The 115,343-nt window shown below is 35.4% G+C and carries 104 protein-coding genes, 4 tRNA genes, 4 pseudogenes and 1 riboswitch (2 of these 113 running past the window's edge); of the genes and pseudogenes, 69 read left to right on the top strand and 43 right to left on the bottom strand.

All coding sequences use genetic code 11. From position 1 onward, the window contains the following. A protein-coding gene (pnp, locus tag AAGD79_RS05395) for a polyribonucleotide nucleotidyltransferase (protein ID WP_341811254.1) crosses the window boundary here: on the top strand, positions 1–787 show its 3' end. Its footprint begins 1,487 nt before the window's first position; 787 of the gene's 2,274 nt are visible here — the last part of the coding sequence; its start codon lies beyond the left edge, outside the window; its stop codon occupies positions 785–787. Between the two features lie 205 nt (positions 788–992). Next, positions 993–1,376, top strand: a pseudogene (locus AAGD79_RS05390) (DUF6444 domain-containing protein); the annotation flags it as partial. Positions 1,377–1,404: 28 nt separating this feature from the next. Here the strand turns inward: AAGD79_RS05390 and AAGD79_RS05385 are convergent. The 4 genes from AAGD79_RS05385 to AAGD79_RS05370 form a co-directional block, all read right to left on the bottom strand. Next, on the bottom strand, positions 1,405–1,842 hold the full coding sequence (locus tag AAGD79_RS05385; protein WP_341811146.1) for an IS630 family transposase: 438 nt from the start codon (positions 1,840–1,842) through the stop codon (positions 1,405–1,407). 42 nt (positions 1,843–1,884) lie between these two features. After that, positions 1,885–2,265 carry a helix-turn-helix domain-containing protein gene (locus AAGD79_RS05380; RefSeq protein WP_007549224.1) on the bottom strand — a complete coding sequence of 127 codons (381 nt, stop codon included), beginning with the start codon at positions 2,263–2,265 and terminating at the stop codon, positions 1,885–1,887. Positions 2,266–2,464: 199 nt separating this feature from the next. Next, positions 2,465–3,061, bottom strand: coding sequence for a TIGR02217 family protein (locus tag AAGD79_RS05375; RefSeq protein WP_138265061.1), 597 nt, complete (start codon positions 3,059–3,061; stop codon positions 2,465–2,467). 191 nt (positions 3,062–3,252) lie between these two features. Further along, a complete protein-coding gene (locus tag AAGD79_RS05370) occupies positions 3,253–4,011 on the bottom strand; it encodes a DsbA family protein (protein ID WP_341811253.1) in 759 nt (252 codons plus the stop codon). A 256-nt stretch (positions 4,012–4,267) separates the two neighbouring features. On the opposite strand from AAGD79_RS05370, the gene AAGD79_RS05365 reads away from it, so the two are divergent. The 3 genes from AAGD79_RS05365 to AAGD79_RS05355 all read left to right on the top strand — a co-directional run bounded on the left by AAGD79_RS05365 (position 4,268) and on the right by AAGD79_RS05355 (position 7,076). Beyond that, positions 4,268–4,420 (top strand): hypothetical protein, encoded by a 153-nt coding sequence (locus AAGD79_RS05365; protein WP_007548541.1) that lies wholly within the window; start codon positions 4,268–4,270, stop codon positions 4,418–4,420. Positions 4,421–4,430: 10 nt separating this feature from the next. After that, positions 4,431–5,510 (top strand): Fic family protein, encoded by a 1,080-nt coding sequence (locus AAGD79_RS05360; protein WP_341811252.1) that lies wholly within the window; start codon positions 4,431–4,433, stop codon positions 5,508–5,510. A gap of 87 nt (positions 5,511–5,597) precedes the next feature. Beyond that, a complete protein-coding gene (locus tag AAGD79_RS05355; RefSeq protein WP_341811251.1) occupies positions 5,598–7,076 on the top strand; it encodes a UbiD family decarboxylase in 1,479 nt (492 codons plus the stop codon). 785 nt (positions 7,077–7,861) lie between these two features. Here AAGD79_RS05355 and ubiA read toward each other — a convergent pair. The 5 genes and pseudogenes from ubiA to AAGD79_RS05330 all read right to left on the bottom strand — a co-directional run bounded on the left by ubiA (position 7,862) and on the right by AAGD79_RS05330 (position 16,189). Further along, positions 7,862–8,719: a 4-hydroxybenzoate octaprenyltransferase gene (ubiA, locus tag AAGD79_RS05350; protein WP_182366339.1), complete on the bottom strand. Its 858-nt coding sequence runs from the start codon at positions 8,717–8,719 to the stop codon at positions 7,862–7,864. A gap of 3 nt (positions 8,720–8,722) precedes the next feature. Then, positions 8,723–9,121 (bottom strand): ribosome-binding factor A, encoded by a 399-nt coding sequence (locus tag AAGD79_RS05345; protein ID WP_038249615.1) that lies wholly within the window; start codon positions 9,119–9,121, stop codon positions 8,723–8,725. Positions 9,122–9,130: 9 nt separating this feature from the next. Continuing rightward, positions 9,131–11,455 carry a translation initiation factor IF-2 gene (infB, locus tag AAGD79_RS05340; RefSeq protein WP_341811250.1) on the bottom strand — a complete coding sequence of 775 codons (2,325 nt, stop codon included), beginning with the start codon at positions 11,453–11,455 and terminating at the stop codon, positions 9,131–9,133. A 9-nt stretch (positions 11,456–11,464) separates the two neighbouring features. Then, positions 11,465–13,027: a transcription termination factor NusA gene (nusA, locus tag AAGD79_RS05335; RefSeq protein WP_341811644.1), complete on the bottom strand. Its 1,563-nt coding sequence runs from the start codon at positions 13,025–13,027 to the stop codon at positions 11,465–11,467. Positions 13,028–13,115: 88 nt separating this feature from the next. Next, a pseudogene (locus tag AAGD79_RS05330) lies at positions 13,116–16,189 on the bottom strand (efflux RND transporter permease subunit). 175 nt (positions 16,190–16,364) lie between these two features. On the opposite strand from AAGD79_RS05330, the gene AAGD79_RS05325 reads away from it, so the two are divergent. Continuing rightward, positions 16,365–16,946 carry a hypothetical protein gene (locus tag AAGD79_RS05325; protein WP_341811249.1) on the top strand — a complete coding sequence of 194 codons (582 nt, stop codon included), beginning with the start codon at positions 16,365–16,367 and terminating at the stop codon, positions 16,944–16,946. Positions 16,947–16,949: 3 nt separating this feature from the next. Here the strand turns inward: AAGD79_RS05325 and AAGD79_RS05320 are convergent, their stop codons facing one another. Beyond that, positions 16,950–17,687 carry a glutamine synthetase gene (locus AAGD79_RS05320; RefSeq protein WP_341811248.1) on the bottom strand — a complete coding sequence of 246 codons (738 nt, stop codon included), beginning with the start codon at positions 17,685–17,687 and terminating at the stop codon, positions 16,950–16,952. Positions 17,688–18,012: 325 nt separating this feature from the next. Between AAGD79_RS05320 and dnaA the strand changes: the two genes are divergently transcribed. Next, a complete protein-coding gene (dnaA, locus tag AAGD79_RS05315; protein ID WP_010962298.1) occupies positions 18,013–19,395 on the top strand; it encodes a chromosomal replication initiator protein DnaA in 1,383 nt (460 codons plus the stop codon). Between the two features lie 27 nt (positions 19,396–19,422). On the opposite strand, the gene AAGD79_RS05310 is transcribed toward dnaA, so the two are convergent. Then, a complete protein-coding gene (locus tag AAGD79_RS05310; RefSeq protein ID WP_006279778.1) occupies positions 19,423–20,697 on the bottom strand; it encodes a metallophosphoesterase in 1,275 nt (424 codons plus the stop codon). Between the two features lie 190 nt (positions 20,698–20,887). On the opposite strand from AAGD79_RS05310, the gene AAGD79_RS05305 reads away from it, so the two are divergent. The 8 genes from AAGD79_RS05305 (at position 20,888) to AAGD79_RS05270 (ending at position 29,102) form a co-directional block, all read left to right on the top strand. Next, positions 20,888–20,975, top strand: a tRNA-Leu gene (locus AAGD79_RS05305). 29 nt (positions 20,976–21,004) lie between these two features. Further along, on the top strand, positions 21,005–22,087 hold the full coding sequence (locus tag AAGD79_RS05300; protein ID WP_010082649.1) for a GTP cyclohydrolase II: 1,083 nt from the start codon (positions 21,005–21,007) through the stop codon (positions 22,085–22,087). Positions 22,088–22,159: 72 nt separating this feature from the next. After that, positions 22,160–22,840, top strand: a complete 681-nt coding sequence (locus tag AAGD79_RS05295; protein ID WP_151807683.1) for a virB8 family protein — start codon at positions 22,160–22,162, stop codon at positions 22,838–22,840. Next, the gene (gene virB9, locus AAGD79_RS05290) at positions 22,827–23,627 is read left to right on the top strand and encodes a P-type conjugative transfer protein VirB9 (RefSeq protein ID WP_174515708.1); all 801 of its coding nucleotides are present in this window, start codon (positions 22,827–22,829) and stop codon (positions 23,625–23,627) included. Before AAGD79_RS05295 ends, virB9 begins: the two co-directional genes overlap by 14 nt. 16 nt (positions 23,628–23,643) lie before the next feature. Next, on the top strand, positions 23,644–25,104 hold the full coding sequence (locus AAGD79_RS05285; protein WP_174515709.1) for a TrbI/VirB10 family protein: 1,461 nt from the start codon (positions 23,644–23,646) through the stop codon (positions 25,102–25,104). Position 25,105: 1 nt separating this feature from the next. After that, positions 25,106–26,098, top strand: coding sequence for a P-type DNA transfer ATPase VirB11 (virB11, locus tag AAGD79_RS05280; protein WP_065094644.1), 993 nt, complete (start codon positions 25,106–25,108; stop codon positions 26,096–26,098). Positions 26,099–26,128: 30 nt separating this feature from the next. Beyond that, positions 26,129–28,132: a type IV secretory system conjugative DNA transfer family protein gene (locus AAGD79_RS05275; protein WP_341811247.1), complete on the top strand. Its 2,004-nt coding sequence runs from the start codon at positions 26,129–26,131 to the stop codon at positions 28,130–28,132. A 121-nt stretch (positions 28,133–28,253) separates the two neighbouring features. Next, entirely contained in the window at positions 28,254–29,102 is an 849-nt protein-coding gene (locus tag AAGD79_RS05270; RefSeq protein WP_341811246.1) for a P44/Msp2 family outer membrane protein, read from the top strand. A 164-nt stretch (positions 29,103–29,266) separates the two neighbouring features. Here the strand turns inward: AAGD79_RS05270 and prmC are convergent, their stop codons facing one another. Further along, positions 29,267–30,106 carry a peptide chain release factor N(5)-glutamine methyltransferase gene (gene prmC / locus AAGD79_RS05265; protein WP_341811245.1) on the bottom strand — a complete coding sequence of 280 codons (840 nt, stop codon included), beginning with the start codon at positions 30,104–30,106 and terminating at the stop codon, positions 29,267–29,269. A 1,112-nt stretch (positions 30,107–31,218) separates the two neighbouring features. Between prmC and rpsL the strand changes: the two genes are divergently transcribed. The 12 genes from rpsL to AAGD79_RS05205 all read left to right on the top strand — a co-directional run bounded on the left by rpsL (position 31,219) and on the right by AAGD79_RS05205 (position 47,123). After that, a complete protein-coding gene (rpsL, locus tag AAGD79_RS05260; RefSeq protein ID WP_006279787.1) occupies positions 31,219–31,593 on the top strand; it encodes a 30S ribosomal protein S12 in 375 nt (124 codons plus the stop codon). A 5-nt stretch (positions 31,594–31,598) separates the two neighbouring features. After that, positions 31,599–32,078: a 30S ribosomal protein S7 gene (rpsG, locus tag AAGD79_RS05255; RefSeq protein ID WP_007549313.1), complete on the top strand. Its 480-nt coding sequence runs from the start codon at positions 31,599–31,601 to the stop codon at positions 32,076–32,078. A gap of 21 nt (positions 32,079–32,099) precedes the next feature. Further along, positions 32,100–34,175 (top strand): elongation factor G, encoded by a 2,076-nt coding sequence (gene fusA, locus AAGD79_RS05250; protein WP_341811244.1) that lies wholly within the window; start codon positions 32,100–32,102, stop codon positions 34,173–34,175. 11 nt (positions 34,176–34,186) lie between these two features. Continuing rightward, positions 34,187–35,359 (top strand): elongation factor Tu, encoded by a 1,173-nt coding sequence (tuf, locus tag AAGD79_RS05245; RefSeq protein ID WP_341811243.1) that lies wholly within the window; start codon positions 34,187–34,189, stop codon positions 35,357–35,359. 13 nt (positions 35,360–35,372) lie between these two features. Further along, a tRNA-Trp gene (locus AAGD79_RS05240) sits at positions 35,373–35,445 on the top strand. A gap of 19 nt (positions 35,446–35,464) precedes the next feature. After that, positions 35,465–35,665 (top strand): preprotein translocase subunit SecE, encoded by a 201-nt coding sequence (gene secE, locus AAGD79_RS05235; protein ID WP_341811242.1) that lies wholly within the window; start codon positions 35,465–35,467, stop codon positions 35,663–35,665. Beyond that, positions 35,655–36,491, top strand: a complete 837-nt coding sequence (gene nusG, locus AAGD79_RS05230; RefSeq protein WP_070356705.1) for a transcription termination/antitermination protein NusG — start codon at positions 35,655–35,657, stop codon at positions 36,489–36,491. Before secE ends, nusG begins: the two co-directional genes overlap by 11 nt. A 2-nt stretch (positions 36,492–36,493) precedes the next feature. After that, the gene (locus AAGD79_RS05225; RefSeq protein ID WP_006279541.1) at positions 36,494–36,934 is read left to right on the top strand and encodes a 50S ribosomal protein L11; all 441 of its coding nucleotides are present in this window, start codon (positions 36,494–36,496) and stop codon (positions 36,932–36,934) included. Between the two features lie 4 nt (positions 36,935–36,938). Then, entirely contained in the window at positions 36,939–37,592 is a 654-nt protein-coding gene (rplA, locus tag AAGD79_RS05220; RefSeq protein ID WP_341811241.1) for a 50S ribosomal protein L1, read from the top strand. Positions 37,593–37,604: 12 nt separating this feature from the next. Further along, entirely contained in the window at positions 37,605–38,123 is a 519-nt protein-coding gene (rplJ, locus tag AAGD79_RS05215; RefSeq protein WP_006279539.1) for a 50S ribosomal protein L10, read from the top strand. Positions 38,124–38,149: 26 nt separating this feature from the next. Beyond that, complete coding sequence (rplL, locus tag AAGD79_RS05210; RefSeq protein ID WP_007551887.1) at positions 38,150–38,551, top strand: 50S ribosomal protein L7/L12; 402 nt, start codon at positions 38,150–38,152, stop codon at positions 38,549–38,551. A gap of 58 nt (positions 38,552–38,609) precedes the next feature. Next, positions 38,610–47,123: a DNA-directed RNA polymerase subunit beta/beta' gene (locus tag AAGD79_RS05205; protein ID WP_341811240.1), complete on the top strand. Its 8,514-nt coding sequence runs from the start codon at positions 38,610–38,612 to the stop codon at positions 47,121–47,123. Between the two features lie 6 nt (positions 47,124–47,129). On the opposite strand, the gene dusB is transcribed toward AAGD79_RS05205, so the two are convergent. Next, entirely contained in the window at positions 47,130–48,092 is a 963-nt protein-coding gene (dusB, locus tag AAGD79_RS05200) for a tRNA dihydrouridine synthase DusB (RefSeq protein WP_213862743.1), read from the bottom strand. 25 nt (positions 48,093–48,117) lie between these two features. Next, positions 48,118–49,194, bottom strand: coding sequence for a Ulp1 family isopeptidase (locus AAGD79_RS05195; RefSeq protein ID WP_341811238.1), 1,077 nt, complete (start codon positions 49,192–49,194; stop codon positions 48,118–48,120). Positions 49,195–49,337: 143 nt separating this feature from the next. Here AAGD79_RS05195 and serS point away from each other — a divergent pair, with 143 nt between their 5' ends. From serS to AAGD79_RS05175, 4 genes are all read left to right on the top strand, one after another. Beyond that, complete coding sequence (serS, locus tag AAGD79_RS05190; protein ID WP_341811237.1) at positions 49,338–50,615, top strand: serine--tRNA ligase; 1,278 nt, start codon at positions 49,338–49,340, stop codon at positions 50,613–50,615. 34 nt (positions 50,616–50,649) lie between these two features. Beyond that, complete coding sequence (gene purD, locus AAGD79_RS05185; RefSeq protein WP_341811236.1) at positions 50,650–51,921, top strand: phosphoribosylamine--glycine ligase; 1,272 nt, start codon at positions 50,650–50,652, stop codon at positions 51,919–51,921. A 710-nt stretch (positions 51,922–52,631) separates the two neighbouring features. After that, positions 52,632–52,808, top strand: coding sequence for a hypothetical protein (locus AAGD79_RS05180; protein WP_182319925.1), 177 nt, complete (start codon positions 52,632–52,634; stop codon positions 52,806–52,808). Next, positions 52,802–54,520, top strand: coding sequence for a recombinase family protein (locus tag AAGD79_RS05175; RefSeq protein ID WP_341811235.1), 1,719 nt, complete (start codon positions 52,802–52,804; stop codon positions 54,518–54,520). Before AAGD79_RS05180 ends, AAGD79_RS05175 begins: the two co-directional genes overlap by 7 nt. A 201-nt stretch (positions 54,521–54,721) precedes the next feature. Here the strand turns inward: AAGD79_RS05175 and AAGD79_RS05170 are convergent, their stop codons facing one another. The 4 genes from AAGD79_RS05170 to AAGD79_RS05165 all read right to left on the bottom strand — a co-directional run bounded on the left by AAGD79_RS05170 (position 54,722) and on the right by AAGD79_RS05165 (position 55,772). Beyond that, positions 54,722–54,886 (bottom strand): IS3 family transposase, encoded by a 165-nt coding sequence (locus AAGD79_RS05170; RefSeq protein ID WP_080717614.1) that lies wholly within the window; start codon positions 54,884–54,886, stop codon positions 54,722–54,724. Beyond that, positions 54,876–54,995: a hypothetical protein gene (locus tag AAGD79_RS07030; RefSeq protein WP_394356550.1), complete on the bottom strand. Its 120-nt coding sequence runs from the start codon at positions 54,993–54,995 to the stop codon at positions 54,876–54,878. Before AAGD79_RS07030 ends, AAGD79_RS05170 begins: the two co-directional genes overlap by 11 nt. Positions 54,996–55,163: 168 nt before the next feature. After that, positions 55,164–55,340 carry an IS3 family transposase gene (locus AAGD79_RS07025; RefSeq protein WP_410541945.1) on the bottom strand — a complete coding sequence of 59 codons (177 nt, stop codon included), beginning with the start codon at positions 55,338–55,340 and terminating at the stop codon, positions 55,164–55,166. Between the two features lie 147 nt (positions 55,341–55,487). Beyond that, positions 55,488–55,772, bottom strand: a complete 285-nt coding sequence (locus AAGD79_RS05165) for a transposase (RefSeq protein ID WP_041573518.1) — start codon at positions 55,770–55,772, stop codon at positions 55,488–55,490. A 104-nt stretch (positions 55,773–55,876) separates the two neighbouring features. Between AAGD79_RS05165 and AAGD79_RS05160 the strand changes: the two genes are divergently transcribed. From AAGD79_RS05160 to AAGD79_RS05145, 4 genes are all read left to right on the top strand, one after another. Continuing rightward, positions 55,877–56,062 (top strand): hypothetical protein, encoded by a 186-nt coding sequence (locus tag AAGD79_RS05160; RefSeq protein WP_006280029.1) that lies wholly within the window; start codon positions 55,877–55,879, stop codon positions 56,060–56,062. Beyond that, positions 56,043–56,384: a hypothetical protein gene (locus AAGD79_RS05155; protein ID WP_341811234.1), complete on the top strand. Its 342-nt coding sequence runs from the start codon at positions 56,043–56,045 to the stop codon at positions 56,382–56,384. The genes AAGD79_RS05160 and AAGD79_RS05155 overlap by 20 nt, the downstream gene beginning before the upstream one ends. Positions 56,385–56,423: 39 nt before the next feature. Continuing rightward, positions 56,424–57,065 carry a fructose-6-phosphate aldolase gene (gene fsa, locus AAGD79_RS05150; protein WP_155968460.1) on the top strand — a complete coding sequence of 214 codons (642 nt, stop codon included), beginning with the start codon at positions 56,424–56,426 and terminating at the stop codon, positions 57,063–57,065. A gap of 336 nt (positions 57,066–57,401) precedes the next feature. Further along, entirely contained in the window at positions 57,402–58,511 is a 1,110-nt protein-coding gene (locus AAGD79_RS05145) for an ankyrin repeat domain-containing protein (protein WP_341811233.1), read from the top strand. Positions 58,512–58,520: 9 nt separating this feature from the next. On the opposite strand, the gene secA is transcribed toward AAGD79_RS05145, so the two are convergent. After that, the gene (secA, locus tag AAGD79_RS05140) at positions 58,521–61,181 is read right to left on the bottom strand and encodes a preprotein translocase subunit SecA (RefSeq protein WP_341811232.1); all 2,661 of its coding nucleotides are present in this window, start codon (positions 61,179–61,181) and stop codon (positions 58,521–58,523) included. Between the two features lie 249 nt (positions 61,182–61,430). Here secA and AAGD79_RS05135 point away from each other — a divergent pair, with 249 nt between their 5' ends. Both AAGD79_RS05135 and AAGD79_RS05130 read left to right on the top strand, forming a co-directional pair. Further along, the gene (locus AAGD79_RS05135) at positions 61,431–62,279 is read left to right on the top strand and encodes a hypothetical protein (protein WP_341811231.1); all 849 of its coding nucleotides are present in this window, start codon (positions 61,431–61,433) and stop codon (positions 62,277–62,279) included. 54 nt (positions 62,280–62,333) lie between these two features. After that, on the top strand, positions 62,334–65,033 hold the full coding sequence (locus AAGD79_RS05130; RefSeq protein WP_341811230.1) for a tetratricopeptide repeat protein: 2,700 nt from the start codon (positions 62,334–62,336) through the stop codon (positions 65,031–65,033). A gap of 38 nt (positions 65,034–65,071) precedes the next feature. On the opposite strand, the gene odhB is transcribed toward AAGD79_RS05130, so the two are convergent. Continuing rightward, positions 65,072–66,244: a 2-oxoglutarate dehydrogenase complex dihydrolipoyllysine-residue succinyltransferase gene (gene odhB / locus AAGD79_RS05125; protein WP_341811229.1), complete on the bottom strand. Its 1,173-nt coding sequence runs from the start codon at positions 66,242–66,244 to the stop codon at positions 65,072–65,074. A gap of 1,021 nt (positions 66,245–67,265) precedes the next feature. Between odhB and hemC the strand changes: the two genes are divergently transcribed. The 3 genes from hemC (at position 67,266) to AAGD79_RS05110 (ending at position 69,310) form a co-directional block, all read left to right on the top strand. Then, positions 67,266–68,144 (top strand): hydroxymethylbilane synthase, encoded by an 879-nt coding sequence (gene hemC, locus AAGD79_RS05120; protein ID WP_341811228.1) that lies wholly within the window; start codon positions 67,266–67,268, stop codon positions 68,142–68,144. Continuing rightward, on the top strand, positions 68,135–69,022 hold the full coding sequence (gene murB / locus AAGD79_RS05115) for a UDP-N-acetylmuramate dehydrogenase (RefSeq protein WP_265042909.1): 888 nt from the start codon (positions 68,135–68,137) through the stop codon (positions 69,020–69,022). The genes hemC and murB overlap by 10 nt, the downstream gene beginning before the upstream one ends. A gap of 96 nt (positions 69,023–69,118) precedes the next feature. Then, complete coding sequence (locus tag AAGD79_RS05110; RefSeq protein WP_070356842.1) at positions 69,119–69,310, top strand: hypothetical protein; 192 nt, start codon at positions 69,119–69,121, stop codon at positions 69,308–69,310. 114 nt (positions 69,311–69,424) lie between these two features. Here the strand turns inward: AAGD79_RS05110 and AAGD79_RS05105 are convergent, their stop codons facing one another. From AAGD79_RS05105 to AAGD79_RS05080, 6 genes are all read right to left on the bottom strand, one after another. Further along, complete coding sequence (locus tag AAGD79_RS05105; RefSeq protein WP_213862864.1) at positions 69,425–70,345, bottom strand: Rpn family recombination-promoting nuclease/putative transposase; 921 nt, start codon at positions 70,343–70,345, stop codon at positions 69,425–69,427. 147 nt (positions 70,346–70,492) lie between these two features. Further along, on the bottom strand, positions 70,493–72,163 hold the full coding sequence (locus AAGD79_RS05100) for a recombinase family protein (RefSeq protein WP_341811227.1): 1,671 nt from the start codon (positions 72,161–72,163) through the stop codon (positions 70,493–70,495). Further along, positions 72,157–72,333 carry a hypothetical protein gene (locus tag AAGD79_RS05095; protein ID WP_182319925.1) on the bottom strand — a complete coding sequence of 59 codons (177 nt, stop codon included), beginning with the start codon at positions 72,331–72,333 and terminating at the stop codon, positions 72,157–72,159. The genes AAGD79_RS05100 and AAGD79_RS05095 overlap by 7 nt, the downstream gene beginning before the upstream one ends. A 276-nt stretch (positions 72,334–72,609) precedes the next feature. Then, positions 72,610–74,421 (bottom strand): glutamine--fructose-6-phosphate transaminase (isomerizing), encoded by a 1,812-nt coding sequence (gene glmS, locus AAGD79_RS05090; RefSeq protein ID WP_341811643.1) that lies wholly within the window; start codon positions 74,419–74,421, stop codon positions 72,610–72,612. 80 nt (positions 74,422–74,501) lie between these two features. Then, on the bottom strand, positions 74,502–74,873 hold the full coding sequence (gene yajC / locus AAGD79_RS05085) for a preprotein translocase subunit YajC (protein WP_341811226.1): 372 nt from the start codon (positions 74,871–74,873) through the stop codon (positions 74,502–74,504). A 137-nt stretch (positions 74,874–75,010) separates the two neighbouring features. Further along, positions 75,011–75,087: transfer RNA gene (locus AAGD79_RS05080), tRNA-Asp, on the bottom strand. 191 nt (positions 75,088–75,278) lie between these two features. Between AAGD79_RS05080 and rpsB the strand changes: the two genes are divergently transcribed. From rpsB to AAGD79_RS05045, 7 genes are read left to right on the top strand one after another with little or no spacing between them, the layout of a single operon-like run. After that, on the top strand, positions 75,279–76,127 hold the full coding sequence (gene rpsB, locus AAGD79_RS05075) for a 30S ribosomal protein S2 (protein ID WP_010962661.1): 849 nt from the start codon (positions 75,279–75,281) through the stop codon (positions 76,125–76,127). Then, a complete protein-coding gene (gene tsf / locus AAGD79_RS05070) occupies positions 76,108–76,968 on the top strand; it encodes a translation elongation factor Ts (protein WP_070356839.1) in 861 nt (286 codons plus the stop codon). Before rpsB ends, tsf begins: the two co-directional genes overlap by 20 nt. Before the next feature lie 16 nt (positions 76,969–76,984). Beyond that, the gene (gene pyrH, locus AAGD79_RS05065) at positions 76,985–77,722 is read left to right on the top strand and encodes a UMP kinase (protein WP_410541946.1); all 738 of its coding nucleotides are present in this window, start codon (positions 76,985–76,987) and stop codon (positions 77,720–77,722) included. A 7-nt stretch (positions 77,723–77,729) separates the two neighbouring features. Continuing rightward, positions 77,730–78,287 carry a ribosome recycling factor gene (gene frr, locus AAGD79_RS05060; protein WP_341811224.1) on the top strand — a complete coding sequence of 186 codons (558 nt, stop codon included), beginning with the start codon at positions 77,730–77,732 and terminating at the stop codon, positions 78,285–78,287. 5 nt (positions 78,288–78,292) lie between these two features. Beyond that, a complete protein-coding gene (locus AAGD79_RS07020) occupies positions 78,293–78,556 on the top strand; it encodes a hypothetical protein (RefSeq protein WP_039964055.1) in 264 nt (87 codons plus the stop codon). A gap of 6 nt (positions 78,557–78,562) precedes the next feature. Further along, complete coding sequence (gene uppS, locus AAGD79_RS05050) at positions 78,563–79,258, top strand: polyprenyl diphosphate synthase (RefSeq protein ID WP_174515980.1); 696 nt, start codon at positions 78,563–78,565, stop codon at positions 79,256–79,258. After that, complete coding sequence (locus AAGD79_RS05045; RefSeq protein WP_209472786.1) at positions 79,248–79,874, top strand: phosphatidate cytidylyltransferase; 627 nt, start codon at positions 79,248–79,250, stop codon at positions 79,872–79,874. The genes uppS and AAGD79_RS05045 overlap by 11 nt, the downstream gene beginning before the upstream one ends. Positions 79,875–79,890: 16 nt before the next feature. On the opposite strand, the gene AAGD79_RS05040 is transcribed toward AAGD79_RS05045, so the two are convergent. Then, a complete protein-coding gene (locus tag AAGD79_RS05040) occupies positions 79,891–80,082 on the bottom strand; it encodes a zinc-finger domain-containing protein (RefSeq protein WP_006279326.1) in 192 nt (63 codons plus the stop codon). Between the two features lie 68 nt (positions 80,083–80,150). Next, positions 80,151–80,657, bottom strand: coding sequence for a pantetheine-phosphate adenylyltransferase (gene coaD, locus AAGD79_RS05035; RefSeq protein ID WP_006279325.1), 507 nt, complete (start codon positions 80,655–80,657; stop codon positions 80,151–80,153). A 79-nt stretch (positions 80,658–80,736) separates the two neighbouring features. Between coaD and AAGD79_RS05030 the strand changes: the two genes are divergently transcribed. From AAGD79_RS05030 to AAGD79_RS05020, 3 genes and pseudogenes are all read left to right on the top strand, one after another. Beyond that, positions 80,737–80,809 (top strand) — tRNA-Phe (locus AAGD79_RS05030). 218 nt (positions 80,810–81,027) lie between these two features. After that, on the top strand, positions 81,028–81,891 hold the full coding sequence (locus AAGD79_RS05025; protein WP_082246099.1) for a gamma-glutamyl-gamma-aminobutyrate hydrolase family protein: 864 nt from the start codon (positions 81,028–81,030) through the stop codon (positions 81,889–81,891). Between the two features lie 221 nt (positions 81,892–82,112). Then, a pseudogene (locus AAGD79_RS05020) lies at positions 82,113–82,483 on the top strand (IS4 family transposase); the annotation flags it as partial. Positions 82,484–82,572: 89 nt separating this feature from the next. Here the strand turns inward: AAGD79_RS05020 and AAGD79_RS05015 are convergent. From AAGD79_RS05015 to AAGD79_RS05010, 4 genes are all read right to left on the bottom strand, one after another. Continuing rightward, positions 82,573–82,737 carry an IS3 family transposase gene (locus AAGD79_RS05015; RefSeq protein WP_080717614.1) on the bottom strand — a complete coding sequence of 55 codons (165 nt, stop codon included), beginning with the start codon at positions 82,735–82,737 and terminating at the stop codon, positions 82,573–82,575. Next, on the bottom strand, positions 82,727–82,846 hold the full coding sequence (locus AAGD79_RS07015) for a hypothetical protein (protein ID WP_394356550.1): 120 nt from the start codon (positions 82,844–82,846) through the stop codon (positions 82,727–82,729). Before AAGD79_RS07015 ends, AAGD79_RS05015 begins: the two co-directional genes overlap by 11 nt. A gap of 168 nt (positions 82,847–83,014) precedes the next feature. Continuing rightward, positions 83,015–83,191 (bottom strand): IS3 family transposase, encoded by a 177-nt coding sequence (locus AAGD79_RS07010; RefSeq protein WP_410541945.1) that lies wholly within the window; start codon positions 83,189–83,191, stop codon positions 83,015–83,017. A 147-nt stretch (positions 83,192–83,338) separates the two neighbouring features. Beyond that, positions 83,339–83,623, bottom strand: coding sequence for a transposase (locus AAGD79_RS05010; protein WP_041573518.1), 285 nt, complete (start codon positions 83,621–83,623; stop codon positions 83,339–83,341). An 85-nt stretch (positions 83,624–83,708) separates the two neighbouring features. Between AAGD79_RS05010 and AAGD79_RS05005 the strand changes: the two genes are divergently transcribed. After that, a complete protein-coding gene (locus AAGD79_RS05005) occupies positions 83,709–84,302 on the top strand; it encodes a hypothetical protein (protein WP_244226866.1) in 594 nt (197 codons plus the stop codon). Positions 84,303–84,482: 180 nt separating this feature from the next. Here the strand turns inward: AAGD79_RS05005 and gatA are convergent, their stop codons facing one another. Continuing rightward, positions 84,483–85,952 (bottom strand): Asp-tRNA(Asn)/Glu-tRNA(Gln) amidotransferase subunit GatA, encoded by a 1,470-nt coding sequence (gene gatA, locus AAGD79_RS05000; protein WP_010962643.1) that lies wholly within the window; start codon positions 85,950–85,952, stop codon positions 84,483–84,485. 389 nt (positions 85,953–86,341) lie between these two features. Between gatA and mtaB the strand changes: the two genes are divergently transcribed. After that, positions 86,342–87,568: a tRNA (N(6)-L-threonylcarbamoyladenosine(37)-C(2))-methylthiotransferase MtaB gene (gene mtaB, locus AAGD79_RS04995; RefSeq protein WP_010082135.1), complete on the top strand. Its 1,227-nt coding sequence runs from the start codon at positions 86,342–86,344 to the stop codon at positions 87,566–87,568. A 66-nt stretch (positions 87,569–87,634) separates the two neighbouring features. Then, on the top strand, positions 87,635–88,546 hold the full coding sequence (locus AAGD79_RS04990) for an outer membrane protein (protein ID WP_341811223.1): 912 nt from the start codon (positions 87,635–87,637) through the stop codon (positions 88,544–88,546). Positions 88,547–88,553: 7 nt separating this feature from the next. On the opposite strand, the gene AAGD79_RS04985 is transcribed toward AAGD79_RS04990, so the two are convergent. From AAGD79_RS04985 to AAGD79_RS04975, 3 genes are all read right to left on the bottom strand, one after another. Beyond that, a complete protein-coding gene (locus AAGD79_RS04985; RefSeq protein ID WP_341811222.1) occupies positions 88,554–90,041 on the bottom strand; it encodes a secretion system protein in 1,488 nt (495 codons plus the stop codon). A 238-nt stretch (positions 90,042–90,279) separates the two neighbouring features. Beyond that, complete coding sequence (locus AAGD79_RS04980; RefSeq protein WP_341811221.1) at positions 90,280–91,644, bottom strand: ankyrin repeat domain-containing protein; 1,365 nt, start codon at positions 91,642–91,644, stop codon at positions 90,280–90,282. A gap of 868 nt (positions 91,645–92,512) precedes the next feature. Continuing rightward, entirely contained in the window at positions 92,513–93,187 is a 675-nt protein-coding gene (locus AAGD79_RS04975) for a septal ring lytic transglycosylase RlpA family protein (RefSeq protein ID WP_010082236.1), read from the bottom strand. Positions 93,188–93,213: 26 nt separating this feature from the next. Here AAGD79_RS04975 and murC point away from each other — a divergent pair, with 26 nt between their 5' ends. From murC to cgtA, 3 genes are read left to right on the top strand one after another with little or no spacing between them, the layout of a single operon-like run. Beyond that, positions 93,214–94,629, top strand: coding sequence for a UDP-N-acetylmuramate--L-alanine ligase (gene murC, locus AAGD79_RS04970; protein WP_265042889.1), 1,416 nt, complete (start codon positions 93,214–93,216; stop codon positions 94,627–94,629). A 4-nt stretch (positions 94,630–94,633) separates the two neighbouring features. Continuing rightward, on the top strand, positions 94,634–95,908 hold the full coding sequence (eno, locus tag AAGD79_RS04965) for a phosphopyruvate hydratase (RefSeq protein WP_341811220.1): 1,275 nt from the start codon (positions 94,634–94,636) through the stop codon (positions 95,906–95,908). Further along, on the top strand, positions 95,896–96,918 hold the full coding sequence (gene cgtA, locus AAGD79_RS04960; RefSeq protein WP_341811219.1) for an Obg family GTPase CgtA: 1,023 nt from the start codon (positions 95,896–95,898) through the stop codon (positions 96,916–96,918). Before eno ends, cgtA begins: the two co-directional genes overlap by 13 nt. Before the next feature lie 104 nt (positions 96,919–97,022). Here cgtA and AAGD79_RS04955 read toward each other — a convergent pair. Continuing rightward, a pseudogene (locus AAGD79_RS04955) lies at positions 97,023–97,887 on the bottom strand (IS982 family transposase). Positions 97,888–98,291: 404 nt separating this feature from the next. Here AAGD79_RS04955 and fumC point away from each other — a divergent pair. Continuing rightward, entirely contained in the window at positions 98,292–99,686 is a 1,395-nt protein-coding gene (fumC, locus tag AAGD79_RS04950; RefSeq protein WP_265021313.1) for a class II fumarate hydratase, read from the top strand. A 194-nt stretch (positions 99,687–99,880) separates the two neighbouring features. Here fumC and grxD read toward each other — a convergent pair whose 3' ends face one another. Then, positions 99,881–100,204 (bottom strand): Grx4 family monothiol glutaredoxin, encoded by a 324-nt coding sequence (grxD, locus tag AAGD79_RS04945; RefSeq protein ID WP_006280013.1) that lies wholly within the window; start codon positions 100,202–100,204, stop codon positions 99,881–99,883. 15 nt (positions 100,205–100,219) lie between these two features. Beyond that, positions 100,220–100,438, bottom strand: a complete 219-nt coding sequence (locus tag AAGD79_RS04940) for a BolA/IbaG family iron-sulfur metabolism protein (RefSeq protein ID WP_006280012.1) — start codon at positions 100,436–100,438, stop codon at positions 100,220–100,222. A gap of 164 nt (positions 100,439–100,602) precedes the next feature. Between AAGD79_RS04940 and AAGD79_RS04935 the strand changes: the two genes are divergently transcribed. After that, the gene (locus tag AAGD79_RS04935; protein WP_080717615.1) at positions 100,603–101,475 is read left to right on the top strand and encodes a P44/Msp2 family outer membrane protein; all 873 of its coding nucleotides are present in this window, start codon (positions 100,603–100,605) and stop codon (positions 101,473–101,475) included. Positions 101,476–101,489: 14 nt separating this feature from the next. Here the strand turns inward: AAGD79_RS04935 and AAGD79_RS04930 are convergent, their stop codons facing one another. Continuing rightward, on the bottom strand, positions 101,490–102,812 hold the full coding sequence (locus AAGD79_RS04930) for a malic enzyme-like NAD(P)-binding protein (protein ID WP_155969552.1): 1,323 nt from the start codon (positions 102,810–102,812) through the stop codon (positions 101,490–101,492). 134 nt (positions 102,813–102,946) lie between these two features. Here AAGD79_RS04930 and pgsA point away from each other — a divergent pair, with 134 nt between their 5' ends. The 8 genes from pgsA (at position 102,947) to AAGD79_RS04890 (ending at position 109,009) form a co-directional block, all read left to right on the top strand. After that, entirely contained in the window at positions 102,947–103,489 is a 543-nt protein-coding gene (gene pgsA / locus AAGD79_RS04925) for a CDP-diacylglycerol--glycerol-3-phosphate 3-phosphatidyltransferase (RefSeq protein ID WP_155968529.1), read from the top strand. 111 nt (positions 103,490–103,600) lie between these two features. Then, positions 103,601–104,542, top strand: coding sequence for a hypothetical protein (locus AAGD79_RS04920; RefSeq protein WP_341811218.1), 942 nt, complete (start codon positions 103,601–103,603; stop codon positions 104,540–104,542). A 60-nt stretch (positions 104,543–104,602) separates the two neighbouring features. Further along, positions 104,603–105,310, top strand: coding sequence for an outer membrane protein assembly factor BamD (locus AAGD79_RS04915; RefSeq protein WP_341811217.1), 708 nt, complete (start codon positions 104,603–104,605; stop codon positions 105,308–105,310). 60 nt (positions 105,311–105,370) lie between these two features. Continuing rightward, complete coding sequence (locus AAGD79_RS04910) at positions 105,371–106,105, top strand: YebC/PmpR family DNA-binding transcriptional regulator (RefSeq protein ID WP_265042870.1); 735 nt, start codon at positions 105,371–105,373, stop codon at positions 106,103–106,105. Further along, a complete protein-coding gene (locus AAGD79_RS04905) occupies positions 106,102–107,040 on the top strand; it encodes a M23 family metallopeptidase (RefSeq protein WP_341811216.1) in 939 nt (312 codons plus the stop codon). Before AAGD79_RS04910 ends, AAGD79_RS04905 begins: the two co-directional genes overlap by 4 nt. A gap of 7 nt (positions 107,041–107,047) precedes the next feature. Further along, positions 107,048–107,893, top strand: coding sequence for an SPFH domain-containing protein (locus AAGD79_RS04900; RefSeq protein ID WP_264707663.1), 846 nt, complete (start codon positions 107,048–107,050; stop codon positions 107,891–107,893). A 76-nt stretch (positions 107,894–107,969) separates the two neighbouring features. After that, positions 107,970–108,072: riboswitch (TPP riboswitch) on the top strand. Continuing rightward, positions 108,061–108,336 carry a SemiSWEET family sugar transporter gene (locus tag AAGD79_RS04895; protein WP_006280002.1) on the top strand — a complete coding sequence of 92 codons (276 nt, stop codon included), beginning with the start codon at positions 108,061–108,063 and terminating at the stop codon, positions 108,334–108,336. (Overlaps the previous riboswitch by 12 nt.) Then, a complete protein-coding gene (locus AAGD79_RS04890) occupies positions 108,317–109,009 on the top strand; it encodes a thiamine diphosphokinase (protein ID WP_341811215.1) in 693 nt (230 codons plus the stop codon). The genes AAGD79_RS04895 and AAGD79_RS04890 overlap by 20 nt, the downstream gene beginning before the upstream one ends. Positions 109,010–109,278: 269 nt before the next feature. Here the strand turns inward: AAGD79_RS04890 and AAGD79_RS04885 are convergent, their stop codons facing one another. After that, complete coding sequence (locus tag AAGD79_RS04885; protein ID WP_341811214.1) at positions 109,279–109,809, bottom strand: IS3 family transposase; 531 nt, start codon at positions 109,807–109,809, stop codon at positions 109,279–109,281. A gap of 259 nt (positions 109,810–110,068) precedes the next feature. On the opposite strand from AAGD79_RS04885, the gene AAGD79_RS04880 reads away from it, so the two are divergent. Then, positions 110,069–111,415, top strand: a complete 1,347-nt coding sequence (locus tag AAGD79_RS04880; RefSeq protein ID WP_341811129.1) for an IS110 family transposase — start codon at positions 110,069–110,071, stop codon at positions 111,413–111,415. Here the strand turns inward: AAGD79_RS04880 and AAGD79_RS04875 are convergent. Further along, on the bottom strand, positions 111,381–111,692 hold the full coding sequence (locus AAGD79_RS04875; RefSeq protein ID WP_341811213.1) for an IS3 family transposase: 312 nt from the start codon (positions 111,690–111,692) through the stop codon (positions 111,381–111,383). The genes AAGD79_RS04880 and AAGD79_RS04875 overlap by 35 nt on opposite strands. 59 nt (positions 111,693–111,751) lie before the next feature. After that, complete coding sequence (locus AAGD79_RS04870) at positions 111,752–112,051, bottom strand: transposase (RefSeq protein ID WP_341811212.1); 300 nt, start codon at positions 112,049–112,051, stop codon at positions 111,752–111,754. Positions 112,052–113,075: 1,024 nt separating this feature from the next. On the opposite strand from AAGD79_RS04870, the gene AAGD79_RS04865 reads away from it, so the two are divergent. Together AAGD79_RS04865 and lepA are read left to right on the top strand one after the other, a co-directional pair. Continuing rightward, positions 113,076–114,479, top strand: a complete 1,404-nt coding sequence (locus AAGD79_RS04865) for a malonyl-CoA decarboxylase (RefSeq protein WP_007549284.1) — start codon at positions 113,076–113,078, stop codon at positions 114,477–114,479. Between the two features lie 75 nt (positions 114,480–114,554). Then, on the top strand, positions 114,555–115,343 hold the start of the coding sequence (gene lepA / locus AAGD79_RS04860; RefSeq protein ID WP_265030206.1) for a translation elongation factor 4. 1,008 nt of this gene lie beyond the right edge of the window; only the first 789 of its 1,797 coding nucleotides appear in the window; the start codon lies at positions 114,555–114,557; its stop codon lies off the right edge, out of view.

Below are 115,343 nucleotides of genomic sequence, written 5' to 3'. Positions count from 1 at the left end.
AGGGGTTACGGCGCTACAAATGGACATGAAAATTTCTGGTATAAGCTTTGAAATTGTTGAAAAATCTTTAGAACAGGCAAAAGCTGGAAGATTACATATTTTAGAAAAAATGAATGCAGTGATTTCAGAACACAGTGATGATGTCAAAGACCATGCACCAAGGATGTTATCATTTTACATAGATAAAGACAAAATTTCTGCTGCTATAGGTTCTAAGGGGAAAAATATACGCAGTGTGTGTGAAAGAAGTAATGCAAAAATTGAAATAGGAGATGATGGTAAAGTTTCTGTTTTTGCTACGAGTGGCACTGAAGCTGAAATTGCAAAGAGTATGATGATTGATTCAATAACAGAACTAGAACAAGGTTCTATAGTTGATGTCAAGGTTGTAAGAATAGAGAAGTCTATTGTAGAGCTTGAATTTCTTAATGGCAGAAAAGGAAAAATGCACATAAGTGAAGTAGCTAATGAACATATAGATTCTATAGAGAGCGTACTTAAACAAGATGATACTTTCAAAGCACTAGTAATTGACTTCGAAAAAGGTGGGTGTCCAAAGTTGTCAAGACGTCGGGTTGACCAAGAGACGGGAGAGTTTTTTGAAGGTGAGCTTTACAACGAGGAAAGGAAAGATGGTCCAAATGACAGGGATAATTATTACAATAATTCATTTAGTAGAAAACCTGGAGGAAGTCACCATAAGAGGCCTCCTCGTCCTCGTTCTGGTTTCAGCAACAGAAATAGGCCGAAATTTGGTAATAATGATTCATCATCAGGTTTTTATTAAGAGTAAACTTCTTGCGTTACCTCTCGTCATTCCAGTGCTTAACACTGGAATGACACCCTTTCTGGTGAAGGTTGTTCTCAAATCACAATGTTAGTACAATTGTGGTGTTAGCTATAGCTAACCCAAGGTATCCGTTCAGCGGAGTGGTAGAATAAGGTAGACAAAGTGATCTAAAAAGATAATCATAGAGCAAAAGTGAGGTAATGTGGTAAACCTTTTAGAACTTTGCAAAAATTTACAGCAAAAAATAGAAAAACTGAAAGCAGAGATAGAAAACTTAAAAGCAGAAAATAAAGCTTTAAAGATAGAGAACGCTGAATTAAAGGAAAGGCTCGGTTTAAATTCAAAAAGCTCATCCCTGCCCAGCTCAAAAGAGCTATACAAAATAAAAAAGGACAAGCCAAAAAGCGAAAGGAATGTTGGCGATCAGGTTGGGCATAAAGGAAATTTTCATGCCACAATGGAAGCGGATAAAGTAGTAAAAATAGAGTTGCCTAATATTTGCGAATGCGGAGGAGAGCTTGTAATATGCGAAAAACCTTATGTTCACCAAAAAGTTGATCTTCCGGAAATTAGGCCTTATGTAGTATAGCATTTCTCATAATAGTCCGAACAGGTCATAGGAAGGCAGAATCAACAGCACGACGAAAGGATTCGAATAGAGGAATGTTTTTCCTGGCTCTGTTTTTTATAGCAAACCAATGATGCTCAATTTTGTTGAAATCTGGAGAATAAGGCGGCAGATACAAAATTTCTGCACCAACCCCTTTAGCAAGCTCGATAATCTTATCAGACTTATGAAAAGTAGCATTGTCAAGAATGACAGTCTGTCCAGGTTCCAAGATCGGTGTCAAAAATTGCTCAAACCATCCATTAAAAACATCCATATTACAGTGGCCTTCAAAGGTTAACGGAACAACTATCTTTCTTCCACTTAAGGCTGCAACCATACTGATTCGTTGAGTTTTCTTTCCAGATTTTAAGGCATAAAACCGCTGTCCTTTCTGGCAATATCCGTAGGGGGTAGTCTTCGGTGTTATCAATGCCAGACTCATCTATATACACTAAGTTTTTAGGTTCTTTTGTCGCTATAATTTTCAAAAATTCAGCACGTTTTTCTTCGTTTCTTTCCTTGTATCCATATGTCTTTTTTTGCGCGTAAATCCAATTTTTTTAAGGGCTCGATAGATCGTTTGGATACTAACGTTGTTCCAAAGTTTAGCCATTTCCGATAGAGTCTTTCCTCCGTGTTCTCTGGCAAATTTGGCAAAGGTATCCCAGTCGGTGATTTTGTGATTGTAACCCCCATTTCCAAGTTTTTTTGATTGAAAGTCTCCTGTTTCTTTTCTTCTTTGCTGCCACTCCCATAAAGTAGTTCGTCCAATCTTAAATCTTGCTGCCACTGTTTCTCTGCTTTCTCCTTCGTCTAGCGCTTCCATTGCTTTTTTTCTTAAATCATAACTATATGCTGCTGGCATTCAACCTCCTTATCATCATCTACCCTTATCCTATCACATCCGGACTTTTATGGAAAGAGCTATATATAGCTGGTGATAAAGTTTAAAATAATTGCATATACTGAGGCTCATTTAGGTATAGAGCCTCAGTGGTGCTTAATTTTTCAATTTATGGTAGACTAGTAGCCCTACTATGATGTGGATCTATGCTCGCTTATAACTAAAATTTCACTTCCACCAAGGGGATATTATTCCAGCTATTGCTTCCATAGTCATCAATAGAAGCGTTTAAGTAATCTGTATCAAAGCGCACGGGCACATCAAATTCGAAGCTCGCAGTGATTATTGCATCTTTTACTGGCGGTTTCATGAATGTTATTTCTCCCGTTGAATAATTTACTGAATATTCACTCTCTTCTTTACCATTTAAATAAATCTTTACTGTCCCATGTACTGGCTTTTTGATCATACGTATATGCTTATCTTCCCCACTTACATAAGTTTTGATTAGCTGAAAAGTCGTTTTTTTGTTATCTCCTATACCAATCTCTTGGTTGATGGCTATAAAATCCGACCAATCCTTAAAACGAAACCCTATTGCTTTACCTTTTCGTGCATGAAAAAATGTTATTAGTTCTAGTAGCTGCTCGTTTGATCTGACCCCGTAAGCTATGTTGTATCTAGTGCGTGCATGAGACCAATTGATGTTGCGCTGTTCACAACCATTGTGAGTTGTTACAACGTCAGTAGAAAATTCCGGTCCTCCAGTGGAACCATAAGATATATTTTCTGGAAATCTAATTTCTGTGAATGACATATGTCCTCCTGTGAAAGTAAAATAGTTTAGTTGAAGAAAATGTTGTAATTTGAAAGCGTTTTACATAGCAAATGACGCTATGGAAAGTGGGTGAGACCACTGAGTTAAACTGCTGTCACACCCACAGTTACTATACTCAGGTTCATTTGAGTTGTCAAGCAAAAAAAATAAAATTTTATGGCAAACTGTAACTAGCCTTGCTTGTGACTTAATTCATCTACTTTTTTGCGTAATACATTCAAATCAGTTGCTCCTACAAACAGGCTATCTCCAATTATTAAAAAAGGTGTACCACCTACTCCCAAATCTCTTACTAGAAGCCTACTGTTGTTTATCATTTGCTCAATTTTTTCCGCGTTATCTTTTATGGAATCATTAAAATCGTCCTCATCAATCCCTATGTTTTTCACTATATCCAATATGCTTTCGTCTGAAAATTCTCCTTTGTGACTTAAAGCAGCATGGTGAAAATCGAAATATTTTTCTTTATCGAGAAAATAGACAGCTAAAGCACTTTTTGCTGCCTTTAAAGAAGCGTTACCAAGTATTGGAGCATCCCTAAAGATATACTTAATTTTGCCGTCGTTAATTAACTGCTTTATATCATTCTTTATAGCTTTGCAATGTCCACAAGAATAGTCAAGGAAGCCTACAGCTATAACACTACTATTTTCATTTCCGGAGTAAGGATAAGTAAGGTCAAATATTTGATCCTTGTATTGTGAAATTTTACTTTTGGTTACATTATCTCGAGCAGCGTAACTACTTTTAATCGACTCCTCTTTGAGAGTTTTTACGATCTTATCAAAATTTCTGCTTATATAATTATCTAATTTCTCACCTATATAATCATCGTTTAGCATTTGGCTGCGATTTGAAAGCCAATTGTTTATTATCGGCAAGCTTGCTATTGCTATTATTAAAATTAATAAAAACGATATTCTAGACATACAATTTATTTAAAAACCTACAACATAAAACTTTTAGTACACATTTATCTGTATATTAAAAGAAGCATCTAATGTTAATATATAAAAACATTTGTATCAAGTGTATTTTATAACCAGTTTTGCCTCAAATGCAAACTTTACACAATAAAACTCAAGCACATTACCACAAAGTTCATCAGAAGACTTGGTAGCAGAGGCGCGCGGAGCGTAGATTTAAGTTGTTTCCGCTGTGTATAATTTTCCGCGGAATAAACATATGAGTGAACCAATAATTGGCAGAGAAAAAGAAATAGCTATTCTACAAGACAAACTTCTTTCTCAATCAGCCGAATTTATTGCTGTTTATGGTCGGCGTCGTGTAAATGTTGTATTATCTGCATTTTATCAGCATAATATAGAAGTAATGTAATGCAGATATTATGCCGATGCCGAATTATACGATTACTTCTAAAATTGCTAGTTGTCTTATAAGGATTGAAGCAGCAAAAGAAAAAGTGTTACATTTGCCGCTCACTGTATCAATGCTTTTGTCTCTTCGTGAAACTGCACGGCTTTATACCACACACTATTCTACTATGATTGAAGGAAATCGACTTGAACCTAAACAGATTGAAGAGGTTTTAAGTGGTAAAAGCCACTTTCCAAAATATAGGAGAGATGAAAATGAGGTTAAAGGATATTATGCAGCTTTAACTCAAGTTGAACAATGGGCAGCAAGGAGAATACCCATTACTGAGAAAGCCATTCAAACGCTTCATGCCCTAGTAATGGCAAGTGGAAAATCTAAAGTGAAGCCAACACCTTATCGAGATGGTCAAAACGTTATTCGTGATAGCCGTACACGTGCAATAATTTATATGCCACCAGAAGCAAAAGATGTACCAAAGCTCATGAGCAGTATGATTGGTTGGATTCGTGACAGTGAACAAGTGCCTTACCCAATTATTGCAGGTATTGCTCATTATCAATTTGTAACAATTCACCCTTACTATGACGGTAATGGTCGTACTGCAAGATTGTTGACTACATTAATTTTACACCTTGGTGGGTATGACCTAAAAGGACTTTATTCATTGGAAGAATATTATGCTAAGAATCTAGGAGCGTATTATGAAGCAATCAGTATAGGTCCATCGCACAACTATTACATGGGACGAGCTGAAGCAGATATTACTAAGTGGGTGGAGTATTTCGTAGAAGGTATGGCAAATTCATTTGAGAACGTTTTACAACGTATAAATGAAGAAGAATACCACACTGATCAGACTGATCTTATACGTAAACTTGATCCTAAACAACGCAAAGCTCTTGAGCTCTTCCAGGAGTTTTCCGCTATTACAGCTAGTCAGGTTGGCGAACTATTTAATTTTAAGCCTCGTACTAGTGCGCAACTTTGTAAAAAGTGGGTGGAAATGGGGTTTATCGAGATTGTAGATTTTTCCAATAGAGGAAGGAAATACAAACTTAGTAAGCAATATGAAGATTTGATCTCAAATTAACTGAAAGCTCGCTAGACAGTGCATAGGTCAAATTTCAATAAAGTGCTTGAAAACTAGATATAAACTTAAAATTTTAAAAACTGGAATATGTACAACAACTTACGCGACTTCATCAAAGCCTTAGAAGAAAAAAAAGATCTGATTAGGATTAAGGAGGAAGTTTCAACAGTTCTTGAAATGACAGAAATTCATCGCAGAGTTTTGTCAAGCAAAGGGCCAGCGATCATTTTTGAAAATGTTATCACAGAAAATGGCAAAAATTCGATTCCAGTTTTGGTGAATTTATTTGGTACTGTTAAGAGGATTGCATTGGGGTTGAACATAAATCCTGATGAACTAAGAGATCTTGGTAAACTTTTAGCATTTTTGCAATCACCTGAGCCGCCAAAAAACTTTAAGGATGCTATAAAAATGTTTCCTTTGTTGAAAGTCGTGTTATCGATGCGAAGTAAAGTCGTGAGCAAGGCTCCATGTCAAGAGGTAGTGCTAACCGGAGATGAAGTGGACCTAAGTCTACTGCCCATTCAAACATGCTGGCCAAATGAACCTGCACCACTTATCACCTGGCCGATTGTGGTGACAAAAGGACCTACGAAAGACAAACAAGATAATTTCAATCTTGGAATATATCGTATGCAGGTCATAGATAAAAAAACAACTCTAATGCGTTGGCTTGCGCATCGTGGAGGAGCAGGTCACCATAAACGATGGAAAGAGAAGGAACAAAATATGAAATTTCCTGCTGCTGCTGTGATCGGTAGTGATCCTGCAACGATTATTGCTGCGGTAACTCCAGTGCCAGAAACATTGTCAGAATACCAATTTGCTGGGTTGCTGCGCAAAAAACCGCTTGAACTTGTAAATTGTAAGACTGTTCCACTTCAAGTACCAGCTCACGCGGAAATCGTTCTGGAAGGCTATGTGAGTTTGGATAGCTATCAAGACGAAGGGCCATACGGAGACCACACCGGTTACTATAATTCTGTTGAGCAATTTCCTGAATTTAATATTACTGCAATTACTATGCGCAAAAATCCAATTTATCTCAGCACTTTCACTGGCAAGCCACCTGATGAACCATCGATTCTTGGTGAAGCACTCAACGAAATTTTTGTGCCCATTCTTATCAATCAATTTCCAGAGATAGTGGACTTTTATCTGCCACCGGAAGGTTGCTCATATAGAATAGCGGTAGTGTCGATAAAAAAATCCTATCCAGGGCAGGCAAAAAGAATTGTTATGGGCATACTTTCTTTTCTAAAGCAGTTTTTATACACGAAGTTTATTATCGTTGTTGATAATGATATAAATGTACGTGATTGGAAGGAAGTAATGTGGGCAATGTCAACGAGGATGGACCCTGTGCGTGATACAATCATGATAGAAAATACACCTATTGATTATTTAGACTTTGCTTCCCCTGAAAGTGGACTTGGAGGTAAAATGGGATTTGATGCGACAAATAAAATCCCGCCTGAAACCAAACGAGAATGGGGAAAGAAAATTAAAATGAGTGAGGAAATAGTAAGAAAAGTCACGGAAAAGTGGAAGGAATATATGGACTAGACTTCTTGCATAAAAGCAGAAAAAAGTTTGGCGTTTTTTATAATGCCGTAATTAGCATTAACTGATAATTGTGATTTAAGTTCGTCACAGTGCCCTTTTTTTGTCATCCTATAGCTATACCGCCGCGGTATCTCTTAGCCGCTAACAAGTAGTGGGATGACGAGCTTATCGTCATCCTGCCGCGAACCGTCATACCGCGATTCATTCGCGGTATCTCAGCCGCTAACAAGCAGCGGGATACTTAGGGATGACGGTTGTTGTTTAGCTGTAAATATTAAGAAATTTACCAAATGAAAAAAAAGGCAAAAGAAGCCCTGGGGTTATTATCCGCTTTAAAATATTGGCGTTTTTTATGTTTTAAACGCTTGACAAGCGAGATTCAGCCGCTTTTAATTGCAACTAACTTACGCTGCAAATGTTTAAGAAATTTACTAAGCAGAAAAAAAGACAAAGAATCCCCGAGTTAGCTAGTCTTTTACTATCTCTGTCGAGTATTGGCATTTTTTGATGTCTTGTAACGCTTTATAAGCGCGTTCAGCTTATTTAGATAAAAATCTAGATATAGATGAAGTTTTGTAAAGACATACAGTATCTATATACTGCAAAAAATTGAACATAAGACGCCGATACATTAAGTAATCCTTACCTTTTAATCTGCAGATTGGCGAAAGCAAATACAATAGCTTCAGTTTCATGATAAGAGGGCTGGCGAAGGGTGTCAAGCAATTTTCGTTTCTGCGAGTACCTGAGTCTATTGATTTCATTAGAGCCGAAACTCTTGAGACCTAGGTGATAATTCTATCTAAAAGAATGCCGAAAAAGAGCAGCAACCCTACGTAGGAGTTATTTTTAAATATGGACATGCATTGACTGGGATCGTCAGGATTGAAATTTTTGTATTGGCGGTGAAATATGAACCCTACAGCAAGTAGAGCAATATAAAAAATGTTATTTAATGATGATAAGATACCAGCATATAGCCACGTCATAAGAGATATTAAATAAAATCTTTTCAACCAAGATTTTGTTGTATCACCAAAATATAATGCGGTAGATTTCATCCCGAGTTTTTCATCATCTTTTTTATCTTGATGGGCATATATGGTGTCATAGCTAAGTGTCCAAAAGACGCATCCTATATAAAACAGCAAGGATTCTATACTGATCTGGTTTGTTATTGCTGCTGAGCCCATGAGCGATCCCATATTGAAGGTAAACCCTAAGAACAATTGTGGCCACCAAACATACCGCTTTAATAAAGGGTAAGTAGCTATCATACACATTGAGATTATTCCAAGTATAAGTGTAGTTTTATTAGTTAATAATAAGATTACCAGGGCAATAGACAGTAACAGTGAAAGTAAAGCTAAAGCCTGCTTTATGTTTAATGCACCACTTGCAAGTGGCCTATATTTTGTTCGTTCAACGTGCGCATCTATTTTTCTATCGAAGATATCATTGATTATGCACCCTGCGGGTCTCATTAAAAATGCACCTATAGTAAACAAAACAAGGAGAAAAAGAGCCTGATATGATAGAGAAGTTGAGGCTAAAAGAATACCGCTCAAACTGGGAAATAGCACAAGCCACAAACCTGTTAAACTGTGCAACCTCATTAATGAAAAGTAATGGTTGAAATACATTAATTAAGTGTGATTATGTAATATTTTGCTTACATTAACAAAATTATCGAACGCTAAGTCAGGCTTGAAAACTAGTTCAGGTATAAATCGCAAATCAACATAACACAATATAGATTTACGTATTGACCATGCAGATTGGTTCATTTCATTAACAACAGTATTAATATCACAATTATTCTCAGAAGGATCTCCAGTGCGTCTTTTTTCTGGATCTAAGTAGTCAGCTACTTGAATATTCAATGAAGATAACACAATATATACATCTGCTTTTTTCAAATCTTTACTTAATTTTACGTCAGATACCGCTACATTTTTATTGAACACCTTACCTTCCATTAGAATTCTTGATATTGCTCTATGCAATACCGATGCTATCTTTAGGTTTCTAATTTCCTTTTTCATATCCAGCTACTATAACACCCTTTCTTCTTGCACTAATTGATAAGCTTCCAAAATATCTCCAACTTTAATATCGACATTACCCTCTAGTGATACTCCGCATTCAAAGTTTACACCTACTTCTTTAACATCATCTTTAAATCTACGTAGTGCTTTTAACTTTCCTTTATGCACCAATTTGCCACCACGCACTACCTTAATTAAAGAATCTTTTTTTATGACTCCATCACTTACATAACATCCAATGATATTACCAGCTTTAGATACATTAAATATTTGCCTTACAGATGCAGAACCAACACGAACCTCTCGTGTAACAGGCTTTAACATTTTAGTTAAATACATTCTCATGTCGTCAATGAGCTCGTATATTATGTTATAAGTATGTATTTCTATACCTTTTTGTTTTGCCAAGTCCCTTATTTTTGAGTCCACTTTTACATTAAAAGCTAAAATTACTGCACTTGATGCTTCTGCAAGCAGCACATCTGAATCTGTTATCCCTCCTACTGCTTTGTGTAGGATATTTAATTTCACTTGATCTTTACCGAGTTTATCAATTGAACTTGATATTGCTTCAATAGAACCAGTTACATCGCACTTTAAAACTACAGATAGTTCTTCTATTTCACTGTTATTACGGCTGAATATATCTAAATCATCCTCATCTAAATTTTCTTCTTTTTTCTTGATTAACTCTAACCTATGTTCAATAATTTCACGTGCCTGCTTTTCAGAATTTACAACAACAAATTTATCTCCAGCATTTGGTACACCATTTAGACCAGTAATTTCAATTGGAGCAGAGGGTAGTGCTGCTTTTTCTCTTTGACCAAGGTGATTAACCATACTACGTACTTTACTGTATGTTGTACCAACTACCAATATATCACCAACCTTTAACGTTCCTTCCTCAACTATCAATGTAGCTGATATTCCTTTCGCTTTATCTATTTTGGATTCTATTACCCATCCAAGTGCTCGACAATCTTCTATTGCTTCTAGCTTCATTAATTCAGCGATTAACAAAATCGTCTCTTCTAGTTTATCTAAATTAGTTTTCTTTTTTGCTGATACTGGCACAATCATAACATCACCACCAAGCTCTTCAGGAATGAGATCATATTGAGGTAAGCTACTCATTACTTTCTCCACATCACCAGGCTCAGATTTATCAATTTTATTAATAGCAACTATAATAGAAACATTTGCTGCTTTTGCATGATTTATTGCTTCAACTGTTTGTTTCATGATTCCATCGTCAGCTGCAACTACTATTACAACTATATTAGTAATATTGGCACCACGTGCACGCATCGCAGTGAACGCTTCATGTCCTGGTGTATCAATAAAGGTAATTTTTTGCTTATCTTTTGTCGTTATTTGATAAGCACCTATGTGTTGAGTTATGCCACCTGACTCTCTTTCTGCAACATTAGATTCACGAAATGCATCGAGCAATGAGGTTTTACCATGATCGACGTGTCCCATAAAAGTGACGATTGGTGGTTTAGGTTTTTTAGGCAGGCTTTCTCTGCCTTCTATAAAAAATAAATCTTTTTCTCTGTTGGTATCGCTCACTCGTTTAGCCGTATGATTAAATTTTTCCACTATTTCACATGCTATATCTGGATCCACCAGATCATCTACTCTATAACTCTCACCGACTTCTTCTTTGAACATTTTTAGCACACTCTTGCTATCTTCTGCCATGCGAATAGATAACTCCCTGATAGTTATTTTGTCTGGTATAATAACTTCTCTTGATATATTTTTACCCTTAGTAAACTTTGACTTTCTACCTCTTATACCAAACCTTTGCTTAAATACAGGGGGTTGTTCAGTTTTTTCATCTATTGCCTGTGCAATTACCAGTTTAGAATGCTTAGAATATATATCTTTGTTGACTTTAAAAGACTTTTTATCGTTGTCCTCATGGTCAATACTATCTTCTTTTGGTTCAACTAAGTGGGTATTACTTAAAACTTGCTTATTTATTTCCTTAGATAAAGCGTCCGCTTCATTTTTCTCGTCAATCTCTTTATTGCTGTCTTCTTTTGCTGTTTTCTCTTTTTCTTCTCTCTGATTTCTTTCTTTCAGCAAAGCAGCATTCTGCACAGCATTAATGCGAAAAATTTGTTCTTTCTCTGTTAAAGAACCTAATTTACTCTCGTCAAATAAATTATGTTCTTCTGCATCATGAGATTTTTTTCTTCTTTTTTTTACTACTGTAGCTCCAGTACTTGGGCTAGCTGAAGAGTTTAAATTGAGGTCTAATTTAAGCTTGCTTAAACCTTGGAGCGTTAATTTTTTATCACTGATATCTTCATTATTCATATTATTTTATTATATTAATCCAAGCTTTTTACGTGCTTCTATGATTATTGAATCTACTGTATCTTTTAGATCTTCTTTGCTATCGGATGAGGAAGAGAGTATGCTGCAAAACTCATAACTTGATAAATCTGCTATGTCCTCTAAAGTCTTAATATCATGCTTACTAAGAGCAATTTTATTGTCTATTGATAAAGTTAAATTGATTACATCATCCTCCATACCTAAACTTTTTAGCTCTTCTATTTTTCTATCATTTTCTGCTTTCAGGTACTTATTTGCTCTATTGTGAAGTTCGTTTGCAATATCTTCATTAAAGCCCTCTATTGAAGCAAGCTCTTTAATTGAAGCGCTAGATATGTCTTCTACACTTGAAAAACCTTCTGTTACCAATAGCTGACCCATAATCTCTTCTAAGTTTAAAGCTTCAGCAAATAAAGCTGAACATTGACTAAGTTCTTTACTTCGCCTTTCTGATTCTTGCTGAGTGCTTAATATCTCAATTTTCCATCCAACAAGCTCTGAAGCTAATCTTACATTCTGGCCCTTTTTTCCTATCGCTAAACTCAATTGATCTTCAGCAACTATTAACTCTATGCAATTTTCATTTTCATCAATAATAACCTTCGATACTTCTGCAGGAGTAATGGCTTTAATAACAAATTGACCCAAATCTGAGGAGTAATTTATAACGTCAATTTTTTCACCATTTAATTCGTGTATAATAGTTTTTATTCTATCTCCCTTAACTCCAACACAAGCACCTACTGGATCAATGTTCTTGTCGGGAGAGAAAACGGCAACCTTAGACCTTGAACCAGCATCTCTAGCTATACCTTTAATTGTCACTAATCCGTCAGCAATTTCTGGTATTTCTTGATTTAATAATGCCTCCAAAAAGCCTTCATGAGTCCTAGAAAGAATAATTTGACGTCCATCATCAGAGCGCTTAACAGTCTGTATGTAAGCTTTAACCTTATCACCTTCACGAAATGATTCACCACCAGTTAAATTTCGCAATGGAAGATATGCCCTAGTGCCATTTATGTCTATAATAAGATCTGAATATTCTACTTGTTTAACAATACCATACCTTATTTCTCCCACCTTATCTTTAAATTCCTCATATTGCTTTTTTGACTCTTCATCTTTAATTATTTGAGCAATCTTTTGCTGGGCAATTCTTGCTGAAGCAAGATCAGTGTTAAGAGAGAGTAATTCACTAACAGTATCTCCAACTTTTGCATCTCCTTTTATTAATTTAGCTTGTGTAAGCGTAATTGATTCATACTCGGTATTCTCTTTTTCATTTGATTCATCATCAATAACTTTTAGTTTTCTATATGAAGTAACTTTGCCTGTGTTTCTATCTATATCAACTACAATTTTACTTTTGCTACCATATTTTTGATGAGCCACTGCTTCTATAGCACTTTCTAGTGCCTTTATTACAACATCAAAATCTAAACCTTTTTGAAGTGAAAGCTCTCCTGCTGTTTTTATTACATCAAGGCTTCCAACTATGTTATTCTTGTTACTTTTCTGCTTAACACTGCTTTTACGATTAGCAATCATAATAAATAAATCCAATGTAATTAGTTATAATTATAGCTCCAACGGGCAAAGAACACTATCTTAAATGTTAAATGATTGCTAATTTAAGTCAAGTTTTTTCATGTTTTTGTATAACAAGCAACGCAGGAGTAAAGAATAAAGTTAAAACCGTTGCAGCCAATATTCCACTTGCTATGGTTGTTGAAATGTCAACCCACCACTGGCTTGATGGAGCATCATATGTGATTTGTAGCGTAAAAAAATTGATATTTAACCTGGTAATCATCGGTATTAAACCAAGAACTGTGGTTGCAACGGTAAGCAATATTGGCCTAACGCGAGAAATTGCAGCGTTTATTACACATCGCTTGATGTCATTTTTGTGTACCTTAATTTGGTGATGAAAGGCATCAAGCAATAGTATGTTATTATTTACTATAATTCCCGCCAAAGCAATTATCCCCACTCCACACATAACAACTACGAAAACTTGTTGGATAAGAAAGAAAACAAAAAACACACATGTTGTGGATAAAAACACTGCTGTCATTACGATAAATGTATGGTATACATTATTAAACTGTGTCACTAATACCAATATCATTAGTGTAATCGCTAATATAAAAGCCTTTAACAAAAATGCTCCTGATTTTTGTTGATCTTCTTTGTCGCCTTTAAAATCAATTTTTACTCCCTTGTCCCAATCCTGGGCAATAGAATTCTGAATGAACTTTACTCTTTCATCAACAAGATAGCCAGTATCAACGTCAGCAGAGATTGTCACTATGCGTAATCCATCAATCCTGTTTAGTTTGTTTACCTTTTTTTCGGGAGCATATTTTACTATATTGCTCATAGGATACGGGCCATTAACTGTATTGATAAAAAGATTGTCTATAGTCTTCATGTTGCGATCCTTTCCAGGGAAACGGAGTACAATATCGATTTCTTCATCCGTGTTATTTGGTCTATATTTTCCAATCAACACTCCATTTGTAACCATCTTTATAAAATCGCCAATGGTTGCAACACTTACTTCAGAGCTTGTAGCCTTATTCTTATCAACACTCATATTCCACTCTATTTCAGGTGCTGATCTGCTATCTTGAATATTTATAAACCCGGATGAAGGTTGGTTCATAATTTCTAGAATTTTCTCTGCTGCTAAATTCAAACTGGATGCACTCCCGCTGAGGTTGATTTGTATTGGCTTGTCAGCCGACGGTCCTGGCTTTTCCTCTTGAACATTAATTATTATTCCTTTCATGTCTTGCACACTGCTCCTTATATCATTTAGTATGTGCTTAGCTTTGCGCCTGAAGCGCCAATCCATAAGTTCTAGTTGTATTCTGGCGATAACGTTGTCTGAAAATGCTCCTGATCTAGCATAAGAAACATGAATTTCTTTTTCAATGCTCAAAATGCGTTCTTCCACTTCTTTGAGTATCAGATCTCGTTCTTTGGCTGATAAGCTTTCTTTTGCTTTAACACTGATTAAAATATTATCTGAATCCACTTTCGGAAAAAACTTTACTCCAGGACCAAAAGTAAAGTACAGCACACTAAATGAAAACAAAACGAATACAGTAGCACATACGAATTTTTTAGGATGATCCAAAACCTTCTCTAGCATGCGTACGTAAGCTCTTATTATAGGCCCAGCATTTTTTATTTCACCACTTTCTATAGCACTCATTTTTTTATTTCTTTTTTTGAAGTTATCGAAGGCTTACCAAATATTGCACCAAGTGTTGGTATAAAAACCAAAGCCATAATGAGCGATCCAGTCAAAGTTAGAATTATTGTAATTGGTATGTACTGCATGAATTTACCAACAGTATCAGGCCAGAATAATAGAGGAAAAAACACTGCTAATTTAGTTAACGTTGATGATAGAACCGGATAAAACATATCACGAACTGAAGTGTAAAAAGCTTCTACTTTGTCCATTCCGCAGATCATCTTTCTATCGGCATATTCGCTGATCACAATTGCATCATCAACCAGCATGCCAACAGCCATAATTAAACTGAAGAGCACAACGATATTTAAGGTTATACCCATAAAGTAAAGAGCTATTATCCCAATGAGAAAGGAACCGGGTATCGAGAGTGCCACAAGAATAGCAATCCTTGTTCCCATAGAAAGCATCATTATGATCAATATTAACAACACAGCAAATATTATGCCGTTTTCCAAGTCATCAAGCACATCGCGGACGTTTTTTGACTGGTCGTTTAAGTACACCACTTTTAAATTTTCAGGTAATTGATCTTTTGCCTTATCCATTAAGTATTTTACTTGATTTACTGTGTCTATTATGTTTTTTCCGTTACGTTTTGAAATTTCTAGCACGACACTAGGTAATCCATTAATGCGAGCAAATCCTTGGTGATCCTCAAACCTAGGGTATACTTTTGCTATATCTTTGATTCTCAAAACTGCATCGCCTTGAGATCTAATAGGAATATTCATAATATCTTCTATATCTTTTAATAACCCTGATATTTTAATCGAATATTTACCGGTATCATTTTCCAGTGACCCAGCTTCCACTAGTCTGTTATTGCTTGATATAGCTTGGAATATTTCGTTTGATTGAATGTTATATTTTGTTAGAACTGTGGGCTCAACTATCACTTCCACTGTTTCTTTACGCATACCTGCCACTTCAACTTTGAGAACATTTGGCAGAGATTCTATTTCTTTCTTTAGCTTGCGTGCTATTTCAGTTAAGGCTCTTTCTGGCAAATTACCAATTAAGCCGACATTGAGTATCGGAAATAAGCTCAAGTTTATTTCATTGATTATCGGAGATTCCGCTTCAACAGGTAACTTCGATTTTATGTTTGAAAGCTTTGAACGAACATTATCGAGCACTTCTTTATTATCATACTCTGTTCCAAATTCGAGTATCATGTGAGCACCATCATTAGTTGCAAAAGCTCTCAATTCTCTTACACCTTCGATGGATCTTAGTTCATTTTCTATAGGAAGCACTAATAGCTTTTCACTATCTTGAGCAGAAATCCCAGGAAGTCCAACAAACACGCTGATTATAGGAATCTGTATATCAGGATTGCTTTCCCTTGGCATTTTTACATAAACGTATGAACCGAAGATAAAAATTACTATAAGTAATAATACCACCGCCCTGTTTCGCTCTATGAGTAAGCTCTGCATGTTGAATGTTAGCTGAATATGTGTGTTTGTACAATATTATAGTCGAGATACATTGCATATTAATTAATCCTTGTGTAGCTTTAAAACTTTACGCAAATAATTAAAATTTTCGCAAAATTGCAAGTATAAGAAAATTCCTGTATAATAATTCTAGAACAGTATTTGAGAGGTTATTATGGTGGCAATTCTAAATGTAACAAAGGGCAAAAATAAAGTTATTGTGTCTGGATTAGCTGGAGCTTTATCAGCTTTAATATTTTTAACAGCAATCCACATTGCCGCAAAGATAGCCATTATCGTTTCTGCCGCTGCAGTTACTTACTTATTACTTTCGCTGATTCATAAAATAAGAACTAAAGCTGAAATTACTGGTGTTTCAGGAGATAAAGTTTCAGAAGATGAAGGGTATAGCAGTGTTGGTGAAGGTGAAGAAAAAGATACCGTAGAAGAACCAGAAAAAACTGAAGCTGAGTTAGAAGAAGAAATAATAAGGAAAAGAGCAGAAGAAAAAATGAAAAATGGACTACCTGAACATATGGACCTTGACGGTAACTCACTTGCTGGGGCTGATGATACAAGTCAGACTAGATACGCAACGAACTATATGGATTTAATGCGATCCCCTCCTATGCATATGAATGGATATTACCAGGAAATCACAAAAGTTGCCAGTGCTCCAAAAACTTTTGTCACTAGTGATTCAATGAGAATGCCAGAGCGGCTAACTATGGAAGATATTGTTAACCAACGTGGTTAGAGTTTATATCAAACTCTCCATCTCATATTGAAAATCAGATGCAATGCCATACACTCTATTTGGCGGAGCAATTTTGTTCTCTATACCAAAAACTATACCTTCAATTATTGCTGTGAGTACTTTTTCAAGGTCACAATCTGCTCCGGGAACGCGGTGCTCTAGGCGGCATCTTTTGAAATCGTTGCCAAAATAGGGAATTCTTATCGCAGCAGTTCTGTTATTTACTCCCCAACTAATCGTAGTTGGAGTGTGAATATCCGGATACTGAAATCTTAAATATGAATCATCATTTGGAGCAAAAAACAACATATGTTTTTTCATCATTGCACATAATCCACCAATACTATGAATCAGATAGTCACTGTACTTTTGCTCATTGATATAAAATAAGTTACCGTTATTTGAATTCACGAGATTAACATGCACATTTAATGCACTGCCTGCTCTATCCAAATAAGGCTTTGCTTTAAAAGAAACATTCCCACCTAGTTTTTGTGCTGTTTCAGTAAGTGATTGTTTTGCTAACTCAAAATGCTTAATTAAATTGTAGGAGTTCGTATAACAACCACTGTTTATCTCATACTGATGTGTAGAATTCTCCTTCTCGCAAGAAAATTCAAGAGATGCTATTTTATTTTTGATGCTATTCAGAAATAAGTATTCTTTTTCTATTCCTTCAATGTAAAACTCTAGTTCAATACCGAATACAGCATAACAACTCAAATTACTTAATATAATCATAAATTTGCTTCAGTAAATCTATATTAGGTTAGCTATATTTATATGAATACTTTACTTATTTGCCAGTAAATTTAACATCTTATTTATACATAATGTATTACTGTTTTTAATAGCATGCTTCTAATCCTCGATACAAGCGACATTTACAAATTTTTCATTTTTTTGAAATAAAAATGATCAATTTTAATGTTTTTATACCCTTTACAACCCATCAAAAAATCACCATAATTTTTAGTATGTATTAAGTAGTATTAGCTTTTCATTTTGCAGTAAGCTATTGATTATCTTATATTTTCTAATTATTGCTTTTTTCTTGGTGTGGTATATGAACTTAACTAGCCCTAAGGTTTCTACTATGTTTTTTGATCAGATTATTACAGTAACGGATCACAATGTTACTTGGGAAAAAATCCAAAATTGTCTTTATAATCTTTATGGAGAAGCAACATATAATAGCTGGCTGAGTTCACTAAAATTTGTCAGTAGCAGAAATGGGGAAGTTCTTTTATCCGTGTCAACAAGGTTTATAAAAGAGTGGATTACAGTTCATTACATGAAAAAAATATTATCATTATGGCAAAGCGAAGATAAAAGTATACGTTCTATTGATATTCAAGTAATTGAGGAGAGGAATTCAAATTTTAATGTTATACTAAAAAACAGAGAGGAAAGTAATCATAATCTTGGTTCGCCGCTGGATCCAAGGTTCACCTTTGATAATTTTGTAGTGGGAAAGCCAAATGAATTAGCATTTACGGCGGCAAAGCGTGTGGCAGAATCTATAGATCCAATATTAGGCAGCAATCCTTTGTTTCTATATGGTGGAGTGGGACTTGGTAAAACACATCTAATGCATGCTATAGCTTGGCACATAGTCAATTCCCCATCAGCAAAAAGAAAAGTGGTGTATTTATCAGCAGAGAAATTCATGTACCAATATATTACAGCGCTGCGAAGCAAAGATATTATGTTATTTAAAGAGCAATTTAGATCAGTAGATGTATTGATGGTAGATGATGTGCAATTTATCAGTGGTAAAGATAGTACACAAGAAGAATTTTTTCACACTTTCAATGCATTGATAGACCAAAATAAACAATTGGTTATATCAGCTGATAGGTCTCCTAGTGATCTTGATGGAGTGGAAGAAAGAATAAAATCACGACTCGGTTGGGGGTTGGTGGCAGATATTAATGAAACAACTTTTGAATTAAGGCTTGGTATATTGCAGGCAAAAGTGGAGCAGATGAATATGTATGTTCCGAAAGATGTCCTAGAGTTTTTAGCAAGGAACATAAAATCTAATATAAGAGAATTAGAAGGAGCATTAAATAAGGTTACCCATACCTCATTAATTGGAAGAAGTATGACGGTAGAATCAGCTAGTGAAACCCTAATCGATCTTCTTAGGTCAAATCATAGGTCAGTCACAATAGAAGAAATACAAAAGAAAGTAGCTGAATTTTTCAATATAAAGGTTGCAGATATGCAATCCAATAGAAGGCTTCGCAGTCTTGCAAGGCCAAGACAAATAGCTATGTATTTTGCCAAAAAATTTACGCAAAAAAGCCTACCAGATATTGGGAGAAACTTTGGTGGCAGAGACCATGCTACTGTTATACATGCAGTAAAACAAGTAGAAAATTTTATAAAGACCGACTCAAAATTTGCTGATGAAATCAATCGATTAAAAAAAATGTTTAAGTAGCGTTTTTAAAATAGCTAATAACAAATCCTAAAATGAATCGACTATAGTTTTAATCCGTTTAAGTTTAAAATCTTCTGTTAGCTTCGCAGAATACATTTCCTTATTGTGTTGATTATAGAAGGTAAATTCGTGATCATCTAAATTTAGTATTGCAAAGCCAAAGCCAAAAAAGTTTCTAACCTCGTGTGCTAAGTAGTTTTTACCATTTAAATAGTCAAATTCTACATTTTGATAAACAGATTCTTGATCTTGAGCGTGTAATGATGCACCACCGTTTCCAACTATAATTTGGTCTGGAACATTATCCATTAATAAAATCTGGGCTATATGAATGTGGCCAGAAACTATGGTAGTAACATTGCTTGGAAATTTATCTCCAAAAGCTTCGATTTGTGTAAGATTACCATGGCTTTTTAATGTCAAAAATTCTTTTTTTGGAGATCTCCAAAGCGGTTTATGAGTTAAAAACCACATGGGCTTGTCAGAACTATTTTGTATCAATTTATCAAATTGCCTCTCAAAAGCATCAATTGTGCTTTGGGTTGTAAAAATATCCTCACCGGATGAAGAGTCGAAGATAAAAAATTTCATCGGTCCAGCATCTAAGGACCAACTAGAAACGAAGTTTCCACATTTTTCAGACGAAAAGGGGTATGAATCTAGATACCTGAACCATCCTTCATAAGCTCTATCACAACTCTCATGGTTTCCACGAACAAAAAGGAAAGGGGATTGTGATAAAATATCCTTTGCAGGCTCAAACCAATCAGCGTACCAAACTTCTTTATTATATCCATAAATATCGCCACACTTTTTTGTATTTCTACATTTTGTTTGTCTATAATGATAATCACCAACATGGATAATTAAATCTGGTTTATGAAGGGCGATTGAATCTAAATTTTTTTTTAAAGGCCAGCTATCTACCGAATTACATTCCTGCTGAAATAACATATTTATTCTACAGCCCGTGTCACCAATGAAAGCAATTTTATTAACCTTTTTTGGTAATATAGGAACCCGTAGATCCTCAATACTAATGTTTTTGGCACTTGTTTGTACTGTCAGTTCACAAACTGTTTCGTTATGATCACCATTGTTAATTGAGCTGCGATTCAGCATTTCTGTTTCCTCGCCATCAACATAAACAATGGGACACATGTCATTGTCCGTAATTGCGCGTATGCTTAGTTTATTTTCTGGGATAACTTGAGACCATGTGTATAATATTTGTGCATGGACGAAATGAAAGCTAGTTATAAGAGAGAGAGCTAAAAAAATAAAGATATTAGCTATATTCATTTGTATAAAAACCTAAGTTAAAAATTAGTAGTAAGGTTATCTTAAATGATTAAAATTTATAATCACAAAATTCATAATCAAATTATACAAACAATTTCTAAATTATTCTAGTATCAGATTGACACTCTAGATGAAAAATTCTAAAATGATTAAGTAATTTAAAATAATTATATAAAAACTAGAATATAGTGCGGCCGTGGTGGAATTGGTAGACACGCAGCGTTGAGGTCGCTGTGGCTCATAAGGCCTTGGAAGTTCAAGTCTTCTCGGCCGCACCAGTTTTTATCGCTGTTTAATATGGGTAAAAATGTTTATAGGAAATCAGAGTAGCAATAAGGTAGAAAGAGCTATCAGCGAAATCAGGCGCGGTCGGCCAATTGTAATATATGATGAAAGTAATTACCTATTGTTTGCTGCTGCTGAGGCTTTAGAAAGAGATTTATTTAATCAATACAAGCTTACATCAAGTAATGTATATGTTACTTTAACTTCAAGTAAGGTAAAATACATATCTCAGAATAAAGAACATAACAGCAAACGTCTGTTGGTGAATAATTTTGATGAACTGCTCTATTTAATAAACTGTTCAAAGGAAGATTGCATAAAAGAGTTGCAATGCTCAAAGACAATAGATGAATGTGCTATTGCCTTGCTTAAGTTCTCAGAATTATTGCCATACGCGTTAGTGGCTGATATGACTTTTGAGAATAACCATGAAATGCGAAATTGGTGCGAGAAAAATGACGTTATTGCACTGGACACGTCATTCATAAATAATTTTCAAGAAAATCAGGATGTATATGAAGTGTGCAAAACATCATTATTTTTAAAACAGACTCAAGAAGTAAATATCATATCTTATAGAACCGAAAGTGGTGGAAGAGAACATCATGCAATTATCATTGGCAATCCAGATAAAGATGACGAACCATTAGTGAGAATTCATTCTTCGTGCTATACGGGTGACTTGTTAGATAGCTTGTCATGCGATTGCAGAAGTCAGTTACATCAAGCAATTCAAATGATAGCTGACTCTGGAAGTGGTATTATATTGTATTTGATGCAAGATGGAAGAGGCATTGGTTTAACTAATAAGTTAAGAGCGTACAGTATGCAAAGAGGACATAATCTTGATACTGTTGATGCAAATAGAATATTGGGTTTTGAAGATGATGAAAGGAGTTTTGCTGTTGCAGCTAAAATGCTTAAGAAATTGAACATTAACAAAATCCAATTACTTACAAACAATGATAGGAAATTGTCAGAATTGGAAAGTAGTGGTATAGGAGTTACAAAGTGTCTACCACTTATTGTGGAACGTAATAAATATAACGATTCATATATGGAGACAAAGTTTGGTAAATTAGGCCATAGATTAAGAGTTTTTTAGCTTTTTTGCTGTAACTACTTTGTTAATTTGCTATGTTTATTAACATAAGTTAAGATTTTTAGGAATACTAAAATGCTAAGATTTTTTAAGCGAGAAAAAAATACTGAATCCTTAGATAAGGATATAAATTGGAATTCAAACCGCTACAGCACAGTTATTGCTCAAAGGAATATTCTACTTTTATTTGCATTAATATTATTAGCAACGATCTCTATCAGCATATTAGTCATATTTAAAATTAGCACAAGTAGCACTATTGAGCCATTTGTTATAGAAATTGACAAGAAATCAGGAATAGTGCAATTGGTTGATCCTGTCACAGTAAAACAGTATTCTGCAGATGAAGCGCTAAACGATTATTTTATTTCAGAGTATATAAAAGCAAGGGAGGTTTTTGATCCATATCATTATAATTATAACTATTATACAAAGGTGAGGTTGTTTTCCTCACCTAATGTGTATAATGAATTTAGAAATTATGTAGGATCGCAGAATATGGATGATCTTTTTAATTTATATTCAGATACCAAAAGTGAATTTAAAATTCGCTCAATTCAAAAGTTGGGTAACGATGCTCTTCAGGTAAGATTTTTTGTGGAATTTACACGGAAAGATGGAAGTTCTACGAGAAAAAATAAGATAGTTATTATGTCATATAGATATGCATCGCTTGAAATGGATGATCAGCAAAGATATATTAACCCATTAGGATTTCAAGTTATTTCATATAGAGTAGATGATGAATATGTATAGGATATTATTAGTTTTAGCTTTACTTGTAAGTGGCAATTTAAACGCATCCATTAATTATAATGAGCCTATTTCTATAGATAGTAGAATAAAGACTTTTGTGTATAGCCCTAATGAAGTATTTACGGTGGTTTTTAGTCAGGGTTACTATTCTTATATTGAATTTGCGGAAGGAGAAAAAGTTAAAAATATCGCTGTTGGTGATGCATCAAGTTGGAAAATTAATCCTTATGACAATAAATTGCTTATCATGCCATTTGAAGTTAGTAGTCGCACTAACATGATTATTACGACAACTAAAAAAAGAAATTACATTTTTGATTTAATCTCAAGGCCAAACTACGATAAATACCCGGATACTGATGCTAAGAAAGTGGATCACGATTATTCTGCTGAAAAGGATATATCTTACGTAGTACGTTTTTATTATCCTCAAGAAGAAGGTGAATTTGATGTTGATTTAGATGAGGTTTCTTTACCTACTCAAATGCAATATACTACAGACAAGCTAGAAAAAATAATACAAGAAAATGATACGAAGTACAATTATACATATATTGATGAAGGTGGTAATGCGGATATAGTTCCGATCGAGTTATTTGATGATGGTTATTTAACCTATTTAAAATTTAGAAATAATAATAAAATACCTCAGGTTTTTGTAGAAGGGGAGGATAAACCTTGTAAAAGGCTGTTATTTGATGATTATGTTATAATAAAAGGAGTACATAAAAAGCTATTTATGCGTTATGAAGATGGTGAAGTTGAAATTATAAATAGGTCACTTTAGCTGTGGTACATGCAATATGAATAAAGAAAGGCGTAACAATTCAGAAGATGAATCAGAAATAGAGAATAAGGTAGTAACAGTTGGCTCTAATCAAGGTCATAGGGCATTGATGGTCATTATTTTAGTGCTTCTGGCTGGTGGAGTGTATTATCTCTATTTTAGTCCTTCTCCTAAAGAGGGTTCAGAAGTTATTAAAAAAGAGGAAACAAAGCAAAACGTTCAAGAATTGAAAGGAAAGTTGGAACAAGTTCCAGATAATGTAATGGTTCCTGAAAGAATAATAACTGATCCCTTACCACCCTTACCTCCTCTTCCTACACCACTAATCATACCAGAAATAAAACAAATTAGAAAAGAAGAAGTGATGAAAAAAGAAGAAGAGAAACCAAAAGAAACTCCTGTGTCAAATATACCTATTTTGCCAAAGCAAAATTTTCCTTCTAGTAATGTTATGGGCAATTTACCTACCTCGTTTCCTACAATAGGGGGTGGCGGTTATCCTAGAGACAGACGTAGTGCACAGATGTTGACAATTTCAGGTGGTAGTGGAGAGAACAAGGCTGCTGATGCTATTTTATCCGACACTTCAGCACAATCGAGCAAAGCTACCAGAGTAGGAAAGCTTGGTTTAATGATTACTCAAGGTAAAATTATTGATGCTGTTCTTGAAACTGCAATAAACTCTGATCTGCAAGGAATGCTGCGTGCTATGGTGAGTAGAGATGTTTATGCAGAAACTGGTGATACAGTTTTAATACCTAAAGGCTCAAGATTGATAGGCAGTTATTCATTTGACTCGAATGTTGCTAAATCTCGTGTAAATATAAACTGGAATAGAGTGATTCTGCCACATGGAATAGATATTGCAATCTCATCACTTAGTACTGACGAGCTTGGTAGAGCAGGAATAGCAGGAATAGTTGATAACAAAATAGTAAGTGCGTTATTCTCTTCAGTGACACTTGCTGGTGTTTCGATTGGTTCTGCTGTTATAGGGCAAAAGGCTTCTAATCTTGTTGATACGCTAACTATCAGAGATGCAGTAAAGTCTATCACTGCAACCGAAATAGATTTTTCTTCTCTCCAACTCATTATTGACCCAGAAAAGAAGATATCTAGTGACAAATGGAAATTAGGCCTTGGGGCTATCGGAAGAATTCGGAGTGCCAAAAGCAGACAAGATTTACTAAAAATAATGAAAGAGGAAATAGCAAAAGCACTAGGAATTGAAGAAGACGAGGTAAATATAAGCCTGGAAATTGTAAATCAACTGTTAGAACAAATTCAAAGAAAAAGCAAGTCTGTTTATGATGAAGCAATCGGGAAATCAATCGAGGATTTTTCTAAAGATATGCGGGATGTAGTGGGCAGATATACAGATAAAAAACCAACTATTTATGTTGATCAAGGCACTGCATTGAAAGTATTTGTTAACCAAGATATAGTATTTCCTCCACAGGCAATATTAAATCAATGAAATGAACTATGCTGCACTTGATACATATTTGGAGCCATTACAAGGCATATTTCAAGAAGAAGGCGTAAATGAAATATCAATAAATAAGCCAAAGGAAGTATGGATTGAAAATCGCGGTGAAATAAGGTGTGAAAAATTAGAAGTATTCGATCTTAACCATTTGAAATCTCTTGGCAGACTGATTGCTCAAGCTACAGAACAAAAACTTAGCGAAGAAGCGCCGTTACTTTCGGCAACATTACCAAATGGTTATCGTATACAGATAGTATTTCCGCCAGCATGTGAACCTGATAAAGTAGTCATGTCGATTCGTAAGCCTTCTAGCATGCAGTTAGCACTCGATGATTACGAAAAAATGGGGGCTTTTTCTGAAACTGTTACAGAAGCAACTGATAATCCAGTTGACCGTCATTTGGATTTATTGTTAAGGCAAAAAAAAATAAAAGAGTTTTTAGAATACGCTGTAATAAGTAAGAAAAATATTATAATTAGTGGTGGAACTTCCACTGGTAAGACTACTTTTACTAATGCTACTTTGCGTGCTATTCCAGCTGAGGAAAGAATTATTACTGTTGAGGATGCAAGGGAAATCGTTTTGAACGATCATCCCAATAAAGTCCATCTAATTGCCTCTAAAGGAGGGCAGGGCAGAGCAAAAGTAACCACTCAAGATTTGATAGAAGCGTGCTTACGTTTAAGGCCAGACAGAATAATAGTTGGTGAGCTCCGTGGAGCGGAAGCTTTTAGTTTTCTCAGGGCGATAAATACTGGTCACCCTGGATCAATATCAACCCTTCATGCAGATAGTCCAACAATGGCCCTTGAGCAAATAAAATTGATGGTTATGCAGGCAAATCTTGGCATTCCTCCAGACCAAATTATACCATACATTAGAAATGTGATTGATATTGTTATTCAGCTAAAAAGAACCGGTGGGGGCAAAAGAAGCATTTCTGAGATATTATTTACTAGATCTGCGAGCGAAAATGCTTAAATTTATACATAAGTTAAGGAAGAGTAGTTTATGAGTAATGGAAATCACCTACGTAATATTCTCATAGGAGGTGTAGTAGCTTTTAGCGTACTTGAGTTTTGCTTCTATCTATCTGGTATATTGTTTGTTCTGTTTGCTGATGGTCCGGATGCTGTGGATTTTAAGGCAATTAATCCTAGTTTGACGCCTTTCCCTCAAGCTCTTTGGCCAACGATTTTTGATCATATACAATATTGTTGGAATCATCCAGAGTTATATAGCCTTGAGCTCAAAATCACATTAATTATATCTTCTGCACTGCCTATCATTGTTTTAATGATTATCTTATGGAATTTAAGAAAAAGGATAATTGAGTGGCGACCATTTAAAAAGAAGGAATCACTTCATGGAGATTCGCAGTGGGCATCAGAGAAAGACATACGAAAAGCAGGATTAAGAAGCAAAAAGGGATTATTGCTTGGTAAAGATAAAAGAGGATACTTCATTTCTGATGGGTTTCAGCATGCATTGTTATTTGCACCTACAGGTTCTGGTAAGGGTGTTGGCTTTGTAATTCCTAATTTATTATTTTGGACTGACTCGGTAATTGTACACGACATAAAATTAGAAAACTATGAAATAACAAGTGGTTGGCGAGAACGACAAGGACAAAAAGTATACGTATGGAATCCAGCGCAGCCAGATGGAATAAGTCACTGTTACAATCCATTACAATGGATTAGTGAAAAACCTGGGCAGATGGTTGACGATGTGCAGAAAATAGCTAACCTAATCATGCCTGAACAAGACTTTTGGCAGAATGAAGCAAGAAGCTTATTTGTTGGAGTGGTATTATACTTACTTGCTGCACCAGAGAAAGTTAAATCTTTTGGTGAAGTTGTGCGTACGATGCGTAGTGATGACGTGGTTTATAATCTTGCTGTTGCTCTTGATACAATGGGTAAAATACTACACCCTGTAGCATATATGAATATTGCAGCTTTTTTACAAAAAGCTGATAAAGAAAGGTCAGGTGTTGTATCAACCATGAACTCATCACTTGAATTGTGGGCAAACCCATTGATTGATACTGCAACTGCGTCAAGTGATTTTAATATTCTAGATTTTAAAAAGAAGAAAATTACAGTTTATGTTGGTTTAACTCCTGACAACTTGACTAGGCTCAGGCCTTTAATGCAGGTTTTTTACCAACAGGCAACTGAGTTTTTATGTAGAAAATTGCCATCGGATGACGAGCCTTATGGCGTATTGTTTTTAATGGATGAGTTTCCTACACTTGGAAAAATGGAGCAATTTCAAACAGGTATTGCATATTTTCGTGGTTATCGAGTTAGGTTATTCTTAATTGTTCAAGATACTGAGCAGCTCAAAGGAATATACGAAGAAGCAGGGATGAACTCCTTTTTGTCAAACTCGACTTACAGAATAACTTTTGCAGCCAATAATATTGAAACAGCTAATTTAATATCGCAACTTATAGGAAACAAAACTGTACAACAAGAATCGTTGAATAAGCCTAAATTTTTAGATTTAAATCCTGCTTCAAGGTCATTACATATCTCTGAAATACAGAGAGCATTGCTATTGCCTCAAGAAGTTATTATGTTGCCACGTGACGATCAGATAATTTTAATAGAGTCGACTTACCCAATTAAATCAAAGAAAATTTTGTACTACAGTGATACCACCTTCACAAGAAGGCTGCTCAAACAAACTCGTGTGCCTACACAAGAACCATATGACCCAAACAAAGTTCTTTCTGCCGCTGCGAGCAAAGATAAGGTTAATAACGAGGGGAATAATGTTCTTGAGGGACCTAATTCAGTTGATTATCCTGCTGAAACTAAAACCGAAGATGCAGTATATGATGAATCAGATGAATTTGCAGACGAAGATATTGATGATGAAGATATCGACGATAAGTTTGAAGATGATGACGAGGAAGATGAGGATAGGAGCGATGATGGGTTTGATGACGAAGAAGAGGAGGATGAATTTGAAGATGAGGATAAATTAAAAAATGACGAGAAGTAAGGTTAACTTTGCCTATTTTTAGCTCAGAAAAGTGCAAGTTATGCAAATAATTAGGTTTTTCATATTAAGCCATTTTTAATTAATTAGTATTAGATTAGCTATTTTAACTAGGGGAGTAGTAATGATTAGTAAAAAAACATTAGCGGTTACAGCATTTGCTTTATTGTTGTCACAACAATCTTTTGCAAGTGAAACAGAAGGGTTTTACTTTGGTAGTGGGTATTACGGTCAATATTTAAATAACACAAGCGTACTAAAAACAAGCACTACAGGTATCAAAAATTTGTCTATAAATGACAGGGGTGCTCAGAACACAGAAGGTCAGTCACTAAGTGAGTATAAAGGAGATTATAATCCACCTTTTGCTGCAAATGTGGCATTTGGTTACACAGGGGAATTGGGTAACAACAGCTATAGGGCTGAATTGGAAGGGATGTATTCTTCTGTAAAAGTGGATAATATTGGTTTAACAAGTAGCCAAATAACTGTTTCATACCTAAAGGAGACTGGTGAGGATCCTGATAAAGAAACTTATCTCTATAGTGCTGCAGTTAGTCATAACCAAATTGAGAACATATCTGTAATGGCAAATGTTTATCATCATTGGAAAAGTGACCGTTTCTCTTTTTCTCCTTATGTTGGGATTGGAATCGGTGCAACAAGAATGACAATGTTTGAAAAATCGTCAATCAGACCCGCAGGTCAATTAAAAGCTGGCTTTGATTATCGCATGAGTGAAGATGTAAATATGCATATCGGATATAGAGGTTTTGGTGCTATTGGTAGCGATATTAAGCTTACAGCAAAAAAGTTAGGACAAATAGTAGCCGACTCCAATAATGCTAGAGAAAGGAAGCTTAATCGTAGCTCAGGTAGCGAAGTAACTGAGGAAATAAATATAGGTAATCAACTATTTCACACACACGGCATAGAGGCTGGTCTTACTTTCCATTTTGCCAGCAAAGCTTAAACATGTTGCCCTTTAAAAAATGCATAAAACCGTTCCTGTCATCCTATGGCTTGACCATAGGATCTAGTTAAATATAGATCCAAGTAGTCACGCTACTTGGATGACTAGGTAGAGGGTACTGGGATGATATAGGATAATATGGGATGAAGGCAAAAAAACATTAGCTATGTTTTTTGCATAACAATGCATCTCTTCATTCCCGCTAAGTCATATACATATTCCTGAAAAGCTAATTCGTATGAGGGGATTATTTTGTCAATATTGCTTTGATCTTCACCTATCTCGAATATCGCAAACCCATTTTTTTTAAGGCACCTCCTTAATATTGGAAAAATGCTCAAGTAACAGCTCAAACCATCAATACCACCATCAAGAGCAATTCTTGGTTCCTTTTGCACTTCAGCTTGCAAGTCTTTCAATTTGCTTCTTTTAATATATGGAGGATTACTGATTATAAGATCGAATGAACCTCTGCACTCTGTCCACGAACTTGGAAATATTTTGGCTCTGCTGAGAAGATCATGTTTTTTTGTGTTCTGATAGGCAACTTTATATGCTTCCAAGCTTTTTTCAAAACCGACGCCAACAGCATATTCATACTCACTAAGTACGGATATCAATAAACAACCTGTGCCTGTACCAAAATCTGCAATTTTTAGTTTCTGTTTTTTGTTTGGGTAATATTTTAACACTGCTAGGATTATTGTTTCACTATCTGGCCTTGGATCTAAAACATGCTGGTTAACTATAAAATTTTTACTCCAGAATTCACGATTACCTATTATTTGTGATATTGGATATCTTTCCGCTCTTTTTTTTGTTAATTTCCAAAATAAAAGTTCTTTCTCCATCGGCACTTGATCAGCATGGTTCACAATTATAAATGATCTTTCCACTCCAAGTACGTGCTGCATGATGATTTCACAATCTAAATGTGGTGATTCAACTTTATGTGACGATAATAACTCCGATCCTTCTTGAATTAAAGTGCTGATTGTTTTCATTATTCTAAAAATATGTTTCTTTCAGCCAAAAATAGCAAGATGAGCTTCCAGTTTAGGGTAGCTGCACTAAATCCCAGTGTCAAGCACGCAGCTGTACGAACATTGCAATTTGCAGATCCAAGTAGCTTGACTACTTGGATCCAGCTAAGTTGGTGAGCATAAAAGTATAGCTAATGCGAGCTTTACGTCATACCGTCACGGTATCTCTAGATTCCGCTAACACGTAGCGGGACGACGAGGTCAGGGTGTCATCCTAGTACCTTCTCCTGTCATCCCAGTGCCCTGACTACTTGGATCCAGGAAAAAGAATGGTGTCATCCAAGTAGCCTCCCTCCCCTGTCATCCCAGTGCCCAGACACTGGGATCCAGAAAAGTTTGCTTGTAAGCAAGCAAACTAGCACAGAAAGTGGTTACAACATTTTCGATGAGATTATATGGAAAACTGGATTCCAGTGTCAAGCACTGGAATGACACCTTCCTGCCCAGTTCATGTTGCCATAAATATTAAGAAATTTACCAAGCAAAAAAAGGCAAAAGAAGCCCTAGTCATTGTCTATTTTCAGTATTGGCGTTTTTTAAGTCTTAAACACTGCAATTTAGCTGCTTTTAAATGCAACTCACCTTAGTTTAAATGTTTAAGAAATTTACTAAGCAAAAAAAAAGGCAAAAGATATCCCGTATTAGCTAGTTGTCACTCTCTAATCCTGCAAATTGGCGTACTATACTGTCTTAAACGCTTTATAAGCGCGTTTCAGCTTATATAGGTAAAAACCCAGAAATGTTGTGAAGAAGTAAAGTGTGCATAGTGCAAAAAATTAAAAATAAGACGCCAATTACGTAATACTGTTGTCATTTAATCTGCACAGATTGAAGATAAATGAATACCTTCAGTACCATGATAATGGGGCTGGCGAAGGGTGTCAAGTAAGTTTTTTCGTTTCTACTGAATGACAGTTGTGGCTTGGGAGGTAGTGCAAGAAGTCTACTGATGGCTTTCAAGGCAGTTGAGCTTAATTATTAGAGTAGTAATGTTTATTTTTATATTGACTATTGAGGTTTATTATTTTATAACTAAAAACTTAGTTATTTTAATGAGCTTGAGTTTATAACATATGCCTACGATAAATCAATTAATACGTAAGGGTAGATTAGGATTGACCCATAAGAAAAAGGTACCAGCTTTGGGAGAAAGCAACCCTCAAAGGAGAGGTGTTTGCACTAAGGTGTATACTACAACTCCTAGAAAGCCTAACTCAGCACTCCGTAAAGTAGCCAGAGTAAAAATTAGTGGGTATGGTGAAGTGACGGCTTATATACCTGGTGAAGGTCATAATTTACAAGAACACTCTGTTGTTTTGATACGTGGTGGGCGGGTTAAAGATTTGCCAGGTGTGCGTTATCACATAATAAGAGGTGCCCTTGATCTGCGTGGTGTGCAAAATCGAAAGAAAGCTCGTTCAAAATATGGTGTAAAGAAATCTGGTTAAAGTTTATGGCTCGTCGGAATAAAGCAAAAAAAAGAGAAATAAGTCCTGATTCGCGTTACGGCAGTGTTTTGCTGATGCGTTTCATTAATACAATCATGAAATGTGGTAAAAAATCTACTGCAGAAAAGATTATCTATGACGCTTTGTCTTTAGCTGAAAAGAAAATAGGCGAAGGTGGGTTATCAATTTTTGAGACAGCAGTAGGAAATGTTACTCCTTCTATAGAAGTGCGTTCTCGACGCATTGGTGGTGCAACTTATCAAGTACCTGTTGAAGTTCGACAAGATAGAGCGGTTTCTTTAGCGTTAAGGTGGATTGCTAAAGCAACTTCTGCTGCTCGAAAAAAGAGTGGAAAAACCACTGTTGATTGTTTGCAATCTGAAATACTGGATGCTTATAATAAACGCGGTGGTGCGTTTAAGATGTGCGAAGAAAAATATAAAATGGCTGAAGCTAATAAGGCATTTTCTCATCTTCGTTTTTAATGTTAGCTAATTAATTGTGATATGGAAATTGGAATATCTAAATACAGAAATATAGGGATAATGGCTCACATAGATGCTGGTAAGACTACCACAACAGAGCGTATTTTATTTTATACTGGTAAGCAAAATAGAATTGGTGAAGTGCACGATGGTGCAGCTTCTATGGATTGGATGGAGCAGGAAAAAGAGCGTGGTATTACAATCACATCTGCTGCAACAACATGTTTTTGGAATGATCATAGGGTCAATATAATAGACACTCCTGGTCACGTTGATTTCACTATTGAAGTTGAGAGATCTTTAAGGGTTTTGGATGGTGCAGTTGCTGTATTTGATGGAGTTGCTGGAGTTGAACCTCAATCTGAGACAGTGTGGCGTCAAGCTGATAAATATAGCGTTCCTCGTATCTGCTTTGTTAATAAGATGGATAGAATAGGGGCAAATTTTTATCGATGTGTTGATATGATAAAGACGAAGCTTGGTGCAGCACCTTTAGTTATTCATTTACCAATAGGGAGTGAGAAAGATTTCAAAGGTATAATTGACCTTATTTCTATGAAAGCCATTATATGGCAAGAAGAAACGTTGGGCGCTAAATTTTCTTATGAAGATATTCCTTCTGATTTGCTTGATAAGGCTCAAGAATATCGAAATCTTTTATTAGATGCTGCAGCTGAGATGGATGATGAAGCGATGAATACTTACTTTGAGTCTAATGATCTGCCAGTGGATTTACTGAAAAAATGCGTGAGAAATGGGACCATTAAAGGAAAATTTGTTCCTGTGTTATGTGGATCAGCTTTTAAAAATAAAGGCGTACAACCACTTTTAGATGGTGTGGTTGACTTTTTACCTTCTCCTATTGATGTTGATGTAATTGTTGGAATTGATCCTAAAGATTCAGAAAAGAAAATTGAGGTCAAACCTTCAGAAAAAGAGAAATTTGTTGCTCTTGCATTTAAAGTGATGACGGATAAATTTGTAGGCAGCTTGACGTTTATCCGTATTTATTCTGGTAAATTAAAGTCTAAATCTACCGTTTCAAATGCGTTAAAAAACGAAACTGAAGGGATTGGCAGAATGTTACTTATGCATGCAAATAACCGAGAAGATATAACTGAGGCTAGGGCTGGAGATATAGTTGCTTTAGTTGGGCTAAAGAAAACAACCACCGGAGATACTTTATGTTCTGTTGATTTTCCTATATTATTGGAGCGTATGGAATTTCCTGAGCCTGTTATTGAAATTGCTGTGGAACCTAAAACCACTTCAGATCAGGAAAAATTAGGTATTGCTCTAAATAGGTTGGTTGCAGAAGATCCTTCTTTAAGAATGTCAGTAAATGCGGAAAGCGGCCAGACTATATTGAAAGGCATGGGTGAGCTCCATCTTGAGATTATTGTTGATAGAATGAAGCGCGAGTTTAACGTTGAGGCTAATGTCGGTGCTCCTCAGGTTGCATATCGTGAAACTATCACTAAATCTGTTGAAATTGATTATACTCATAAAAAACAGTCCGGTGGTGCTGGTCAATTTGCTAAGGTTAAAATAAAATTTGAACCTCTTGAGCCTGGTTCTGGGTTTCAATTTGAAAGTAAAATTGTAGGTGGTGCTATTCCAAAGGAGTATATTCCTGGAGTAGAAAATGGCTTGGAGTTGATAAAAGAAGGTGGTATAATTTCGGGATTTCCGTTGATTGATTTTAAGGCTACTCTTCTTGATGGTGCTTTTCATGAGGTTGATTCTAGTCCTTTAGCTTTTGAACTTGCTGCTAAGGGTGCTTTTAAGGAAATGGCGAATAAAGCTGGTCCAAAAATGTTAGAACCTATAATGAAAGTTGAAATCATTACTCCTGAAGAATATATGGGTGATGTTATGGGTGATATAAATAGTAGAAGAGGAAATGTTGCTGATATGCTGGATTTAGGTAATAATAGCAAAATAATTACTGCTTCGGTGCCTCTTGCAAATATGTTTGGTTATATCAACGTTTTGCGTTCTATGTCTCAGGGAAGAGCCCAGTATAGTATGCATTTTTCTTATTATGAACAAGTACCACAATATGTGGTTGATGAATTAAAGTTAAAGTATAATTAAGGGTAATAATTATGACAGCAGTAGTGGAAGCATTTGGAAAACCACATGTAAATGTGGGAACAATAGGACATGTGGATCATGGGAAGACAACGTTAACAGCAGCGATAACAAAGCATTATGGAAATTTTGTAGCGTATGATCAGATAGATAAGGCGCCAGAAGAAAGGAAGAGGGGGATAACGATAGCAACAGCGCATGTTGAGTATCAGACGGAAAAAAGGCATTATGCACACGTTGATTGTCCTGGACACGCTGACTATGTAAAGAACATGATAGTAGGTGCAGCACAGATGGATGCGGCGATATTGGTAGTGTCAGGGGTTGATGGGCCAATGCCACAAACGAGAGAGCATATATTACTGGCGAAGCAGGTAGGTGTTGGATATATCGTGGTGTATATAAATAAAGCTGATGTTGCTGATGCTGATATGATAGATTTAGTAGAAATGGAAGTGAGGGAATTGCTGAGTAAATACGGATTTCCAGGGGATGAAGTGCCTGTGGTGGTTGGTTCAGCACTCAAGGCGCTGGAGGATGACAGCAGCGAATATGGAAAGAAATCAATAGACAAATTGATGGAAAAGTTAGATGAATATGTGGCGGTTCCACCAAGGCCTGTGGATTTACCATTTTTACTGCCAATCGAAGATGTATTTTCGATATCGGGGCGAGGAACAGTGGTAACAGGAAGAATAGAGAAGGGAGAGATAAAGACGGGAGAAGAGATAGAGATAATAGGTTTAAAAGCAACACAAAAGACAATATGTACAGGTGTTGAGATGTTTAAGAAGTTGCTAGAGAAGGGGAGTGCAGGGCTCAATGTAGGAATATTGCTGAGAGGAACAAAAAGAGAAGAAGTGGAGAGGGGGCAAGTATTAGCAAAACCGGGGACGATAACACCGCATAGAAAGTTTAAGGCGGAGGTTTATATATTAAAGAAAGAGGAAGGAGGAAGGCATACACCATTTTTTGCGAATTACCAGCCACAGTTTTATTTAAGGACAACGGATGTAACTGGGAGCATAAAATTGCTAGATGGGAAGGAGATGGTAATGCCAGGAGATAATGTGAGTGTAGAAGTAGAATTGCAAGTACCGATAGCAATGGATAAGGGATTGCGTTTTGCGATAAGAGAAGGCGGTAGAACTGTTGGTTCTGGTGTTGTTTCTGAAATTTTGGAGTGAGAGTTTGAGTTATAGGAGTGTAGCTCAATTGGTAGAGCGCTGGTCTCCAAAACCAGAGGTTGTAGGTTCAATTCCTATCGCTCCTGCATTAATGTTGTGGTGGAAATGTTAAAAAGTTTGTGTGGTTTTTTCTGTGATATAAAGCAAGAAATACGAAGAATTGCTTGGGTAAAGAAACAGGAGGTGTTGTCATCTCTATTTGTTGTAATGATTGTTGTATTATGCTTTTCGATTTTCTTCTGTTTTGTGGATTTTATGTCTCTTTACGTAATTAAGGCTTTATTTGGAATTATTTATGGAATGTGAATATAAATGGTATATCATTAAAGTTGATTATGGATATGAGCAAAACATACGCGAATTGGTAAGTAATGCTGTTTATTTTAAGGAAGTGTTTATTCCTTATCAAACGGTATGTAATTCAAAGTCTGATATAAAAGAATTATGTGAAGTGTATGTATATATGCATCTGTGTGATGAAAGCAAAAATATTTTGAATCAAACGCCTGGATTCTGCAGTGGCGAATCTGGTGATTTTGAGATGATTTCAGATGATGAGATAAGTTTAAAGTGTAAAGAATTTAATAGATATAAATGGTATATCTTGAGAGTTGCTTCCAATTGTGAAGAGAAAGTGCGCCAACATATATTGGAAAATTCTATGAGATTGGGTGTTAATGATTACTTTAAGGAAGTTTTTATTCCATATGAAGAGCTAAGTGAAGTAGAGTTGAAATCTAAGAAAATTGCTACACGAAGGAAATGCTTTCCTGGTTATGTCTTTTTATACGTGAATTTATGCGATGAAGTATTGAATTTTATCAATAATATACCAAAATCTCTTAAGGTTTATGGATTTTTGAAAAACGGTAATATTCCAAAGGTGATTTTGGATGATGAGATTCACTCAATGTGTAATGCACTTTATAATGCTCAAGAGACAAAGAAGTTAGGTTATGGTTATGAAAAAGGTGAAAAAGTGAAAATTAATGATGGTCTTTTTCAAAATTTTACTGGTAAGGTAAATATGGTAAATGATGAGAAAAAAATTATTAATGTGGAAGTATCGATTTTAGGTAAGCCGACAATAATAGAGCTTGATCTGGCTCAAGTAGAGAAAATAGAGGATTAATTATGAGTGTTATAGTTGCTAAGATTAACTTACTTATGGAAGCTGGGAAAGCAGTTCCAGGACCGAAAATTGCTTCAGTACTTGGTCCACGTGGTATACCTGTTCCTAAGTTTTGTGAAGCTTTTAATAAAGTTACTAGTGCTGCTAACGCTAATTATAAAGTAGGCGATTTAGTAACAGTGCGAATTTCCATAAAGGATGATCGCTCTCATGATTTTACTGTCAGCGGTCCGCCTGTGGCTTATTTACTTAAGCAGGAGGCTAAATTAAGTAAAAGTTCTGGTAATCCTGGTAAAGAATTAGTGGCTAAATTACCTATGTCTGCTATAATTAAAGTAGCAAAGTGCAAGATGGTTGATATGAAAGTGGATAATGAAGATTCAGCAGTGAAAATGGTTGTAGGCACTGCAAAATCTATGGGTATAGAAGTTGTGGAAGGTTAGGTAAATGAATACATATAATGATAATCCTAAGCAGTGTTTGAAGAAGGTTGTTGAGTCTGCTTCAGCAAAATTTAATGAATCAGTTGATATTGCGGTCAATTTAGGCGTAGATTCACGTAAATCTGAAGAGCAGGTGCGTGGTACAGTAGTTTTGCCTAAAGGTATCGGGAAGAATATTAAAGTAGCTGTTTTCGCTCAAGATAAACATTTATTAGAAGCTGAAAAAGCTGGTGCTGATATTGCAGGAGGAGAGGATTTAGTTGAAGAAATAAAAAAAGGTAGAAAGTTAGATGTTGATTGGTGCATTACTACTCCTGATTTTATGGCAAAAATCACTCCTATTGCAAAAGTATTGGGTGCTAAAGGGCTGATGCCTAACCCTAAATTTGGTACTGTGACTTCTAACATTGCAGAAGCTATTAAAACCATTAAGTCTGGTCAGGTAAAATTTAGAACAGATAAAAATGGTGTTATTCATGGTAAATTAGGAAATATTAAATTTGATATTGATGACTTGCTAGAAAATTTAAAAGCCTTTCTTAAAGTAATTAAAGATAATAAACCTATTTCTGCGAAAGGAATTTACTTTAAGGGTGTTTTTTTAAATTCAACTATGGGTAAAGCTTATAAGATAGGCAAAGTGGAAGATATAATTTAAGGGAGTGATACCGTGAAGCGTAAAGATAAGGATGAATTTATACAGAGCACAATAAACGTATTTGTAAATAATGATTTCTTGATATTAGTAAATTTTAAATCTATAAATGCTAATGATTCATTAACTCTGAGGAATAGTCTGAAGTCTATAGCAGGTGGGGTATTAGTAGTTAAAAACACTCTAGCGCGCTTGGCTTTGGAAAGGACTGGTAAATTCTCTTATTTATCAGGCAAATTTTCCGGTCCTGTTGCTATTATATACTCTAGTGGCATAGTAGAAGCTGCAAAATTAATAGTTGATTTTACTAATGCTAACAAAGAAAAAATGTCTGTGATTTGCGCAGCTCATTTAAATGAATTGTTAACAGTGGAAGATGTTAATAAACTGGCTAAGTTGCCTTCTCTGGATGAATTGCGTGTTAAAATTATGCGTTTAATATCTTATGATATTCCTGCTCGGTTAGCGTTGTCTATTAATTCATCTTCTATGAGGCTTATGAGAGTTTTGGATTATTATAGTTCTAAAAAATAAATTTGTTGTTAAGTAAGGTGGTAATTATGAGTAATGTAACAAGTGATTTGGTTGATAAAATATTATCTTTAAACCTATTAGAGGCTTCTGAACTTGTAAAAGTTTTAGAAGAGAAAATAGGGTTGCCTGCTGGTTCTTTTCTTGGTGGAGCTGTTGGTGCTGGGGCGCCTATTGGTGATAATGCTGCTGCTCCTGCTGCTCAAGAAAAAGCTGAGTATAAAGTTGTGATTAAAGAAATTGATGCGAGTAAAAAAATAGGAGTTATTAAAGCTGTGAGAGAGGTTAATTCTACATTGGGTTTAAAAGAAGCAAAAGAGTTGGTTGAATCTTTACCTAAAGATTTGACTGCTAATGTTCCTAAAGACGAAGCAGAAAAAATCAAGCAAAAACTTATTGAAGCAGGAGCAACTAAAGTGGAGCTTGAATAATATTTAATGTATTAATTTTATATTGATATAGCTCTTTTAATTAGTTTGGGGTATTTTAATGGTTGATTCTTCTTATATGTACGCTTCTGGTGCTTTTGTTCCTAGAGTTTCTTATTCTAGGTCGATTGATTTAAAAGATTCTTTATTGGATTTGGTTAAGGTTCAAAAAGAATCATATGATTCTTTTACTCCTAAGAATAAGGGTAATGAAAGACTTGAAGTTATCTTTCATACAATCTTTCCAATAAATGATCCTTTGCGTAGGGCTACTATTGAGTTTATAAGTTGTAGGGTAGATGATCCTAAGTATGATGAATCTGAGTGTATAAAGCGTGGTGTAACTTTTTCTGCTCAGGTTATTGCTTCTATACGTCTTGTTGTTATGCAGGATGGTATTTCTCTTGATGAATATAAATCGATTAAAGAGAGTGGAGATCATTCTAAACTTGCAACCGTTGTAAAATCTATAGAAGAGCAGAAAGTCCACTTTTGTGGGTTGCCTATGATGACTGATAAGGGCACTTTCATCATTAATGGTGTGGAAAAAGTTATCGTCTCACAAATGCATAGGTCTCCTGGTGTATTTTTTGATAGCGATAAGGGAAAAACTTACAATTCTGGTAAATTGATCTATTCTGCTAGAATTATTCCTTATAGGGGTTCTTGGCTTGATATTGAATTTGATGTTAAAGACCATTTGTATTTTCGTGTTGATAGAAAAAGAAAATTGCCAATTTCAGTTTTATTAAAGGCGTTGGGTCTATCAAATAATGATATACTCGATAGATTTTATGAGAAAATAAAGTATGTAAAACATAAAGATGGTTGGAAAGTGCCTTTTGTTCCTGATAAATTTAAAGGAGTGAGGCTGCCTTTCGACTTAATGGATATTGAAGGTAATGTGCTGCTTAAAGCTAACGTTCGTATTACCTCAAGACTAGCTAAAAAGCTATATGATAATGAATTGAAAGAGTATCTGGTTCCTTTTAATTCTATATGTGGTTTATTCCTCGCAGAAGATTTAATGGATAGTGCTAGCTCTACGAAAATTTTATCTGCTGGTGAATCTATAAAGCTGGAAGACATAAAGAAGCTTGAGTTATTATCTGTAGATGAAATATCAGTGTTGAACATAGATAATTTGTTTGTTGGACCTTATATATTAAATACGCTTTTCTTAGATGAAAACATGTCTTATCAGGATGCACTATATGAAATATATAGAGTTTTGCGTCCTGGTGAAGTTCCTGTTTTAGAGATAGTAGAAGAGTTTTTCCGTAATCTTTTCTTCAGTCCGGAATATTATGATTTGTCTAACATTGGTAGGTTGAAGCTTAACTCTTACCTTGGATTAAATTATGATGAGGATTTAACTGTTTTAACGCATGAAGATATTATTGAAATTGTGAAAAAAATAGTATTGTTACGTGACGGTCAAGGATCTGTAGATGATATTGATCATTTAGGAAACAGAAGAGTAAGATCAGTTGGAGAGTTTATAGAAAATCAATTTAGAACTGGGTTGTTGAAATTGGAACGCGCAATAGTTGATTCTATGTCCACTTCTAGTTTAGATAAAGTTTCTCCATCTGATTTTATTAATCCAAAAGTGTTAACTAATGTCTTAAGAGATTTCTTCAATTCTTCTCAATTATCTCAATTTATGGATCAGACTAATCCGTTATCTGAAATAACACATAAAAGAAGGTTATCCGCGTTAGGTCCTGGCGGTTTAACAAGAGAACGGGCAGGATTTGAGGTGCGTGATGTTCATCCAACTCATTATGGAAGAATTTGCCCTATTGAGACTCCTGAAGGGCAAAATATAGGGTTAATCAACAGCTTAGCTATATACGCGCGTATTAATAAATATGGTTTCATTGAAAGCCCTTATAGAAAAGTAGTCAATAGGGTTGTTACTGATCAAATTGAGTATCTTTCTGCTATAGACGAAGGCTCACATCATATAGCTGACACTAGCGTAAAGCTTGATGAAAATAATTGCTTTGTTGATGACATGCTATACTGTAGATATGCTGGTAGCTTCGTCATGGTAAGTAGCGACCAAGTTAGTTACATTGACGTATCTCCTAAGCAGGTAATATCAGTTGCAGCTTCCTTGATTCCATTTTTAGAAAATGATGATGCTAATAGAGCATTAATGGGCTCAAATATGCAACGTCAGGCCGTACCTTTATTGAAGCCTACCGCTCCTCTGGTTGCTACTGGTATGGAGTCTTTTGTAGCTTCTGGCTCTGGTGCTGTAGTTTTAGCAAAACGCGATGGCATAGTTGATAGTTCTGATAGTAACTCTATAGTTATACGTGCTTTTGATAAAGAAAGGGTTAACTACTTGGACGTAGATATTTATCATCTAAGGAAGTTTCAGCGTTCTAACCATAATACTTGTATTAATCAAAGACCGCTAGTGTGCGTAGGTGATTATGTTAAAAAGGGTGATGTAATAGCTGATGGTCCTGCAATTAACAGTGGTGAGTTGGCGCTTGGTAAAAATTTGCTAGTCGCTTTTATGTCTTGGCAAGGTTATAATTTTGAAGACTCTATTATTATTTCTAGTGAAGTTGTTAAAAAAGATCTCTTTACTTCTATTCATATAGAAGAATTTGACTGTGTTGTACATGATACCCCTTTAGGATCAGAAAAAATAACTCGTGCTATACCTGGTGTTAATGAAGAAAATCTATATCACTTGGATGATAGTGGTATAGTGAAAATTGGTACAAGAGTTGGTCCAGGCTATATTCTGGTAGGTAAAGTTACACCTAAACCTTCTCTTTCATTGCCTCCTGAAACGAAGTTATTAATGACAATTTTTGGTGAAAAGTCATTCGATTGTGCGGATTCCTCTTTATATACATCTCCAGATGTTGAAGGGACAGTAATTGATGTACAAGTCTTTACACGCAGGGGGGGTGAAGAAAATGAAAGGGCATTACTCATCAAACAAAAAGAGATAAATGACTTTGAGGAAGAGCGAGATTATATAATCAATGTTACTAGTGAATATTTCTATGATGAACTGAAGAAACTTCTTATTAATTCTGGTTCTCAAGATCGAGAAAAATTTGACTCTATTGAACGTGAGCAATGGTGGGGTATAGGATTAAAAAACCAATCCATTTCTGAGCAAGTTAAGAGCTTAAAAAAAGATTTTGATGAAAAAGTATCACATGCAATAGCACAGTTTAAGCGAAAAGTAGAAAAATTACATGAAGGTTATGACCTGCCTCAAGGTGTGTCGATGTCAGTAAAAGTTTTCATTGCTGTGAAACATAGTCTGCAACCAGGGGATAAAATGGCTGGTAGACATGGAAATAAAGGTGTGATTTCTCGAGTTGTGCCAGTGGAAGATATGCCTTATTTGGAAGATGGTACTCCTGTTGATATTATTCTTAACCCTCTTGGTGTTCCTTCACGAATGAATGTAGGGCAAATACTGGAAACGCATGTAGGTTGGGCTTGTAGAAAATTAGGGGAAAAGGTAAGTAATATTCTCGATGAGATCAATAAGATCAAAAGTGCTTTTTGCAAGGGAATTAGGTCCCTTAACGATGATAATTTTACACAATTTGCAGTAGCATACCTTGATAATAAAAAAATTGAAAATATTGATGATGATGAAATAACGGCTTCTGTTTTAAATACACCTAATAAGAATGCACTAAATGACGAGTTGAATGAGTTAGTAGAGAACTATTTGAACTCTTGTAAAAGTTCATACAGCAATTTACGTAACTTCCTGATTGAGGTTTATAGCTATGGCAGTAACGTATCTATCTGTAATGATATTCGTAATATTAGTGATAATAATCTCATTGAATTTGCACGCAAATTACGTGATGGCGTTCCTGTTGCTGCACCTGTATTTGAGGGTCCAAAAGATGAACAAATAGCAAAATTATTTGAACTTGCTGGTTTAGATAACTCTGGACAAGCTGTATTATATGACGGTTGCAGTGGTGAAAAATTCGACCGCAAGGTTACAGTTGGTTACATGTACATGCTTAAGTTGCACCACTTGGTTGATGGTAAAATTCATGCGCGTTCAGTAGGGCCTTATAGTTTGGTTACTCAACAACCTCTTGGAGGAAAATCTCATTTTGGTGGTCAGCGTTTTGGTGAAATGGAATGTTGGGCATTACAAGCCTATGGTGCTGCTTATACTTTGCAGGAAATGTTAACTGTGAAGTCTGATGATATTAATGGTAGAGTTAAGATTTATGAATCGATAATAAAAGGTGACAGTAATTTTGAATGTGGAATTCCTGAATCCTTTAATGTGATGATAAAAGAACTACGTTCTTTATGTTTAAATGTAGATTTAAAGCAAAATGATGTAGTGATTGAAGATATATCTCACACTAACATTGCACAACCTTTTAATGAGGTTAGCATATCGATTGCTAGCCCTGAAAGTATTAAGCGTATATCTTGTGGTGAGATAGAAGATGTTTCAACTGCAAATTATCGTACGTTCAAAGTTGAGAAAGGTGGATTATTTTGCCCTAAGGTTTTTGGCCCTGTCAATGACGATGAATGTTTATGTGGAAAATACAAAAAAAGAAGACACAGAGGTCGCATATGCGAAAAATGCGGAGTAGAAGTTACATCTTCTAAAGTAAGAAGAGAAAGGATGGGTCATATAGAGCTTGCATCTCCTGTTGCTCATATATGGTTTTTGAAATCGCTTCCTTCAAGAATTGGAGCATTATTGGATATGTCTCTCAGAGATATTGAGAATATTTTATATAGCGATAATTATATCGTAATAGATCCTCTTGTTTCGCCTTTTGAAAAAGGTGAGATTATTAGTGAAAAAGCTTATAATGAAGCTAAAGATAGCTATGGGATCGATAGTTTTGTAGCTATGCAAGGTGTTGAAGCTATAAGAGAGTTGCTAACGCGCCTTGATTTACATGAAATTAGGAAGGATTTAAGACTAGAATTAGAATCTGTTGCTTCTGAGATAAGAAGAAAGAAAATTATAAAGAGATTGCGTATTGTTGAAAACTTCATTAAATCTGGAAATAGGCCTGAGTGGATGATACTTACAACTATACCTATTTTACCACCTGATTTGCGTCCTTTGGTATCGCTTGAGAGTGGTCGTCCTGCAGTTTCTGATCTGAATCATCATTATAGGACTATTATTAATAGAAATAACAGGTTGAGGAAATTGTTGAGCTTAAATCCTCCTGAGATTATGATTCGTAATGAAAAAAGGATGTTACAAGAAGCAGTTGATTCTCTTTTTGATAATAGTCGTCGTAATACTTTGGTAAATAAAGCTGGTGCTGTTGGATATAAAAAGTCCATTAGTGATATGTTAAAAGGAAAACAGGGTCGTTTTCGCCAGAACCTCTTAGGAAAAAGGGTAGACTACTCTGGACGTTCTGTAATAGTTGTTGGTCCAACTTTGAAACTAAATCAGTGTGGATTACCAAAAAGAATGGCTCTTGAACTATTCAAACCTTTTGTTTACTCAAAGCTTAAGATGTATGGTATGGCTCCAACTATTAAGTTTGCTAGTAAGTTGATAAGAGCAGAAAAACCAGAAGTTTGGGATATGCTTGAAGAGGTAATAAAAGAGCATCCTGTTTTGTTGAATAGAGCGCCTACGCTACATAGACTTGGTATTCAGGCTTTTGAGCCAATCCTTATTGAAGGCAAAGCAATACAGCTTCATCCGCTTGTCTGTACGGCGTTTAATGCTGATTTTGATGGTGATCAAATGGCAGTGCATGTGCCAATTTCATTGGAAGCTCAGCTTGAAGCTAGGGTGTTGATGATGTCCACTAATAACGTTTTAAGTCCTTCTAATGGCAGACCGATTATAGTTCCTAGTAAAGATATAGTACTTGGTATATATTATCTGACTTTACAAGAACCTAAGGAAGATAATTTACCATCTTTTGGTGCTTTTTGTGAAGTTGAGCATTCCTTGAGTGATGGTACTTTACATATTCATTCTAGTATAAAGTATAGGATGGAGTATATTAATAGCAGCGGTGAAACTCACTATAAAACTGTTTGTACAACTCCTGGCCGTTTAATATTATGGCAAATTTTTCCTAAGCATGAGAATCTAGGCTTCGATCTAATAAATCAGATATTAACAGTCAAGGAAATAACTGGTATAGTTGATTTGGTATATCGTAACTGTGGTCAAAGTGCTACAGTGGCATTTTCTGATAAATTAATGGTACTTGGCTTTGAGTATGCCACATTTTCTGGTGTCTCTTTTGGTCGTTGTGATATGGTTATACCTGAAACTAAAGCTACACATGTTGATCACGCGAGGGGTGAAATTAAGAAATTCTCTATGCAATATCAAGATGGGCTAATAACTAGAAGTGAGAGGTATAACAAGGTTATAGATGAATGGTCTAAGTGTACGGATATGATAGCTAATGATATGTTAAAAGCAATATCTATATATGATGGAAATAGTAAGTACAACTCAGTGTATATGATGGTTAACTCTGGTGCAAGGGGTTCTACTTCACAGATGAAACAGCTAGCAGGAATGCGAGGGCTCATGACCAAACCTTCTGGTGAGATTATAGAAACACCTATAATTTCTAATTTCCGTGAAGGATTGAACGTATTTGAATACTTTAATTCTACTCACGGTGCGCGTAAAGGTTTAGCTGACACTGCACTTAAAACTGCAAACTCTGGATACTTAACTCGTCGTTTAGTTGATGTATCTCAAAATTGCATAGTTACAAAGCATGACTGTAAAACAAAAAATGGTCTTGTTGTGAGAGCTACAGTTGAAGGAAGTACTATAGTTGCATCTCTAGAGAGTGTTGTGCTGGGTAGAACAGCTGCAAATGATATATATAACCCAGTGACAAAAGAATTATTAGTAAAAGCAGGGGAATTAATTGATGAGGATAAAGTAAAGCAAATCAGCATTGCAGGTCTTGATGTTGTAAAAATTAGATCGCCTTTAACTTGTGAAATAAGTCCTGGTGTATGTTCTTTATGTTATGGAAGAGACCTTGCAACTGGTAAAATTGTTTCAATAGGTGAAGCAGTTGGTGTTATAGCTGCTCAATCTGTTGGAGAGCCAGGTACTCAGTTAACGATGCGTACTTTTCATATAGGTGGAGTAATGACTAGAGGCGTTGAATCCTCGAATATTATAGCTTCTATTAATGCTAAAATAAAGTTAAACAATAGTAATATAATTATAGATAGAAACGGAAATAAAATTGTGATAAGCCGTTCCTGTGAAGTCGTGTTGATTGATAGCCTTGGTAGTGAGAAGTTGAAGCACAGTGTACCTTACGGCGCTAAGCTTTATGTAGATGAGAGTGGGTCAGTAAAAATTGGCGATAAAGTTGCGGAATGGGATCCTTATACATTGCCTATTATCACGGAGAAGACAGGTACAGTGTCTTATCAGGACTTAAAAGATGGAATTTCGATCACTGAAGTGATGGATGAATCTACAGGAATATCAAGCAAAGTAGTAAAAGACTGGAAATTGCATTCTGGTGGAGCTAATTTACGTCCTCGTATTGTGCTGCTTGACGATAATGGTAAAGTAATGACACTCGCAAGTGGCGTTGAAGCATGTTATTTTATACCAATCGGTGCAGTGCTCAATGTACAAGATGGCCAGAAGGTTCATGCAGGTGATGTTATTACAAGAACACCAAGAGAGTCAGTTAAAACTCGTGATATTACTGGTGGTTTACCGAGGGTTATAGAGTTATTTGAAGCACGTCGTCCTAAAGAGCATGCTATTGTTAGTGAGATAGATGGCTATGTAGCGTTTTCTGAAAAAGACCGTAGAGGAAAACGCAGTATATTAATTAAACCTGTAGATGAACAAATTTCTCCAGTTGAATATTTGGTATCAAGAAGTAAGCATGTAATAGTCAATGAAGGTGATTTTGTACGTAAAGGTGATCTATTGATGGATGGTGACCCTGATCTCCATGATATTTTACGTGTGCTTGGGTTAGAAGCTTTAGCGCACTATATGATTTCTGAAATACAGCAAGTTTATAGATTGCAGGGTGTTCGTATAGACAATAAGCATTTAGAGGTTATCTTAAAACAAATGCTACAAAAAGTGGAAATTACTGATCCTGGTGATACTATGTACTTGGTTGGCGAAAGCATTGACAAGCTGGAAGTTGATAGGGAAAATGATGCTATGAGTAACTCTGGCAAACGGCCTACTCATTATCTTCCTATTCTGCAGGGGATTACTAGGGCAAGTCTTGAAACTAGCTCCTTTATTTCTGCTGCCTCTTTCCAAGAGACAACAAAAGTACTTACAGAAGCAGCATTCTGCGGGAAGAGTGATCCTTTAAGTGGATTAAAAGAAAATGTTATAGTAGGAAGATTAATTCCTGCTGGTACAGGTTTGATTATGAATAAGATCAGAGCACTTTCACTTTGTGATAATGTGGATAAATATGAAAAATATTTTGATATTGAAACTTATGACGAGGAATGGTTGATGGATAATGGTTGTCATTTACACTCTGGTGAGGAAGAGAGCGTAGTGGCATACGATCAGTCGAATTGAGTACAGCTAGTGTGTCTCTTGACCAAAAAAGCCAATAATATTTTCTTTCACTTCTGTGCTATCTGTCATGTTATTTACTCTCACACGAAATTCAGATGAGCCTTGAAGCCCGCTACTGTACCAACCTATGTGTTTGCGGGCCATCTTTATTCCTGTGTCATTTCCATAGTACTCAAGAATATTGTCGTAATGCTCGAGTATGATGCTTAATCTCTCTGAAGCTGTTGGCTCAGAAGTTTCACTTCCACTGAGAAAGTTCATTGCTTGATTAATCAGCCAAGGTTTACCGTAGGCACCACGACCTATCATCACTCCGTCTGCTCCAGATTCTTTGAGAGCATTCTGAATATCATTTAAATTTTTAATATCGCCATTTACTATAACTGGAATTTTCACTTGCTCTTTAACATTTCTAACGAATTTCCAATCTGCTTGACCATTATAAAGCTGCGCTCTTGTTCTTCCATGCACAGTGATCATTTTTGCTCCTAAGTCTTCGGCAATTTTCGCAAGTCTCGGGGCATTGCGATTTTCATCGTTCCATCCAGTGCGCATTTTTACTGTAACTGGCACATTCACTGCCTTGACTACAGCTTCAATTATTTCAGCAGCCTTTTTTTCATCACGCATTAGTGCTGATCCTGCATAACCGTTTACAACTTTCTTAACAGGGCAACCAAAATTTATATCTATAATTTTAGCTCCCATATCCTCATTCAATTTTGCAGCTTCTGCCATAACATTCGGTTCGCATCCAGCAAGCTGAACAGCAGTTAATGCATCGACTTTTGCTTTTTGCAAACTCTGGCGAGTTTGCATAATCATAGCTCTGCTTGCAATCATCTCTGAAACTAACAAACTTGCACCAAGTTTCTTCACAATACTTCTAAACGGATAATCAGTCACTCCAGACATTGGAGCTAAAATAACTGGAGAATCAATTGTCAAATTTCCTATTTGGAGGGGCATAAGGTCAATGGTAATTTTTCATTGATTACATAATGCAACACAAACTTGCATTCTCCCTTGAAATAGAAGACTGAGATGTTTTCGTCCTTGGCGGACGCTTACGATTTCTTAGATCTTCCTTACATTTCTCATCTTCCATAAGCGCTCTTGTAAATTCTTCTCTTTTCTCATTCAAATCAAATTTATATTCTGATAACTTTTTGTCAATTTCGTCAAATGATTTGTCTTCGTTAAGCATTTGTGTAATTTTATGAGCATTTTCTAACGCAAATATTCCACAGTTATACCCGTCACTTTGCTGCTTAGTTGGGGAAATTCTTATGTCTAATACCCATTCCTCTTTTTGCAGTTCTCTTTTAACAATATTTAGCACATTATCTGGCAATTGATTACCAAATGAGTCACAGTAATAAGCTCTAAATTTTTTATCACCTGCATCAGGTTTAATAACCAAAGTTACCCAATGATTATTGTTAATATGAAGAACCGAAGTAAATATCAATTTAGAATTTTGTTTGAATTCACCTCTATAATTCTGAAGAAATTCTTTTGTGAGTTCGTCCCAACCATTAGAATAGCTAGGGGCAAGAAAATAGACATTATTATTACTATATTCACTTTGTGAGTACCCATATACAACTCTTGCAATATGTGTAATGTCATTATCATCTAACCAGTAACTATAGTTTTTTCTGTTTGTCTGATGCACAAGAGTGTCCAAATCTTCGTGAAACTCTTTACCACCCAAACCACTATCCAAAGAGCTTCTACGACTACTGTTCCTTGAATTGGGTTCACTTCCTGGTACAATACCACTATCTCCATCTTGAGTTTTTTGCTCACCTTGACTTGCTCTTTTTCCATTAATATAGTTCTTCGCTAATTTGTATGCTGTTGTAAGAACTACTCCCATTATAATCCAAATCACAGGATGAGAAATTATCATAGCAAGTGGAAAGGTCAATAGAGGGGATCCTATTACCGCCCCTAAACAGCCAGCAGCGAATGTGGCTGCTAGGCATACACAAGTAGCGTAGATAACGAATTCCTCACCAGCAAAGTCAGTGCTCTCTTTCTGATTATTTTTTGTAATACCCAACATACTACACCCTATGAACACTAAGTTAATTAAATTTTAACAAATTCTAACAAAAAAATCAACCATAATAATTTTAGTAGTATGAGAATATATTGAATATTAAGAGCTTTTGGAGTACAGTAACAATGTTAGTAATAGCACAATATATGCACGATATAGAATATATACGCAAAAACCCTGAAGGATTTGAAAAGGCAATGAAAAGCAGGGGAATTAGAGAATCTACTGCGGAAGAGATATTAGAAATCGATCACGAGAAAAGATCATTAACCACTAAACTGCAGGATTTGAATAGGCAGCGCAATGAAATCACAGAGGAAATAAAAAAGCTTAAAATGAGCAAGAGCCACTGTGAAGAGCAAATAGAGTTGTCAAAAAGCATCACAAATGAGATAGAGGCAATCAGCTTAAAAGAACAAGCAGAAAAGGATAAGTTAGTGAATGTTTTATCTAACTTGCCGAATATTCCTGCGCAAGATGTGCCAATAGGCGCAGATGAGAACTCTAATTTAGAGGTGAGAAGATATGGAGGAAAAAGACAGTTTGATTTTGTACCAGAATCTCATTATGAACTCGGAGAAAAATTAGGTTTAATAGACTTCGAACAAGCGGCGAGAATTTCCGGATCAAGATTTACGATATTAAAAGGACAGTTAGCTAAGCTTGGACGAGCGCTAATAAATTTTATGCTTGAAATGCATGTTAATGAATTTGGCTATACTGAGTTGTACCACCCGACTTTGGTGAAAAACGAGGCTATGTATAATGTTGGTCAGCTACCGAAATTTTCTGACGATTCGTATTTAACTACCGACGAATTGAGGTTGATTCCCACAAGTGAAGTGTTTTTAACAAATTTAGTTGCTGACAAAATAATGGAAGAAAAAGAACTGCCTATTCGCTTTACTGCATATTCGGAGTGCTTTCGTAAAGAAGCAGGTAGTGCAGGTCGCGATACCAGGGGCATGATAAGGCAACACCAATTTGGTAAAGTGGAGTTGGTAAGCATCACAACTGAAGACCAATCAAATGATGAGCTTGAGCGTATGACGAGTGTTGCTGAAGAGATATTAAAAAAATTAGAATTGCCATACAGAGTAATGCTGCTTTGCAGTGGCGATATGGGTTTTGCTGCACAAAGGACTTATGACATAGAGGTATGGTTACCTGGGCAAAATAAATATAGAGAAATATCAAGCTGCTCAAATTGTGGTGCATTTCAAGCAAGAAGGATGAACGCTAAATACTCTTCAGAAACTGATAAAAAGATGAAAAAATATATTCACACTTTAAACGGCTCAGCTTTAGCTATAGGAAGAACGATTATTGCCATAATGGAGAATTATCAAAATTCTGACGGGTCGATTGCAATACCAAACGTGTTGCAAAAATACATGAGTAATGATACTGTTATAAGCAAATAATAATTTTGACATATAGAAAAGCGAGGAAATAAAGATGAAGGTTCTGGTTATAGGTTCTGGTGGGCGTGAGCACGCTCTACTTTGGGCTCTAAAAAAATCTCCTATCTTGACTGAGTTATATGTAACTCCTGGTCGCCAAGCTATGAAAGATCTTGGGGCTCTTGTGGATGTAAATATTCAAAATTCAGTGGATGTTACACAATTTTGCAAGAGAGAAAATATAGAGTTGGTTGTTATTGGTCCAGAACAACCAATAATTGATGGGCTTGCTGATGATTTAGTTGCAGAGGGAATAAATGTTTTTGCTCCAAGTCAAGCAACTGCAAAACTTGAGGGATCGAAGTCTTTCACCAAGGGACTATGTAAACGATATGGTATACCAACTGCCAAGTACGAGTGTTTTGTTGATGAAGGGTTAGCTAAAGATTTTGTACGTAGCAATAAAATAAAGTTTCCACTTGTAGTGAAAGCAAATGGAATTGCAGCAGGAAAAGGGGTGGTTATATGTAATACAGAAAGCGAAGCTTTTTCAGCAATAAATTCAATGCTAGTGGAGAAAAAATTTGGTGAATCAGGTGAAGAAATAATCATAGAAGAGTTTTTAGTTGGAGAAGAAGTAAGTTTTTTTGCTCTTATTGATGGGTTGAAAGTAGTAACTCTTGGGTGTGCAAAAGATTATAAGAGAGTTGATGAAAGTAATGAAAGCCAAAATACTGGAGGTATGGGGTCGTACTCATCACCTTCAATTATAAGTAAGGACATGGAGCAAAAAATTATCCAAAAAATAATGTACCCTACAGCTCAAGCATTGGTTAACATGGGTACGTCTTATAAAGGAGTACTCTTTGCTGGTTTAATGATTTGCAAAGATAGCCCAAAACTTCTCGAGTATAACGTTAGATTCGGTGATCCAGAAACGCAATCTATATTACCTAGATTTGATTCAAATTGCGATTTGTTAAAATTGATGTTGTCAGTTGCAGAAGGAAAGTTAAATGTCAAAATGGTGGAACTTAACAACAAATCTACAGTTTGTGTAGTTGTTGCAAGTAAAGGCTATCCGGGTGATTATCAAAAGGGAGAAGTAATTAAAGGATTAGATAAGATTGAAAGCATTCCTGGTGTGTTGGTGTTTCATGCTGGTACTAAATTCGATGAAAGTGGTAACTTAGTTTCCGATGGCGGAAGAGTGCTAAATATAGTAGCAGAAGGGAGCACTATAGAGGAAGCCAAAAGTAAGGTGTACTCAGCATTAAATTTTTTAGAATGGCCAGGGGGCTTCTTCAGATACGATATCGGTAGTTAATGTTAGCTGTCGGTTAGCAGGTGGTTCACAGAAACGAAAAACTTCCTTGACAAACTCCGCCAGCCCCCTTATCATGAAACTGAAGCTATTGTATTTGCTTTCGCCAATCTGCAGATTAAAAGGTAAGGATTACTTAATGTATCGGCGTCTTATGTTCAATTTTTTGCAGTATATAGATACTGTATGTCTTTACAAAACTTCATCTACATCTAGATTTTTATCTAAATAAGCTGAACGCGCTTATAAAGCGTTACAAGACATCAAAAAATGCCAATACTCGACAGAGATAGTAAAAGACTAGCTAACTCGGGGATTCTTTGTCTTTTTTTCTGCTTAGTAAATTTCTTAAACATTTGCAGCGTAAGTTAGTTGCAATTAAAAGCGGCTGAATCTCGCTTGTCAAGCGTTTAAAACATAAAAAACGCCAATATTTTAAAGCGGATAATAACCCCAGGGCTTCTTTTGCCTTTTTTTTTATTCGGTAAATTTCTTAATATTTATAGCTAAACGACAATCGTCATCCCGCAGCGGGATCTAGAGATACCGCGGCGGTATGACGTAGGGACTCCGCCAACAATATTGCAATAAACCTGAAACTTGAGAAGACTATTTCCCGAAAGCTTCTACAAAAAGAACGGAGAGTTGAATTTATTTATAGAGCTAATGATCAAATAACCATATGTCTCGATGGATAATATATGGTAGAGCTCATGGGCAACAAGAAATTAATAGTTCGTATTAGTTGTAGTTATGAAGTAAATCGATTAGCAGAGTTGTATCTATTAGATGCATATGAAAAATTAGTGTTAAGTAAACCAATAAAAGCGAGCAAAAAGGAAGAAAACTCTGAATATAAGAAAGTAGATTTGAGGACGGTAAAATGGTAACAGTTAGTTTATATGCAAGAGTTTCTTCAGGGAAGCAAGCACAAGAAGATACAATAGCAAGCCAAATTGCTACTATAGAGAATCAAATTAGTATGGATGGACATAAATTATTAAATGAATATAAATTTATTGATAATGGTTATAGTGGTTCTAACATAATCCGTCCTGGTTTGGAAAAATTACGTGATAAAATAGCAGAAGGTAACATTGATAAGGTTTATATTCATTCTCCTGATCGTTTATCTCGTAAGTATGCATATCAGATGATATTACTTGAAGAGTTTAAGAAATTAGGAGTGGAAGTCATTTTTTTAAATCATCAAATTAGCGATAATCCAGAATCTCAATTACTATTACAAATGCAAGGTATGATAGCAGAATACGAACGTGCAAAAATCATGGAACGAAGTCGTCGAGGAAAGATTTATGCAGCAAATAAGGGTTGTATAAGTGTAATGAGTGCTGCTCCTTATGGCTATCGTTATATAAACAAAAATACAGAAACAGGACAGGCCTTATTTGAGATTTATGAAGAAGAAGCTGAAGTTGTTCGTAAAGTATTTTCTTGGGTAGGAAGAGAAAGAGCCAGTATAGGAGAAGTATGTCGTAGGCTAAGTGCTATGTCCATTATGACGAGAACTGGAAAAGAGTATTGGGATAGGGCTGTAGTTTTGAGTATGTTAAAAAACTCTGCTTATAAAGGACAAGCAGCTTTTGGTAAAACAAGGTTTGGTGTCAAACTAAAACATATAAGACCGAAAAAAAACTCCTGCGAGCATCCAAAAGATAATTATTCTACTTATCCTGTTCCAAAAGAGGATTGGATTTATATTAAAGTACCTAGTATAGTAAGCGAAGATTTATTTGAAATCGTTCAAGAACAATTAGCTGAGAATAGAAAAATAGCAAGAACAAGACAAAGAGGAGCAAGACATTTATTGCAAGGTTTAGTAGTATGTAAGCTTTGCAATTATGCATATTATGGTACTAGCACTGCAAGGAATAAGGAGGGGGAAAAAACTAATAATCAGGTATATTATCGTTGTGTTGGCACGGATTCATACCGTTTTGGCGGTAATAAAATGTGTAACAACAAATTAATTCGTACAGATACATTAGACATGGCTGTGTGGGAAGAGGTAAAACATCTATTAAAAAATCCAAATAGAATATTAGAGGAGTATAAACGTAGACTTTCAGAACTTAAAAAATCACCACTAGATCAAAAAAGTGCTTTGCTTGAAATACAAGAAGATAAGTTAAAACGAGGTATTGCAAGGTTAATTGATAGTTATGCTCAAGAATATATTGATCAAGAAGAATTTGAGCCAAGAATTAAAGCAATGAAACAAAACTTAAAAATGGTTGAAGAACAAAAGAAAAAGATATTTGATCAGAAAAAACTCACACAAGAGTTAACTCTAGTAGTAACAAATTTAGAGGGGTTTTCCTCTAGTATTAACTCAAGTCTTAATAATGCAGACTGGCTAACTAAACGTGATATTATTAGAACGTTAGTTAAGCGAATTGAGATTAATTTTGAGGATGTAAACATTGTGTTTAGAGTAAAAGAGCTTCCAGACTCTTTTCATATGGAGAAAAATCAATGCTTGCAATGTTGTTGTAGGGGTAGGGAAACCTTTCTTGGGTTAGCTATAGTTAGTGGAATTGCAAAGTTTCTAGGCATAAAAAGCTTTGAACCTAATATATGAGCCAAACTTGATTTTCCAACCGTAGATACACCTGTAATAAAAATAATAGTCTTCATTTTGTGAATTTACTTGCTATATGAACTATCGGAGAAATTTTTTTATAGTTTATAGTATCTGACCTTACCCAGAAAAAGTGGAGAGAAAGTTTGGAATGTTTTTCACAAAGAGAATGATGAATCAAAATGCTCAGGAATGCAATAGTTAATAGTGACGTTGTTTGTTATAAAAAATTTCTATGTATTCAAATATTGCAGTTCTAGTTTGTTGAGCAGAGTGTTGTGAAGTATCAATAAGTATTTCTCTTTTCAATGAGCTAAAGAAGCTTTCCACAACAGAATTGTCGTAACAACAACCTTTATGACTCATCTATGTTTTTTATGGATAAGAGATATTGATAACCTTGCGAAGTATATTGTGAACCTTGATCACTATGTAATAGTAGATTTTTGGCAGGTTTACGCTTGTTAACGGCCATTAATAAAGAGTCCATAACCAATTGTTTATTTATTGAACTGCTCATTAACTACCATGCGTGAATATAGATCGATTATTGTTGCCAAATATAGCCATCCTTCTTTGGTTTTTATATAAGTAATCCCATACTTTATTTGGTTGATCGACAATAAAGTTTTGGTCTAATATATTAGGAGCTACTGTCCGTTTGTTGTTTCTTAATTTTAAATTTTCTTCTCAATATAGCCTGAATACCATTTTTCTGCATAATACTTTGCACTGTTTTTAAGTTGCAACTTTTACCCAAAGCCTTTAATTCAGCATGAATTTTAGGAGCTCCATATCTACATTTAGAAGCTTGATATATTTTTTGAATATCTGCTAATAACTCTTTATTTGCTGATTCTCTACTGCTTATTTTCCTTGTAGTCCACTTATAGTAGCCACTAGCAGAAAATCCTACATAATTCCTGTACTTTATAGCAGTTACTATGCTCTTTTATAAAAAAATATTTTACTCTTTTTGACTGGCCAGGGCTTTTTTTAAAATGTCTCTTTCTCTTGTTACTTTTGCTAACTCTTTCTGTAAATCAAATCTCTCTTTGTCATAAGGTGCTACATCTGGAAATGCATTTGCCGCTGACTTTTTTTCGTTATATTTCTTCATCCATTTTCCTAATACACTATCCCTTATTCCTAGATCTCTTGCTACTTTTGCAACTGGTTGACCTACCTTTCTTTGTTCATTTGCCAGCTTAACAGCTTCCAATTTGAATTCTGCCGTATATTCTCTTACCATTTCTAATCCTCCAAAATTTTATTTTACCCGAAAAAACTCCTTTCTTTCTCTCCACTTTTTCTGGGTAAGGTCAATATACCAGTGCCGAAAATAGTTGACAAAGATTGTGTATACTTATTACAATTGTTTGGGTACCAGAAGTTTTTACGGCAACAAAGTATGCACTAACTATAAGTAAGGAAGACTTTAAGCAGGCAATAAAAAAAATGAAGGAACGTTTAAAAGAGATTAAAGGAGAGAAGAAAAAGGTAAAAGGGAATACGGCAGAAAATGAATCTTATTACAAATAGCATAAAGGGCTTTTATTCTAGTGTTAAATCGGACCTAGATTGGCAAGCCAAACGTAGTCTTATTAGGACATTAGTAAAAGAAGTCAACATTGATCTTGATAAAGTAGATGTAGTATTTAAGATCAAAGAACTTGAAAACCCCGCCGAGAATGGACAAAATCAAAAGATGGTACATTGTCTAAGGGGTCTGGGCACTGGGATGACATCTTTTTTCTTGGTACAAATTACTCTTATGTCTCAATATTTGTACAGTTGTGTTATCGGCCGTTTGATGTTTACAACGCAGGAAGTTCATACGGTTGTAAGTCAAGCGGTAGGATGACAAGATTTTGCAAGGGTATTTTTTTTATAGGAGATTAATATGGAAATTTTTCTTGATAGCGTTGATTTAAATGAAATTAAAGAACTAAAGGAGTTCATTGACGGCATAACAACTAATCCTTCTTTAATAGCAAAGTCCGGGCGTAAAGATAAATACGAGGATTTAGTGCGTGAAATATGCTCTATTATAAAAGGGCCTGTTAGTGTTGAAGTTGTTGCAGATAGCCATGAAGAGATGATCACAGAAGGTCTGAATTTAGCAAAAATTGCTGATAATGTTGTGATCAAATTACCTCTTATACATGAAGGATTAATTTCTTGTAAAAAGTTATGGACAGAGCATAAAATACCTGTTAACATCACATTATGTTTTTCTCCTGGACAAGCACTGCTTGCCGCTAAGGTCGGTGCTTGTTTTATTTCCCCCTTTGTTGGTCGCCTTGATGATATAAGCTATGATGGCTTATCGCTAATAGAAGATATATGTACTATATATTCTAATTACGGTTTTGATACTAAAGTTCTTGTTGCATCAGTGAGAAGCCCAGCGCATGTAATAGAAGCTGCAAGGCTTGGTGCTGATTCAATTACTGTGCCAGCAAAAGTACTTAGACAATTAATTAATCACCCACTTACTGACCAAGGGCTAGCAATATTTGAAAAAGACTGGGGTGTAAAATAATAGACGGTTACAAATGAACATAAAAATTGGCGTATCCGTTCAGGCAATGGCGTCAACTTAAGAGCCTTCATTAGCAAACTCTCCTAAAGACATGATGGCGTTTGCTACCTTATTGCGGCTGCCCTGGTCGAATTTTAACTTTATAGCTAACCCAAGAAAGGTTTCCCTACATCATACCGCCGCGGCGCTAACGAGTAGCGGAATGACGAATTTGTTGTTTTTCAAATTGTAGGTAAACCTAAAGCTATAGAAAAAAAGAAGAACCAGTTTCTTAGTTCTTCATTGACATAATCCACTCCATATGCCATAATAAAATTTTATATCTTGGAGAAGGAAATGACATTAAGGTTAATACTACAAGAAGTCAACAGTAGTCCAGACCTGAGTGCAGAAAATGTAGTTGAGAAAATCAAAGATGAACTACAGCAGAAGCTTCCAGATATCTACAGTGAGTGGGAAAGTAACCAGTTTGATATAAATCACACATTTGAAGTACTTAATTGTGGTTTATTACTTATAGCAGCTAAAAATGGTTGTGGAAAAGTAGTAAAACACCTAATAAAAAGCGGGGCTAATGTTAATGTACAAGATGTATGGAAAAAAACCTCTTTACATTATTCTGCTCAGTATGGGTATACGCAAGTAGTAGAAGTTTTGCTAGAAGAGGGAGCAGACGTTAATGCACAAGATGAAGATAAAGAGATTCCTTTACATGTAGCTGCTGGCAAAAGAGATATAGAAATAGTGCAAATGTTATTGGAGAAAGTGGCAAATGTTAATCTACAGGATAAATCTGGAGGAACTGCTTTGCACTATGCTACATGTAATGCTAACATATGTACTCCTATGAAGGATGATAGTGCAGCAAAGATAGCGGGACTTTTATTACAAAGAGGAGTAGATGTTAATATAAAAGACGAGGATGGAAAAACTCCTTTGCATTATGCTATTGGTTATGAACTTATACAAACAATAGAAATGCTATTTAAAAAAGGTGCAGATGCTAATATAAAAGACAAGGATGGAAGGGCACCTTTATACTATGCTACTCTTAATTATAGTTACCGTAATATAAGGTTAGGAGGAAAACTGCTACTAGATTGTGACACAACTTTACTAGGTAATTTTTATGAACCTTACAAACCTAGTCCAAGGATGGCAAAACTCCTGCTAAATTATGGTGCAAATCCATCATGCATCCATAGACCTAAAGCTATAACAGCAGGAATTACTGTGGGTGTTATATCTGCTGTTGTAGTTCCACTAGTACTTGCCTATGCCACTGCATTACCTGCACTAGCAATAATTGGAATTACTGTAGCATCTGTACTGATAGTTGGTGGTATTACCTATGGAGTTGCATATAAGTCATCAGAGCATTCATTAAACAGTAAGCTAAGTGAGGTTAGCTGCAGTAATGTTGATGGAAATAAACAAACTGTATAACCATAATTATTAGTTCACCACAGTAACCGCACCATGGCAGTGTTTGTATTTCTTTCCGGAGTTGCAAGGACATTTGTCATTTCTTGAGACTTTGGGAAGTCTGCTATTTCTAGCAGAATGTAACCTATTGCCTATCTCTTGGTTGTCTGCCAACTTAAAGTGTGCTAAGCGGTGAATGGTGAGTTCCTTCCATTTTTCAAGCATTGACTCAAACATCAAGAAAGCTTCGCGTTTAAATTCATTCAGTGGATCTTTCTGCCCCATAGCACGTAAGCTTATGCTTTGTCTTAGGCTCTCTAGAACTGAAAGGTGTTCCCTCCATAAATGATCAAGTGTCATTATCATCATTTGCTTCACGATCGTATTCCACAAATCTGTAGTGTGCTGACTGTTGAAATATTTTTCTTTCTCAGTAAAAAATTCTTGTATCTTATCATTTATATAATTCAAAGCTTCTTGTTTATTCAAAAACTTTGCCAAGTCTTCTTTATCAAGCGTTATTCCATACCTTGTATGGAATTCTTTGGCTATATCTTCAACATAATCTTCGTAATAGCCACTTTGGATTATACCTTCTACTACGCTCTCATTTACTTCGCTATACACTTCAAATATATCATTAATTTCGTTGCCTAAGATATTGTTTCTCTGCTTAAAAATAACTTTACGTTGGTTATTGATTACGTCATCAAACTTAAGTAGAGATTTCCGCACGTCATAGTTTCTAGCTTCAACTTTCTTTTGCGCTTTCTCGAGTGCCTTATTGATCCATGGATGATGAATAGCTTCGTTATTCTTTAACCCTACTTTTTGTAAAAAGCTTCTCATTCTATCAGAGCCAAATATTCTCATTAGGTCATCTTCGAGCGATAAAAAGAACTTAGAAAGTCCAGGATCCCCCTGACGACCAGAACGGCCGCGTAATTGATCATCTATTCTCCTGCTTTCATGTCTTTCGGTTCCAACCACACATAAACCACCAGCTTTTATAGCAATTTCCTTATCTTTTTTTACTCTTTCAACTATTTCTTGGTATTTTTTTTCTCTTTCATCAGCATTTTTTATCTTCTTTAGCTCCACCTTTGCAATCATTTCAGCATTTCCACCAAGCTGAATATCAGTTCCACGTCCTGCCATGTTAGTTGCTATAGTGATACTACCTGGCACTCCAGTTTGCGCTATTATGTACGCCTCTTGTTCATGATAACGAGCATTCAATACTGAATGCTTAAGAGAATGGCTTTGCAAAAGCGCAGAAAGCTTCTCAGAGTTTTCGATGCTTACCGTGCCAACAAGGACCGGTTGAAGGCGTTTGTAGCATTCTTCTATAAACTTCAACACAGCATTAAATTTTTCTTTTCCTGTGCCATAAATTTCATCATCAATATCAACTCTTTTTACAGGTACATTGGTTGGAATTTTTACTACATTTAATCTGTATATATCACGAAACTCTTCTGCCTCTGTTGCTGCTGTTCCCGTCATTCCGGAAAGTTTATTGTACATACGAAAGTAATTCTGAAATGTGACCGATGCTAAAGTTTGGTTTTCATGCTGAATTTCAAGATTCTCCTTCGCTTCAAGTGCCTGATGAAGACCATCGGAATATCTCCTGCCCTCCATCATACGCCCAGTAAATTCATCAATAATCACTACCTTGCCATCCTTTACTATATAATCTTTATCAGCAGTGAACAGCTTATGTGCACGTAATGCTTGGTCCATATAATGAGTCATTATCATGCTGTCAGTATCATAGAGCGAGGAATTTTCAGGAATGAGATTGTATGATCTTAGTAGTTCCTCCACTCGTGAAATACCATCTTCAGTCAAGAATACCGTTCTACCTTTTTCATCTACTTCATAATCAGAGTCAACTAATTTGGTTACTATTTTATTGATATGCTTATATATCTGATTGTTTTCCTCAACCGGGCCAGAAATAATAAGCGGAGTGCGAGCTTCATCAATGAGTATTGAGTCCACTTCATCAACTATTCCGTAGTGAAAGCCTCTCTGAACCATGTCTTCTTGAGAAAATTTCATATTGTCTCGCAGGTAATCAAAGGCAAGCTCGTTATTTGTGGAATACACGATATCTGCACTGTAAGCCTCTTTCCTCTCTTCGTCTGTCAAGTTATTCGTAATAAACGCAACAGAAACCCCAAGAGAATTATATAATTTGCTCATCCACTCTGTGTCTCGTTTTGCAAGATAGTCGTTAACAGTTACGACGTGCACGCCTTTTCCTTCTAAAGAATTAAGGTATGCAGCTAAAGTTGCAACGAGTGTCTTTCCCTCTCCTGTTTTCATTTCTGATATCATGCCATTATGAAGCACCATTCCACCAATTAGCTGGACATCAAAATGTTTCATATTAAGGAATCGTCGAGAGGCTTCACGCACAACTGCAAATGCAGGTACGAGAAGATCATTTAACGTTTTCCCATTTTTCAATTCTCGTTTGAATTCTTCAGTTTTACCAGCAAGCTCCTCATCAGATAAGCTCTGCATTTCTGTTTCTAATGCATTTATTTGCTGAACAATTTTCCTAAAGGATTTTATTATCTTCTTGTTTGTGGAACCAAATATCTTTCTTATAAAAAAGAATGACAACGTAAAAATGAAAAATATAAGAATGGCTGTCAAAATTAGCGGAGAATCTAGCATAAACTTAAGTAAAGTCTTATTTAATATGAGATTATATTACTAAATGCAGCCTGCGGCAATGATATATTAGATTTAGGGAATCTTTGGAAAGTCTTTTTTAAATCAAGAATTAAGAGTTTGCCAGGCAATTCCTACCCTCGAAGGCCTTCTATCAAAATATTGAAGATACCGTTGTATTATTTTAGGTATTTGGTAATCTTTAATTCTAGACTAAATAAATTTATTGCAGCCTGTATGGGGTAACTAGTTATGCACGGTAATATCTATCAGTTAAAGGTATTGATGCTGTTTTTGCATCGCGGAGTACTTTATCAGCATTCTTTTCGCTTAGGTACAGAAATAGAAGAAGCCCAAAAGTTTGATGATTTAGTGTTTGCATATACCCAGGGTAGTAAGAAAGCATACCGCTTTTTGCAGGCTAAACACACACAAGCTGAAGATAGTAGAAAAATTGAAGTAGGGGACTTACTTACACAAAATAAAAATGGCGAATTTAGGTTAGCAAAGTATTTCATCTCTTATCTAAAGATTAAAAATAATCAAGATTTTGCAGATGGTAACCTGAAAGATTTTATTATCTGCACTAATATCGATTTTGATCTGGATCAAAGCACAGCACAAAACACAGTGAAGAAGTTGAAGGTAAAAACTTCAGGACCAAACAATGAAATAGAAATTTTAGTTGAAGTAATCGACACTAGTGATGTTTTTTTTAAAGACGGCGGCACTAGATATAAGTTCTCTTGTATTCATAATAATATGATTTCGGTAGTGCAACCGGCATTTGAGAGTGCTGTGGAAGAGACGATAGCAGAATTAGAAAAGGAGATAGAAAAACTTCAAAGTAAATCAGATCAGGATTCAAAAAGGAAATTGGGAAGAAATCAAAAGTGGCAAAACGAATTTAAACAAATAATAAAGAGCAGGTTAGAAGAGAGTATAAAAGAATTTTTTGATAAATTAGTATTTGCAGTAAATCAGCCGAATGAGATGAAACTAGCGGAAATCATTAAGAATGAGCTGGGCGAGCAATTTAATGATATTGACAGAAAAAATGTTTACGCTCGCTTCCAAGAAAAAATGCTAGATTGGCTGTAAGAAAAAGGGAGACGTTTTCTTACACATGAAGATGGAAGAGAATTCTTTCGCAAGATGAAAGAAGAAATCTTAGGAGGCTTTCGATTTGAGGTGAGAAATCCAGTAGGATCGTTTACTGGAAGAAAAACAGAGCTAGAAAAACTGCATGAGTCAATACAAGAGAGTCAAGGTGTAGCCACAGTAATATCGCAACTGGTTTCTATCAGTGGGTTGGGAGGAATAGGTAAGACTGAGTTAGTCAGAAAATATATTGAAGAACACAATAAAGATTACGATCACAACATTATATGGGTAAATGCTGCAACCTATGAAACCATGGTGCGGTCTTTTCTGAAGTTGGCTAATGAACTTTTAGGCATTCCTACAGAAGATAGGGATATTGAATCTATTGTAAGAGATATATACGCTTTTTTTGCCAAGAGAAAAAGTCTCTTTGTTTTCGATAATGCAGAAGAATATAGAAGTGAAGGTCAAGATGCTGGTATTAGTCAATTCTTACCGTCCCACTTTTTATCATCTGATGATAATAAACCTAGTGTTTTGATTACCTCTCGTAATCAGAAATGGGGAGATATAAAATCATTAACATTGGGTGCATTTACTGAACCAGAATCAATGGACTTCATTAGAAAAGCACTAGGTATAAAAGATGAATCACAAGAAAATGAAATAAAGAATTTAGCAGAAACATTACAGCATTTTCCTTTAGCTCTGCAGCAGGCAGTTGTATACATAAAAGAAAGGGATATAGCATTAAAGAATGTAGGCGTGAAGTTTGAAATTAGTGATTATTTAAAGAGATATAAAAAGGAAGCAGAAAAATTACTTGATTTTAAGTTTCCTAAAGACAGCGACAATAGCTACACCAAGACAACTTTTATAACCTGGAAAATTACTATTAATAAAATCAAAGACAACGCAGAGTATGGCCAGCAAGCCAAAGAAATTTTAGATATTATCGCCTATATTGCCTCTGACAATATTCCTGTAGAAATGTTTTTAGGATTAGAACGCAATAGAGAAAAGTTAGGTGATGCTATCCAACTACTTAAGCAATATTCAATGATCAACTCAGGAGAAGAGCAAAGTTCAGTCAACGTTCACAGGTTAGTGCAGCAAGTAACAAGAATAGAGTTAGAAAAACAAGGCAAAGACAAAGTTGTGAAAAAGACTTTTGAGTTACTGGAAGAAAGCTTCCCTTATGGTAGTGACAAATTAGAAGATTATGCTAAGAAACGACAGTTGTTACCACATTTAGAAACGTTCTTATCACATATAGATGATTGGCTAGAAAAAAATCCTTTAGAAAAGCAAACAATAGAGAAGTATTATCTTGAAGATTTGTTAATATGTATGGATGATGGATACCATGACTTGGGTAATCCCAGAAGACAAAAGGAGTTGCTTGAGCGAGTTTTACCTATTCAAGAGAAACATTACGGCCCTGATCATCCAGAAATTGCTATAACACTGGCAAACCTAGGTAACGCTGATGGGACTTTAGGTGATTCTCAGAAAGCGAAAGCGTTGCTTGAACAGGCTTTAGCAATCAAGGAAAAGCATTACGACTCTGATCATTTTGAAGTTGCTAGAACACTTGTAAACCTAGGCAACGCTCATTACGCATTAGGTGATTCTCAGAAAGCAAAAGAGTTGCTTGAACAGGCTTTGCCCATCTTTAAGAAACATTACAGCCCTGATCATCCTGGAGTTGCTAAATTACTGGCAAACCTAGGCAACGCTTATGGAGATTTAGGTAATCCTCAGAAACAAAAGGAGTTGCTTGAACAGGCTTTAATAATCGACGAGAAATATTATGGCTTTGATCATCTTACAGTTGCTATGATACTAGTAAACTTAGGTATCGCTTATGGAGATTTAGGTAATCCTCAGAAAGCAAAAAAGTTGCTTGAACGAGCTTTACCTATTTTTGAGAAACATTATGGCTCTGGTCATTTTCAAGTTGCTAAGCTACTGACAAACCTAGGTGCCGTTTATAGGACTTTAGGTAATCCTCAGAAAGCAAAAGAGTTGCTTGAACGAGCTTTAGTAATTCAAGAGAAACATTATGGACCTGATCATTTTGAAGTCGCTATTACACTGACAAACCTTGGTATCGCTTGTGGGGATTTGGGTGATCCTCAGAAACAAAAGGAGTTGCTTGAACGAGCTTTAGCAATCAAAAAGAAACATTACAGACCTAATCACTTTGAAGTTGCTAGAGCACTAGTGAATCTAGGTAACGCTTACAAGGATTTAGGTAATCCCCAGAAAGCAAAAGAGTTGCTTGAACAGGCTTTAGCAATTCAAAAGAAACATTACAGCCTCGACCATTTCGAAGTTGCTAGAATACTAAGAAACTTGGGTATGGCTTATGGTGCTTTAGGTGATCATAAGAAAAAGAAGAAGTTGCTTGAACAGGCTTTACCTATTTTTGAGAAACATTATGGCCCTTGCCATATCCAGGTTGCTAAGCTACTGGCAAACCTAAGTATCACCTATGGGGATTTAGATGATCCTCAGAAAGCAAAAGAGTTGTTCGAACGGGCTTTACCTATTTTTGAGAAACATTACGGCCCTGATCACCCTGAAGTTGCCAAACTACTGGCAGACTTATGTGACGTTTATGGTGCTCTAGGTGACCACAAGAAACAAAAGGAATTGTTTGAACGGGCTTCATCCATCTTTAAGAAACATTATGGCCCTGATCATCCGGAAGTTGTGAAACTATTGGCAGAACTAGATGATATTTAGGTTTTTAGCAATACTAGACTAACAACAACTCATTTGAGCTACACTTCCAAAACTAACCTGTTTGGATCTTCTATATAATTTTTTATTTTAATGAGGAAAGTTACTGCTCCTTTGCCATCAACTATTCTGTGGTCGTAAGAGAGGGCAATGTACATCATAGGTCTGATTTCTACTGCATTACCAACAGCAACTGGCCTGTTTTGTATTGAATGCATTCCAAGTATTCCAGATTGCGGAGGGTTTATTATCGGAGTGGAAAGAAGTGAACCGTATACTCCACCGTTTGAGATGGTAAATGTTGCACCTTCCATTTCTGATACTTGTAATTTACCCTCACGAGCTTTTTTGCCAAGAGCAACTAAAGTCAACTCAATTTCTGCAAATGACATCTGATCGGCACCCCGAATAACTGGTACAACAAGACCTTTATCGGTGCCAACAGCAACACCTACGTCATAGTAATGTTTATATATGATTTCATCGCCTGAGATTTCAGCGTTAATTTCAGCAATTTCTTTCAATGCTTGCACCGCTGCCTTTATAAAAAACGACATAAAACCAAGTTTTATTCCATATTTTTTTTCAAAGGCGTCCTTATATTTTGCTCTTAGATCCATGACATTCTTCATGTCAATTTCATTGAACGTGGTCAGTATTGCAGCAGTATTTTGCGATGCTTTCAAACGAGCGGCAATTACTTGCCTTATTTTGCTCATTTTTACTCGTTCCTCTCTTTGCTCTCCATTTACTACACTTTTTGGCAATTCATATTGTTTTATTGCAGGTTGTTCAGCTTTGTTCATATGGCCTATCACATCTGCTTTTGTTATTCTGCCTCCCATGCCAGTTCCTTTGACGCTTTCTGCACTGATTGCATTTTCTTCCATAATTTTACGAGCTGATGGAGCATCTTTTTTAGCAGCACTTTCGCTTTTATCTTCTTTTCTCGCTTCCTCTTTTACTTCTCCCATGGAAAGCTTCGCTAACAATTGATCAGGACTTATTACATCATCTTCTTTTATAAGAAATTCAGTTATTTGCCCTGAAGCTTCTGCAGTTAATTCGAGTGCTGTTTTGTCAGTTTCAATTTCAAAGATCAAGTCATCTACTTTTACTGCTTCTCCAATACCCTTCTTTATTTTTACTATACCTTCTGTAACTGATTCACCACCAAGAGTTTTTGGTGCTCTGATTTCTATAATTTTGCTCATAAAACAACTTCCGTATAAAACTTTCTATAGATTTATACATGAAAAGAGACATGTAATAAACTAATAAATTCATTGAGGCTCTTATCATTTAGAAGTGACAAACGGATAACATATTCCCAAATGTCATTCCAGCACGTGACGCTAGGCCATAAAAATTCCTTGACAAGCTTTGTCAGCCCCCCTATCATGGTACTGAAGCTATTTATTTATCTTCGCAATCTGTGCAGGTTAATGACAAAAAACTTAGGGTATTTGGCGTTTCATGTTTAATTTTTCGCACTACGTGCATCGCATGTCTTTAAAAATTTTTAGGTTTTTACCTATATAAGCCGAAACGCGCTTACAAAGCGTTTAAGACAGCAAAAAACGTCAAATTGACAAGGGAGAATTTGAATGCTAGCTACTACGGGGTTTCTTTGCCTTTTTTCCTGCTTAGTAAATTTCTTAAACACTTGCGGTGTAGGTTAGTTGCAAGTTAAAAGCAGCTAAATCGCTCTTAATCAAGCGTTTTAGAATAAAAAAACGCCGATATTTTAGTACATAGTAAATAGCCAACCACCATGGGGCTTCTTTTGCCTTTTTTTTCGCTTGGTAAATTTTTTAATATTTATAGCTAAACGACAACCGTCATCCCGCTGCTTGTTAGCGGGATCTAGAGATACCGCGAATGAATCGCGGTATGACGGTTAAATAATTCGTTATCCCGCTACGTGTTAGCGGGATCTAGAGATACCGTGACGGTATGACGGTTCGCGGTGGTATGACGATAAGGTTTATACCTTGTCATGCAAGTACTAGAATCCAGTAAGCTTATTTATGCATATAAAAGGTTATTATTTTGTAAAGTCAAAGTTGCTTTTGGTTTTAAGTTAAAGTACAATAAATGCAAAGGCTCATATAAACTGGATCCAAGTACTTGAATGACATCAGAGAGAGGGTAACCGAGGTTCATGCGGTACACGCTACCAAAGTGTTTAAATAATTAATTAGGTTAAGGTTTGGTATTCAAACAGTTGTACACATGCTAGTCAAAATAGGTACCAGAGGAAGCAAGCTTGCAGTTGCCCAGGCTTTGGAAGCAAAACAAAAGTTGCTGGACTCTTTTCCTAACTTATCTATTGAAGTTGTTAAAATAAAAACTTCTGGAGATAAGTATGCAAACGCAAATCTTGCTGAAATAGGAGGCAAAGGATTATTCATTAAAGAAATTGAGACTGAATTGCTCGAAAATAATATAGACATGGCAGTTCATTCGCTAAAAGATATGCCTGCGTTTTTCTCAGGGGGTTTAACAATTCCTTGTGTTTTAGAAAGGCTAAGTTCATGCGATGCGTTTATTTCTCATAAACACAATAGCCTTGAGTCTTTGCCACAGCAGGCTACTATTGCCACTTCTTCAATAAGAAGAAAAGTTCAGTTGTTAAATGTTAGACCAGATCTAAATATAATATCGCTACGTGGAAATGTAACAACCAGATTGCAAAATCAAAGTTTTGATGGAATAATTCTAGCTGAAGCAGGACTCATAAGATTAGAAAAACATCACTTGATTACAGAGGTATTGCTACCAAAAGTTATGTTAAGTGCAGTGGGGCAGGGGGCGGTTTGTATTCAATGTAGAAGGAATGATGTAAAAATTATCGATCTTTTAGAGAAAATTAATAATAATATGCCTTTTATAGGAGTGAAATCAGAGCGCAGTTTTATGAAGACAGTGAATGGTTCATGTTTTACACCACTTGCAGCTTTGGCTGAATATGTGAGCGAAAATATGCTACACCTTCGTTGTATGTTAGCAAGTGGAAAAAATATATACTTCACTGAGCGCACTTCATTTATAGAAGATGCGGAGAAAATGGGTATGGATGCAGGATTAGAGTTGAAATCAAAATGCTTATAAGCTTACCTAAAGTACGTGGAATCTATCGTTATGACATCTTAATGTCTAAAGCAACGTGGTTAAATGTCGGTGGACGAGCTGATATATTATTTAAACCACGTGATATTGAAGATTTAACATGCTTGATTAAAAACACTGAGTTGCCAGTTAGTGTTATTGGTGCAACATCCAACATAATAGTGCGAGATAGCGGCATTCGAGGAATAACAGTAAAATTAGGTAAGGAGTTTGCATATATTAAAAGTAAGGGTAACAACTCTATTGTTGCAGGCGGTGCTGCGCTGCTTAGTAACCTTGCTTACTTTGCAGGAGAGCAACAAATTAGTGGACTTGAGTTTCTAGTTGGAATTCCAGGAACAGTTGGTGGCGGAATAGAAATGAATGCAGGTGCATATGGTAGTGATATCGCAAGTGTTGTACAATCCATAAAAGCAGTGAATCTAGAGGATGGAAACCTATATGAGTTCTCCAGCGAAGAAATGGGGTATTTTTACCGTGGACATAGCCTAAAAGGAAATTGGATTTTTGTTGAAGCTGAGTTTAAAGGAGTAAACTCAGAGTATGAGCTTATACTGCAAAGGTTAAAGGAAGTTATTGAGAGGAAAAATAAAAGCCAGCCAATAAGAGGAAAAACTGCTGGGTGCATATTCAAAAATCCAAAAAACTACCGAGCATGGGAGTTAATTGATAAATCTGGCTGCCTAGGGTTAAATATTGGTGGAGCTAGAATCTCTAAGAAACATTGTAACTTCTTGCTCAATTACGATAATGCAACTGCATCTGACTTGGAAAACCTTGGCAACAAAGTAAAAGATGCAGTAAAGGATAAATTTAATGTTGAACTTGAGTGGGAAATAAGGGTTTTGGGTAGCTATTAGATAGTTTTTATAGCTTATGTATATTCGTTCAGGAGAACGGCAAATAAGGTAAACAAGTAATCTAAAAAAATAATCATAGAGAAACCGTGAGGTAATGTGGTTAATCTTGTAGAACTTTGCAAGAATCTAGAGAGAAAAATAGCAAAGTTATACCAATTCTCATTATTAGTGAATCAAATAAGCGATATTGTAGAGTTATTTAATTGTGGAGTGAGAAAGAAAGGCAATAGTATGGCTTTTTTTCCATTGTTATCTATCCGTTTATTGTGCAGTGGGAATTGGTATTAGCTGAACGGACACTATTGTTATACTATATCTTATATACAATTGTGCAATATGGACAATGGCAACAAATTTACTAGCGAAATTCAGTGATTTATGATTGATAATTAAAGTTCTTAATTAGTAACCGTTCACACTTAATTCTTCAATCTCACTAATAGAAAGGCCAGTAAATTTGACAATAGTGTTGACATCAACATTGTTAGCCAGCATTGCTTTTGCGACTTCGATTTTTCCTTCAATTTTCCCTTCCTCTTTACCGATTTTGATGCCTCTTTCTTCGCCAATTTGGATGCCTTTTTCAGTAGCAAGATCAAGTCTGTATTCAAGAATGGCTTCTTCTTTCCGTAGATCCATTATTCTTTCTTCGTAAGCTACTAAATCTTTTTCATTCCAGCTAAACCTGTCTAATTCATCGTAGGCTAACTTTATTATTGGTGCTTTTTCCGCTATTTTCCTTAAGTCTTCTTCCGTAGTTTCATCTGCATATTTGAAGAAAAATAACCAACGATCCACTATACTTTCTAGCTGTTCTTCCTTATTCTTAGGAAATTTAGGTAGTTCAATAAATACAAATTGAAAATCTTTTAAGTCATGCTCATTGGTTTTCTCATCTCTTATAGTGTGGCTGGATATATAATCAAGCTTATCAGGAAATAAATTACAATTAGAGATAGCAATAAAGAAAACCTTCTTTAAATCAATGTACTTACCAGATTTATCAGCTTGCCTTGAGTAAGCCTTAGCAGCATATAGTTGAGCTCGTTTTTCGAAGCCTTTATCGCGAGTGAGCTGCATTTCAATCACATACCTGGCCCCACTGGAATCCCTGCAAAGAACATCAACTATACTTTGCTTATCAGAGGCAATTTCAGGATCCATTATAGTACTGAGGAATTCCACTTCTTGTATAGTATTTATCTCGGTAAATCCTAAAATATCATTCAAAAAATGTATGAGAATATTCTTATTTTTTTCCGTTCCAAAGATTTTTTTGAAGGTCAAATCCAGCTTAGGGTCGAGAAACTTAGATAAAGCCATAGCCAAAGTGCTTAAAAATATTAATAATTATACACTATTATTAACAATTATTCAACCATATTTTTGAAGATAGCTATGCCGCCGCGAACCGTCATACCGCCGCGGTATCTCTAGATCCCGCTAACAAGCAGCGGGATGACGAATTACTTAACCGTCATACCACCGCGAACCGTCATACCTACCCCTACAACAACATTGCAAGCATTGATTTTTCTCCATATGAAAAGAGTCTGGAAGCTCTTTTACTCTAAACACAATGTTTACATCCTCAAAATTAATCTCAATTCGCTTAACTAACGTTCTAATAATATCACGTTTAGTTAGCCAGTCTGCATTATTAAGACTTGAGTTAATACTAGAGGAAAACCCCTCTAAATTTGTTACTACTAGAGTTAACTCTTGTGTGAGTTTTTTCTGATCAAATATCTTTTTCTTTTGTTCTTCAACCATTTTTAAGTTTTGTTTCATTGCTTTAATTCTTGGCTCAAATTCTTCTTGATCAATATATTCTTGAGCATAACTATCAATTAACCTTGCAATACCTCGTTTTAACTTATCTTCTTGTATTTCAAGCAAAGCACTTTTTTGATCTAGTGGTGATTTTTTAAGTTCTGAAAGTCTACGTTTATACTCCTCTAATATTCTATTTGGATTTTTTAATAGATGTTTTACCTCTTCCCACACAGCCATGTCTAATGTATCTGTACGAATTAATTTGTTGTTACACATTTTATTACCGCCAAAACGGTATGAATCCGTGCCAACACAACGATAATATACCTGATTATTAGTTTTTTCCCCCTCCTTATTCCTTGCAGTGCTAGTACCATAATATGCATAATTGCAAAGCTTACATACTACTAAACCTTGCAATAAATGTCTTGCTCCTCTTTGTCTTGTTCTTGCTATTTTTCTATTCTCAGCTAATTGTTCTTGAACGATTTCAAATAAATCTTCGCTTACTATACTAGGTACTTTAATATAAATCCAATCCTCTTTTGGAACAGGATAAGTAGAATAATTATCTTTTGGATGCTCGCAGGAGTTTTTTTTCGGTCTTATATGTTTTAGTTTGACACCAAACCTTGTTTTACCAAAAGCTGCTTGTCCTTTATAAGCAGAGTTTTTTAACATACTCAAAACTACAGCCCTATCCCAATACTCTTTTCCAGTTCTCGTCATAATGGACATAGCACTTAGCCTACGACATACTTCTCCTATACTGGCTCTTTCTCTTCCTACCCAAGAAAATACTTTACGAACAACTTCAGCTTCTTCTTCATAAATCTCAAATAAGGCCTGTCCTGTTTCTGTATTTTTGTTTATATAACGATAGCCATAAGGAGCAGCACTCATTACACTTATACAACCCTTATTTGCTGCATAAATCTTTCCTCGACGACTTCGTTCCATGATTTTTGCACGTTCGTATTCTGCTATCATACCTTGCATTTGTAATAGTAATTGAGATTCTGGATTATCGCTAATTTGATGATTTAAAAAAATGACTTCCACTCCTAATTTCTTAAACTCTTCAAGTAATATCATCTGATATGCATACTTACGAGATAAACGATCAGGAGAATGAATATAAACCTTATCAATGTTACCTTCTGCTATTTTATCACGTAATTTTTCCAAACCAGGACGGATTATGTTAGAACCACTATAACCATTATCAATAAATTTATATTCATTTAATAATTTATGTCCATCCATACTAATTTGATTCTCTATAGTAGCAATTTGGCTTGCTATTGTATCTTCTTGTGCTTGCTTCCCTGAAGAAACTCTTGCATATAAACTAACTGTTACCATTTTACCGTCCTCAAATCTACTTTCTTATATTCAGAGTTTTCTTCCTTTTTGCTCGCTTTTATTGGTTTACTTAACACTAATTTTTCATATGCATCTAATAGATACAACTCTGCTAATCGATTTACTTCATAACTACAACTAATACGAACTATTAATTTCTTGTTGCCCATGAGCTCTACCATATATTATCCATCGAGACATATGGTTATTTGATCATTAGCTCTATAAATAAATTCAACTCTCCGTTCTTTTTGTAGAAGCTTTCGGGAAATAGTCTTCTCAAGTTTCAGGTTTATTGCAATATTGTTGGCGGAGTCCCTACGTCATACCGCCGCGGTATCTCTAGATCCCGCTGCGGGATGACGATTGTGTATCGTGTTTTGCTAAAAATCACAGAATGCAGTCTGGTTACCTTAATTAGAAGTTTAGCTTTAACTTTAAATGGACTACTCAACCGTGACAGACTTAGCTAAATTTCTTGGACAATCTGCATCTAACCCTTTTTTTGCTGCAGTAAAGTAAGCAAGGAATTGCATAGCAACACTGTAGATGATTGGAGAGATAAAATTATCAGTGTCTGGAAGTTGCACCACATCTGCGCAAACTCCCCTTAGGAATGGCGCTCCTTGTTTATCACTGAAGGCAATTACTTTGCCTTTTCTTGCAATAATCTCTTGTATATTAGATAGCGTTTTAAAGAATAAATCATCATAAGGGATAATTGCTATAACAAGCACAGTAGAGTCTATTAAAGCAATAGAACCATGCTTCATTTCTCCCGCTGCAATACCAGTTGTATTGATATATGAAAGCTCTTTTATTTTCAATGCGCCTTCCATTGCAACTCCGTATGAACTTCCTCTGCCGATTAAAATAACGTTATTGTGTTCTAATATACTGCCCGATATATGTTGTATTTTCATCACATTCAAAACGTGCTCAACATACTCGGGAATAGAGTTAATAGCGTTGCTTAGCTGTTTTATTCTCTCTCCACCCAGTACACCTTTTATTTTTCCAAGCTCCACGGCAAAGCATGCTAAAGTTGCAAGTTGCGCAGAAAAGGTTTTTGTTGAAGCAACACCAATTTCTGGCCCAGCAAGAGTATGTAACACAATATCTGAGATCTTTTCAATGCTGCTGCTAAATGTATTAGTTATACTAATGATTGTTTGCTTCTGTGATTTTGCATAACGCAGCGCTTCTATGGTATCTGCAGTTTCACCAGATTGAGAGATGAATAACCCAATACTGTCTTCTTCCAGCTTGACGTTGCTATACCTAAATTCTGATGAGATTTCTAGATATACTCGAACTTGAGCAATACTTTCCAGCCAATACTTTGCTATTAGTCCAGCAAAATAAGATGACCCGCATCCAACTATAGTAATGTGATTCAGTTCAGAGAATAATTTTTTGTTGACCTCTTTATATTGCTTGTAAAATTGGTTTATTGTTTTGTTTAATGCACAAGGTTGCTCAAAAATCTCTTTTAACATGAAGCTAGGGTAACCATTTTTGCTAATTAGAAAATCACTTGGACTACTATTTTCTATACTGCGTTTAACTTGTGTACCATTGTTGTATATACTAACTCCACTAGATTTTATCACTGCAATGTCATCATCTTCCAAATGCGATATTCTTTCCACAAATGCACTTAAAGCATTAGAGTCAGATGCAGCAAACACTGTGTTACAGTTATAGCCTATTGCTAAAGGCAAATTTCTCTTCGCAACAAATAAGGCGTCTGGATATTCTGCAAATAATAAGACCAAGGCAAATGAGCCATGTAAGTTGTTTAAACACTTAAATAGAGAATCAATTGGCGACAATCCTTCATCAAGATATAAGGTTAGCATGTTTGGTATGATCTCTGTGTCAGTGTCAGTATGGAATGACATGCCCCTTTCTTCTAGACCCTTTTTTAGCAGATTGTAATTCTCAATTATGCCGTTATGAGCAACAACAACATTATTTGTACGAATGGGGTGAGCATTTTTAAGGCCTGGGACTCCATGTGTAGCCCAGCGAGTATGTGCTATACCAACTGTACTGTGAGACATCTTGCTGTCATCAACAACTTCACATAACCTTTCGACTTTACCTTCTGATTTTTTGACTTCTATCTTACCTTCGTTATTTATGATTGCTATACCTGAGGAATCATATCCCCTATATTCCAATTTTTGTAACCCAGTTAGTAAGGTTGGTATTACTGAATCACCGCTACTTACTACACCAAATATTCCGCACACAAATGGATCACCAAACAAACTTTTTTCTAAACATGTTAAGCATTTTTGCCTTTATTACTGGTTGATTTATATTCTTTTTATTATTCTTTCGATTTTACCTTTTTAATTGGTTTAGCTGCTACTTTTTGAGTTTCTTTGCTTAAAACCTCAGATATAGCGGACTTTAGAACTTTTATCTCAACTTTTGGTGCTATTTCTATTATAAATTGTGCATTTGCCTCATCAACTTTATTAACTTCACCTATTATTCCACCAGAAGTAATGACTGTATCACCACGTTTTATTTGATCTATCATCTTTCTATGTTCTTTTAGTTTTTTTTGTTGCGGGCGAATAATGAGAAAATAAAATACCACAAATATTAAAATCAATGGAGTAAAACTAGCAAAAGATGCGCCGATACTTAATGTATTGCTAGTTGCATCTGCTGCAAAAACTTCAGAAATGAGCATATTTAATCCTAATTGTTAATGATAAAAACAAACCTATTTAAGTATTAATTACAATACCATGCCATGTCAAGTTTGGTGAAGGCGTTTCTCAATACCGGCAATAATACTGCGAATTCTAAGTTATGCTAAAACTAATATGGCGGGAGTGATGAGACTTGAACTCACGACCTCATGCGTGACAGGCATGCGCTCTAACCAACTGAGCTACACCCCCCTAATTTCTTTTTAGCGTTTTCGGGCTTCAACTTTAAAGCTAATAAACATGTTGCCCTTTGTCAATATTTTTTGTTTGCGCTTTGCTGTCTTTTCTATTACTATGTAAATAATTTAATTTCACACATGGCTTGTACAAGTAGTCCCATTAGGGTTATGCCATGGAAGATAAACTATTTGGAGGAATGATATATGACAAATTTGCCTAAAGTCACTGTGCGTGATTTAGCTGAATCTGGTGTACATTTTGGTCACAAAATTAGTCGCTGGAACGCAAAAATGGCTCCATACATATATGGAGTGCATCAAGAAAATCGTATACATATAATTGATTTGCGAAAAACACTACCATTGCTACAGGTGGCCATGAAGGCTTTATATGACGTTGCATTTCAAGGTGGTCGCATTCTATTTGTTGGTACAAAGTTTCAAGCTTTTGATATTATTGCAAGTGAAGCGATTCGTTGTGGTCAATATTATGTGAATCATCGTTGGCTTGGTGGTATGCTTACTAATTGGGGCACTGTTTCTTCTTCGATAAAAACCTTGATGCAATATGAGAAAATATTAAATGACGAGGATAGCATTTTAACAAAGAAAGAATTGGGAAACATTGAAAAGAAAAAGCAAAAGCTTGATAAGGCGCTTGGCGGTATTAGAGAAATGGGAGCAATTCCTGATATCTTATTCATCATTGATACTAATAAAGAGCATATAGCGGTTAAGGAGGCTAAGAAGTTAGGAATTCCAATAGTTGCAATACTTGATACTAATTCTGATCCAGATGGTATTACTTATCTAATACCTGGAAATGATGACTCAAGAAAATCAATAGAGCTCTATTGTAAATTAGCTACCGACTCTATATTAGCTGGAATAGAGTCTAGTCTAGCAAAATCTGGAGTTAAGATTGATGATATAAGGGGTGATGAGTTTATTCAAGAAAAAGAAGATGGTATTGTGCAAACTAAAAGGAGACGTAGTAAAGTTTACAAAGAAGAAGAAAGGGAGGTAGTAACAAATGAAGATGAATCCAGATGATATAAGAGAATTACGTGATAGAACAGGGCTTGGCTTAAGTGACTGTAAAAAAGCATTAGAAGAATGTGATGGTGACATTAAGAAAGCCGTTGATAAGTTACGTACAATAGGTCTTGCTAAAGCTGACAAAAAATCTGATAGAGTAGCTTCAGATGGGCTCGTTGCTATGTGTTTGACTGAAAATTGTGGTGTATTGATTGAACTCAATTGCGAAACCGATTTTGTCGCAAGGAATGAGAAATTTATAGAGTTAGTTTTAAATTTAGCATCAATTGCTCATCAAGAACGCTGTACTAGCGTTGATGAGTTAAAAAATGCCAAGTATGAAAGCATTGGCACAGTGCAGGAAGCTATTATGAATGGTACGTCAGTTCTTGGTGAGAAGCTAGAGTTAAGCAAGCTTTGTTACTTAGAAGCTAAGGATGGAGTTATTGCTGGCTACGTACATGGTGATGTGTGTGGCTTAGGTAAGATTGGTGCTTTAATTGCATTGCAATCATCTGGTGATAAGGCGAAGCTACAAGAGATTGGGAAACAAATAGCTATGCATGTAGTTGCTATGAAGCCTGAAGCTTTGTCTATAGATGATTTAGATCAAATGAAGTTGAACAACGAACGTTCTATAATTGAAGAGCAAGTGAGGAGCTTAAATAAACCTGAAGAAGTAGCAAAAAAAATAGTAGATGGACGAATGGCTAAGTACTATGAAGAAGTTGTTTTACTGGAGCAAAAATTTATAAAGGATGATAAGATGAAGATTTCTGATTTTATAAAATCAAGCGAGTTGAGTGCTGTTAAACTCTCTAATTACAAGTTACTTGTTTTGGGTGATGCAGATTAAATAGCAAAAAATGTTTATTTCAACAAATGAAAAAAGCGAAATAAAATATTCCAGGGTGTTATTTAAAATCTCTGGTGAGGCTTTGATGGGATCAAAGCAATTTGGTCACGATGTGGAGACTATAGGTGAGTTATCTAAAGGCATAGTTGAAGTTTGTAATCTTGGAGTTCAGGTATGTATTGTTGTTGGTGGTGGTAATATCTTTCGTGGCACATCTGCGTCTTTAAGTGGTTGTGAAAGAGCAAGCAGTGATTATATTGGAATGCTTGCAACTATAATCAATGCTTTAATTTTACAAAACTTTTTAGAAAAAAATTTAGTAGCTTCTAGGGTATTATCTGCAATACCCATGGCCACTGTATGCGAACCTTACATCAGAAGAAAAGCTATTCGTCATTTAGAAAAAGGTAGAGTGGTAATTTTTGCAGCAGGCACAGGCAACCCATTTTTTACTACAGATACAGCTGCAGCCTTACGTGCTGTTGAAATGAATTGTGATGTTATTCTAAAGGGTACGCAAGTAAATGGTGTATACTCCGCTGATCCGAAAAAAAATGAGGATGCTGTAATGTATGATAGGCTTTCTTACACGGATTTATTGACTCGTGATTTAAAAGTTATGGATGCATCAGCAATTTCACTTGCTCGTGAGAATTCTATTCCAATTATAGTTTTTTCTTTGAAGGGAGAAAAAATAGTCAATATTATTAAGGGTCAAGGTACTTATACTATAGTTTCAGATTGTAAACAGTAGGTAATTTATGTTAAATGAAATAAAAGCTAAAACAAAAGAAAGAATGCTAAAAACTATTCAGTCCTTTCATGATGATATTAAAGGCGTACGCACTGGTAGAGCTAGTGCATCTTTGCTTGATGGTATAGTTGTAAACATCTATGGTGGGCATCAAAAGTTAAATCAAGTTGCAGGCGTTTCGGTTATAGATAACAAAACCCTATCAATTAAAGTTTGGGACATTAGTGTTCTAGGTGAAGTGAAAAACGCTATATTAAATGCTAACCTGAATTTAAATCCTGTTGTCGAGGGTAGCACCATACGTATAGCTCTTCCGGACTTGACACAAGAAACCCGTGAAAAATTAGTGAAATTATTGCATCAGTTTGCTGAAAATGCACGGATTGCCATTAGAAATATACGTAGAGATATTATGGAAGAAACAGAAAAAATGAAGGAAAATAAAGAAATCTCAGAAGATGATTTTCATGGTGCTAAAAAGGAAATACAAAATATTACTGATAATAATATAAAAAAAATTGATGGTGAATTGTCCATCAAAGAAAAGGATATACTGAATCACTAAATGATATGGAGAAAGCTTACATAGCAAATGATGTCATTCCAGTGCTTGACACTGGAATCCAGTCTTTACTATACAACTATCTGATGCACTTGTTTGAAATCAAATTTCCTGGATCCCAGTGTCGGAGCACTGGGATGACACCAATTTTGCATTCAAGTATCAACTATTGGTGTCACTACAGTAACTCTCTTCCTGTCATGCAAGTAGCTGACACCTTCCAGGTGTCCATTGAAATCCAAAAAATTTCACTCAAGTCAAAATTAGGTTAAATTTAAATGTTGAATCAAGAATCTTTACCGAAACATTTAGCAATTATTATGGATGGTAATGGTAGATGGGCAAACAATCAAGGAAGAGTAAAAATTGATGGTTATAAAAAGGGCAGTGAAGTTGCATACGATATTGCCAAGTATTGTACGGACCTAACCATACCCTACTTAACTTTGTATGCATTCTCTATGGAGAATTGGCTTAGACCCAAAAACGAAACTGACTGTCTATTTGATTTATTTTACTCCGTTTTAACTAATGAAGATAAAGTCAATTTCATTTGCAACTGTAACATTAAGTTGAATTTTATTGGCAATTTAAGTCTGTTATCCAGTAAAATATTGGATCAAATTAAAAAAGCAGAAGAAATGACACATAAGAACGATGGTTTATTACTCACTGTGGCAGTCAGTTACGGAGCAAAGCAAGAAATTACACAAGCTATAAGCAATATTATAAAAGAAAATATTGCTTATGTATCAGAAGAGGAATTTGAAAAGTTTCTATATACTAAAGATTTGCCAAAATTGGATTTATTAATTCGCACTGGTGGCGAAAAAAGGTTAAGCAACTTTTTATTATGGCAAGCAGCTTATGCTGAATTGTATTTTTGTGATACTTTGTGGCCTGATTTTTCTTGTCAAGATTTGAGCAAAGCATTAGAAGATTATACAAAAAGAGAGAAGAAATATGGTAGATAATAATTTTATAGTTAGAATATTGTCCTCAATAGTAATATTATTCATATTTTCTTTTGCTACATATTTCAGTGATTTATCGTTTTACCTATTGATTTTTTCGATAGCAGTTTTATCTTCTTTTGAATGGTATAATCTAACCCAGGGAAACAAAATTTTATACGTTTTTGCATTATTATTGATTGCACTACCAAGCGCCTCATTAATATATTTATATAATCTACCACAGGGAAAATACGCATTAGTATGGTTCGTCTTAACCATTTGGGGAATTGACGTTACTGCCTACCTGTTTGGCAAGAATTTTGGTGGAGCTAAAATTTGCCCAATTATTAGCCCTGGAAAAACTTGGGCAGGACTTCTTGGTGCGATTTTAGCTGGAGTAGTGTGCACAATTTTTGGATCAATATTTTTTGGTCTATTTTCAATTTTTTATTCTCCAATCATTGGCCTTGCAATTGCTATTCTAGCGCAACTTGGCGATTTCACTGAGTCGCTTGTTAAAAGAGCTTACGGTGTTAAAGATAGTGGAAATATGATACCTGGCCATGGGGGAGTGCTCGACCGTATGGACAGTTTCATTTTTACTGCCCCTCTTATTGCTATTTACATAAGCTAAGTCTGCAGAAGTGCCATTAGAGCTCATCCCTAGTCAGCTCCCCAACCGCTTCTACAGTGCAGTCATGGACAAACGTCTTTTCACAATAAGGGCAGGCTATTTCCTCTTCTTCTCCCATATCTAAATATATTAATGGATGGCCGGAACCCTCATCATTCTCGTCACCATGACAACAAACTTTTCTATTATTAACCCTCACTTTTGACATGCTGCTCCTTTAGCTTATAACATTTTATATATTGAATATACCCATTCAGAAATAAAAAACAACAAGCACTATTCTCCATTTTTTATCCTATTCAGGTTAATCAATTCGTTTTGAACACCTTTTGATACAAATTTGCTAACATCTTCTCCTAATCTTGCTATTTCCTTTACAAAGCTTGATGAGATAAATTGAGTATCTTCAGAAGCAGGAAGAAATATGGTTTCGATTTCAGGAAGAAGTTTATAATTTACCCAGCTCATTTGAAACTCGTAATCAAAATCCGATACTGCTCTTAATCCCCTAATAATAACAGAAGCATTCTGCTCTTTGGCAAACTTCACTAGCAACCCATTAAAAGATATAACATCTGCATCAATTCCTAGCCCTTTGATTTCATTTTCAGCCATGCTTGTGCGTAGCTTTGTGTCAAAGGCAGTATGCTTATTAACGTTTTCTGCAACTCCTATTATTAATTTATCGACTAGTTTACACGCTCTTTTGATTATGTCAAGATGCCCAAAAGTTATAGGGTCAAATGTGCCAGGGTAGATTCCTATTTTGTCATTAATGTTCATCCTTTATTTTTATAAACTACTTTAAAAACTTTTGATAGACATAATAACATTTTTTATCTAAAAATAAAAGTATACAGTTGGCCTGATAGCTCAGTTGGTAGAGCAAAGGACTGAAAATCCTTGTGTCGCTGGTTCGATTCCTGCTCAGGCCACCTTCTCTTTCTTGGCAAACTTGCCTTTTTGTTATAAAATACTCTATATCGTAATATAAATATTAGGGAGGCAAGTCATAGTATATAAATATTATAATAAACTATTTAATATCTTATTAATTATAGTTCTATTATTAAGCAATATTACTTATGCTGGCGTTAGTGAAAAACCGGCATCTCAACATGTAACCAGAAAAGAAGAACCAGCGTCAACTGTCTTGACGGCAGAAAATACAGTAAATAATGACATAGTTGTTGGTTTGTTGAAAACGGAAGAAGCACATGAGCTTGGGCTATCTCAAAATATCTACGAGATGTTTAATAACTTTGGAGTTAAAACCGTACTCATTGACTACAATAAAATAATTAACTTAAAAGAAATCCAAGAAAAGTCGCTTATCTTTGCAAAACAAGATGAAACATTGGCAAAGAAGCTAACATTAGACCGAATAAAAGTTGAAGTTGCAAAGTTTGTTAAAGAGCACAAAATAAATAGAATATTTATTCCGGATAATTTACACTCAGCACCCACTCCTTGTCGCCAGCTTGTTACTGAAGCAATTGTAAAAATAGTGGATGATAACCCTGTAATTCATTTGCTTGGCATATGTGAAGGCATAATGAATGCAAAGGGAATTGAAGTAGTGAGTGTTGTGAGTGATGAAGAGAAACGAAGATCTCATTTAAAATCAGCACCTAATCCACAGAAAGAGGATGTACCTCTCCAGCAGATAAAGATCGTTCCAAATAGTCGTTTAGCAGAAGTAGTAGCCAAATTCCTAATACCTAATGAAAATGGCTGGTTTTCAACATATTTTCCAGATGCTCATTCAGGAGCAGTAAGTAATACACCAGAAAATAGAAGAAAATTGGAGTCACTTGGATATAAAGTTGCAGCATTTTCCAGTGAGGGGGTAATAGAGGCTATTGAAGATAAGCATGGTAATGTTCACTTTCAAAGTCATCCAGAAGCCCTTGTTGTGAAGTCAGATAAAAACCTCTATTTATCAAATCACAAGGAACGTCAAGTGTCTACACTAGTTGCTATAGCGATTATGAATGATTTTCTTTATCGTGCTTAATGGCTATAGCTTTAGGCTTACCGACGATTTGATAAACGATAGATTTGTCATGTATCCGTTCAGGCAATGGCGTCAACTTAAGGAAAAATATCAGCGATAGTGTATAAAATTTCTCTCCAAATTTTTTATCATTAAATTATCCAAAGAGTGCAAGGGACAGCACTTTTGTTTCTATTTTATTGCAACAAAAAAGTTTAAAATGTGTCTTTTTTAGGTGAGGCATGCAAAAAGGAAAAGATCTTATCTTACAAATTAAAAATGCAATATACTCGAAAACTTTTCAGAAAATCCATTGTGTTGAGTTTTACACGAACAAGCTTTTTCGACAGTATTTTCTATGATTTTAAAGTTAGTTAAAAAAAGTTTGGGAATAGAATGTGAACTTATGGAGCCATTGACATGTACCCTCAAAGCAAGCTTTTTCTAAAGCAAGGTATAAGATTTGCCATACAGGCTTTCAAGAATTTAAGCATCCAAACAGCCTATCAGGATGAACCTGAGTTGGAGAGGCTATAGACTTATTGCAGCAGATGGTTCTGGTATGAGATTACCCAGCTCTGGGAAAATTGTATCCGAGTTTGAACCAAATGGAAACTGACCTTACCCAGAAAAAGTGGAGAGAAAGTTTGGAATGTTTTTCACAAAGAGAATGATGAATCAAAATGCTCAGGAATGCAATAGTTAATAGTGACGTTGTTTGTTATAAAAAATTTCTATGTATTCAAATATTGCAGTTCTAGTTTGTTGAGCAGAGTGTTGTGAAGTATCAATAAGTATTTCTCTTTTCAATGAGCTAAAGAAGCTTTCCACAACAGAATTGTCGTAACAACAACCTTTATGACTCATCTATGTTTTTTATGGATAAGAGATATTGATAACCTTGCGAAGTATATTGTGAACCTTGATCACTATGTAATAGTAGATTTTTGGCAGGTTTACGCTTGTTAACGGCCATTAATAAAGAGTCCATAACCAATTGTTTATTTATTGAACTGCTCATTAACTACCATGCGTGAATATAGATCGATTATTGTTGCCAAATATAGCCATCCTTCTTTGGTTTTTATATAAGTAATCCCATACTTTATTTGGTTGATCGACAATAAAGTTTTGGTCTAATATATTAGGAGCTACTGTCCGTTTGTTGTTTCTTAATTTTAAATTTTCTTCTCAATATAGCCTGAATACCATTTTTCTGCATAATACTTTGCACTGTTTTTAAGTTGCAACTTTTACCCAAAGCCTTTAATTCAGCATGAATTTTAGGAGCTCCATATCTACATTTAGAAGCTTGATATATTTTTTGAATATCTGCTAATAACTCTTTATTTGCTGATTCTCTACTGCTTATTTTCCTTGTAGTCCACTTATAGTAGCCACTAGCAGAAAATCCTACATAATTCCTGTACTTTATAGCAGTTACTATGCTCTTTTATAAAAAAATATTTTACTCTTTTTGACTGGCCAGGGCTTTTTTTAAAATGTCTCTTTCTCTTGTTACTTTTGCTAACTCTTTCTGTAAATCAAATCTCTCTTTGTCATAAGGTGCTACATCTGGAAATGCATTTGCCGCTGACTTTTTTTCGTTATATTTCTTCATCCATTTTCCTAATACACTATCCCTTATTCCTAGATCTCTTGCTACTTTTGCAACTGGTTGACCTACCTTTCTTTGTTCATTTGCCAGCTTAACAGCTTCCAATTTGAATTCTGCCGTATATTCTCTTACCATTTCTAATCCTCCAAAATTTTATTTTACCCGAAAAAACTCCTTTCTTTCTCTCCACTTTTTCTGGGTAAGGTCAGTATGGGAAAAGGTGAAAGATGTACTAAAAAACCCAGAGATGATAAAAAAGGAATACCAACGTAGAGTATTAGAAAATAAAAATGATGAATCATCAGAGAAAAAGTTTGCAAGAAGAGAAAATCAAATAAAAGAAGGTATCGAAAAATTAATGGAAGATTATTATAGTCAAGAAAATGCAGGAGAGAAAGGATATATAAGCGAGGAAGAATTTAAACAGACAATGAGAAAAATGAAAGAACGCTTACAAGGGATAGAAGAAGAGAAAAAAAAGGTAGTTGATCAGAAGGCAGTAGAAAAAGGAATAAGTCTTATTATAAATAGCATAAAGAATTTTTATTCTAGTGTAAAATCGAACCTGGAACAGCTAGATTGGCAAACTAAGCGCGGCATTATTAAAGCATTAATAGGACAAATTAACATTGGTTGTGATCAGGTAGAAGTAGGATTTCAGATCGAAGAACCAGCACAGGATGGGGGAATTCTTAATTTGTATCATTGTACTACACATCATAATAAGGGGGTTGGCAAAATGTGTCAAGCAAGTTTTTTCGTTTCTATAAATCTGGATTTCAGCGTTATGCGCTGGAATGACAACGTGAGGTAAATTTTTCAACATCCCAAAATTACAGAATTCAGTCTGTTTAATTAAGTGTGAACTGTTACACGAAAATTTTGTAAACAGATTAATATACCCTGTTTTTGCTATTCATCTAAAAATGGAACCATAGAGTACGTTGAGGAGCGTAAGCAAATTTTAATGCAAAAATTACTATCAAAAAATAGATTATGCAAGAGGTCTAATTATTCTGCCGCAATTTTGCTCTATCACACTTGCCACATTTAATATTCCAGCTTCATCATAATAATTTCCAATCACTTGCAAGGCAAGTGGTAAACCCTCATTGGAGAGCCCAACAGGAACAGAAATAGCAGGCAATCCTGCCAGACTTGCCGGCACAGTAAACACATCATTGATGCACATAATTAGCGGATCTGGCTTTTCATTTAAGCCAAAAGCTTCTGTTGGAGCAGATGGCACAAGTATGTAATCTATTTTTTCAAACGCTTTTATAAAATCATTTCTGATTAATGCCCTGATACACTGTGCTTTTTCGTAATATTCATTGTAATGACCTGAGGAAAGCGCATAAGCGCCAATTAAAATTCTTCTTTTCACCTCTTTACCGAAACCTTCTGCTCTTGTTAGTGAATACATTTCTTCAAGGGTATCAGCATCAACCCTGAACCCATAACGCACACCGTCATAACGAGCAAGATTGGATGAAGTTTCAGCAGAACAAATTAAATAATAGACTGGTATTGCATATTTAGTATGTGGCAGAGTAACGTCAACAACTTCAGCGCCATTTTCTTTTAAATAGGAAGCAACTTTCTCCCAATTATGGACTATTTCCTCTGAAATTCCATCCATCCTATATTCTTTTGGTATACCAATACGCTTACCCTTGACATCACCATTTATAAAGCTAGAAAATTTAGGCACTGGCTTTTCGCTTGATATTGAATCTTTTGTATCATAGCCACAGATTGCTTCCAGCATTAATGCTGAATCAGAGACAGAACGAGTAATGACTCCTGCTTGATCTAGAGAACTCGCAAATGCAATCATACCAAAACGCGAGCATCTTCCATAAGTTGGCTTTATTCCAACCACTCCACAATAAGCTGCTGGTTGGCGCACAGATCCACCGGTGTCACTCCCTAGTGCTCCAGCGCATAAAAATCCAGCCACCGATGCTGCAGATCCACCAGATGATCCACCAGGAACAACTTTTTCCCCATCACTTTTTCTAATCCACACATTTTCGACAGGGCCAAAATAGCTGTTTGTGTTCGCAGAACCCATAGCAAATTCATCCATATTAAGCTTACCGAGCATGGCTGCTCCACTTTTTAAAAGCAAGTCAGACACCGTAGATTCGTAAGTCGGAACGAAATTTTCCAGCATTTTTGAGCATGCTGTTGTTTTTATTCCTTTTGTACAGAATAGATCTTTGATGCCAACTGGTACACCCATGAGCGGCGAGATTAAATCATCTTTTTGCCTAGAGAAATGTTCATCTGCAGCTTTAGCAGCTTTCATTGCTATCTCTGGGGTTTTTGTTATAAATGCATTTAATTTCTCATTTTCAACCGCACTGATGTGCGCCTCTACGAGTTCAACGGCAGAAAAACTCTTTTTTTTGAGCCCGTCATGCATTTGTGTAATACTTAACTTTCTTAGTTCATTCATCAATATTTAATTTTTAGCAAGACGTTAATTATAACATGGCACGATAAAAAATCCATACATTTATAGTTACAGCTAGAAATGTAGCTAAGGTAACTTAGATTCACCGACAATCGTCATCCCGCTACTTGTTAGCGGCTAAGAGATACCGCAGCGGTATGACGTAGAAGCTATACTTTTATACTCACCAACTCAGTATCCAATCCGGATTGTATCTTAAAAAGGTCAAAAGACTATAATAAGCAAAGGAGTGATACTGTGTCTGAGTGAAAATCGTTGAGATCCCACTGTCTGCTGCTTGCATAGCATTTATTTACAAAAAAATAGTCATGCAAGAGACTTTGCTTGGATATTTGATATAATTTAGGTCTATTAAAGCAAAAAATACTAACATGAATGAAGTGATAACATTTGGTTGTCGTCTAAATTTTTACGAGAGCGAGTTAATCAAAGAAGCATTAAAAAAAGCAAAGAGAGAAAATGTTGTTGTGGTGCATAGCTGTGCAGTGACAAACGAAGCAGAACGTCAGGTAAAGCAAAAGATACGTAAGATTTACAAAAATGATCCAAATAAAGAAATTATCGTAGTTGGTTGTGCTGTTCAGTTGGATCCAGAAGTTTACAGTAGCATTCCTGGTGTAAGTAAAGTGCTCGGTAATCAAGATAAGCTAAAAGCTGAAAATTACTTACTAAATGACGATAAAATCTTAGTCAGTGATAACCAAGTAGAACCTGTTCTAATTAATGGATTTGAAGATAAGTCAAGGGCATTTATTGAAATTCAAAATGGTTGTAATCATAGCTGCACATTTTGTTCAATTACTGAGGCAAGAGGGAATAATCGATCTGTGCCAATAAACAGTATTATAGAGCAAATCAGGATCTTTGTAGAAAATGGATATCAAGAAGTAGTGTTTACAGGGGTTGATATTACTGACTTTGGTACAGATTTGTTGGGTAAGCCATCACTTGGTTCAATGATTAGGAGAGTTTTAAAGGATATACCAGAGTTGAAGAGGCTAAGACTTTCCTCTATCGATGTTGCTGAAGTTGACGACGAATTAATGGATTTAATAGCTAATGAGTCAAGACTTATGCCTCATTTACATTTGAGTCTACAATCTGGTAATAATTTAATACTAAAGAGAATGAAGCGTCGTCACAACAGAGAACAAGTGATAGAATTTTGTCATAAAATGAAGAGCTTGAGGCCTAATATAGCATTTGGCGCTGATATTATTGCTGGATTTCCAACAGAAACTGATGAAATGTTTCAGGATACAGTTGATTTACTGAAAAAAACAAATATAGTTTACCTACATGCTTTTCCATATTCAGAGCGGAAAAATACACCTGCTGCACGAATGCCACAAGTACCAGAGAATGTGCGTAAAGAACGAGTAAAAAATTTAAGAGAAGTAAATAAAGAAATTATGAGCAGTTTTTGTCAATCCTTGATCAACACTAAGCAAAGTGTTCTGGTTGAGCAAAATAATGTCGGTAGAGCAGAAAATTTTGCATTAATAAAGCTTGAATCAAAAGCTCAAGCCAAGAGTATTGTGAAAGTTAATGTTAAAGGAGTGGAAAATAATTATCTAATTGGAAATATTTTTTCTTAATTTTTGTACATTGAAGAAATATACGATATAGTAATTATACTGTAAATGATAATTGTGAATTCATTTATGATAACTAGAATATCTATTACTTTATTTTTGATTTTCATTTCATGTGTCTATTTTTTTATTACTTATATTAGTAATGATACACACATTGAGCAAGTACAACCCTTAAAATTAAAAACAGACAATAATAAAAGTGTGATACGTTCTGAGGAGGTTACTGCAAAAGAAATACCAATAAAATATCAAGAACTTGAAAGTAGTCCACCTTCTGTTTTCCAAGTAGCTGATCAGAAAAATATGTGGTCACGTATTGCAGATCAAGCTGAGCCTACAAAAGAAAAATCAAAAAAACTTGATTTTTATGTTAGCGCTAACGGTGGTAAGGTATACCATGATAATTCAGAAATATTTGTAAAGGGTATACAAGAAATAGGAAAAAGAGTCCTAACTTTAGTTGAAAGTCATTATGGTTTTATAATAAAAAATATAGTGGCAGATGAAATTAAAAGTATACAGGAATTTGATGGTAAAATTGATTTCCAGTGGTTTAGCAGCATGTCTTTAGGTTACTATGCTGGAGAAAATGGTAAAATTGATTTTGAAGCCGCGTATTCTATAGCCAATATTGAAGATAGTAATTCTCCTCCGGTATTTGATAAATCAGCAAGTATATTTGCGTTTTTGTTAAACTTCTATTATAATCCCAGCGTTCAGGATACACAATTTGCTCCGTACATCGGTCTTGGTATAGGACCAACAGTTTTTAGATTAAAAAGGATTAATGGGTCACCCCAAAATTCAATGCCACTGAATGTTCCTTGGTTTGCTTATCAAATAAAACTTGGTGTTGATTATTCAATAATCCCAGAAATCAAAACCTTTCTCGGCTATCGTTACTTTAGCGTTCCGATACCTGTTGCAGATGACATATCTACTCACAATATTGAAGTTGGTTTGATATTTAATTTTTAGTGATAATTTAATATATATATAAATTCTTATCTTTTCTATCTAACAAACCAAATGTTGGTACGATTGTTGCTTTTAAAAAAATGACAGTTTCTACTGTTCTAATATTATTCGCTAGCCTTTTTGATTTCTGATGCAATAAGCTTTGCTTATCTTCTCTATGTTCTATAAGCCCGCCGATTACCATAATTTCACCGCTCTTAATTTTTAACATAGAGTTCATTTCTCTGATTTCAACAATTGGAATGTCGCTATTTAATTTCATTTTACTCTGCTGTGCGACGTACTCTATATCTGGATCTTTAGTGTAGCCGTTAATTCTTGATAAAGTTGGATGTATATCCATGAATATTTCACTAGTATCAATGTTAATGCTTGGGTGGATTATTAGCACAACACCTATTGGGACGCTATTCATCTTGGTAATTAAGGTCTGATTAGAGTTTCTAGTATCTTTTTGTATATCGGAGGTAAAATAAATATGGTTTTTAGTAAATGAAATCATCGCTTGCTGATTATTTATAGCATGTACTCTGGGGCTTGAAATTACAGTTGAAGTGCCAAATTTGTCTAAATTTTTTACTAAATCTCCTAGATCATTTGCACCAAAGTTCATTGCTAGGTTAATAATGGAGTTATCTTGATTTATTATAGACTTAGTTCCATCTTGTAAGTTATTTAAGTTCATACCAGAAAGGTATTTGTCATCTAGCACAACTTCAACTATTTTTGCCTCTATCATTACTTGAGAAGACGCTAACTTCTTAACCTTATTAATATATTCTTCAACAGCTTTGTGGATATCTTTTCTAGCATTCAAAATAATAACACCAGCTTCTCTGTTGGATGAAAGGAATTCGCCATCATCCACCCCGTTAACATCCATTATTGCATTCAAGCCTTTTTCTAATGAATTCCATAAGTCACTACTGTATTGAGACTTCATAACATTGTTATAGTCCCTATCAACGTTACTTCCATCACTGTTAGTAATATTGTTATTAATGACGAAACTGCTTTGAGCAGAATGTTGAATATTGATGAAGTCTACGTAATAATTTTGTGCGTATGGCAAGTCCTGCTCAATTCTAATTACACCATTACTTGTTGAGTAACGCAGTTTGGCGCTATTTGCTATACTCTGAATTACTTCGTTTATATCCTTATCTTTTAGCTTTAAAATAATATTACCTGATATTTTTGGGTCCATATCCAAGTTAACGTCAGAAAGTTTTCCTATCTCAATCAGCAAATCCTTTACTGATACTTCTTCACTAACATTAATAGAAATAAGCTGATTACTGATTGTGAGATCGGGAAACTCTATTGGTAAAGGCATAATTTCTGGTATTGCCGGTTCATTAATCTCCAAAGAGGTGTTATATTGTTGCAACGGATAATCGTGCTTATAATTGTCTATGTTAATAGGATATTGCTTGGTAGGTAGATGTGTGCAAGAAATAATGAAGAGGAGTATTAAGCATTTAAAAATAGCCATTAGAACAGCATACAAAATCTATACTAATAGATTTCTATAAAAATATTAAAAATGTATTTAATCTCATTTTCATCGAGCAGATATAGCTCTTTTTACAATAATCCGAACAGACCGTAATATGCTACTGGCCTGCTATAGCCATAAACACATATCTTATCGCATTCGGACTATTATAAGAAAGGCTATAATTGTCGTGTATTAGCTTTGGCTATGTATTTTTTGTATACTCTTCTTGTACTTAAATGTAGACCAGCATAGCCCTAATTTTTTTATATATTTTACTTCTTTCTCTGTATTTAATAATAGGCTTGAAAATAAATGGTAAGCCTATAATTGTTAAGCTTAGAGCTAGGGTTGAAAGTATACAACAGGCTTTGTGTTTACTATGTAGCTCTTTCAGGTAAAGCATCAAAAATCTACAAAATTTTTTGTAATTTTCTTCGATGTTTTTTTTGCTATGAGCCTTGCTAATGAACATATCTATTGCGGTATGACCGTTATTGCACTTAATGTTAAGGTCTGCACCTTTTTCTGTTAACAACTGAGCTATATCAAAATAATCCTTTTGAACAGCAAGATGTAGAGGTGCAAAACCTTGTTGCTCACAAATGTTCATATTGGCTCTAACTTCCAATAACATTTTCACAATTTGTGTATGGCCTTTTTTAACTGCGAGTAGCAAGGGAGTTCTGTTACATTTAGTAACAGCATTAACGTTTACCTTAAGCTTCAATAAGAGCTTAACTGTTTTAGTGTTACCATTATGGCTAGCTTTATGCAGCCTAGCGTTACCATTAAAATCTTGATCGTTTGCTTCTATTCCCTTTGAAACAAGAAATGTTACCATTTTTCTATTATTATGCTCAATAGCGCAATCTAACGCATCAAAACCATGGTTGTTTTTTGTGCAAAAAAACTCTTTAAGTTTAATTTTATCGTTACTTGCTTGCTGTTTTTTTGCAATAAGTTTTACTATTTGCATTTTGTTGTTATACGCTGCTAGGAAAAGCGTAGTGTTATTTTCTGCATCTTTGGCTTCTATATTTGCACCTTTCTTTATCAGATATTCTATAATTTCTGCTCTGCTGTCATAATGTGCGGTGCATTGATAAATGGTTAAAAACAAAGGAGTACGAAAATTGTTATCTTCACATTCGAGATTTGCTCCGCTATCAATTAAAATTTGAACACTTTTTTTAGAACCGTATAGTGAAGCTATATGAAGAGGAGTATAGCCCTCTTTGACATCTTTTTCATTAATTTTTGCGCCTTTTGTTATCAAAAAATCTATTAATTCCGTGTCATCTTGTAGTGCAGCAAGGTGCAGTGGAGTGAATCCATTTTTATCCTTGGAATTAATTGTCAGTTGGTTAACAAAAAGTTTAGCAACTTTCTTGTGTCCATGCATAATGGCGTAATGCAGAGGGTTTCTATTTTCGTTGTCTACGACATTGAAATCAGCTTCGTGCTCTAGTAATGACTTTACTCCAACTAAATCGCCTTCTTTTGTGAACTTATGCAAGAGAGTGATTCCTCTTGCATCTTTTGAGTTAATATCAAATCCATTTTCTACTAATTGGTTTATATCTTCCTCACGCGCCATATCACTTAAATCTCTAATTAAACTCTTTTCGCGTTAATAATACTCCTACTTGATTAAGTTTAAATGAATCTGTGAGAAATGGCTAGTGCATTCTTGCATAACAAACTTTTGGCAGCGCATTGGATGAAACGAAAAACTTACTTGACAAACTCCGCCAGCCCTCTTATCATGAAACTGAAGCTATTTATTTATCTTCGCAATCTCTGCAGTGGATTAATGACAAAAAACTTAATGTATTTGGCGTAAATCATGCTTAATTTTTTGCACTATGTGCACCTCATGTCTTTATAAAACTTTTAGGTTTCTACCTATACAAGCCGAAACGCGCTTATAAAGTGTTTAAGACAGTAAAAGACGTCAAATAGACAAGGGAGAATTTGAATACTAGCTACCCTAGGGTTTCTTTGCTTTTTTTTCATTTGGTAAATTTCTTAATATTTATAGCTAAACGACAACTGTCATTCCTGTAAAGGTCAAGTATCCCGCTACTTGTTAGCGGCTGAGATACCGCGAATGAATCGCGGCATGACGGTTCGCGGTGGCATGACGATAAGCTCGTCATCCCGCTACTTGTTAGCGGCTGAGATACCGCGAATGAATCGCGGTATGACGGTTAGCGGCGGCATGACGTAGGATTGCTGTCATTTCGCTACTTGTTAGCGGCTGAGATACCGCGAATAAATCGCGGTATGACGGTTAGCGGTGGCGTGACGATAAGCTCGTCATTCCGCTACGTGTTAGCGGCTAAGAGATATCGCGGTGGTATAGCTATAAATTGTTGATATCTTTTTTATATCACATTTTTAACTTACAATAGTTAGCCAGCGTTCCTTACATTAACCAAATCTTTCAAATTCTGCACTCACCACTACCTATAACTCACTTTCACGCAATATTGATCGTTCTTAAAAAGCAATCTAACATTTTTTATTCCTTGATTGCGAAGCTTTGATGCAGCTGATTTAGCAGCCTGAGCACTTTTAAAAAATGCAACATATCCCTTACTTTCTGCACTGTCTTGTTTCGGATGACGTTTCTGCATTTCTTTTTCATATTGCTTTCTGTAATGAGGAGTATTTTGTATCAATTGTTCTGACATCTTTCTTAGGTATTGAACTTTTACTTTTGCAAGCCCAGATTTATGAAATCCTAAGACTTGAGCTGCTTTTTCTGATAAGTCTATTATTCTGCCTTCAATAAAAGGCCCTCTATCGTTAACCCTTGTAACAAGCTTTCTTCCATTTTCTAAATTAGTGACAAGAACAAAGCAGGGTAAGGGCAAAGTCTTATGCGCTGCAGAGATCAAGTGACGGTTAAACGCTTCACCATTTGCTGTAAGTGTGCCATGATCTTCTATTCCATACCACGATGCTATCCCTATCTCTTCATAGTGTTTACAGTTTTTTGGATAATAAGTTATACCATTTATTGTGTAGCTGCTGCCAATTTTATAATGACCTGCAGTGCAGTTAAACCTGTTGCTAAAACTGCAGCTACTTATCAAAACAAATATTAGACATAGAAAGGTTAGGTTTTTTATCATTGTATTCGGTAAGAGGGTTCGATACTATGAGGATTTTAAATTATACTATAATAAATTTAGTAATGAGTAAACATCTACTGCTAAATATTAACAAAACTCAAAAAGGAATAATACATATTATTGGTATAGGTGGAATCGGAATGAGTGCCATTGCTGAAATTCTTCACAATTCCAATTACAAAGTTCAAGGTAGTGATGCACAATCAAACGACAATATAAATAGGTTACAAAAGCTGGGTATAGAGGTTTATATTGGTCACAATGCTGATAATATAAGCCAAGCTCAAATAGTTGTACATTCTTCTGCGATAGAATCTGATAATGTGGAGTTAATTGCGGCAAAAAATAACAATAAAACCATTTTGCATAGATCAGACATACTTGCTGAACTTTTAAGAGATAAATATGTGATAGCGGTTTCAGGTTCGAGCGGTAAGACAACGACAACAGCAATGATTGCTTCCATTTTTGATCATTCTAATATCGATGCAACTGTAATTGTGGGAGGAATACTAAATTCGTATCAGAGTAATTCAAGACTTGGAAAGAGTGACATTTTTTTAATCGAAGCTGATGAGTCTGATGGAACCATGCTAAAAATTCCTGCAAATATTGCTGTCATAACGAGTATTAACGACGATCATATGGATCATTATGGTACATTCGACGATATTAAAAATGCGTTTTCTCAGTTTATAAGCAAAGCAGATTTTGCAGTTTTGCCTGATTCTGTAGGCATTAATTATGATGCAAGTAACTCTATGATGTTTGGGTTTGAGAGTGGTAACATTAGAGCCAGCAACATCGAACAACATAATAACAGCATGGAATTTGATGTGTTGATTGACAATAACCACAGAATAAAAAACATAGTACTATCAAAAGCAATAGGAATGCATAAGGTCAGCAACGCCTTGGCTGCAATATCAGTTGCGATAAAGCTCGGGATTAGCAATGCAGAGATTAAAAAAGGCCTTTTGGAATTCCAAGGAGTAGCAAGAAGATTCTCTTTGATTGCCAATATTAAAGGCGTTAAGTTAATTGAGGATTATGCCCATCATCCAAATGAAATATATGCAACTTTAACGGCTGCACGTTCGATTACTAAAGGAAAAGTAATAGGAATTATCGAACCACTTCGTTTTGCTCGCATTCGTAATTTTTTTGATGAATTCATACGAATTTTCATGATGTTTGATTATGTCATCCTCACTCCTGTTCATCCTCCAGAAGATAAGCCCATTCCTGGTTGTGGAATTGATGATATACAGAAAGCTCTAGTCAGTAATAACACAAAAATTATGAATGATGCTTTGCTCATTTCACATTTTATTAGTGATTCGACAAGTCCAGGTGATATAGTATTATTTATTGGTGCTGGTAGTAATATAGCTAAATTGGCAAAAGAAACTGCAGCACTTATTGCAGAAGTTAAGGTTTAATGCGATGAATAAGATAATCAACAACGTATTTGCAAGAGAAATTTTAGATAGCAGAGGTTATCCCACTGTTGAGGTGGAAATTGAACTCTGTGATGGAGCAATAGGCAGGGCATCTGTACCTTCTGGAGCTTCAACCGGTAAACTGGAAGCCTTGGAACTCAGAGACCAAGATGAGAAAAGGTATTGTGGTAAGGGAGTGCTGAAAGCTGTTCAAGCTGTAAATGGAGTGATAACAGATAAAATCATTGGAATGAATGCAGCGGACCAAAATGCAATTGATAAAGCATTAATTGAACTGGATGGAACAAAAAACAAATCAAAACTTGGAGCAAATGCAACTTTGGGTGTGTCTCTTGCAGTTGCAAAAGCAGCAGCAAACAGTTTCAAAATGCCGCTATATAGATATTTGGGAGGAAAGCAGACGAGTGTTATGCCGGTTCCACTCATTAACATAATTAATGGTGGAGTACATGCAGACAATAAGCTCGATTTCCAAGAATTCATGATTCTTCCGGTCGGTGCTGAGACTTTCAGCGAAGCGATTAGAATATCTGCGGAGGTGTTCCACAACTTACGTAGCATTCTTAAGAAAAAAGGTTATAGCACAAACGTAGGAGATGAAGGTGGTTTTGCACCAAATATTGAAAGCACTGAAGAAGCACTTGATTTGATCATATACGCTATAGAATCAGCAGGTTATTCAGCGCAAAGTGATTTTGCACTAGGCCTTGATGTTGCTTCATCTACTTTTTATGAAGATGGAATTTACGAATTTGAAAGTAAGGGACTTACTTCAAAAGAATTGACTGAATACTATTGTGACCTTGTGGAAAAATATCCAATAATTTCTATAGAAGATGCAATGAGTGAAGACGACTATGAAGGTTGGAAATTACTTACTGCAAAATTGGGGAGTAAAATTCAATTGGTTGGGGATGATTTATTTGTTACAAATTGTGAACTAATAGGCAAAGGAATAGAAGAAAAAATGGCAAATGCTGTACTGATCAAGCCAAATCAAATAGGGACGTTAACAGAAACTTTTGCTGCAATTGAAATGGCAAAATCAAATGGCTACAAAGCTGTGATTTCTCACCGCTCAGGTGAAACAGAAGACACAACAATATCTCATATAGCAGTTGCATCAAATTGCGGGCAAATAAAAACCGGATCGCTATCGCGTTCTGATAGGCTTGCGAAGTATAACGAGCTAATCAGAATAGAAAGCACATTAGGAAAGGATGCTAAATATTATCGTGGGTTAGCATGGGTTTTATAGACGAAGTAAAATTGTGTTTAAAAGCCGGTGACGGTGGTGATGGCTGTGCAAGTTTTCGTCGAGAAAAGTTCGTTGAATTTGGTGGTCCAAATGGTGGTAATGGAGGAAAGGGTGGAAACATAGTTTTCATCAGCGACGCTAATCTCAACACTTTGCTTCATTTTCGTTATAGAAGACACATTAAAGCAGATAGTGGAAAAAATGGTGCAGGCAGGGATAGATCTGGCACAGCAGGGAAAGACGTTATACTTAAAGTTCCAGTCGGTGCACAAATAATTGATGAAGAAAGTGAAGAGATAATAGTAGACCTTGACAAGCCTGGTATGGAATTTCAAGTAGCACAGGGTGGAAAAGGTGGACTTGGAAATACTAATTTTAAATCTTCTACTAATAAGGCACCAAGACATTTTACTTACGGTCAGCCTGGCGAAGAAAAACATGTATTATTAAAACTAAAAGTTTTATCAGATGTTGGAATTATTGGCATGCCAAACGCAGGTAAATCAAAATTTTTGACTCGCTGCTCAAATTCCGATACAAAAGTAGGCGATTATCCATTTACCACCGTAAGACCCCACTTAGGTGTGACAAAAGTGGATGATAGCGAAGTTGTAATAGCAGATATTCCTGGAATAATTACTGATGCTCACCTTGGAGTTGGGCTCGGGCATAAATTTTTAAAGCACATAGAAAGGTGTAAAATTTTACTTCATTTAATCGATGTAACTCATGGTGACGTTGTTTCGGCTTATAGTTGTATCCATAATGAATTGGAACTTTACAATAGTGATCTTGTTGAAAAAGAAGAGATTGTAGTACTGAACAAATGCGACTTATTGAGGGAAGTAGAAATTCTGGAAAAGAAGAATCACCTAGCTAATTATCTCAATAAAGAAGTGCTGTGCTTATCAATTAATGGTGATTTACAGCCTATTTTAAGATTATTAAGTGAAAAATTGAAAAAGAGTAATTCTAAGGAAATCGATGTATATGATCCTTTTAAAGCGTAAATTTTCTATTTATGGATGTACAAGAATGGTAGCGTGCAACCAGAACTAAGCGTACAGCTGTGCAAACATCGTGATTTGAGTCCACCAGAAACCCCAGTTATGGATTAACCAACACAGTAAGGCTTAGAAATAGAAGGCTTTTTTGACTGCATGGAATATGAAATTAATGTAGAAAAAATATGTACCAGAAAATTTATTGGCGATCTGTGCCGTGTATGTTCAAGCTCAAATTTATTTTTTAAACAACCAAAGACTGTCTCAATAATCGACCTTTTTCTCAATAAAGCCTTCTCTTTTAGTGAGATTAGTGCGTTTTTCATGCCTTTTTTCACTTTAGTGACAAGCTTTAAACCTCTATCGAAGAGTTCCTCAAAGAGCTCCTTCTTGATATAGCCTTTATCTCCGAACAAAAGTCCTGTCAGTCTTTTAGTTATAGTTGGCACAGGTATCAACGTTACCTTTGGTTAGAGTAAGTGATTGAATTTCTCCAATTTCGTTAATCACCAAGTGCAATTTAAAGCCAAAAAACCAACCATACGTGCTCTTACCAATTTCTGCTAAACCATCAAAAACTTTGTTCCTAGAGATCCTTTTCTTGTGGCAAATGGCAATCGTAGAAGTGTCAATGTAGGAAGTACCTGTCATTTTCGCTTGTTCGCAGAACCATTGAAGAAGTAATGCTAAATACCGTAAAACTCTCGGCTTTAAGGCAATAAATCTGTGATATGAAGGCATCTTTGAAAATTCTGATCTATAGAGTAACTTAAGGTAACAAAGATAAAAAGCCTTGAAGTTTTTACATGGCGATTGGTGGTATAACAGGATTATGGTTAGCATTTCTGAGTGCGCTATTTCTGGTACTCTGGTTGGTTTTTTGCCATTTGATAAGAACTTATTTGCAAAATTTTCATCTACTACACGACAAAAATCCTCGACGCAGCAGTAAAGTTCTGTAATATCTTTCTTCATGGGTAACCTCTTAAATTATTGTTAAAATACTTGAGTTTACCCTATTTCCCTCTTTATTAATTCTACTTTTATCTGTTTTCTAATCCATAACTGGGGTCAGAAGGGTGTCATCCCAGTGCCCAGACACTGGGATCCAGGAATTTTATTAAGTTGGTAAGCATAAAAGTAGCCGTTTTATGTTAAAATACAACGTTTTGATGATTATGAAAAGGCTGGATTCCAGACTGGAATGACACCATCATAAAGTGAATCAGTGTCAGCTACTTGCATCTACCATGCAAGTTACCTGAAAATTGCAATGTTCGTACACTTGACTACTTGGATCTAGTATGATTTAATTAACCAAGAAGTAGGCATGAAAAAATTATGTAGTGAACCAGTTTGCATAACACCAGGAGGAAAATATGGATAGAAAGACGAGAATAGAATCAGACAGCTTAGGGGAAGTAAAAGTACCAAGTGAACATTACTGGGGAGCGCAGACTCAGCGTTCTTTAGAAAATTTTAAGATTGGCACAGAAAAAATGCCAGAGCCTCTGATTAAAGCATTAGCAATAGTAAAACTTGCAGCAGCGCGTGTTAATATGAAACATGGTGTTATAGATGATAGGGTAGGGGACGCAATTTGCACAGCCGCGAGGGAAGTAATAGATGGCAAATTTAATAATGAATTTCCGCTTGTTGTTTGGCAAACCGGATCCGGAACGCAGACTAATATGAATATGAATGAAGTGATCAGCAATCGTGCAATAGAGATTTTAGGTGGTAATTTGGGTAGTAAATCTCCAATACATCCAAATGATCATGTGAATTATGGTCAGTCGTCAAATGACACCTTTCCAACAGCAATGCATATAGCAGCAGCAGAGCAAATAAACTGCTTGCTTATTCCAAATCTTGAAAAATTGCATAAGGTGCTGGATAATAAGGTTCAGGAATTTAAAGATATAATAAAAGTAGGACGTACTCATCTGCAAGATGCAACGCCCCTAACACTAGGACAGGAGTTCTCTGGCTATGCAGTCCAGATTAAAAAGGGGATAGAGAGAGTAAAATCAACTTTAAGTGATATATATGAGCTTGCACAAGGTGGCACTGCAGTTGGCACGGGACTCAATACTAAAAAGGGTTTTGCTGAAGATTTTTCAAGCCAAGTTGCAGAAATTACTAACCTTCCATTTACTTCAGCAGGCAATAAATTTGAAGCGCTAGCAGCAAATGATGCTTTAGTTGAGCTCAGTGGAACACTCAATACAGTAGCAGTCAGTTTAATGAAAATTGCAAATGATATAAGGTTGCTTGGTTCTGGTCCAAGATGCGGAATTGGGGAAATAATGTTACCGGAAAATGAGCCTGGTTCTTCAATTATGCCAGGTAAAGTGAATCCAACTCAGTGTGAAGCGGTGACTATGGTATGCACTCAAGTTATGGGAAATCATGTTGCTGTAACTATTAGTGGTTCAAACGGTCATTTTGAATTGAATGTGTTTAAGCCAGTGATAATTTACAATGTTTTGCAGTCTATAAGACTTTTAGCTGACGCAAGTTTAAATTTTACAGAAAAATGTGTAGTTGGTATTAAAGCAAATGAAGAGAGGATAAAAGATTTACTGAATCAGTCGTTGATGTTGGTCACTATATTAAATACGCATATAGGGTACGACAATGCAGCAAAAATAGCGAAGCTTGCTTATAAAGAAAATATCACTCTAAAAGAAGCAGCAGCAAAACTTCAACTGCTCACTGAGGAAGAGTTTGAAAGGATAGTGAAACCAGAAGAAATGGTAAATTATTTGTAACCGCTCACACTTAATTCTTCAATCTCACTAATAGAAAGGCCAGTAAACTTGACAATAGTGTTAACATCAACATTATTATCTTGCTTTGTCTACCTTATTTTGCCGCTCCCCTGAACGGATACGATTTAAGACATAAGATCCTTTTTCATAGCTATACTACGTTATCCAGCGTCTGGGCACTGGTTTCTTGGTACTTATTCCGCAATAATTTTTTTTTCCTTCAATAAACTTTGCAGTTCGCCTTTTTCGTACATCTCGCGAGTGATGTCGCAACCACCAATAAACTCTTCCTTTATATATAATTGTGGAATTGTTGGCCAATCAGAAAACTTTTTTATAGATTCACGTATTTCATCATTCTCCAACACGTTAATATACTTAAACTTCACGTTCAATTTTTTTAGGATTGACACGACGAGTCCAGAGAATCCGCATTGAGGAAAATCAGAAGTGCCTTTCATATACAATACCACATCATTTTCTGTTATATCTTTTTTTATTTGTTCAAAATTGCTCATAAATTCACCTTATTTTTAAGTATTAGTTTCCAGTTGCAAGGCGTGTATAGACTGACCTTCCAGAGCTTTATATACCATTTTATGCTGTTCTATTTTTGTCTTTCCAAGAAAACACTTGGAGTTTATTTTTAAATGATAATGGTCATCATCTCCAGCAAGATCATGAATCTTTATATCAGCGTCGGGGAACGATTGTTTGATGATCCTCTCTAATTCGTGAATTGCAATAGTCATTGATTTGCTTTAAATTACAATACTTTCATTATAAATCTAAAACGATTGAGCGCAATAAAAAGTTGCTATCATAAAAAATAGAAGCATACTATAATAATGGAATGACAAGTTATGCAGGGAGGCTTTGTGGTGGGCGAAAGATTTAAATTCACATATCTTTGGTTTTGCTAACTTTTTCATTTAGGTGCTTATCTTACGATGATAAAATAAATAACTTAGAGAATGTTTACATCAAAGCTAACTATTTTGGAGCATTCTTCAATGCAATAGGTTCTCTAGAAGGAAAAGAAGATGCAGGTGACAATATAACAGAGGGGGTTTTTAGTTTTAATAAGAAGGAGCGAATTGAAGCTGGATACAGTCCTAAATATGTTCCAGGGTTTGCCGGTAGTGCTGCAATAGGGTATTTATTCAAAAATATGAGAGTTGAGTTTGAAGGCTTATATTCTCAGACTAACTTATATGATGAAGATTATTCAGATAAGAAAAAAGCAAGATATATTGAACTTCGTCGTCACAATGATGCGTCTACTGGAGCGGAATGCAATTCACCTTGGAGAAGTGGAAAGGTTGATATTCACATTCAAGAAAATTGTAGTGTTGAAGCAGAGTTCAGAGCTGCATTTAAGATGAAAAATGAAGGTTTTAATAACTTAGCTGGAATGGTCAATGTATATCGTGATTTTAATATAGCAAAAATGCCATTCACCCCATATGTTGGTATTGGTGCAGGTGTAACTAGGGTTAAATTTCTAGGAAAAACCAGATATGCCTTGGCTTACCAAGCAAAACTTGGTATCAATCACCAACTTACAGCACAAACTCAAGCATTTGCTGGTTTACGCTATTTTGGTATCCTTGATAACCAATTTAAAGATATTGTACCAGGAATAAAGATACTAGCTGGTGAAGGATATATTCCTGCCGGTGGAGGAAGTAAAGTTGATGAAACTGCACGTGTTGAATCAACAACTGCAACCATTACCAATAGGTTTGGCATATATGGCTTAGAGTTTGGGTTGGTTTATCACTTTTAACTTTATCCAATAAATTACATATGTGAAGATAGTAAATTCAGCGTACTGAGAACATTAGAAAGACGAGATTTTAATTGATTTTCATATTTACTCCAATCTTGTATTGCCTTTCTTGCAACACCTGAATCAACTGCGGCTTTTGCAACAGCAGGAGCTACTATAGAAATTAATCTTGGGTCAAATGGAGTAGGTATTATATATTCACGTCCATAGCCCATTTTACGACCGCCATAGACTGCAGATATCTCACCTGGTACTGGCTCACGGGCAAGCTTTGCTATTGCATCTGCAGCTGCAATTTTCATTTCATCATTTATTGTTGTTGCATGTACATCAAGTGCCCCTCTAAATATATAAGGAAAACCCATTACGTTGTTGACTTGGTTGTTGTAATCTGACCTACCAGTTGCAATTATTGCATCTGGCCTCACAGATTTTGCAAACTCAGGCCTTACTTCTGGATCGGGATTGGCAAGAGCAAAAATAATCGGGTCTTTGCCCATACTCTTTAACATCTCTTCATTTAACACATCTTTTGCAGATAGTCCGATGAATACATCAGCGCCTTTTATTGTATCAAGTAGAGAACGTTCGGAAGTATCAATTGCATATTTTTCCTTCCACTCATTCATGTCCTCGTTTCTACCTTTGTATATTACTCCTTGCTTATCACACAGCACTATATTTTTAGCGCCCATGGACTTTAGTATTTCTAAACATGCAATACCGGCTGCTCCAGCACCATTCATAATGATCTTAACGTCCTCTAATTTCTTTCCGACAATATCAAGAGCATTTTCTATACCAGCTGCAACAACCACTGCAGTTCCATGCTGGTCATCATGGAACACTGGAATATCCATCAGTTCATTCAGACGTTTCTCTATTATAAAACAATCGGGAGATCTTATATCCTCTAAATTTATCCCCCCCCAACTTGGCCCAAGGTACCTTACTGCATTGATAAAATCTTCTATATTTTCTGTACCAACTTCTATATCAACTGCATCAATATCAGCAAAACGCTTAAATAAAACAGCTTTGCCTTCCATGACAGGTTTTGCAGCAAGAGGACCGATATTACCAAGTCCAAGCACTGCAGTGCCATTTGAAATGACAGCAACACAGTTGCTTTTTGCCGTATAATCATAAACAACCTCAGGATTTTTAGCTATTTCAAGGCACGGAGCTGCAACGCCAGGGGAATAAGCAAGTGACAAATCATACTGGGTAGATAAAGGTTTTGTTGGCATGATTGAAATTTTACCAGGTTTACCACCTCTACTGTGATAATTAAGTGCCTCTTGTTTTGTGGTACTATCTAAATCATCGTTCATCATTACATCCTTATATTTTAAGCTTGTATTTTTTAAGTATATGGAGTTTTTATAAATGTTCAATTGTAAACTATTAGCTTGTGAACTCTGGTGTACTTCTGTATAAGTTTACCTACTACGTAGAATGGTATTACATGCTTAAGAAAAACGTGCCTAATTTGCTTACAATTTCTCGTGCGCTTGCAGTACCAGCAATAATATTAAGTTTTTATATAGAAAATAAATATGCAGGCCTGATAACAATATCAATCTTTGTGTTTGCGTGCATTACGGATTTTTTTGATGGTTACTTGGCGCGTGCGTGGAAAGTCCAATCAAAATTTGGCAAGCTATTTGATCCAATTGCTGATAAATTAATAGTGGTTTCAACGATAATTATGCTAGTTTATAAGCAGAAGATAAATGATTTTACAATAGTACCATCGATTATCATCATCTGTAGGGAGATATTAGTCTCGGGTTTGCGGGAGTTTTTGATAGCTACAAATGTTAGTCTACCTGTAAGCAAAGCTGGCAAAATTAAAACATTTTTGCAGATGGTTGCTGTAGTAGCGCTAATAATGAACGATTATTATATGATTCAATATACAGGTGCGATTTGTTTATGGGTTGCAGCTATTGTAACTGTGTGGTCAGGCTATAATTATATCCTAGCCGGCATCAAACAGATTGGTTAAATCTCCTAGGAAATAGTTAATAGACAAGAGTAGTTAATATCTTAGTGATATTGACTCAGAAAGCAAAAAGGTGTATAATTGTATTAACTTACAACTAATTAGGTTAATATTATGAAAATACCTAGTGGCAAATTTTCTTCTACTAAAAAGGTTCCAGGAAAGAATAAGAAAAAAAGAGATTTTGAACCATTAGAAGAGTTTTTTTGGGATTTTTGGCCAACAGTTGATAAAGAAGTCAAAAGAGAAAGGCTAGAACAAGAACTATTAGCACTAAAAAAAAGAGAGCTATATAGAAAATGTGCATCATTGGCAACAATGGTCCCATTTACATTGCTGATGGCGATTGAACTGGAAAAAACATATAGCGATCAGGTATTACTTGGCGTGATAAGTGGCGCGCTAAGCCACACTATATTACCTTTTACAGTCTTATCTCTTATTTGTACGCTATATTTAATTTACAATAATAGGAAGATAGCACAAAAAGAACGAGAGTTGGAGAATATTGAAAATGGAAAGGAAGTAAAGGAAAAAGAGCACAATATTTCTGATATAGGTCAGTGTTTGATCTATATTGAGGCTATAACAACTGCACTGGTTATTGTAGGTATGATAATGGGTGAAACATCTTCACTTGAAGCAGCAGAGGATGCAATTTTATTTCTTGCCAATGCAATTGCTTTTCTTGCAACTCTTGTTTCTTATATTGATAAGCATGAAAAAAATAATAAAAAGGAAACAGAAAAGTCTGATCTTGATGAGAAATCTAGCAAGAAAACTAGCAATATATCTGTAGCCGGATTGGCGCTTGCTGGTTCTTCTGTATTTTTAATAAGAAGGATAATGTTAATAGCATTAGCATCGTCCTTAAATCCTGCTGTTGGACCTACTTTAGGCTTGATAGGTATTGCAATTTTTATGGCTGTACAGGTCTTAACTATACATTCCTACAGTAAGACGCTGAAAGATCCAAAAGTGGAAGGACGAGGTGAATCAAGAAATGCAGGTAGTTCTGACCGTAGTTATAAAGAAGAAGGGCCGGCTATTGCCTAAGAAATTTATTTATTTAAGTAATATTTAGGTCTATACTTTATTTTGATCGAAAAAAATCTTATGTATAAGACTTTAATCACGTGCTTTATTTTTCTAATTTGCTCCTTTACACAATCGTATGCGGATGATCTTGAAAAAACTGAAACTGAACTATATGAAGAAGCAGTTGAACTTTTTGACCAGAAAAAATATAAACAAGCTATTAGGGCATTTCATAAGATAGAGGATTTGTATCCTTTGTCTTATTGGGCAATGAAAGCGAAATTATTATCTGGAGTTTCTCACTATAATATGGGTAACTATAGCAGTGCTGCAAGTGATATGGATGATTATATATATGTTTATTCAAATGGTGAAGATTTACCATATGTATACTACTTAAGAGTATTATCTTATTACATGCAAATTAATAAAGTGCAACTTGGACAGCAAACTGCATATAAAACTTTAGAGCTAGCCACTGAGTACATTAATCTCTTTCCAGGCAGCGAATATGTAGACGAGATAAAGGAAAGAGCAAAATTAATCACAGAACATATATCAACAAAAGAGTATTCTATCGGTAAATTTTACCTGAGGCGTGGTGAATATTTAGCAGCAATTAAGCGTTTCCAGAATATGGCAAGCTATAAGGATTCTAAATATTTTTCTAAGTCTATTAACTATTTAGTAGCAGCCCATTCAGCTCTTGGCCTTGACTTAGAAGCTGAGCAGTATGAAAGTATGTTATTAGCAGAAAACCTGCAAGATGCCAAGCCGGAGGCTTGAAAATTTGCTTTAGCTTTTTCTATGCTTTTATATATAATTTAGATTTTTAACTATTTGAATATGGCTGGTCATTCACAATTTTCAAATATAAAACACCGGAAAGGTGCTCAGGATGCAAAGCGCTCTCAAAAATTTACGAAGCTGATTAGAGAAATAGCAGTTGCTGCAAAGCAAGGGCTACCCGAACTCAACCCGCGCCTTCGCTCTGCTATATTTGCTGCACGCAAGGAAAATCTACCAAAAGATAAAATAGAAACAGCAATAAAAAATGCAACTGGTAACGTTGCTGGAGAAAATTACGAGGAAATACAATATGAAGGTCATGGGCCTTCTGGCACTGCACTCATTGTCCATGCCTTGACTAATAACCGCAACCGTACTGCTTCTGAGGTACGTTATATCTTTTCTCGTAAAGGTGGAAATTTAGGAGAAACAGGAAGTGTTAGTTACCTTTTCGATCATGTAGGCTTAATCGTCTATAAAGCAGAGGGTGTGAATTTTGATGATTTATTCAGTCATGGAATCGAATTAGAAGTATTGAATGTTGAGGAAAATGACAAAGAAGGATTACACGTTATAACTTGTGAAATAAAAGATTTTGGTAAAGTACGCGATGCCTTTTATGCAAAATTCGGAGAACCAGAACTTGCTCGTCTTTCATGGCAGCCAAAAGATCTGATTGAAATTAGCGATAAAGAGTTGATTGATAAATTATCTGCATTGGTTGAAGAGCTAGAAGATAACGACGATGTACAGTATGTGGAAGGTAATTTTACTTTTGTTGATAAGCTATGAGGCTGGTAATATTTGTATTGCTTTGTATTTTACCAGCATATGCTACTGAAACATCAACAGATCTTGCACAGCCATTCCAGCATGGAATCAGAAAAAAAAAAGCTACTTTGACGACAGAAAGTGATAGAAAGTTGTTATTCATATCCAGTACCATAAAATCTTCCTTTTTTGCCACGGAAGGGTTGGCGCCAAATACAGTGGTGAAATTGATCAACATATATAAAGATTTCGGTGTTGATTTTAAAAAAGACATTGTGCCGAAGAGTAAATTGGAGGTTCTTTTTGAGAGATTGCCTAATAATCAGAAGACTGAAGAAAAAATTTTATATGCTTCACTGACAATAAACAAGAAAGCTATTAGTTTATATCATTATAAATCGCAAGACGGCAAAGAAAGGTATTTTAATAAAGAAGGAATAAGCTTAAAAAATGGCGAAATTTTTGCAAATCCTTTAAATGGAGATTATCGCATATCCTCAAAATTTGGCAATAGAAAGCATCCTGTTCGCGGTAAAATTGCTTTTCACAAAGGAGTGGATTATGCAGCTAAACTTGGCACTCCCATATACGCTGCTGCAGAGGGTGTGATAGAATATATAGGAAAGAATGGTGGCTATGGAAATTACATCAAAATAAAACACAAAAATGAGTATTCAACCTGTTACGCGCATATAAGTAGATTTAGTGGCGATATAAAGTTAGGCTCTAAAGTAAAGCAGGGGCAGGTCATCGCCTATGTTGGTAGCACTGGTGTTGCAACAGGACCTCATTTACATTACGAAGTTATATATAACGGCAAACACATCGATCCGCTTACGATAGCGCATAAAACTGAAGTAAAATTGCCTGATCATGAATTAAGAGAGTTTAAACTATTTGTAAATAAGATAAATAAAACGATCAACAGAGAGGGTTCAAGTGAAAAAGAAGTTTAAAGACAATATGGATAAGAATACGATAAACGATAGAAATTTGAGTCAAATTCGGGCTTTTCCTGTACTAATAGCGCTAGGATTAATTTTATCGCTGCTTTTTTTGGCATATGACAGCACAATTGCACTTGGAGTTGCTGCCGTTTCAATTTTGACTTTTCTTCAAGGATTTTTTATTAATGACCCTAATGAAGCAAGAGTGATAGAATTTTTTGGTCATTATATTGGAACTTATTTTAAGTCTGGAATATGTGTAACGCTTCCCTTTTCAAGCAAATATATAGTTTCCCTAAAATTTCAGAATATTAACACAGAAAAAATAAAAGTTAATGATGCAAATGGAAGTCCAATAGAGATTTCTGCAGTAATTGTTTGGAGAGTGAGCAGTCCTGCAAAGGCGTATTATAATGTTAACAACTATCACGAATTTGTTTTTGTACAAAGTGACTCAGTAATAAGAGAATTAGCAAGCAATTATCCGTATGATAGCGAAAGCGATGAGGAATCTTTACGTAAAAATTCTGATAAAATTTCAGATGAATTGCGGTCAATGTTACAACAAAGATTAGATATTGCAGGAATTGAGATTACAGAAGCAAGAATATCGCATTTGGCGTATTCGTCCGAGATTGCACAAGCAATGTTAAGGCGTCAACAAGCACATGCTATCACTTCGGCAAGAAGGCATATAGTGCAAAATGCAATAGGAATTGTCGAGGAAGTAATAGCTCATTTTGAAAAAAACAAAAGCTTACAATTAGATGGCAAGCAAAAGGTTCAATTGATAAATAATTTGTTGGTTGCCCTAATCTCTGAGCAAGATGCACAACCGACGATTAGTTTAGATAATAATTAGCATAGAAGCCGATTGGGTTTCATAAATGCAAGTCACTATTAATTTCTTGATTAATAGACTAAATGATGTTATAAATTACACGCATTAGGGGTGCTCTAGAAAAGCTGAGAGTACATAAAGTACAACCCTTTGAACCTGATATTGTTAAAGCAAGCGTAGGAAAATGTATGTATATAAATATTGAAGAATGCTTCGGCTTCATTGCGTTAATTGCATCTCTAATTGGATTATCACCTCAAGTATATAAAGCATATATCACTAAAGTTACTCGTGATGTATCGATGTTAATGTTAGTAAACTATCTTATTTGTTCATTGTCTTGGATTGGCTATGGTCTTTACCAGAGCTCAATTTTTGTGGTGCTTAGCAATATTGCTGGATTAGTGATTAGCATAATATCAATTATTCAAAAATGTTACTACGATGCAAAACCTGCACCATGATCATGTGCTGCACTGCAGTACACAACAACAATATCGTTCTATTGTAGTGCTAAATGGAAAAATACCGAGCTCATCGTTTTTTAAACGAGATATACCTATTATTGCTGTAGATGGAGGAGCAAACAAGCTTCTATCAATTGGCGTAAAACCTGATCTTGTAGTAGGAGATTTGGATAGCGTAAATCTGGATTTATGTGCTAATTTGAATACGATATATCTACCTGATCAAGATTATTGTGACTTTTCTAAAGCCATAGCCCATTTAAAGACAATGAAGTTACTGCCATCGATAATAACAGGTATTACTGGAGGAGCAATTGATCATATACTACAAAATATTAACGTTTTTCTAAGTACAGATAGTATCTTTTACACACCTTCACCTCCCATGGTAGGTTACACTTTACAAAAAGGTATTACCCATTTTTTTTCTTTGCCAAAAAATACTAAAATATCTTTGCTTGGTATACCCAAAGCTCAAATATCAACTAAAGGATTAAAATGGGAACTGCATCTTAGCAACCTTGCCTTTCCAGGAAAGAATTCTTGCTTTAATCGAAGCCTGAGCAATGAGGCATATATAGAAGTACACAGTGGTATATGTTTGGCGATGGTTTATTTAGAAGCAGTAGATGATGCTGCAAGACATCATGTGCGTCAAGTTAAGAAGTAAATAGACTTCTTGCATAACCCAAACTAAGTAGAAAAAAGGTATCATCCAAGTAGCTGACACTGGTTCCTTTATGACGTGTCATTCCAGTTTCAGCTACTTGAATGACAGCAGTCCTACGTCATACCGCCGCGGTATCTCTTAGCCGCTAACAAGCAGCGGGATGACGAATTGCTTAACCGTCATACCGCCGCGGTATCTCTTAGCTGCTAACACGTAGTGGGATACTGACCTTACCCAGAAAAAGTAGACAGAAAGTTAAGACGTTTTTGCTATGAGAATGATGAATCAAAAAGCTCAGGAATGCAATAGTTAATAGTAGAATGTCTACGCTGTTTATTATAAAAAATTTCTATATATTCAAATATTGCGGTTTTAGCTTGTTGTGCAGAGTGTTGTGAAGTATCAATGAGTAACTCTCTCTTAAGTGAACTAAAAAAGCTCTCTGAAACAGCATTATCATAACAACAACCTTTGTGACTCATACTAGAAGTAATATTTTTTGTACTTAGTAAAAATTGATAATTTTTAGAGGTGTATTGCGATCCTTGATCGCTATGAAATAGTAGATTTTTAGCAGATTTGCGCCTACCAATAGCCATGAATAACGCATCTATAACTAATTGCCTATTTACTGCATTACTCATTGACCAGCCAATCACCATGCGTGAATATAAATCTATTATTGCTGCCAAATATAACCATCCTTCATTAGTTTTTATGTACGTAATATCAGTTACCCATATCTTGTTAGGTTGATCAGCGATGAAATTCTGATTTAATATGTTAGGAGCGTCGAACAAGAAAAAAATCTTGTTAAACCGGAAAGAAACTATTTCTTCACTTCCATAGCAATTTTTATATATAATTTATCAAGAAGTACTTCTGCAGTTATAACCGACTGATCAATGGTGCTTAAGTGCCCGTTTAGGAGCGTGGTTTTGGAGGAACGGTTAAACCACTGATGGAGTCTATTATGACTACCTCGATTAGAAGATTGTATAATCTAACCGTCCCAAGCTTAAGTGCTTCTCCATTATAAGTTATAGTAGGATAATTACCATGATAAAGGCAAAAAGTAAACTAGAAATAGTGAATCCTGATACAGCAGGAATTGATATCGGCTCAGCTGTACATTATGTATGTGTACCTGAAGGAAGAGATGAACAACGTGTCAAAAAATTTGGATGCTTTACAGTTGATCTTCATAACTTAGCAGGGTGGTTAAAGAAATGTAAAGTTAGAACAGTAGCTATGGAATCAACAGGAGTATATTGGATTCCTTTGTTTCAAATACTTGAGTCATATGGATTTGAGGTAAAATTGGTAAATGCACGATATATTAAGAACGTGCCTGGTAGAAAATCCGACGTTCAAGACTGTCAATGGTTACAACAATTACACAGCTATGGATTACTCCATGGGTCGTTTAGACCTGATGATCAAATGTGTGTGTTGCGTAATTACGTTAGGCAACGTAGCAACCTGATTGAAAGTGCATCCACACATATTCTACGTATGCAAAAAGCGTTAATTCAAATGAACGTTCAATTACACAAAGTCATAAGTGATATTACTGGAGTGACCGGTATGCAAATTATCAAAGCAATAATTGAAGGTGAAAGGAATCCTGAAAAATTATCAGAATTGAGAGATGTACGGATAAGAAATGATAGATCTACCATGGCAAAAGCGCTAAAAGGCGACTACAGAAAGGAACTCTTATTTGTGTTAAAGCAAGAATTTGAATTGTATAATATTTATCAGGAAAAAATAGCAGAATGCGACAAAAGCATCGAACAATATTACAAAACATTTGAAACAAAATCTGACGAGAATAAGCGATGCAGCAAAATAAAGAATAGGTTTTCAAAAAACAGACCAGACTTTCCTTTACACGAAGAACTGTATAGAGTAACCGGTATTGATTTTACTAAAGTTCCTGGGCTTGATGTGCTAACTATACAAACAATTATCTCAGAAGTTGGTTTGAACCACGATAAATGGCCATCAGAGAAGCACTTTACTTCTTGGTTGGGGCTAAGTCCTGCTAATAAAGTTACAGGGGAAAAAGTATTTGGGACGAGAACTCGCAAAGTTATTGCTCGTGCTGCAAATGCTTTTAGGATGGCTGCCCAGTGTGTGTCAAGAAGCAACAGTGGGATTGGTGCATATTGCAGAAGGTTAAAAAAACGACTAGGAGCACCGAAAGCGATTACCGCTACGGCTAGGAAATTGGCGTGCATTTTTTATAGTATGCTAAAGTATGGACAGGAATATGTAGAGAAGGGCATTGATTACTATGAAAAGTTATATAAGGAAAAAATAGTGAAGACTCTAAGCAAGAAAGCTAGTGAATTTGGTTGTGTCTTGATTAAAAAAGAGCTACTAGCAGAAAGAGTTTCTTAGAAGTTATAACTCTATTGTCTATTTGTGGTTTTTTACTTTTAAACTTTCGTCTAAGCTTAGCTTGAATGCCATTTTTCTGCATAACATTTTGCACTGTTTTGATGTTATAATTTTTACCTAAAGCCTTTAATTCAGCGTGAATTTTAGGAGCTCCGTATCTGCATTGTGATGCTCGATATACCTTCTGAATATCTTGTATGAGCTCTTCTCTTATTGATTTTTTGTTGTTTTTTTCCTTAGTAATCCATTTATAATAACCACAAGCAGATACGTTCAAAAATCTGCATAATTCCCGTATTTTATAGCAGTTTTCATGTTCTTTTATAAAAGAATATTTTACTCTTTTTGGTTTGCAAAATATCCCAGGGCTTTTTTTAAAATGTCTCTTTCCCTCGTTACTCTTGCCAGCTCTTTTTTTAAATCAAACTTTTCTTTGTCACAATGAGATACTTTCCCTTTTCCTGGAAACGCATCTACTCCAGACATTCTATCATTGTATGTTTTTACCCATCTGCTTAATGAATCACCGCTAATACCCAAATCTCTTGCTATTTTTGCTGATGATTGACCTGTTTCTTTTACTAGTCTTATAGCTTCAATTTTGAATTCTGCTGTATATTCTTTTCTTTTTGTCATACCACACCTCTTTGAAAAAACGTTTTATTTTACTTCAAAAACGTCTTAACTTTCTGTCTACTTTTTCTGGGTAAGGTCATACTTGATCTTTACAGGGATGACGGTTGTCAGGCTAGCCTGTCATCCCAGTGCCCAGACACTGGGATCCAGGAATTTTATTAAGTTGGTAAGCATAAAAGTGTTATGTAAAATACAACGTTCTTGATGGGATTGCGTGAAAGGCTGGATCCCAGTGTCAGCTACTTGGATGACAAAAAAAGGAGCACTGGCATGACATCTCTCTTGGACTCTTTTAGCCACAAACATTAAGAAATTTACTAAATGAAAAAAAAGGCAAAAGAAGCCCTGAGGTTATTATCCGCTTTAAAATATTGGCGTTTTTTATGTTTTAAACGCTTGACAAGCGAGATTCAGCCGCTTTTAATTGCAACTAACCTACGCTGCAAATGTTTAAGAAATTTACTAAGCAGAAAAAAAGACAAAGAATCCCCGAGTTAGCTAGTCTTTTACTATCTCTGTCGAGTATTGGCATTTTTTGATGTCTTGTAACGCTTTATAAGCGCGTTCAGCTTATTTAGATAAAAACCTAGATGTAGATGAAGTTTTGTAAAGACATACAGTATCTATATACTGCAAAAAATTGAACATAAGACGCCGATACATTAAGTAATCCTTACCTTTTAATCTGCAGATTGGCGAAAGCAAATACAATAGCTTCAGTTTCATGATAGGGGGGCTGGCGGAGTTTGTCAAGAAAGTTTTTGTTTCTACTGAATGACAGTTGTGGCTTGGGAGGTAGTGCAAGAAGTCTATTGTATTACTGAATTATTAATAATTCAGTAATAGTGCCTGCTATGTAGCTAAAATTTTCCTTTAACTTAAGCTATATGTAGCTAAAATAACTTGGGTTTACCGACGATTTGACAAACACAAATTCGTCATCCCGCTACTTGTTAGCGGGATCTAGAGATATCGCAGCGGTATGACCCTGACTTGCATTAGCTATGTATAATAAAGGGAATCTATGACAAAAGAATCATTGGTAAAAACTGATATAGTGAAAGTTGAAGACAAAAAGGCGGTAAGAAGCTTTTTTAAAATACTAGGTGGAGTGGCAGATGCTGTAAGATCGTGGATTGGTAACATCAGTCCTGATTTAAGCAACAGTCGCGATATCGATAGTTTAGTCTTGAAGATGAACGAGTGCTTAAATCCAAAGGGAGGGGAGGTTTCAGCACGTAAAAACGCTGTATCTCTTGGTAACTTGTACTTAAGCTTATCAGAGAAAGGTAAAATAAAATTTCTACAAACCCTGGCAGAAAAATTTAATCCGAATAAAGCGGAAATAGATGAGAAAATTAAAGAGTATAAGAAAAACCAAGATCCCGAGTTAAACTATAAATTTGAGCAGGATTTAATAAAAATTCTTGAATCACCACGTTCTAAAATATTGAAGCAATTTATTTCTTTACCAGAAGGCCTTAAGTTTATTGTTGATATGCGTTCTGATGTGCTTAAGCTAAAAAACCAACATAGAAGCTTGAATCCACTAGAGAACGAATTAAAAAATATACTCTATACTTGGGTTGATGTTGATCTACTCGATCTTCGTCAAATCACTTGGGATTCACCTGCATCATTGCTAGAAAAACTTATAAAATATGAAGCTGTGCATAAAATTTCCTCTTGGGGCGACCTAAAAAACAGACTAGATTCTGATCGTCTCTGTTTTGCTTTTTTTCATTACAAGATACCAAACGAACCTCTAATTTTTGTAGAGGTTGCATTGGTGGATAAGATTGCAGATAGCATTCAACACCTTTTAGATGAGTCAGTACCTTCAAATGATCCGAGTAATGCAAGCACTGCTATATTCTATTCAATATCAAACACTCAAGCAGGGTTATCTGGAATCAGCCTTGGTAATTTTTTGATCAAAAGGGTTGTAGAAAAGCTATCACAGGAGTTTAAAAGTATAAAAACATATGCAACTCTTTCTCCAATACCTGGCTTTACGAAATGGCTAAAAAACAATCTAAACCAAGATGTCACTTTATTGGGCAAACTAAATATAAAACAATCTAGTGCAGAAATTTTAGAAAGTGCAGAGCAATTAAAAACTAATGTTGAATGTACAAATGAAACTAAACAATACATGCTTAAACTATGTGCATATTATTTACTAAAAGTGAATAATAGTAATGGAAATACTTATGACCCGGTGGCGCATTTTCATTTAAGCAATGGCGCATCAATAAAACAATTAAACTGGATGGCGGATACTTCTGAAAAGGGTATTAGTCAGTCAGCCGGGATGATGGTAAATTATCTATATGAGTTGCCTAAAATAGATAATAATCATGAAAACTATATGGTTAATAAAGTGATTTCCTGCTCGAAAAAAGTGTCGTCTATGTTGAAGGAGTAAATAGTCTCTTAATAAAGGATTGCCCTCACAACACTTAAAATGTAAAATGGTTCTACTTAAGTAAAATAGCCATAAATGAACAACATAAGAAATTTTGCAATAATAGCGCATATAGACCACGGTAAGTCAACGCTTGCTGACCGTTTAATAGAGGAATGTAACGGCCTTGAAGCAAGAGAAATGACCAATCAAATACTCGATTCAATGGATATAGAACGCGAACGTGGGATTACAATTAAGGCACAGACGGTAAAACTCAATTATACGGCAAACGACGGTAATCAATATTGCCTAAATCTCATGGACACCCCAGGTCACGTTGACTTTTCTTACGAGGTAAGTCGAAGCTTAGCCGCATGTGAAGGTTCACTTTTAGTGGTAGATAGTAGCCAGGGCGTTGAAGCACAAACCCTTGCAAATGTATATAAAGCTATTGACAACAACCATGAAATAATAGTTGTGCTCAATAAAGTTGATCTTCCTGCTGCAGATCCAGAAGGGGTAAAACTCCAGGTTGAGGAAATAATCGGTATTGATGCAAGTGAGTCAGTTTTAATATCAGCAAAAACTGGACTTGGAATAAAAGATGTACTGGAAGCAATAGTAGCAAAACTTCCAGCTCCTCAAGGTGATGTAAATGCTCCATTGCAAGCAATTTTGGTTGATAGTTGGTATGACACTTACTTAGGAGTAGTAATTTTAGTGCGAGTTAAAAATGGAGTGCTAAAAAAAGGCATGAGAATTGTTATGATGTCTAATAATGCTACATATCAAGTGGACAATATTGGTATTTTCACCCCTAAAAAAGTTATGACGAGTGAGCTTTCAGCGGGTGAAGTTGGTTTTATAACTGCTTCAATGAAG

Origin of the sequence: Wolbachia endosymbiont (group A) of Oxytorus armatus (assembly GCF_964027005.1) — a bacterium.
GTDB lineage: Bacteria > Pseudomonadota > Alphaproteobacteria > Rickettsiales > Anaplasmataceae > Wolbachia > Wolbachia pipientis.
The sequence above is the reverse complement of the archived record's forward strand: the minus strand, read 5'-3'. Positions and strand labels throughout refer to the sequence as shown.

Coding starts and splice junctions, on each gene's coding strand:
- AAGD79_RS05375 (WP_138265061.1), bottom strand. CDS start 3,061: ATGTCATTCACAGAAATTAGATTTCCAGAAAATATATCTTATGGTTCC.
- AAGD79_RS04870 (WP_341811212.1), bottom strand. CDS start 112,051: ATGACAAAAAGAAAAGAATATACAGCAGAATTCAAAATTGAAGCTATA.
- AAGD79_RS05285 (WP_174515709.1), top strand. CDS start 23,644: ATGAATAAAGAAAGGCGTAACAATTCAGAAGATGAATCAGAAATAGAG.
- AAGD79_RS04990 (WP_341811223.1), top strand. CDS start 87,635: ATGATAACTAGAATATCTATTACTTTATTTTTGATTTTCATTTCATGT.
- AAGD79_RS05135 (WP_341811231.1), top strand. CDS start 61,431: ATGCACGGTAATATCTATCAGTTAAAGGTATTGATGCTGTTTTTGCAT.
- AAGD79_RS05100 (WP_341811227.1), bottom strand. CDS start 72,163: ATGGTAACAGTTAGTTTATATGCAAGAGTTTCTTCAGGGAAGCAAGCA.
- AAGD79_RS05195 (WP_341811238.1), bottom strand. CDS start 49,194: ATGTTGGGTATTACAAAAAATAATCAGAAAGAGAGCACTGACTTTGCT.
- murB (WP_265042909.1), top strand. CDS start 68,135: ATGCTTATAAGCTTACCTAAAGTACGTGGAATCTATCGTTATGACATC.
- AAGD79_RS05040 (WP_006279326.1), bottom strand. CDS start 80,082: ATGTCAAAAGTGAGGGTTAATAATAGAAAAGTTTGTTGTCATGGTGAC.
- rplA (WP_341811241.1), top strand. CDS start 36,939: ATGAATACATATAATGATAATCCTAAGCAGTGTTTGAAGAAGGTTGTT.
- gatA (WP_010962643.1), bottom strand. CDS start 85,952: ATGAATGAACTAAGAAAGTTAAGTATTACACAAATGCATGACGGGCTC.
- hemC (WP_341811228.1), top strand. CDS start 67,266: ATGCTAGTCAAAATAGGTACCAGAGGAAGCAAGCTTGCAGTTGCCCAG.
- rpsG (WP_007549313.1), top strand. CDS start 31,599: ATGGCTCGTCGGAATAAAGCAAAAAAAAGAGAAATAAGTCCTGATTCG.
- virB11 (WP_065094644.1), top strand. CDS start 25,106: ATGAACTATGCTGCACTTGATACATATTTGGAGCCATTACAAGGCATA.
- AAGD79_RS07030 (WP_394356550.1), bottom strand. CDS start 54,995: ATGGCCGTTAACAAGCGTAAACCTGCCAAAAATCTACTATTACATAGT.
- tuf (WP_341811243.1), top strand. CDS start 34,187: ATGACAGCAGTAGTGGAAGCATTTGGAAAACCACATGTAAATGTGGGA.
- AAGD79_RS07015 (WP_394356550.1), bottom strand. CDS start 82,846: ATGGCCGTTAACAAGCGTAAACCTGCCAAAAATCTACTATTACATAGT.
- AAGD79_RS04905 (WP_341811216.1), top strand. CDS start 106,102: ATGAGGCTGGTAATATTTGTATTGCTTTGTATTTTACCAGCATATGCT.
- rpsB (WP_010962661.1), top strand. CDS start 75,279: ATGACAAATTTGCCTAAAGTCACTGTGCGTGATTTAGCTGAATCTGGT.
- AAGD79_RS05275 (WP_341811247.1), top strand. CDS start 26,129: ATGAGTAATGGAAATCACCTACGTAATATTCTCATAGGAGGTGTAGTA.
- prmC (WP_341811245.1), bottom strand. CDS start 30,106: ATGAAAACAATCAGCACTTTAATTCAAGAAGGATCGGAGTTATTATCG.
- AAGD79_RS05380 (WP_007549224.1), bottom strand. CDS start 2,265: ATGCCAGCAGCATATAGTTATGATTTAAGAAAAAAAGCAATGGAAGCG.
- AAGD79_RS05370 (WP_341811253.1), bottom strand. CDS start 4,011: ATGTCTAGAATATCGTTTTTATTAATTTTAATAATAGCAATAGCAAGC.
- AAGD79_RS05300 (WP_010082649.1), top strand. CDS start 21,005: ATGTTTATAGGAAATCAGAGTAGCAATAAGGTAGAAAGAGCTATCAGC.
- AAGD79_RS05295 (WP_151807683.1), top strand. CDS start 22,160: ATGCTAAGATTTTTTAAGCGAGAAAAAAATACTGAATCCTTAGATAAG.
- AAGD79_RS05355 (WP_341811251.1), top strand. CDS start 5,598: ATGTACAACAACTTACGCGACTTCATCAAAGCCTTAGAAGAAAAAAAA.
- mtaB (WP_010082135.1), top strand. CDS start 86,342: ATGAATGAAGTGATAACATTTGGTTGTCGTCTAAATTTTTACGAGAGC.
- grxD (WP_006280013.1), bottom strand. CDS start 100,204: ATGAGCAATTTTGAACAAATAAAAAAAGATATAACAGAAAATGATGTG.
- AAGD79_RS04940 (WP_006280012.1), bottom strand. CDS start 100,438: ATGACTATTGCAATTCACGAATTAGAGAGGATCATCAAACAATCGTTC.
- AAGD79_RS05310 (WP_006279778.1), bottom strand. CDS start 20,697: ATGAATATAGCTAATATCTTTATTTTTTTAGCTCTCTCTCTTATAACT.
- fumC (WP_265021313.1), top strand. CDS start 98,292: ATGGATAGAAAGACGAGAATAGAATCAGACAGCTTAGGGGAAGTAAAA.
- serS (WP_341811237.1), top strand. CDS start 49,338: ATGCACGATATAGAATATATACGCAAAAACCCTGAAGGATTTGAAAAG.
- AAGD79_RS04880 (WP_341811129.1), top strand. CDS start 110,069: ATGATAAAGGCAAAAAGTAAACTAGAAATAGTGAATCCTGATACAGCA.
- eno (WP_341811220.1), top strand. CDS start 94,634: ATGAATAAGATAATCAACAACGTATTTGCAAGAGAAATTTTAGATAGC.
- dnaA (WP_010962298.1), top strand. CDS start 18,013: ATGAACTTAACTAGCCCTAAGGTTTCTACTATGTTTTTTGATCAGATT.
- pgsA (WP_155968529.1), top strand. CDS start 102,947: ATGCTTAAGAAAAACGTGCCTAATTTGCTTACAATTTCTCGTGCGCTT.
- AAGD79_RS04900 (WP_264707663.1), top strand. CDS start 107,048: ATGGATAAGAATACGATAAACGATAGAAATTTGAGTCAAATTCGGGCT.
- AAGD79_RS05325 (WP_341811249.1), top strand. CDS start 16,365: ATGGTGGCAATTCTAAATGTAACAAAGGGCAAAAATAAAGTTATTGTG.
- uppS (WP_174515980.1), top strand. CDS start 78,563: ATGTTGAATCAAGAATCTTTACCGAAACATTTAGCAATTATTATGGAT.
- rpsL (WP_006279787.1), top strand. CDS start 31,219: ATGCCTACGATAAATCAATTAATACGTAAGGGTAGATTAGGATTGACC.
- AAGD79_RS05360 (WP_341811252.1), top strand. CDS start 4,431: ATGCCGATGCCGAATTATACGATTACTTCTAAAATTGCTAGTTGTCTT.
- frr (WP_341811224.1), top strand. CDS start 77,730: ATGTTAAATGAAATAAAAGCTAAAACAAAAGAAAGAATGCTAAAAACT.
- AAGD79_RS07020 (WP_039964055.1), top strand. CDS start 78,293: ATGGAGAAAGCTTACATAGCAAATGATGTCATTCCAGTGCTTGACACT.
- ubiA (WP_182366339.1), bottom strand. CDS start 8,719: ATGTATTTCAACCATTACTTTTCATTAATGAGGTTGCACAGTTTAACA.
- AAGD79_RS04975 (WP_010082236.1), bottom strand. CDS start 93,187: ATGATAAAAAACCTAACCTTTCTATGTCTAATATTTGTTTTGATAAGT.
- AAGD79_RS05095 (WP_182319925.1), bottom strand. CDS start 72,333: ATGGGCAACAAGAAATTAATAGTTCGTATTAGTTGTAGTTATGAAGTA.
- secE (WP_341811242.1), top strand. CDS start 35,465: ATGTTAAAAAGTTTGTGTGGTTTTTTCTGTGATATAAAGCAAGAAATA.
- AAGD79_RS05130 (WP_341811230.1), top strand. CDS start 62,334: ATGAAAGAAGAAATCTTAGGAGGCTTTCGATTTGAGGTGAGAAATCCA.
- AAGD79_RS05145 (WP_341811233.1), top strand. CDS start 57,402: ATGACATTAAGGTTAATACTACAAGAAGTCAACAGTAGTCCAGACCTG.
- secA (WP_341811232.1), bottom strand. CDS start 61,181: ATGCTAGATTCTCCGCTAATTTTGACAGCCATTCTTATATTTTTCATT.
- murC (WP_265042889.1), top strand. CDS start 93,214: ATGAGGATTTTAAATTATACTATAATAAATTTAGTAATGAGTAAACAT.
- AAGD79_RS05045 (WP_209472786.1), top strand. CDS start 79,248: ATGGTAGATAATAATTTTATAGTTAGAATATTGTCCTCAATAGTAATA.
- AAGD79_RS04890 (WP_341811215.1), top strand. CDS start 108,317: ATGCAAAACCTGCACCATGATCATGTGCTGCACTGCAGTACACAACAA.
- AAGD79_RS04920 (WP_341811218.1), top strand. CDS start 103,601: ATGAAAATACCTAGTGGCAAATTTTCTTCTACTAAAAAGGTTCCAGGA.
- AAGD79_RS05225 (WP_006279541.1), top strand. CDS start 36,494: ATGAGTGTTATAGTTGCTAAGATTAACTTACTTATGGAAGCTGGGAAA.
- AAGD79_RS04910 (WP_265042870.1), top strand. CDS start 105,371: ATGGCTGGTCATTCACAATTTTCAAATATAAAACACCGGAAAGGTGCT.
- AAGD79_RS05320 (WP_341811248.1), bottom strand. CDS start 17,687: ATGATTATATTAAGTAATTTGAGTTGTTATGCTGTATTCGGTATTGAA.
- infB (WP_341811250.1), bottom strand. CDS start 11,455: ATGAATAATGAAGATATCAGTGATAAAAAATTAACGCTCCAAGGTTTA.
- AAGD79_RS05180 (WP_182319925.1), top strand. CDS start 52,632: ATGGGCAACAAGAAATTAATAGTTCGTATTAGTTGTAGTTATGAAGTA.
- purD (WP_341811236.1), top strand. CDS start 50,650: ATGAAGGTTCTGGTTATAGGTTCTGGTGGGCGTGAGCACGCTCTACTT.
- nusG (WP_070356705.1), top strand. CDS start 35,655: ATGGAATGTGAATATAAATGGTATATCATTAAAGTTGATTATGGATAT.
- AAGD79_RS05170 (WP_080717614.1), bottom strand. CDS start 54,886: ATGAGTCATAAAGGTTGTTGTTACGACAATTCTGTTGTGGAAAGCTTC.
- AAGD79_RS05270 (WP_341811246.1), top strand. CDS start 28,254: ATGATTAGTAAAAAAACATTAGCGGTTACAGCATTTGCTTTATTGTTG.
- AAGD79_RS05165 (WP_041573518.1), bottom strand. CDS start 55,772: ATGGTAAGAGAATATACGGCAGAATTCAAATTGGAAGCTGTTAAGCTG.
- AAGD79_RS04985 (WP_341811222.1), bottom strand. CDS start 90,041: ATGGCTATTTTTAAATGCTTAATACTCCTCTTCATTATTTCTTGCACA.
- AAGD79_RS04895 (WP_006280002.1), top strand. CDS start 108,061: ATGTATATAAATATTGAAGAATGCTTCGGCTTCATTGCGTTAATTGCA.
- AAGD79_RS05010 (WP_041573518.1), bottom strand. CDS start 83,623: ATGGTAAGAGAATATACGGCAGAATTCAAATTGGAAGCTGTTAAGCTG.
- nusA (WP_341811644.1), bottom strand. CDS start 13,027: ATGATTGCTAATCGTAAAAGCAGTGTTAAGCAGAAAAGTAACAAGAAT.
- coaD (WP_006279325.1), bottom strand. CDS start 80,657: ATGAACATTAATGACAAAATAGGAATCTACCCTGGCACATTTGACCCT.
- cgtA (WP_341811219.1), top strand. CDS start 95,896: ATGGGTTTTATAGACGAAGTAAAATTGTGTTTAAAAGCCGGTGACGGT.
- AAGD79_RS05175 (WP_341811235.1), top strand. CDS start 52,802: ATGGTAACAGTTAGTTTATATGCAAGAGTTTCTTCAGGGAAGCAAGCA.
- AAGD79_RS04980 (WP_341811221.1), bottom strand. CDS start 91,644: ATGGCGCGTGAGGAAGATATAAACCAATTAGTAGAAAATGGATTTGAT.
- rplL (WP_007551887.1), top strand. CDS start 38,150: ATGAGTAATGTAACAAGTGATTTGGTTGATAAAATATTATCTTTAAAC.
- AAGD79_RS05105 (WP_213862864.1), bottom strand. CDS start 70,345: ATGGCTTTATCTAAGTTTCTCGACCCTAAGCTGGATTTGACCTTCAAA.
- AAGD79_RS04930 (WP_155969552.1), bottom strand. CDS start 102,812: ATGAACGATGATTTAGATAGTACCACAAAACAAGAGGCACTTAATTAT.
- AAGD79_RS05345 (WP_038249615.1), bottom strand. CDS start 9,121: ATGAAAAAGGAAATTAGAAACCTAAAGATAGCATCGGTATTGCATAGA.
- virB9 (WP_174515708.1), top strand. CDS start 22,827: ATGAATATGTATAGGATATTATTAGTTTTAGCTTTACTTGTAAGTGGC.
- dusB (WP_213862743.1), bottom strand. CDS start 48,092: ATGCCCCTCCAAATAGGAAATTTGACAATTGATTCTCCAGTTATTTTA.
- AAGD79_RS05205 (WP_341811240.1), top strand. CDS start 38,610: ATGGTTGATTCTTCTTATATGTACGCTTCTGGTGCTTTTGTTCCTAGA.
- AAGD79_RS05385 (WP_341811146.1), bottom strand. CDS start 1,842: ATGAGTCTGGCATTGATAACACCGAAGACTACCCCCTACGGATATTGC.
- AAGD79_RS04915 (WP_341811217.1), top strand. CDS start 104,603: ATGTATAAGACTTTAATCACGTGCTTTATTTTTCTAATTTGCTCCTTT.
- AAGD79_RS05155 (WP_341811234.1), top strand. CDS start 56,043: ATGAATCTTATTACAAATAGCATAAAGGGCTTTTATTCTAGTGTTAAA.
- tsf (WP_070356839.1), top strand. CDS start 76,108: ATGAAGATGAATCCAGATGATATAAGAGAATTACGTGATAGAACAGGG.
- AAGD79_RS05365 (WP_007548541.1), top strand. CDS start 4,268: ATGAGTGAACCAATAATTGGCAGAGAAAAAGAAATAGCTATTCTACAA.
- fusA (WP_341811244.1), top strand. CDS start 32,100: ATGGAAATTGGAATATCTAAATACAGAAATATAGGGATAATGGCTCAC.
- odhB (WP_341811229.1), bottom strand. CDS start 66,244: ATGAGCAAAATTATAGAAATCAGAGCACCAAAAACTCTTGGTGGTGAA.
- AAGD79_RS04865 (WP_007549284.1), top strand. CDS start 113,076: ATGACAAAAGAATCATTGGTAAAAACTGATATAGTGAAAGTTGAAGAC.
- fsa (WP_155968460.1), top strand. CDS start 56,424: ATGGAAATTTTTCTTGATAGCGTTGATTTAAATGAAATTAAAGAACTA.
- AAGD79_RS05015 (WP_080717614.1), bottom strand. CDS start 82,737: ATGAGTCATAAAGGTTGTTGTTACGACAATTCTGTTGTGGAAAGCTTC.
- yajC (WP_341811226.1), bottom strand. CDS start 74,873: ATGCTCATTTCTGAAGTTTTTGCAGCAGATGCAACTAGCAATACATTA.